Below are 111,448 nucleotides of genomic sequence, written 5' to 3'. Positions count from 1 at the left end.
GACCTCGTCGATCACGTCATCTGCCAATTCCTCGCCATATGACTTCACGAGTTCGAACGTGATGTGTTCCAGCCGTCGGATACCCAACTCGTGGGCATGGTTGGCAAACTTCCGCCACGCCTGATCGACGCTGGCGATCGACTGGAAAGATAGTGCTTTCTTCGTCACCTCTTTGTTGAGCAGCAGGCGTCCTGCGGCTCGCATATCACGGGTTCCTACCCCTGCATTGCGCATCATCGTCATCATTCCTCTCAATCGATATCCGGATTAAGGGCCGCCGCCGTACAGTTCAGACCTAAACTGCCTGACAACCCCATTTTTTCGCTCATGGCCGAACCGTACGGTAAGTTGTATTTGCACTCGAAGCGTTCGAGGCAGACGTGAGCGAGCGACGTTGGCAAGGGTGTCGCGAACCCTGAATTTGCGAGTGCCATGATTCTTTTTCCTATAGATGCTGGCCAGGCGAGCTACGCCCCTCAATGGGACGAGCAACCTATTCCGCGGGCAAAGTTGTGGGCGTTCGAAAGTGCTTTTCACGCGTTTTCACGCAGCAAGCGATTGCTGGAGGCCCCATTCGACGGGGCTCATAGAGGTCTTTCCAATCCGTTACTTTCAAACCATGTTTTTAACGGCGGGGTCGCTGATGCTTCGGTCGCCTGGTTATGATCATAGGATCAGGACGCAAAACACTGGCTTTGGGATGGTGATAACGAGTTATCCGTAAATTAATTGCTGGCAGAGGCCAGCCTCGATCGCGAGGTGATGCTCATTTGAGAAACAAATTAAGGGTGCCGGACAAGTCGGCGTGTTGAGATTGCTGTTTGTTTCGAGTGCCCAGCTAGCACAACTTAGCTTGGATTACCCAGGCTCAGTGGAACGTGCGCAGTATAGGCAAGACATTCACGGGGAATGAGTGGGGTAATTCGATTTTTTCGGTAATAAGCCCAAGGTCCTGCCTTCGATAGTTGACCAGCCACTGAACGCATCGGAAAAGCAAAAGTACACTTAGTGAACCTGTGGGTTCACAATGTGTACCGGGCGTAACAATCGGCGAAGTCACTTGGGTGTTTTTCGGTCGTCAGGGAACTGTGTAGGTACTCGTAGTGAACCTATAGGTTCATTACGAGTACTTTTGGGCATCCTCAGGGAACACCGGATATTCGACGCTGTGATCTGTGGTGTTGATGCGCCAGCTGATGCCTAACGCCGTCCGTAACGAAGGGCTGCTCTCGACCCAAAGCGGTCATTCGTGACGGATCGAAACCGACCAGAAGCGGCCTGAAAAGCGACCGCTCGCGCACGAATGAGTCTGAACTTGGCCAGACTATAGACCTGCCAAATTGAGGAGAGTTATGGGCGAGCAATAGATTTCGCCCTGCTTTGCAGGGTCTCTGGCACTTAAAGCGATTACTTCTTGTAGTCCACGTGGAGCGTCGAGCTGAAAGGTTGCTTTCCAATTTCGTAATCAGGGTTCAGTGTCGCGAGGTTGTGAGCGGCGATGCCAACTCCGGCGAGCATGCCTATTGCAAGCGCTCCAAGTGCCACCGGAGCGCCAACAACGCTAGCCCCAGTAACGCCGGCAACACTTCCCATCGATAGCCTTCGAGCCCGCAAATATATTCTAACTGACATGTCCTGGTTTTCAATCGCCTGCTCAAGCCACGTCAACGTATTCGTGTAACGATTATATTCCTGGCATTCCAAGACAAAGCTCTCATGCGCTTTGATCTTTTCGATGATGAATTCATTGGTGACTTCAGAGATTTTATAAATGCCAACGTCCATGGAGAGAGTCCTTAAGTGTGTATATGCAGTTATCGGCCATGATCCAGCAACCTTTAAGGCATTCATTTAAAAGTCAGGCTAATAGTGGCCTCAGGAACCTCCCTATAGGCCAGGCGGTTCCAGGAATCAAGTGCAAGCTAGTTATTGATAAATAGGGGCTCCGAAAGCGGACAGATTTATTTTTAGGACAGACCGGCTGCTTCTGGCCGATTCTGTTGAAAAAGTAGGTTTAGCGGCGGCCTGCCGATCAGGTGTGCCTGCTGTCGAAGTGACTGCAAGCCACTTCAGGTTGCCTTTCGGCGTTTCGCTGAGCGTCCTTGCTCAGGCCTGAGGGTTAATTTGAAGGTTTCTGCTCTCAGCAGGCGTACCTATCCCGTGAGCGGTGGCCCTTGAGGCAAAAGCTTGGCCATGCGTCGCAGGTTCTGCACCGCCGCCGCCAAAGTGAATTCGTCAGTGGCACCTGTCAGGCCGCGCAGTCGTAAACGATCGAGTTTCATGATCCGTTTGAGGTGGGCGAACAGCATCTCCACCTTCTTTCGTTCGCAGCGAGAGACGAGGTATTCCGGTGTCTTGGCGATGCGCCTGGCCACATCGCGGGCAGCCTCATGGATACTGCGGACGATCTTCCGATTCGGCGTGTTGGGGCAGCATTTCGCTTTCAGCGGACAGGTAGTGCAGTCGGTTTGGCTGGAGCGATAAATGATGGTGTGGGCCTTGGTCACCCGCGATCTTTTCTGGGTGAAGGCGCGCCACTCACTGCGTAGTGGTTTGCCGGCTGGGCAGCGGTATTCATTGGCCTCCTGGTTCCAGTGGAAGTCGTTACTGGAGAGGCTGTCGTCCTTGCGCTCAGTCTTGTCCCACACCGGCACATGCGGCTCGATGTCCTTTTCTTCGACCATCCAGGCCAGCATCGGGGCGGTGCCATAAGCGGTATCGCCGATAAGGCGTTCCGGTGTGAGATCGAACTGAGCTTTGACACGCTCAACCATCGTCCTAGTCGAATCGACTTCGGCGGTACGGTGCGCCGGGGTAGCTTCCACGTCCATGATCACACCGTGCTCAGTGTCGATCAGGTAATTCGTGGAGTAGGCAAAAAAGGCCGGCCCACCTGGCGCTGCTGTCCAACGGGACTGAGGATCTGTGAGCGAAATTTTCTTGGGAAGAGCCTCAGCCAGCGCCTCTTCATCAAGGGCTTCGAGGTACTCGCGCACTGCGCGGCTGCTGAGCTTTGGATCGTTCCAATCGACCTCATCTCCCGCTACCCCACGTTGCCGGCTGGCATCCGCCTTGATGATGCTAGCGTCGACGGCAAAACCTTCGCCCTTGACTAGGCCGGCTGCCATGCAACGCCGCAGCACCTCATTGAACAACCAGCGGAACAGATCGCTGTCACGAAAACGCCCATGGCGATTCTTCGAGAAGGTCGAGTGATTGGGGACTTCGTCTTCCAGACCCAGCCGGCAGAACCAGCGATAGGCCAGGTTCAGGTGCACCTCTTCGCACAATCGCCGCTCGGAACGAATGCCATAGCAGTAGCCGACGACCAGCATGCGCACCATCAATTCCGGGTCAATCGAGGGGCGTCCGATGGGACTATAGAAGTCCGCCAGGTAGGCGCGCAGATCACTAAGATCCAGGCACTGGTCGATGCTGCGCAGGAGGTGTTGAGCCGGGACGTGATCTTCTAGGTTGAACGAGTAGAACAGGCGCTGCTGTCCTCCCGGTAACTGCCCCATCATGCTGTTCGCCCCCACGCTCGCTGACAGAGCAATTTTGCCAACGGTATGGAGAGGCCGCTACTTTTTCAACAGAATCGGCCGACAGCAGACCTTGGCCAAAGACTGAAACCGCTGAAAGCTGTTGGTCCCGGCTTGATTGGCATGAGAAGAGGGGATGTCGTCAATACGAGCCCTATGCGACTGGCAAACAGGCTAGCGCTGTATGGTAGGGCCCACCTTAAAGGCCTTTACGATCATTGCCGAATGGCTCCTGAGCCCAATGCAACCCATTCGTTGCGAGTTGTAATCGCGGCGGTAAGTGCTTGGTCATGCCCGCCGTACCTTGCCGCGGAGAAATATTTTCGCCGATACTCTCTCTGTACGGTCGTCCTAACCAGGTAACCACCCGGGATAGCCTGGATAAATCTGAGTTCGGGCACAAATTCGTTCGATTCCATGATTTCTTTACGCCTGTACAACGGAGCGACGCGCTCCTGGTTATTTTTCATTGTCGGTCCCGGTAGCGCAAAAGCGCAGCGCCACCATCACGTATAAACGCTGGCCCGGCAGTATCAATTCTTATCGACAGATTCCCACGATCAGCAACATGTGCTGTTGATAAGCGGACGGCGTCTTTGTGTCTTGTCTGATCCCGCCAACATTCATAGCGCTGAACTCAGCGGTAAAGATCAGTATTAGAACCAGCACCAGCCGATCACCATGAACACTATAGTGATCATGATTATAGGAGCAACGCTGTTGCAGCTCATGCCGGCAAAATAAAATTGCTGCCATCGATCTCGATCCGCTCGAATACGGCACCTTGTGCTGCAGCGAGCTAAAGTGACGCTTTTGGTTTTATCCAAAAAGAACCTCAGGGCCGTACAGGTGCTGCCGGGTCAGCGCCGAGAACTATATGGGAGGATCTATAGACGGGCGCGGAGGGAAAGAAACTGGCGACAGGAGGATGCGCGAGGTGTGGCTATTGCATCGACGATTAGTGGAAGGCTCATCATTACTAGCCGGACCGGGGAACTGGTGAATCAAAATTCCGCCAAAAAAAACGCCCCATTCAACCATTTTCGGGTTGTGGGGCGTTTTGTTGGGTAAGAACCAAAACCTTCTGTAAGGCATTGATTTACCACGATATGTGGCGGAGAGTCAGGGATTCGAACCCTGGGTACGGTTGCCCGTACAACGGATTTCGAATCCGTCCCGTTCGACCACTCCGGCAACTCTCCGGTCGGCGCGCATAATATCAGCTATGCGCGGCGTTACAAAGCGTTTCAGGGCAAACTAACGCCCAGTCTTTGCGCGACTTCTTCGTAGGCTTCAATAACGCCACCAAGGCCCTGACGAAAGCGGTCCTTGTCCATTTTCTTGCGCGTTTCTTTATCCCACAGGCGGCAACCGTCCGGGCTGAACTCGTCACCCAACACGATCTCGCCGTTGAACAAACCAAACTCCAGCTTGAAGTCGACCAGCATCAAGCCAGCTTCGTCAAACAGCTGCTTGAGGATATCATTCACCTTAAGTGTGAGTTCCTGCATGCGTTCGAGCTGCGCAGCCGTCGCCCAGCCGAAGGTCACCACGTGGGAAGCGTTAATGAAGGGATCGCCCTTGGCATCATCTTTCAGGAACAACTCGAATGTCGGTGGGACCAGAGCCTGCCCTTCATCGATGCCCAGACGCTTGACCAGGCTCCCGGCGGCGTAATTACGCACCACGCACTCGACGGGGATCATATCGAGCTTCTTCACCAGACATTCGTTGTCGGACAGCAGGCTGTCGAACTGGGTCGGAACGCCAGCGGCCTCCAGCTTCTGCATGATGAACGCATTGAAGCGGTTATTGACCATGCCCTTGCGGTCCAGCTGTTCGATCTTTTTGCCATCGAATGCCGACGTATCGTTGCGGAACAGCAGGATCAGACGATCCGGATCGTCGGTGGTGTAGACCGACTTGGCCTTGCCACGATACAGCTCTGTGCGTTTTTCCATTACCGGCTCCCGCTTGCGGCAAATTGGTGGTGGGATAATCCCGAAATATCCTGCCAGGGCAAGCCCTGATTCTGCTCTGCCAGACACAGCTGGCCAGGCCATCCCTGGAGCGCCCGGGACAATTCGCCCAGTGCCAGGTCAGGCCGGTTGTTCTTTTCGCTGATGTGCGCAATGGCAACATGTTTTAAGGTGCTGGTATCGATTTCTGCCAGCAGCCCCGCTGCCTGCTGATTGCTCAGATGCCCGAGACTGCCACCCACCCGCGCCTGAAGACGGGGCGGGTAAGGCCCGTTTCTCAACATGACTGGATCATAGTTCGCTTCGAGAAACAGCGCATCCAGCTGCGCGTACTGCTCAACGATCCAGGGGGTGATAGTGCCGGTATCGGTAAGAATGCCCAACCGGTGCAGGCCGCTATCGAAGATATACTGGCAGGGCTCACGGGCGTCGTGCGGCACGGCGACAGGGGTAATTTCCAGATCGCCAATAACGAAACGCCTGCCCAGCTGCACCCGCTCAAAGGGAAGCTCCGGAAGCGCCATCGCATGATGCGTACCGGCAGTCATATACACCGGGATACCGTGGCGCCGAGCCAGTCGCTCAACGCCTTGCACATGGTCAGAATGTTCGTGGGTGACCAGTACCGCATCGAGCTGCTTGGGGCTGATCCCGATGGCCGCGAGGCGCTGTTCAGTGGTACGCAGACTGAAACCGCAATCCACAAGCACGCGGGTGCGGCCGCATTCAACCAGCGTGGCATTGCCGCGACTACCGCTACCCAGCGAACAGTACCGCATCAGCTCAACTCAGATTGTCACGGATGCGTGTCAGCAGATCCCGCGCCAGCCCGAGGTCGGTGGCACTGTCGATGCTTCGCTCAACGGTGACCTGAACCTGATCACCTATTTGTGTCAGACGTACCTGCACGCGATCTGCATCGCTTTCAGGCTCAGGCTCGCCGCGGCCGAACAGACGCGAGAAGAACCCTGCATCGTCCGCCTGTTCACTGGCCGACTGGTCCAGATTGACGTAATACACACCGGAGCTGCGGTTCATGTCAGCCACTGCCAGATCTGCACGACCGATCGCGGAACCCACCGCGGCCCAGGCGCGGTTAAAGTCACGTTGGATAGTCAACACGGGATTGCCCGCGCCATCCTCGCTCAGCTCTGCCGTGTCGGCAACTGAGCCTTGCATGGCTACGGCCAGCGAAGCGGCAGTGGCGGCTTCGGATTGATTCAGATAGGTTTCCATCTCTGCCAGCAGGGCACGCTCGAGATTGCTGTTGTCCGAATTATCAGGCCATTCGGATTGCGTACCGCCCTGACTCCGCGACATGTGGAGCACGTGGATCTCACTGTTGGCGCCCTGTACGCCTGGCTCGATACGTACGCGAAAACGCTGCTCCCGACCTTCCAGCCGCCGCCCTTCCCCCACCGAGGGAGCTAGCCGGCGAACCAGCGGGTTGCTCGGCTGCAGGTCGAATGCAAGCCACTCGGTCTCGAACTCACCGAGCGAAGACGACTCGTCGGCAACCGGCACCTGGTAATCATCAAAGAACCGGCTCACCCGGCCATACAATTCGGTCGGGGAGCTTGCCGCCAACAGCCAGCGACGCGAGCCGCTCTGTTGCAAGGAGAAGCCAGCGTCATCTGCGCTTACCGTCATGGGTTGCGGGCGCGGCACGACGAACTTGTCGGCTGTAGCCGGCGCAGTCACACCTGGCACCGGCAGCATATCGCCAAGCGGCTTGCTCTGGACGCCCGAGGGAACCTCCATGCGCGGCTCAACCGTTGCCAGCTGGTAGTCCCCGCCACGATCACGAAAGTATCCATCGTCACCAAACATATAACCACAGCCGCTGAGACTGCTCCCCATTATCAGGACAGCCAGCGCACCCGTTACAGGCTTCATCTTGTGTTCCTTACTAAACATGTTCCGGGATCGGCTCATAACAGGCTGCATTGACGCAGCGCTTCGCGGACTGGCTCGTGACAGCGGGCACTGAGGGGCGTCAGTGGCAGGCGCAGGCCATCGCTGATCAGGCCCATTTCATTCATTGCCCACTTGACCGGTATCGGATTGGATTCGATGAACAGAGTCTTGTGTAGTGGCATCAATGCTTCGTTCAACCGGCGAGCCAGATCCGCATCACCCGCCAGCGCAGCTGCACAGAGTTCATGCATTGCGCGCGGCGCAACGTTGGCTGTTACCGAAATATTGCCTTTGCCGCCCAGCAATATCAGCTCGACCGCAGTAGGGTCGTCGCCAGAATATACGCTGACCCGATTGCCGACCCGGTCGATCAGCTCGCGGGCACGCTGCATGTCACCGGTTGCTTCCTTGATACCAATGATATTCGGGATATCAGCCAGACGGTCGACGGTTTCGGGCAACATATCGCAGGCGGTACGGCCCGGCACGTTGTACAGAATCTGGGGGATGGCAACCGCTTCGGCAATGAAACGATGATGCTGATACAAGCCTTCCTGGGTCGGCTTGTTGTAGTACGGAGTCACCAACAGGCAGGCATCAGCGCGCACACTGCGTGCGGCTTCGGTCAGCTCGACGGCTTCGCGGGTAGAGTTGGCGCCGGTGCCGGCGATAACCGGAATGCGCCCGGCGACCTGCTCGACGACGCGGCGAATGGCCTCCTTGTGCTCGGTCATATCGAGCGTAGCGGATTCACCCGTGGTGCCGACCGCAACAATGCCGTCAGTACCCTGTTCGAGGTGGAAATCTACCAGCCGCTCCAGCGCCGACCAGTCCAGGCCGCCGCGCGAATCCATCGGTGTTACCAGCGCCACCAGGCTGCCTGAAATCATGCAACTGCTCCAGTTGAAACATTGATCGGCAATGGTACTTTCGCGCCGCGATCTGCACAAGGAGTGGTGCCGGCAAAGCTGCAATCCAGGCGAATGAAACTGACGGTTGAACCCATGACGGCGGACAGGGACAATAGCTGCCTTGCGTCACGCCTGTCTTGCACTCTGGCCTGACAGAAACACCAGTCAGAGGAACATCATGTCCATTACCCCCAGCCAGAAGGAACAGTTCCTGGTTATCACTGCAATGGGTCAGCAAACCACCACGCTGGCCACCTTGCTGACCAAGCTATGCATGGAGCACCGCTGCCTGATCGTCAGTAGCCGCATGAGCCGACACGGCACTTGCACTGCGTTGCTGCTGCAGATCAGCGGCAACTGGGATGCCCTTGCCCGCCTGGAGACCTCGCTGCCGGCGCTGGCCAAGCGCGAACATTTCACGCTTTCCATGAGCCGCAGCAAGCCACTTGAAGAGCGGCCCCAGGCATTGCCTTATAACGTCTTCGTCACTGCGGCCCAACGGCCGGAGCTGGTGGCCGAGCTGTGCACATTCTTCCAGCAGCTGGAGATCGAACTGGAAGAGCTGTTCAGCTTCACGTATATGGCCCAGCACACCGGAACGCCGATGCTTAACCTGACGCTGACGATCGCCATACCGGCCAAGACCCAGCTCAGCTGGTTACGCGAACAGTTTCTGGATTTCTGTGATGAACTGAATCTGGACGCGGTGATCGAGCCCTGGCGCCCCCTCCACTGATTTTCGCTGTAAGGATATGAACAATGAGCGTTGAACTGGACACCAAGGTGCCTGATTTCACGGCGGTAGCAACGAGCGAGAAAACGGTCACCCTGTCAGAGCTGGCTGGGCGCAAGGTGGTCTTGTACTTCTACCCCAAAGACAGCACACCCGGCTGTACCACGCAGGGCCAGGGGTTTCGTGACCTGCATGACGAATTTGCTGCGGCCAATACGCTTGTGTTCGGCATTTCGAGAGACAGCCTGCGCAAGCACGAAAACTTCAAGGCCAAACAGGCGTTCCCGTTCGAGCTGATCAGCGATGCGGACGAGGCGCTCTGCAAGCTGTTCGATGTCATCAAGCTCAAGCAGATGTATGGCAAGGAATACGAAGGCATTGAACGCAGCACTTTTCTGATCGACGAGAATGGCGTGCTTCGTCGCGAATGGCGCAAGGTCAAGGTCGCAGGGCATGTCGAAGAGGTCCTCAGGGCAGCTCAGGCGCTGCGCTGAGTCATCAAGGGCGGGCGGCTTCTGGTGCTGCCCGCCTGGTAGTCAGGCGCGCGGCTCTTCCATGGGCGGCACCTCGATATCGGCTTCCACGCCCCGCGGCCATGCATAGAGCACCGCCTTGAACAGCGTCGCCAGCGGAATCGCAAAAAACACACCCCAGAATCCCCACAGGCCACCAAAGATCAGTACGGCCGCGATGATTGCCACCGGATGCAGGTTGACCGCTTCGGAGAACAGCACCGGCACCAACACGTTACCGTCCAGCGCCTGAATTACCGCATACACCAACATCAGCACCATGAATTCATTGCCCAGCCCCCACTGAAATATACCGACCATGGCGATCGGCAGGGTCGCAACCGTGGCTCCGATATAGGGCACCAGCACCGACAGCCCAACTATCACCGCGAGCAACGCCGCGTAGTTGAGCTGCAGCACGGCAAAGCAAACATAACTCACCGCACCGACGATGATGATTTCCACCGCCTTGCCACGAATATAATTGGCAATCTGCTGATTCATCTCGGTCCAGATACGTGTCATCAATCGACGCTCACGTGGCAGATGCGCGACGAACCAGCGCGTGATTTTCTCGTTATCTATCAGGAAGAAAAACACCAGAATAGGCACCAGAATCAGGTACACCAGAACAGTGATCAGGAGCGGGAGACTGGCCAGCGACTGGGACAACAGCCACTGGCCGAGTTGGCCAAACTCGCCGCTGGCGGTGCGAATCAACTGGGTAATCTGTTCCTCGGACACGAAGGCGGGAAAGCGCTCCGGCAAGTGCAAAAGCTGGTCCTGCCATTCAACCAGCATGCGCGGAAGCTCCCCGATCAACGCCAGCATCTGACGCCACACAAGGGGGATAACCACGCCGATCAGCGCGCCCAGGATACCCACGAACAACAAAAACACCGTCCACACGGCCAGCGCATGCGGCACATGCCAGCGACGCAGGCGCAACACCAGCCCCTGCAACAGATAGGCAACCACCAACCCGATCAGCAGCGGCGCCAGCTTGTTACCGAAACTGATCACCACGGCGAAGCCCAAAATAAGCACAATGGCCAGGACTACCGCTTCTTCGTCTGAAAAGTACCGCTGAATCCAGTTACGAAAGACGCGTATCATGCTTTCTTCCGCAGCCAGTAATGAAATTCTCCGCCCTCGATCGAGGCATTGAGCAATTGGTGACCGGATAGCTCCGCAAAACGCTCGAAATCACGCTGGGAGCCAGCATCCGTGGCACTGACCTGCAACACCTCACCGGACGCCATTTCGTTCAGCGCCAGTTTCGCCTTGAGCAAAGGCAGGGGGCAGGATAGGCCCCGAGCGTCCAGCAGCCGATCGGCCACTGATTCACACGATTTAACAACCATTTGCAGACTCCTTGTGATGCCTCAGTATAACCTTGGGTACCAGCGCGCAGACAATCATATACCGACGGGTTAGTTTACTTACATGCTACGTATCAAAGCGGCCACCGCTCTCCTGCTCCAGGCAACGCTGGTGTACACGTTGGCGGTGGAAACCCCGTCCGCGGCAGCCTCTGAACTCAACCTCCCCTCACTGGGTGACACCAGCTCATCGATCATGTCCCGCGAACAGGAGCGCCAGCTTGGCCGTGCCTGGGTTTCGATGTTGCGCGGTGCCGTAGCAACCCTCGACGACCCGCTGCTGAAAAGCTTCGTCGAAGATCACGTCTATAAACTTGCCGAAACCAGCCAGCTCGAAGACCGAAGGTTGACCTTCGTAGCGATAGACAGCCCACAACTCAATGCGTTTGCAGCACCAGGGGGCGTAGTGGGTGTCAACGGCGGGCTGTTTCTACATGCCCACACCGAAGCCGAATTTGCGTCGGTAATGGCGCACGAACTGGCGCACCTGTCGCAGCGGCACTTCGCGCGCAATCTGCAACAGCAGCAGCGTATGCGCATCCCGTTGATGACCGCGATGCTCGCCAGCGTAGTACTGGCTGCTGCCGGAGGGGGTGACGCTGGCTTCGCCGCGCTGGCATCCACCCAGGCCGCGGCCATTCAGGAGCAACGCCGCTTCTCCCGTCAGAATGAGCAGGAAGCCGATCGTATCGGCATCACTAACCTGCAGCAGGCGGGATATGATCCACGGGCCATGCCCGACATGTTTGAACGGCTGGCGCAGCTGAGCCGTTTCAGCCGTACCCCGCCTGAGTTCCTGCTGACCCACCCGGTACATCAGTCGCGCATCGCCGACTCACGCAACCGGGCCGAGCAACTGAGCGGCAGCCACCGCAAGGACAGCGTCGCCTACCAGATGATGCGAGCCCGGGTGCAACTGCAATACGAACAGAGTCCCGGCCTGGCCGCACAGCGCTTCAAGTTGTTGCTGGACGAACATGACGGTGAACATGATGCCGCTCGTTATGGCCTGGCGCTGGCACTCACACGCAGCGGTCAGTACGAGCAGGCAGCACAGGCACTAACCCCCCTGCTTGAATCACGCAGCAATGACATCGCGGTGAACCTCTCACAGGTTGAGCTGGACGCCAGCCGCGACCGGCCAGAGCTTGCATTGCAGCGCCTGGACCGCCTGCTCGCGGTGGCGCCCGACAATTACCCGGTGCTACAAAGCAAAGCCGACACCTTACTTGGGGCGCGGCGCTACAAGGAAGCTGAACAGGTGATCAACCGACTGGCCAATCTGCGGGACGATGATCCTGACGTATGGTTTCTGGCGGCGGAGATCCGAGGGCTGGCGGGGAATATTCTGGGCGTGCACATGGCCCGCGCTGAGTACTTCATGCTGGCCGGCGACCTGGATCAGGCCAGCCAGCAACTCGACCTGGCATTGAAGCGTGCCGATGACAATTTTGTGATGACCTCGCGCATCAATGCGCGCAAGCAAGAGCTTGCGCGCCAGCGGGAGATCATTGACAGCTTCTGATTCAGGCCCTGGCCTTGCTGGTGAAATCCAGCATCCGTTCCAATGGCTTGAGCGCCTGGGGAATCAAGGCCTCCGGCACCTGAATTTCATCAGTACCCTGCTCCAGCGCCTGCAATACCCTCGGCAGAGTATTCATTGCCATCCACGGGCAGTTCGCGCAGCTGCGGCAGGTTGCACCGCTTCCGGCCGTAGGAGCCTCGATCAACTGCTTGTCTGGCGCGCCCTGCTGCATCTTGTAGAAGATGCCGCGGTCGGTGGCTACGATGAAGGTCGGATTGGGTAAGGTTCGCGTTGCGTTGATCAGCTGGCTGGTCGAGCCTACTACGTCAGCCAACTCCACGACCGGCGCCGGGGATTCGGGGTGAACCAGTATTGCCGCGTCCGGATACACTTGTTTCAGATCCAGCAGAGCCTTGGCCTTGAACTCCTCGTGAACAATGCAGGACCCCGACCAGAGCAGCATGTCTGCGCCGGTCTTTTGCTGAATATAACCGCCCAGATGCTGATCCGGCGCCCAGAGGATCTTCTCTCCCTTATCCATCAGGTGCTCGACAATCGCCTCGGCACAGCTGGAAGTGACAACCCAATCCGCCCGCGCCTTGACCGCTGCTGAAGTGTTGGCATACACCACCACAGTGCGATCGGGATGCTGGTCGCAGAAAGCCGAAAATTCGTCGATCGGACAGCCGATATCCAAAGAGCATGTCGCCTCCAGAGTAGGCATCAACACTCGCTTCTCCGGGCTGAGGATCTTCGCGGTTTCACCCATGAAGCGCACACCTGCCACCACAAGCGTGCTGGCAGGATGGTTCTTGCCGAAGCGGGCCATTTCCAGCGAATCCGAAACACAGCCACCCGTCTCTTCAGCCAACGCCTGGATCAACGGGTCGGTGTAGTAGTGAGCAACCAGCGCAGCGTCATGCTTCTTGAGCGCAGCCGCGATGCGAGCCAGATAATCGGCCTGTTCGGCTTCGCTCAGTACGCGCGGCGCTTTAGCCGCGAGATGCGCCTGAACAAGTACACGCTCGGGAATCTGAGACATAGTTCGAACCACCCAACGAAGATTTGACCGGTAGATAATACCATGTCTGGTCAAGCCCCGAGGTTCCAGCGATCACCTGGTGTCGGCCCGCCGATCACCTCACGTTGCGTGAACTTAGCGCGGCGCTACCAAGTCAACCGTAACAAGCCCAGCCTGTTTAATAACTCCGGGAGCTAGTCATGTTTCAGCTATTGCCCAAACTATTCACCTCTCCGCGTTCAGCCTGGTTGCCGATTCGACAACACGCCGAGCAACATCCCTGGGGCTTTCTACCCGTCCTGATTGTGCTGTCCTTCATTCCGGCCATTTGCGCTTATATCGGCACGGCACATGTAGGGTGGGAGCTTTTCGGCAGCGAAGACCCGACCTACCTCAACCAGGCCAGTGCGCTCTACCTCGCCTGCATGGTGTATCTGGGTTTTCTGTGCGGCGTCTCAATAATGGCCCTGATGACGCGCTGGGTGCTGTTCCGCACGCCGGGCCGCCCTACCCTGTTATTGGCCTATACCTTCGCCACCTGCTTGTCCGTCCCATTGATGCTCGCGAGCATCGGTGCGGTGATCCCCCTGCGCATGATGCTCCTGCTTTTCGCGGTGCTTGGAACGTTGTATTCAATCGTCCTGCTATTTCGCGGCCTGCCAGTTTTCATGCACCTCAAACGCAACGATGAAACGCGCTTCTACGGAGCATGCATTCTCGCCGTGGGTTTTCTGGTCTTTTTGACTAACGGCTTCATTTTCATGGAACTGTGGTGGCAGCCTCTTAGTGGTGGCGAATACATTAGCGAACCGGCTGAATCGGACGATTTTTCGTAAGCATGAGCCAAACGGGTCCGGCCACCTACTCCGCCGAATAGCATGCCGGGCCCATAAGTAATCGGGCACGGCACAGCTCCGCTCACTATTAAGACTTCAATACCACCTGCGTGACAGGCGAACGTACAGAACCCGCAAAGTTCCGTTGTGCGAAAGTCAATGTAGCAGAACAACGGCTAAGCGTTTTTACGAACTTTTGGATGAATAACCAATCCATATTACCGAGTAGGGCATAACGCTCGGTCCATACACTGGGTACGGAGGAGTTATAACGGCGAGTTGATACTCCGTCCCGAGCCTGAAGTGTTTCGGAATCGGTTAAGCGCTTGCCTAAAAGAAAGTAACTTATGAATCTGCCAGAAGCACCTACATGAGCGGAACCTGCATTTCATTCCGCATATCAGCTTCAGGCCCAACTAATCAACAAACCGAAGGATAACTAACATGTCTACAGTGAATTATATTAAGAACGGTATGCTCGCAGTGATTCTCGGATTCTCAGCGTCAGCTTCCTGGGCTCAGAATATGGACGCCGCCGAGTTTGTTGATGAAGCAACTGCCAAGGGCATCGCCGAGATTGAAGCAGCAAAGCTCGCTATCGAGCAAGGCCAGAACCCCGAAATCAAATCCTTTGCTGAGCGGATGATCGAAGATCACACCGAGATGAACCAGAAGCTCAAGGAGCTCGCCCAGGAAAAGCAACTTGAAGTATCTGACGACGCTACCTTGATGGATCAGGCCAAGGCGATGATTCTCGAGATGCGCGATGGCGAAGGGTTCGACGACCATTATGCAAGTAATCAGGTAAACGCTCACGAGCAAACGATTGAGCTGTTCGAGAATGCGTCAAAGAATCTGACCGATGAAGACCTGAAACAACTTGCTACCGACAACCTTGAGACCCTGCGCGAACACCTCGCCAAGGCCAAGGAACTGGAAAGCCAGATCGAAGCTGAGTAATCAGTCCGACCCGGATAGGCAGCGCTACGGCGCTGCCTATCTATTTCTTTCGCTGTAATTACTTAACCTTCTTTAGTAATTTATCCCTTCACTGCCTGCCTGCCCTGTTTCGATTCGAATTCCAGTCCCCACACCCATCGCTGCCTGTTTACGTCCACTGACTGGCGCCTGGATGCATGACCCCCGCGCATACTGCGTGATCTGAGCCCAACCTCTCTGACTTGCATATCTGTGGCAATAAAAAGCGACTGGCGTTTCCAAGTGCCGGACACAAAAAAGGGCAGCCTTGGCTGCCCTTGTGCCAACTGACCTGTTAGGCCTGATGACTATCGCGCAGCGCTTTAACCTGATCATGGTTGCGCAACACGCCTTCGTACTGACGCTGCACTACCGAGCGAATGTCCGCTGGCAGGTCTTTATCCAGTGCCTTCTTATAACTCTTCTTGGCGACATCTTCGCCGCGCTCACATTCATTGAGAACGGCCTGGTCATCCTTGCCGGTAATCGCCGATTTGATATCAACCCAGCGCCGATGCATGTCGCCGCTCACGCTGGTGCTGTCTTCAGGGTCACCCCCAAGCTGAAGCACCAGCGCCTGCAGCTCTGCTGCCGCCTTGCCGCATTCCTGCGCACGGGCAGAGAAGGTGTTCTTCAAATTTGCGCTTTGCGCGTCTTCAGCACAGGCTTTGAAACCTGCTTCACCATCCTTGCTAGTCTCAATAAGATCGTTGAGGGTGGAAATTACGTCTTTAGTATCCATAGTCGTCATAGGTGACTCCTGTTTCGAACGAAAGTGTTATCTAGCGTAGCGTTGCGGAAGATGTGCGCTTCAGCCCATCTTCTGCATCATTCTTTTCTTCATTTCGCAATGGCCGGTCATACCGCGATAAATAGCCGCCCCGCCCATTGCCAGACTGATGAGCCCAAACAGTCCGCCTTTACGCAGGCCTTTCCCGAGCAACAAAGCGCCACCCGCAACGGACGCTACGCGCTCCATACCGGTTACGTTGATCTCGCTGGATGAACCGGATCTGACCGGGGATGTCTGGGCCTGAGTCGAAGGGCCAGCATTGGGAGTTGGTGTGGTTGCCGTAGCATTCCCTTGAGGCTGATTTGTCTGAACCATTAGTGTTCCCCTTTGATGACATGAATGAAAATATTGACGGCACTGGAACGGGAAGTTGCCACCTCTAATAAAGACCTGCGGGCCATGAGGTGGTTCAACGGCACGGCCCTATACAAACGAATTAGTAATTACGGATGGCCTGCATTTACTTATCAATGGTACGGCGGCCAAAATTTCCGTGACCCAACCCTTTCTGGGGACTCCGTTCGGAACCAAAACGTTGCCAGGCCCGCTCATGAAAATAATAAGCCACGGTATTAACCATCGGCTCTACCAGAGCAATAAGGCCGCCGGTTATTACACTTCCAGTGAGCAGATAGGCAACGGTAAACGCAACGGTGAAATGAACAACTGCGAAGGTAAATGTCTTCAGCATTTCACTCCCGGATAAGGCAGGCCGTAGCCCGCCCCCTTTATCGTTTAGCCGTCGTATCGGGCGCGGCGTCACGCGCAAGATAGGCTTGAGTCAGCTCTGGGAGATGCTCTTTAAGCCACGCGGCCATCGCTTCTTCCTGGGGCAGAATCTGCTCACAGGCGCGCTGCGTTTCAAGATCGCCTGCGGCTTTCGCTGCCGCGATAAGAACTGTGTAGGCAGCTATTTCCATATTTTCAAATACGTAGCCCGCCATCGCGCCCTTGATAACCTCATCGCTAACGAACATCCCGGATGCTCCCTGTCCGAACGCCATGATCTTGCCCCCCATATCCTTGATAGTGGAAGGACTGGCATTCAGTCTGGCCAGACAGCCATCCAGTAGCTTCTGCTGTCCCAGCGTCTCTTCGATATGCTGATCGATACGGGCCTTGAGCTTTGGATAATTCTCCAAGCGGGACGATTGTGCTTTCAGCATAGTTTCCGCTTGCTGCTCCATCGCATGCGCGTCACGCAGCCAATCCACGAGGTTGTCAACCTTGGCGCTGCTGTCAGTCATTGGGATGCCCTCTTGATAAGTGAACCTGTAATTGAGAAAGGCTGTGGACAACGAAGTTCCTACCGCTCGAATACAAATCGTTTCACGCTACTTCAGGACGCCTCTATAAGTAGCGTGAAGTAGCGTGAAACGGTTCGTCCCGAAATTCAGCGGATTTTACTCATAAATTCACGACCCCATAGTTGAAGCACAGCGGCGTGATACTGCTTTATCAACCGGTTTCGGTTTAATTTTTTGCGGAATTAAAAACCGCAGCTAAGAACCATTTGATATATAAAAAGTATGAACGTTCTCGCTGGTTAAACTTCTACTTTGTACTACCACATCAACATGCCATTAACGTCTGGAGGCATTCATGCACGGACTTTCGGGAATATTCGACAACCAGGGCGTTCCGCTTGAAAAGCAGGAATTTTCCTGGAAGGACATAGCCAGCAAGCCGATCAGCAAACTGGACGATGATGCGTTTACTCGCGTGCGCGTGATACTTATGAACGGTATCGAGCAAGATGCGCTGCGTTTGAAACACATTGGTGCAAGGATGAATAAAGCATTAAGGTTGCCGCTGGCGCAGGTGCGTCGAGTCGAGCAGCACCAGATGACGTCGATCAACTGGCTCCTCTCCTCTGACCACTCCCCACTGGAAACCACAGTCGCCTACGAACAGGTGGCTATCGAAGTGACAGCAGCCGTTGCTCAGAACGAACCGGATCCTTACCAGGCGCAGACGTACCGCTTCGGGCTGCTTGAGGATTTCGATCACCTGTACCGCTATTCCGCGATGCTGGACCGGCTCGAAGGCAAGGATGCGAACAACATCCTGCAGGGCTATACCGATATGATTCCTGGCCGCCCCACCTCCGAGCATCACCGCGCCCCTGAAAGCGATCTGCGCGATAATTACGAGCGGGAAAACGCTGCACTTATCACCAAGATTCACGCAGCGATGATTACCGCAGCGGAGTATCAAACCCACGACTACTACATGAACATCGGCCCGCTATTCGCCGATCCTGTGGCGCGCCAGCTTTACGCCGAGATTGCCTCGGTGGAGGAGCAGCACGTCACCCAGTATGGATCGCTCATGGATCCTGACGAGTCTTTCCTGGAAAAGTGGCTGATCCACGAAGCCATGGAGGTCTATAACTACGAAAGTTGCGCACAGCAGGAGGACAACCCGCGGATCAAGGCAATGTGGGAGCGGTTCCTGGATTACGAGCTGGGCCACCTGAATCTGGTATGTGACCTGTTCAAACAATATGAACGCCGCGATCCGGCCGAGATCATCGGTGGATCTGTACCAGCAATGATTGAATTCAAGAGCCAGCGGGAGTTCGTTCGCAAGGTCGTCTCCGAGGAAGTCAATCTCCGCACTTCGGGTAACAAATACGTCCCCAAACAAGAGGAAAGTCCGCTGTCGCTGGCTTACCGCACTCAGATGAACACCCCGATTATCCCGGCCAACATCGTCTCGGCAGGTTACAACTGGCGTCCGGGTACCGAACTGGCAGAGAAGAAATCCTAGGAGGCTTCCATGGTAAGTTCAGCAAAAATGGGCCATAACCTGACCGGCGCCCAAATGTCCCCCAAAGACACCGCGAAGATGGCAGAGGCAGTAGAACACTACGCTGCGGATGTCCCAGGCAATGCATCAGATTTATTGATAGCTCGTCGAAACGAAACCACCGAATCCGGCCGTATCGGGTCGGTTCCCGTGCCGGGCTCGGCAAAGGGGATGCTCAAATCCACCTTCGAAAAGATGATGGGCAAAAACCCCGAGGTGCTGATAGACAAACTGGGTGAGCGGCTGGCTTACGAACGTACTGGCGTACGTCTGTATGAAGCCGCAATTGCCAAGGTCCAGGCTCTCGACACCGGCGCCGGCGCGCCACCGGATCTCCTGAAAACGCTGGAGACTATACGCAACGAAGAGGAAGAGCATTTTCACCTGCTCGTTGCCGCAATTGAAAAACTCGGTGCCGACCCGACCGCCATGACGCCCTCGGCCGATGTTGTAGGGGTAATCGCATTGGGGGTCATGCAAGTACTTACCGACCCCCGTACTAACATTTCGCATGCATTGAACGCACTGCTGACTATCGAACTGGCGGATAACGCAGCCTGGGAACTCCTGATCGAAATGGCCGAAAGTGCCGGCCAGAAGGATATCGCCAAGAGTTTTGGCAAGGCATTCACGCAGGAAGAGCAACACCTGGCAAATATCAAGGCGCTGTTAAGACAGGATCAGCTCGGACAATTGTCCTGATAATAAGAATCCGCTGAATCCTGGCCGACACAGTCGGTCCATATTTCCGTCCGTTACGGAGACTGTCGATGAGGAGTCGTCATGAATGCGATAGACCTGTTGATTCAGGACCACGAAAAACTCAAAAAGCTGCTCGAACAGATCAGCTCGACGACCGAGCGAGCCGCCAAGACACGCACCGATGTGTTGGCTCAGATCGAAGCTGAAGTACTAAGCCACACCCGGATCGAAGAAGATATCTTCTACCCAGCCTATCGCGACGCTAGCGATAAGGAGGGGATAAAGATGTTCCACGAAGCAGTGGAAGAACATCGGGCAGTCAGCGAGCTTGTACTGCCGGATCTGCTCAAGACGCAGCCTGACACCATGCAGTTTTCAGGGCGCATCAAGGTGCTCAAGGAATTGCTGGAACATCATATTGAGGAAGAAGAAAGCGAGATGTTTCCCCACGCCAGGGAGGTGCTCAAGGACGACGAGCTGAACGATCTAGGGAAGGAAATGGAGGCGATGAAAAAAACCATCAAGGCCGACATCAAGAAGTAAAGATTGGCATGGGGTTAGTCAGGTTGCGGAGGTTGAACGCACGCTCTGGGCCTGACTCAGCCCCAACCCATACGGAAAGCTTGAAAGACAATATAGAAGGGAAAATCAAGGGAAATGGTGGGTCGTGTAGGATTCGAACCTACGACCAATTGGTTAAAAGCCAACTGCTCTACCAACTGAGCTAACGACCCTTTGATGCGCGGTATATTACTGATTTAGCACAGAAACTCAAGATTTTTTTACGCTTTTTTTGCGACCGTTTGTCCTGCCACGGCGCGCCTCGCTGTGTATTACTCGAACCTGCGTTATGCCATTTTACCGGACAGCAGCATCCTGGTAGCGCGTAGCGTCCGCCACTCCGGCTGAAGCGAATCCTGCAGCGCGTAAGGTACAGCTGTCGCAGCGGCCACAGGCCCGACCGTCCGGGTCTGCCTGATAACAGGAAACCGTTAACGCGTAATCCACTCCAAGGCTGGTGCCTGCCTGAATGATCTCTGCCTTGCTCAAGTGCTGCAGAGGCGCCTTGATGCTGAAGCGTGTCCCTTCGACGCCAGCGCGGGTAGCAAGATTGGCCATGTGCTCGAAAGCGGCAATAAACTCAGGTCTGCAGTCCGGGTACCCGGAATAATCCACGGCATTCACACCTACGAAGATATCCTGTGCCTGAATAACTTCAGCCCAGCCCAGGGCCAGCGCGAGAAACACCGAGTTTCGCGCCGGGACATAGGTAACCGGTATGCCCTCCCCCATCGTCTCTGGCACGGCGATACTCTCATCCGTCAGGGCAGAGCCACCTATCCCGTCCAGATCAAGCCTGACGGTCTTGTGCTCGGTTACACCCGCCACGCTGGCAAGCCTCGATGCTGCCGCCAATTCAGCGCTGTGACGCTGGCCATAATGAAAGCTCAGAGCGAAACAGTCGTAACCCTGCGCCTGCGCCATAGCCAATACGGTCGCGGAATCGAGCCCGCCGGACAACAGCACGACGGCTTTGGGCTTGGTAGCGTTATTCATGATGTGGGGTGATCCGAAGGTTGTACAGCGGCAGGGCTGACTACCCTGCCAGGACGTGATTATCCGAGATTATCCAGATCGCGCCGCGCCAGTTGCGCAGCTGAAGAACCGGGATGCTTGGACAGGACTTCCTGATACAACTGGCGTGCCTTGTCTGGATTGCCCAGACGACGCTCAACATCCGCCAGCTTGTACAGGGCATCCGCTTCTTTGCGGTGGCCCTGGAAATTACTGATAACCTGAGCGAAAGCGCGGCCAGCCGAGTCCAGATCGGACTGAGCCAGATGCACTTCGCCCAGCCAGTACTGTGCATTTCCTGCATAGGTACTATCCGGATAGCGACGCAGAAACGCGTTGAATGCCATCGCCGCTTTTTCGAAGTCCCGGGTTTTAACCAGATCGAAAGCGGCTTCGTAAAGCAGTTTTTCCCGCTCAGGGTCCGCCGGGGCTGACTGACTCGCCCCATCGGGACGGTTTCCACCCGCTTGCGGCTGCGCTGCCGGCGGATTAACGGCCGGTCCCTGATTGGTTGGCGGCTGTACGGTTGCTAGCGGATCATCAGGCGAGGTATTGCCCGCCCCGTTCCGCGATGGTGCTGTAGTACCGCCCGTTAACGATGTTAACCGGCGGTCGAGATCCTCGTACTGATCAAGCTGGTTCTGTTCCAGCTGTTTCAGTCTATGTTCCTGCTCTTCAAGCAGGCCACGCAACATTGATACTTCTTGCTGCAGCTGGTCCAGCTGCTGCATGAGCTGGCCCTCGAGCGAGAGCCGGCCCCCGGACGTCGCGGGCGCAGGAGTGGCTGGCTGGCTGGGGCGAGCACCGCCCGAGCTGCCGTCAATAATCGGTGCCTGCGCCGCCGCCATCAGCGGCGACAGCAGACAGACAAACGCAACACTCCTGAACCCTTTCATGCGACCTCTTTACTTACGCAGTTCTACGCGACGGTTCTGAGCCCAGTCTTCTTCGCTGGAACCCAGTGCGTCGGGCTTCTCTTCACCGTAGGAAACCAGCTCCAGCTGTGCAGGAGAAACGCCTTGCAGTACCAGATAGCGCTGAACGGCGCCGGCACGACGCTCGCCCAGAGCCATGTTGTACTCGCGAGTACCGCGCTCGTCGGTATGGCCTTCAAGAACCACACGATTGCCTTCGGCTTTCAGATCCTTGGCGTGAACGTCCAGGGCCTGCATGGCTTCCTGTTTCAGATCAGCGCTGTCGAATTCGAAGTAGAAAGTAGTGATCGCACGCAGAGCGGCTTCTTCGCTGCTCACACCGTCATCCATCGAAGAGGGAGAAGTGCTGGTGTAACCGGCGTTCGGGTCAACTGCCCCTGTGCCAGCGCCAGAACCGGACGCGTCACCACCCTTGGAGGAACAACCTACAACTACACCAAAAGCTACGATCAGAGCTGCTGCTTTGCCGAACTTGATAACTTCCATCATATAACTCCTGAAACCCCATACGGTTTGTGTTGTTGCACCCTAAGGCAGGTACGGTGACCATGAAGGCACGCGCAGGTCGGTGAACTGTGTCGGTATGACCGACCGCGCACGACCGTTAGTCGAGACCAGCATGAGAACGCCTTTTCCCTGTTGACGGGTGGCATAAATTAACATAGTGCCGTTGGGAGCGACAGTAGGCGACTCATCCAGCGACGTTTCTGTCAAAATCCTCAGATTGCCGCTCTTCAGATCCTGAGTGGCAATATGAAAATTACGGTAGCCCTGCTGCCGGTGGACCATGACCATGGTCTGCCCATCCACCGAAAGCTTGGCGTTAGCATTATAGTTGCCAACAAATGTCAGGCGCTCCGAAGATCCGCCGTTTATATTCTGCTTGTAAATCTGTGGTCGACCACCCCGATCGGAAGTGAACACGATCGTGTTGTTATCCATCCAGTCCGGCTCGGTGTCGATGCCGTAGTGGTTGGTCACCCGCCGCATATCCTTGGTGGCGAGATTCATCACGTAAATCTCGGGATTGCCATCCCGCGATAATACAAATGCCAGCCGCTCGCCATCGGGCGACCATGCCGGAGCCCCGTTGAGGCCCTCGAAGCTGGTGATACGCTCGCGCCGCCCTGTCTGTACGTAATGAACATAAATTTCCGGCCGGCGCGACTCGAAAGACACGTACGCAATACGCTGGCCATCCGGCGCATAGGAAGGCGTCAGAATCGGCTCCTTGGACTGGAGCAGAGTCACCGCACGGGCGCCGTCATAATCCGAACGCTGCAATGTGAAGCGCGTATTGTCCGCAGAGTGACGCTCAGCAGCCACGTAGAGCAGCTTGGTATTGAACGCCCCCTTGACGCCGGTGAGCTCCTCGAAAATCTCGTCGCTCATATGGTGCGCCATATCACGCAGCTGCCGCTGGGTACCGCTTACTGTCTTGGACAGCAGAACCTCTTCACGAGCCACACCGTAAAGCACATATTTGATTTCGAAGCGGTCAGCCGAAGGATTGGTAACGCGGCCAGCCACTACGTACTGCACCCCCAGCGCGTTCCAGTCCCGCGGGAATATCTCACTGGCCTGGGTCGGATAGCTGAGCATGTTGCCGCGATCAAACGCGACAAACATGCCGGTATGACCAAGGTCATTGCCGACAATCTCAGCCACATCCTCAGGCAATGGCGAGGAACCTTGCCAACCAAGCGGAACGACTGCGACCGGGGTCGCCTTGTCCGTGCCACGGGTGATTTCAATAGCGTTCTGCGCCATTGCCGTCTGCGCCATGAACAATACGGCCAGGGCCGCCATCCATAAACGGGTTAATTTCGCTGCTTTTATCAAAATGACAAGTCCTCTGGCCTGAATCGCAGGGTCAGGTTACGAAACCTGCGATCGAACGTTGTTGGATCATCCCGCGACAATTGTTGCATTTCCGGGATCCGTCCCACATTACGCACCGCCTGCACTGCCGATTGGTCAAAGCCCGCATCACCACTCGAACGAGACACTACCGCATCGGTAATCTGCCCGGTAGGCAACATGCTGATCTTCACTTCTACCACCATACCGTTTCGCGCGGTGGGTGGACGGCGCCATTGAGCGCTAACGTAACGCCGAATGACGTCTTCATAACTGGCCGCTACCTCGTCACCTACCTGATTGGCCTGAGCCTGCTGGTATTGCGTTTCCTCAGCCAGCAACTCGGCCAACGCCTTGGCGCGGGCTTCTTCCTGTTCGCGCTTCTGCCGGGCAACGCGATCAGCTTCAGCTTTTTTCTTTGCCTCCTCGGCGGCTTTCTTTTTTGCTTCCTCAGCAGCTTTGTTCCTGGCCGCTTCAGCGGCTTTCTGTTTGGCAGCTTCTTCGGCCTTGCGTTTGGCCTCCTCAGCAGCCTTCTTCTTCGCCGCCTCTGCTTCAGCGGCTTTCTTGCGAGCCTCTTCTTCAGCGGCTTTGCGTGCGGCATCCGCTTTGCGCTTGATCTCTTCTTCAGCCTGCTGCCTGGCTTTCTGCTCTGCCTCGGCGCGCGCCGCAGCAGCCTTTCGTTCCTGCTCGGCCCGGGCTGCTTCAGCTGCGGCGGCAGCGGCCTGCTTTTCGGCCTCGGCGGCGCGCTGGGCTGCTTCCTGTTCCTGTTGCTGCTGCTGTTGCTGTTGTTCCAGCTCTTCGGCTTCGTGGCGCGGCGCGGCCGTGCGCGCCGATTCGCCGGCGATCTTCTGATCAGTCTGGTTGGTCGCCGGGCTCTTCGAATCCAGCTGTACCAGAGTCGCCTGCACGATGGGCTTGGCCGGCTCGAACTCGGGGGCTGAGGAGAACGAAACGAACAGCATCATCGCTACCACCAGGTGAACCGCCAGCGCCTTCAGCAGAGGCGCAGCGTAACCTGCCGAGTGTTCTTCCGGAGTCCGGTGTTCGCGCGTATTCACGGTGCCTCGGTAATCAATCCGACATTGGGAACGCCAGCCTGTTGCAGCGTTGCCATAGCGGTTACCACGATACCGTAATTGGCCGACTCATCGCCCCGTATGTATACCAACGTATCCGGTCGGGCATTGATAATCTTGGTCACCTTCTCTGACATTTCCTCGAGAGACACAGCGCTCTCGCTCTGGTTCTCGGTATCCACTGCTTCACCCAGATTCCAGTAATAGGTGCCGTCCGCCAGAACAGACAGGGTCAGCACTTGCTGATTGCTGTCGGAGGGCAGCACCTCGCTGGACACCTGCGGCAGGTCGACCTTCACGCCCTGGTTGAGCATGGGCGCGGTCACCATGAAAATCACCAGCAAAACCAGCATGACGTCGATATAGGGCACGACGTTCATTTCGGCGACCGGTTTGCGTTTGCGGCGTCTGCCTTGAACCTGCATCGTGACTCCTGTTATTCGTCCCGGCTATGCACGCGACGGTGCAGGATGCTCGAGAACTCGTCAGCGAATGTGTAATAGCGGCTGATCAACGTCTCGGAGCGCGCAGAGAATCGGTTATAGGCGATCACCGCAGGAATAGCTGCAAATAGCCCCATGGCCGTAGCGATAAGTGCTTCGGCAATGCCCGGTGCAACCGTTGCCAGCGTGGCTTGCTGCACAGTGGCCAACCCGCGGAAGGAGTTCATGATCCCCCACACCGTACCGAACAGACCGACATAAGGGCTGGTCGAACCAACCGTCGCCAGGAAAGACAGGTGCTGCTCGAGCTTCTCCTCCTCGCGGGAGATAGCCACGCGCATGGAACGCTGTACCGCTTCCATGACAGCCTCTGGATCCACTCCGGTCTGCTGACGCATCCGCGAGAATTCCTTGAAACCTGCGCGGAAGATCTGCTCCAGACCGGAATCGCTATCCGGACTGCCGGTTACCTGACGATACAGCTTGGACAGGTCTATGCCGGACCAGAACCGGTCTTCGAAATTTTCCAGCGCGGCCTTGGCCGAGCGAATAGTAGTGCTACGCTGGAAAATCATTACCCAGGACACTACGGATGCGGCCACCAGAACCAGCATAACCAGCTGCACCAACAGACTCGCACTGGATATAAGGTGCCACATTGACATTTGATCAGCTTGCACTCTTGCCTCTCCTAACTCGGCCGTACAGGTGCTGCCTGGCAAGCCTTGAAGGCTTCGCTCATAGCAGCTGGAATTTTTATGGGCTTGTAGTGGTCTGCATTAACGCAGGCTACGAGAATTTCGCCCTCACATAACACCATGTCATCCGCCCGTTTCACCTGCTGGCGGAAGCGGACGCTCGTTCGCTTGAGTTCCAAGACCTCCGCAGAGATCACAAGTTCATCGTCCAGACGAGCGGGCGCGTGATAGCGAGCCGCTACCGAGTGCACTACGAAAATGACGTTATCGCCCTGCAATCTGCTCTGGTTGAATCCCAGGCTGCGTACCAGCTCGGTTCGCGCCCGCTCCATGAATTTCAGATAGTTGACGTAGTAGACGATGCCCCCGGCATCGGTGTCTTCGAAGTAGACCCGGGCCCGTATGGAAAACGGTGTCCCTGAAGTGTCAGCGCGCATAATGTAGATACAACCGAAGCTCTTGCATATAGAAATTCTCGGGGAAGCGAAAATATTTTTTCTGCGTCAGCCGGGATCAAACAGGTCCCGCGACATCTGTTCCATCGTCGCCGGAAGATCGAGGCCAAAATACAGGTAGGCGTGCCGGGTCACAACCCGCCCACGTGGCGTGCGCATGATGAAACCCTGTTGAATCAGGTAAGGCTCGAGGACATCTTCTATGGTGTGCCGCTCTTCGCTGATGGCTGCCGCCAGGCTGTCCACCCCCACCGGGCCGCCATCAAACTTGTCGATCATGGTCAGCAGTAACCGTCGGTCCATATGATCGAAACCTTGTTCATCCACATCCAGCAGATTCAGAGCCTTATCGGCAACGTCCTTGGTAATCTTTCCGTGGTTACGCACCTCCGCGAAATCACGTACTCGACGCAGCAAACGATTGGCGATACGCGGTGTGCCCCGCGAACGGCGCGCGATCTCCCTGGCACCGTCCGGATGCAGATCCAGTCCGAGGATTCCGGCCGAACGGCCCACGATCACCGACAAATCATCAACCCCATAGAACTCCAGGCGCTGGACAATACCAAAACGGTCCCGCAATGGATTGGTCAGCATCCCGGCGCGGGTGGTCGCTCCGACCAGCGTAAAAGGGGGCAGGTCCAGCTTGATCGAGCGTGCCGCAGGGCCCTCACCGATCATGATATCGAGCTGATAGTCCTCCATCGCCGGGTAGAGGATTTCCTCGACCACGGGCGACAGGCGATGAATTTCATCAACAAACAGCACATCACCTGCTTCAAGGTTGGTGAGCATGGCCGCCAGATCGCCGGCCCGCTCGAGCACCGGGCCGGAGGTGCTCTTGATTTTCACGCCCATTTCCTGAGCAATGATATTGGCCAGAGTGGTCTTGCCCAGGCCCGGCGGACCGAAGATCAGCACATGATCCAGCGCCTCGCCGCGACCCTTGGCTGCCTTGATGAACAGCTCCATTTGCTCGCGCACGGTCGGCTGACCGATGTAATCGGCCAACCGGTACGGGCGAATTGCCCGGTCTATCACTTCTTCCTGCTGCCGAGGGGCGGCAGCGATCAAACGGTCTTCTTCCAGCATGCGGTGTCCGTGGCGATTAATGTCTGACAGTAGCGCTGCAGCTGCTACACCATGCCCTTGAGCGCACGGCGAATCAACTCTTCGCTGCTCAGCCCGTCTTCTTCTACTGCTGCCACCGCCTTGCTCGCCTCCTGCGGCTTATAGCCGAGCGTGATCAAAGCACTGACGGCGTCTGCCGTCATCGACGGCGCCGCAGCAACACCGGTTACCAGTGGCTTGAATGACCCGGGCATGGCCTCCCATGCCTTGAATCTGTCCTTGAGCTCGACCAACAAGCGTTCGGCGGTTTTCTTGCCGACGCCCGGCACCCTGGTCAGCGCGCTGGTATCCTGTGACTGCACCGCCCGAACGAGCTCATCGACATCCAGCCCCGACATCAGCGCCAGCGCCAGCTTGGGGCCGACGCCGTTCAGACGGATCAGCTCGCGGAACAACTCGCGATCCCGCTTTGTTGAAAAGGCGTAAAGCAGTTGGGCATCTTCGCGCACTACCATATGCGTGTGCAGCGTGGTTTTTTCGCCCGTCGCCGGTAGTTGATAGAACGTGCTCATGGGCGCGTCCAGCTCGTAGCCCACGCCCTGGACGTCCAGCAGAATATGCGGCGGTTGTTTCTCCAGCAAAATGCCTGTCAGCCTGCCAATCACTCGTCTTCCTCTCTCTATTAACGGCGACGCATTCGCCCCGAGCGCAGCCCGATCAATCCGCCCCCCAGTTGCGCGTGCAACGCAGCCGAATGGGCATGACACAGGGCGATGGCCAGTGCATCGGCCGCATCGGCCTGAGGCGTACCCGACAAACCCAAAAGCTGGGTCACCATGTGCTGCACCTGCGTTTTGTCCGCCGCGCCCGTGCCGACTACAGATTGCTTCACCTGACGCGCAGTGTATTCATGCACATCCAGACCCGCATTGACTGCAGCCACAATCGCCGCGCCACGCGCCTGGCCCAGCTTGAGCGCCGAATCGGGATTGCGTGCGAGGAACACCTGCTCGATGCTCAGAATGGTCGGCTGGTAGGTAGTGATCAACTCGGACAAATGCTCGAATATCTGTTGTAGCCGGCCCGGGAAAGGTCCATCCCCCAGGCGGATGCAACCAGAGGTCACATACTCGCACTGCCCTGCCCGCTCACGAACAATGCCGAAGCCGGTTATCCGCGAGCCGGGGTCGATACCCAGTATCAGGGCCATGTATATCGTTTCCTTGAAGATCGCCAGCGCCACCGTCCGCGGTGTGCTGCGCAGTCATACAGGCAAGATGCCCGATATGAAAATGGGAGGCAACGCCTCCCATGATGCTCTGCGGACAGCGCCGTTGATCGCCGCCTCGGTCAGCTCATCTGTTCCAGCACATCATCCGGAATGTCGGCATTACTGTACACGTTCTGCACGTCGTCCAGATCTTCCAGCATGTCGACCAGACGGATCACTTTCTCCGCGGTATCCAGATCCAGTGTCGTAGTCGTTGACGGGATCATCGCCACGTCCGCCGACTCGCTGATAAATCCAGCGGCGTCCAACGCGTCCTTGACCGCTCCGAACTCTTCGAAGGCGGTGAACACATCCAGCGAACCGTCCATATTGGTCACCACATCCTCGGCACCGGCCTCGAGTGCAGCCTCAAGCAAGGCCTCCTCGTCGGTTCCCGCGGCGTAGCTGATCTGACCGCGGCGGGTAAACAGGTAGGCTACCGACCCGTCAGTACCCAGGTTGCCACCACACTTGTTGAAGGCATGGCGTACCTCGCTGACGGTGCGATTGCGGTTATCAGTCATGACCTCAACAAGAATCGCCACCCCACCCGCGCCATAGCCTTCATAGGTGAGCTCTTCCATGTTGTCGGCATCATTACTGCCGGCACCACGAGCGATCGCACGATCGATAGTGTCGCGGGTCATGTTCGCCGTCAGCGCCTTGTCGACCGCTGACCGCAAGCGTGGGTTATCGGCTGGCACCGGCCCGCCGAGCTTGGCGGCCACGGTCAGCTCACGAATCAGCTTGGTAAATACCTTGCCCCGCTTGGCGTCCTGAGCGGCCTTGCGGTGCTTGATATTGGCCCATTTGGAATGTCCGGCCATGAATAACTCCGTACTCGATCAAGGAGCCTCCAGGTAAGCGCAGCGCGGCTTACGCCCGCTACGTTTTCAGAGACTCCTTAACGCATTATTAACCTTCGACCTTCGGTTGCTCGCGCAGACGAATGTGCAGCTCGCGCAATTGCTTGGTATCAACCATACCCGGCGCCTGGGTCATGACGTCCGCAGCGCTCTGGGTTTTCGGGAAGGCGATGACTTCACGGATCGACGCAGCGCCGGTCATCAGCATGACCAGGCGATCCAGTCCGAACGCCAGACCACCGTGCGGCGGCGCACCGTATTTCAATGCGTCGAGCAGGAAGCCGAATTTCTCCTGCTGCTCTTCGGCGCTGATGCCGAGGATGCCAAACACGGTCTGCTGCATATCCTTGCGGTGGATACGAATCGACCCGCCGCCCAGCTCGGTGCCGTTAAGCACCATGTCATAGGCACGTGACAGGGCGTTGGCCGGATTGGCCGCCAGCTCTTCCGGCGTGCATTTCGGCGCGGTGAACGGATGGTGCAATGCGCTCAGGCTGCCGTCGTCGTTCTCCTCGAACATCGGGAAGTCAACGACCCACAGCGGAGCCCATTCACAGGTGAGCAGATTCAGGTCATGGCCAAGCTTGATACGCAGCGCGCCCAGTGCCTCGGACACGATCTTGGCCTTGTCGGCACCGAAGAACACAATGTCGCCGTCCACTGCGCCAACCCGATCGAGAATGACGTTGAGGTTATCCTCAGGAATGAACTTGACGATCGGCGACTGCAAGCCCTCCAGACCTTTGGCGCGCTCGTTGACCTTTATATAGGCCAGGCCCTTGGCGCCGTAGATGCCGACAAACTTGGTGTAATCGTCAATCTGCTTGCGCGGCATGCTCGCCCCGCCCGGCACGCGCAACGCAGCAACACGACCTTTCGGGTCCGTAGCCGGACCGCTGAAGACCTTGAATTCAACCTGGCTCAATTGATCAGCCACGTCCACCAGTTCCAGCGGGTTACGCAGGTCCGGCTTGTCCGATCCGTAACGGCGCATGGCTTCTTCGAAGCTCATGTGCGGGAAGGCGTCGAGTTCGAGACCGAGCACTTCCTTGAACAGCCCACGAATCATGCCTTCGGTCAGGCCCATGATGTCGGTTTCGTCAAGAAAGCTTGTTTCGATATCGATCTGGGTGAACTCGGGCTGACGGTCAGCGCGCAGATCTTCATCACGGAAGCACTTGGCAATCTGATAGTAGCGGTCAAACCCGGCCACCATCAGCAACTGCTTGAACAGCTGGGGCGACTGCGGGAGCGCAAAGAAGCTGCCGGGGTGGGTGCGGCTGGGCACCAGATAATCACGCGCGCCTTCCGGCGTTGCGCGGGTCAGAATCGGCGTTTCAACGTCGAGGAATCCGTTCTCATCCATATAACGGCGGATGCTGCTGGTAATGCGCGAGCGCAACTTCAGCTTCTCGGCCATCTCAGGACGACGCAGGTCGATGAAGCGGTAACGCAGACGCGTTTCCTCCCCCACGTCAGAATACTCATCCAGCGGGAACGGCGGTGTTTCGGCCTGGTTGAGCACTTCGAGATCATAACCCAGCACTTCAATCGCGCCGGAGGCCATGTTCGGGTTCACCGCGCCAGCGGGACGCGGACGGACCTTGCCGCGCACCTTGACCACGTACTCACTGCGCACCCGGTCAGCGGCTGCAAAGGTCTCTTCGCGATCCGGATCGAAAACAACCTGTGCCAGACCTTCGCGGTCACGTATGTCGAGAAAGATCACCCCGCCATGGTCGCGGCGGCGGTGGACCCAGCCGCAAAGTGTGACTTCCTGGTCCGCCAGCGTTTCGTTCAGCTGGCCGCAATAATGGGTACGCATCATGGTGTGGTGTTCCTGTTGTCGACGAATCGGGCTGAGTTGGGCGGTGCCGCACTGTGGCCGCCAGTCCGCTCGCATAAAAGCGCCATAATATACCCGAATTCGTCCCGCCGCGGGGAGAGCTCTGCTGAATCGCTTGCCGCGCCAGCACAGGCTGTAGGATATTCAGCACTACGGTCTTACAGGATGAAAGGCATCCGTTCCCGCACGCATGCCGGACCCGTTGCCAGCCCGGCAGCCAGCCCGGAAGGCGTGACTGGCAAACAAGGGTTGAGCACTGCATCACACTCCCTATACTGGTTGCAGCCAGGAAGCCTCGATAACAGTATGACGCAGGCCGATCAAGGTGATTGACCGGAAGCGAACCGGACTAACATCCCGCTCGTTTCGACGTGCAAACTCACCGCGGCATGGCTTGCCTAAGCGTTGCTATAGAGGTTCTGTACGTTCGATCAACCAAGGAGTCCCCATGAAAATCGATATCGGTATTTCCGAACAAGACCGCGCCACCATCGCTGACGGTTTATCTCACCTGTTGGCTGACACCTATACGCTTTATCTGAAGACCCACAACTTCCATTGGAACGTCAAAGGTCCGATGTTCCAGACGCTGCATATGATGTTTGAAACCCACTACAACGAACTGGCGCTGGCAGTGGATGATATTGCCGAGCGCATCCGTACCCTGGGTTTTCCGGCGCCGGGTACTTACAAGAAGTTTGTCGAGCTGAGCTCTATAAAGGAAGAGGAAGGCGTACCCGAAGCCAAGGATATGATCCGCCTGCTGGTTGAAGGACACGAAGCCTGCGTGCGCACTGCGCGCGGCATCTTCCCCTCCTGTGATTCAACCAATGATGAACCCACCGCTGACCTGCTGACCCAGCGCATGCAGTTTCACGAAAAGACCGCATGGATGTTGCGCAGCCTGCTGGAAAGCTGAGCACCATAGACTGACGTTTGTTCGCGGCCGCGACGAAACGACAGCAATCCCTTGGTTAAAAGCGGGCCTGGTCCGCTTTTAACCAGGGTCGACCTTCGTCCATTTTGTGACACTGGGTGTTTCAGGTTAGAGTTCGCACCCGGCCATAAATCGCCGTTTGCCGGTTTATTTTATTGTCATGAATCTAAGGATGAACAACTTGAAAAGCATTCGTTATCTTCACCTCTTGATCGGTCTGGTGGCGCTATTCACCGGGCTGTATTTCAGCATTCCGCTCTTTTCCCAGGCCGGCCCGATCGATCTGGTTGCCCTTGCTGCCATGCTGCTGGGTCTGATCAATATGCAGCAGTTCAATAACGCGGCTGTGCCCGCTGCATCAGGACGGCGCATTGCATGGCTCATCGCAGGTGTCCTGCTGATAATTGCGACCCTGATTCCGCTCGCTGTCCTGTTTGGCGCTGTAGCTGCTGAAGCGTTGATGATCTACGCGCTCGCCATGGCAATTGCGGCTGTCTGCATCAGCACTATTCTTGCTCTGGTCAGACAACTTGCCCGCTCTCATTCAGGTCGAGCAGATGAGAACGACACGTACGAAGAAGACGATGACCGCGAAGCCGGCACTGTCAAATGGTTCAACACCAGCAAGGGCTTCGGTTTCATCTCCCGGGATCAGGGCGAAGACGTATTCGTCCATTTCCGCGCAATCCGCGGCGACGGGCACCGTATTCTGGTAGAAGGCCAGCGCGTTGAATTCGTGGTAGCGCGCAGAGAAAAAGGCTTGCAGGCAGAGGACGTCACAATTATCGACTGATTCCCTGCCTGCAATCAGCGGTGTGATCAGTAATGCGGCGGCGGCTCATCATCCGCCGCTTCTCCCGGCAAGGACGCTGCCAGATCTGCCTGGCGGCTGGCTAGTAACTCCACAGCCCGGCGCAAGGTATCCAGTTCCAGTTGTTGTTTACCCACCATATCGTTCAGGGCCTGGATGGTGTCGTCCTGAAAAGCCATCTTGGCTTCCAGATCATCGATACGGTCTTCCAGTTGTTTGCTCATGTCATACCTCCGCAAATACAAAGTCGGCTGACAGAACGGCTTGCAGCCTGCCGATGCGCTCGTGGCACTCTGCTTCCTGGTAGGGCTTCGCCGGATGCTTACCCCAAACCGGCGAAGGCCAAGCCGCATCATCACGATACCGCGCAATATGATGAAGATGTAATTGGCTGACCATATTTCCCAGCGCAGCTATATTCAGCTTATGGGCAGCAAAGGCATCCTTGATTGCTTCGGCTAACAGGCATGACTCCTCCAGAAGTTGGGCCTGGTCCGCCTTATCCAGTTGGAATATCTCCTGGACTTCTTCGCGCCGCGGGACTAATACAAACCAAGGATAGTTGGCGTCATTGATCATGAGCAAACGACTGAGCGGATAATCTCCTATCAAAATGCCATCATGAGCGAGTTGCGGATGAAGTTCGAACATATGCCCCCCAGATGAATTCAACAATGAACCGAATATTCAGTTTGGCCACGGAAAGGAGCACGATATCTCACCGAATTGCATTCATTGCCAGCCGGCTACCGACATCTGTTGCTACGACAAACTTGGACCTGAATAAGTCTAGAAACGGTGTCGGAATGTCGTTCTTTCACACCTATTCCATTTAGTGCTTTAATGTTACCGGATAATAAAAAAGAAAATTGGTTCAGTTGGACCTCGAAGCTTTTTTACTGAAGGAGTACACAATGAGAAACGCTGTCAAATGGAGTTCCCTCGCTCTGGCCGTGGCCATGGGTAACGGGTTGATTGCATCACAGGCGCTGGCACAAGAATCCACTCCCGGTGTAGGCATTGTTGAAGGCGCAACGGCGACCTTGAGCAGCCGTACTATGTATTTTAATCGTGATTTCCGTGATGCCGACGGCAATTCTGACGGCATCCGTGAAGAAGCAGCGACCGGTATGGTTCTCGACTTCCAGTCCGGGTATAGCGAAGGCCTGATCGGCCTGGGCTTCGATGTAACTGCCATGGGCGGCCTCAAGCTGGACAGCGGCGGAGGCCGGACCGGAACAGGTATCCTTCCAGTTGATCCCGACGGTACCGCTCCCAATGAATACGCTGAAATTCGCGGGACAGTAAAAGGGCGCATCGCGGAAGACACCGTACTTCGCTACGGTACCCATTTCGTGGAAAACCCCGTTGTCGCCTATGAAGACGCCCGTCTGCTGCCCAACCACTATTTCGGCTATAGCGTAACCAACGAGTCCATTGACGGATTGTTCGTCGAAGCCGGCCGCATGACGGATCGGGGCGAGATGGCTGGTTCATCGCAGACTGACGGCGCATACGACGTTGAAGGCGAAGATGTCAGCTACCTGGGCGGCTCCTATACATTCAACGACGCATTGGCCGCTACGCTGTACACCTCCAAGGCGGATGAAATGTGGAAGCGCCATTTCCTGGGCCTCGCTCATACCGCCGAACTGACTGACGGGCTGAGTCTGACCTCCGAGCTGTCGCACTATCACACTTCTGATGACAGTCCTGGCGCGACGACCTATGACAATGACGCCACCTCTCTCGCCCTGACTCTGGGCGCTGGCAACCATGGCTTCACCGTGGCCTATCAGCGCATGAACGGTGACAGCGGTTACTCCTACATGGATGGCGCGGTCTTCCTGGCCAACTCGGTTCAGTACTCCGACTTCAACGCCAAGGACGAGCGCTCCTGGCAGGCCCGTTATGACTATGACTTCGCCGGCCTGGGTATCCCCGGTCTGACCTTCATGACCCGCTACATCACCAGCAGTGACATCGACACCGACTACGAAGATATTGAGCGCGACAGCCGCTGGGAACGTGACACCAACATCAGCTACACCGTACAGAACGGTACACTTGAAGGTCTCAACATCCTCTGGCGCAACGCGACAGTACGTCAGGCTGCCGGAGGCGTTAGGGAGTGGGATGGCGATATCGACGAGAACCGCCTGATTGTCTCCTACTCCTGGGATCTGCTGTAACCCAGGCTGTAGTTGATTGAGAAACCCGGCTTCGGCCGGGTTTTTTATTGTTCGCACGTAACCCTGCCAGGCGCCGGGCCAGGCTATACGCAGGCCAGTCACAACCGTACAATACGGCCGATAAATCTGACCTTGATCTCAGGACCCTCCTTCCCTATGCGTACCAGCAACTATCTGATCTCTACCCTCAAGGAAACACCCGCGGACGCTACGGTCATCAGCCATCAATTGATGTTGCGCGCCGGCATGATTCGCAAGATCGCCTCCGGCCTGTACACCTGGCTTCCGATGGGGCTGCGGGTACTGCGTAAGGTCGAGAAAATCGTCCGTGAAGAAATGGACAATGCCGGCGCCCTGGAAGTATTAATGCCGGCCATTCAGCCCGCGGAACTCTGGCAGGAATCCGGCCGCTGGGAGCAATACGGACCCGAACTGCTACGCCTGAAGGATCGCCACGACCGCGAATTTTGCGTGGGTCCGACACATGAAGAAATCATCACCGAGCTGGCGCGCAACGAGATCAGCAGTTACAAGCAATTGCCGCTCAACCTGTATCAGGTGCAAACCAAGTTCCGTGACGAGATTCGCCCACGTTTTGGGTTGATGCGCGCCCGGGAATTCACCATGAAGGACGCCTACTCCTTCCACATGGACCAGGGGTCACTGCAGCAAACCTACGATGTCATGTATCAGGCCTACTGCAATATTTTCAGCCGCCTTGGCCTGGATTTCCGCCCGGTAGTGGCCGATAACGGCTCTATCGGTGGTGAAGGCTCGCATGAATTCCACGTGTTGGCCGAGTCCGGTGAAGACGCTATCGTATTTTCCGATTCCGGCTCCTACGCCGCGAACATGGAAAAGGCCACAGCCCTGCTGCCGTCGGGCGACCGCCCAGCACCAAGTCAGGAACGTCAGGTGGTAGACACACCTGATCAGCTCACTATCGAGGCGGTCAGCCAGTTCCTCAAGGTGCCGGCACAGCAGTCGGTGAAGACGCTTATCGTGCTTGGCGCTGCCGAGAAGGATAAGCCGCAGCCGCTGATTGCGTTGATCCTGCGCGGCGACCATGAGCTTAATGAAATCAAAGCCGAGAACCATCCGGCTATCCATGCGCCGCTGACTTTTGCCAGCGAGCAGCAGATCCAGCAAGTGATTGGCTGCAAGCCCGGCTCCATTGGTCCAGTTGGACTGAACATCAAGGTAATTGCCGACCATAGCGCAGCCTGGCTGGCCGATTTCGTGTGCGGTGCGAACGAAGACGGCAAACACTTTACTGGCGTGAACTGGGATCGCGACGCTCAGTTCAGCGAAGTAGCCGATCTGCGCAACGTGGTCGAGGGCGACACCAGCCCGGACGGCAATGGCACACTGGTCATCAAGCGCGGCATCGAGGTTGGTCACATCTTCCAGCTTGGCCGTAAGTACAGCGAAGCGATGAACTGCCAGGTGCTCAATGAACAAGGCAAAACCACCACTTTGACCATGGGTTGCTATGGCATTGGTGTGTCCCGCGTTGTTGCGTCGGCCATCGAACAGAACTACGACGACCGGGGCATTCTCTGGCCGGACGCCCTTGCGCCCTTCCAGGTGGCGTTGATTCCGATGAAGATGGAAAGCTCGGAAGCAGTGCGCGAGAAAACCGAAGAGCTCTACGCAGCGCTGCAGCAGGCCGGTATCGATGTGCTGATGGACGACCGCGACAAGAAAACCAGCCCTGGCGTCAAGTTTGCCGATATGGACCTTATTGGCATACCGCACCGCGTGGTGATCAGCGACCGTGGCCTCGCTGAAGGCCAGCTGGAGTACAAATACCGTCGGGACAAGCACGCACAGAACCTGCCGGTTGCAGAAATGCTCGATTTTCTGCTTGGACAGATTACCAAGGCCTGATCACACCCATGATCCGGCTGGCCACATGGATAGTGACCGCCCTGCTCCTCGGGCCTTGCTCCGGCGCGTTTGCCAACGCGCCGGCCACGGTCGACCCGGCGCTCAAAGCGGCTCTCATTGAAGCAATTGCCGAAGCCGACAGTTTCGATGATCGCTTCGATGCCGAAGTCTGGCTATTGGACATGTCGACACGCATGCGCCACTACCTGCCGGACGAACGGGAGCGGTTGCACTTCCTGCGTCAGGTTCACAGCCAGGCGACCCGCGCCGGGCTCAAGCCCGATCTGGTCCTGGCGGTCATTCACGTAGAAAGCCTGTTCGACCGTTACGCGCTGTCGCGAGTCGGCGCGCAGGGTGTCATGCAGGTCATGCCGTTCTGGAAGAAGGAGTTGGGGCGTCCGGAAGACAATCTGATCGATCTGGCGACCAACCTGCGCTATGGCTGCACCATCCTCAAATACTATCTGAACCTTGAGAAAGGCAATCTTCGGCGGGCCCTCGGCCGGTATAACGGCAGTCTTGGCAGCCATAGATACCCGGACAAGGTACAGGATTACTGGTACCGCTACTGGTACGTGAAAGACTGAAGCCCTCGCGAATCGACTCTATCTCTGCTCGAACCTGTCGAACTCCTGCAGCTCACGCGCAATCAGCTCAAGCGAATCCACTCCGGCACGCTCAGGGCCGGTTCGCAACCAGTCGGTCATATCATCGATTGCCTGTTGAGGGCCGGTAATCAGGCACTCGACTGAGCCATCCGGTAGATTTCGCACCCAGCCAACGATACCCAGCTTGCTTGCCTGCTGTACCGTCGCGTGCCGAAACCCTACGCCCTGCACCCGGCCCCGGACGCAGGCATGCATGGTAAAACGACTCATGGCGTCACCGCTGCGTCGTCAAGCGCTGCCAGCAAGGCTGCTTCATCCTGCGGCCCCTGCAACGTACGGATCACGTTTCCCTGTTCATCCAGTAGATAAGTGGTCGGCAATACTTGTGGATGCACCAACTGCATGGTCTCGGCGAAATCCTTTCCCAGCACCGGAAAGTCTATGCCCATTTCGTCGCTGAGCTGCGTCAGGGCGGCTCCGTCTATGCCGTCAAAATTGATCCCCAGCACTGCAACATCCGGCCGCGCTTCGGCCAGTGCATTCAGCTCGGGCAGTTCGTCACGGCAAGGCCCACACCACTCCGCCCAATAATTCACCAGCATCGGCCGCCCGGACAGCTCGTCCTCAGTGATACGGTTACCGTGCTGATCCTGCCAGCTATTGCCGCCGCAGGCACTCAACATAAAAAACATGCCGAGTAGCCAGAATCTGCTAAGGGGGGTGGTCATTGGGTCTCCTTGTCAGAACCAGAGTAAGCAGTCTGCCCGGCATGGCCGGCGCCACATAGCCAACTTTTGAGGCTGCCGCCCATGATGTGTCTGCGCTGATTCTCCAGTTCAGAGACAGCGGCAACAAAGGGTGGATACCAGGCCGGATCGCCTGCCAGCTGGCGCGGCAATCTACCCGGACCGGGAATCGCTTCCGGCACATTGGCCAGGAAATCAGCCAAGTCTATCTCCTCAAGATCACGGCTGAGAACGAACCCGCCCTGTTGGACCCGGGTAATGATGTGCTCGGATTCCAGCCAGTCTGTCATTTCCAGCCATACGTCCTCGCGAAACTCCCATCCAGCAGCTCTCGCCCTGTCCAGATGCACGGACTGGCCACGGCTGTGCGCATCGAGGAATATCCGCAACAAGCCCAGCAGATAGACCAGACGCGGGTATACGGGACGCTTCCACGCCTGACTGTTGGCGAGGCTGGCCACCAGCTCCGCGCCGAACAGGATGATCATCCAGCTGATGAAAATCCACAGCAGGAACAGCGGGAACGCCGAGAACGCGCCATAGATCAGTTCATATCCCGGAAACAACCGCAGATACAGACCAAATATAGCCTTGGCACTCTCGAATAACAGCGCCACCAGCACCCCGCCGGCCAAGGCATGCTTCAAGGGCACCCGTGTGTTCGGTACAGCCATATAGGTCAGGGTAAAGGCTGCCATGCTCAACAACAACGGCACCCACCTCAGCATCCAGCGTCCAGCTTCGGCGAACACCGCACCTTCGCGCAACAGGGACATGGACGCGATATAAGTGCTCACGGCGAAACCTGCGCCGAGCAGCAGCGGCCCCAAACTGAGCACAGCCCAGTACAGCAGAAAGCTGGAAATACCCCGCCGACGCTGGCGCACGTGCCAGATATCGTTGAATGAACTCTCGATCTTCAACATCATGATAAAGGCAGTAATCATCAGCGTGGCAATACCCACGCCAGTCAGCTGGCGTGCCTGTTCCGAGAACCTGAACAGGTACTGGCGCAACGCCTCCCCGGTCGACGGGACGAAATTCTGGAAGATGAAGTCTTCAATCTGTGCGCCGACGTCACCGAATTGCGGGATAACCGCCAGCATCGAATAGGTGACCGTCATGATCGGCACCACAGCGAACAGGGTTGTATAGGTCAGAGCTGCTGCAGTCTCCATGCAGTTATCGGCGAAGAATCGTTTGACCAGATAACGTAAGAAATGCACCGATTGTTCCAATCGAGGCTGCATCACGGCTCCCTGACAGCTGGGTTTATAACGCTTAGAATAGCCATCATACCTGCCGCGAGCCACCCAGGCCCGGCTATCGCTGACCGAATCGGAGAAACCCATGGCAGTCGTGCGTATCTATCATAACCCCCGCTGTTCGAAGTCCCGCCAGGCCCTTGAGCTACTCGAAAAGCAGGGTGTTGAGCCTGAGGTGGTTCGCTACCTCGAAACGCCGCCGGACAATGCCACGCTGAGCGAACTGCTATCAAAGCTGAACATGAGTGCACGCGAGCTGATGCGCAAGGGCGAAGATGTCTACAAAGAGCTGAACCTTGACGATTCTGACCTGAGCGAGGCGCAACTGGTTCAGGCTATGGTCGATTATCCCAAGCTGATCGAACGGCCCATTGTGGTGAAAGGCGATACCGTTATTGTCGCCCGGCCGCCGGAACGGGTTCTGGAGTTGTTCGCATGAGCGCACCCTATGTTCTGGTGCTGTACTACAGCCGGCACGGCGCTACCGCGAAAATGGCGCGACTGATTGCCGAAGGCGTCGAACGGGGCGGTATGGAGGCGCGGTTGCGCACTGTGCCTCCGGTGTCTGCAGATAACCGCCAGAGCATTCCGGAGATTCCGGAGAGCGGAGCGATGTACTGCAGCGAAGATGATCTGCGCAACTGTGCAGGCCTGGTACTCGGTAGCCCTACCCGCTTCGGCAATATGGCGGCACCGCTGAAATATTTCGTCGATGGCACCAGCAGCCTGTGGCTATCCGGCGCGCTCGCTGGCAAACCTGCGGCCGCTTTCACCTCCACGGCCAGCCTGCACGGTGGTCAGGAGACAACACTGCTGTCGATGCAATTGCCACTTCTGCACCACGGCATGCTGATCGTTGGCCTGCCCTATACCGAAACGGCTCTGACCGAAACCCGGGGTGGCGGCACACCCTACGGGGCCAGTCATCACGCCGGGGCAGACGGATCACGCAAGGTTGACGAGCACGAGGCAACGTTGTGCCAGGCGCTGGGCCGCCGCGTTGCAGTGATTGCACAACAACTGGCTGCGGGGGCTGCCAATGGCCCGCAATAAGCCGCTCCCTGCGCTGGATTTTCTTGAGCCGCGGGTCAAGGCAACACGTGTAATCGGCACCCTGAGCTACCTGGGTTTGTTATTGACCATACTGATCTACAACGGTTTTTTCGCCGACCTGCACGGCGCCAATCCGTTGGTGATTCTCGGCGTACAACTGATTCCGCTGCTGATCTTTCTGCCAGGCATACTGATGGGCTGGCCGCGTGTTTACGCGTTCCTGTGCTTCGTAATCAACCTGTATTTCATTCACGGCGTGCTGGTGTGTTTCCAGCCGGGGCGGGAGGTCTATGGCGGATTGCTGGTGCTGTTCACGTCGGTGTATTTCCTCGCTGCGCTGTACTTCATACGCTGGGCCTTTCAGGCGCAACGGGTGCGTGCAGGCGAGGTTTGACGGTGCAGATGGAGGTGTGGTCAGGCCAGCGGCCTGATCACCAGCCCATCACACGTTTCACGAAGGGAATCGTCAGTTTGTGCTGGGCTTGCAGCGAAGCCTGATCGAGCAACTCAAGCGCCGCAAAGATATCCGTCATCCCCCGCGATCCACGGCTGAGAATATACCGGGCGACTTCATCAGGAAGCTGCAGCCCACGCAGTTCCGCACGCAGCTTGAGCATGCGTTGCTTGTCTTCATCACCCAGAGCTTGCAGCTGGTAAACCACGCCCCAGCTCAGACGCGACGCCAGGTCAGGCAGTTCAAGATCCAATTCACGGGGCGTGGCCGAAGCCGCCACCAGCAGCCGGCCACCCTGATCGCGCAATCGGTTGTACAGATGAAACAGCGCCTCTTCCCATTCATGCCGGCCGGCGAGCGCATCGAGCCCGTCCAGGCATAACAGATCGAACTGATCCATGCCTTCAAGGATGTCCGGACCGTGATCCATGACGTCATCCAGCGGCAGGTACATCGCTAACCCGTTGTTATCAGCCATGCGGTGACACGCGGCTTGCAGCAGATGCGACCTGCCGCTTCCCGCCGCGCCCCACAGATAGACACACTGCTCCGCAGCGGATGACGCCGGATCAGCAAGCGTTTCCACAGCCGCAACGACCACTGCATTGGGGCCAGCAAAATAATTGGCGAAAGTCGCCTCATCCCGGAGCTTGACGCCAAGTGGCAACTGCATCGGTTGGCCCGGTAGCATCACTCTTCTCTCAACTCGTCCAGTTCGATAATCCCTTCATCGTCGGATTTCTGATAGGTCTCGGACGCCAGATAGCTCTGATGTGCATGACGCACCAGCACCATGATCACCGCCGCCACCGGCAGGGCCAGAAGTATACCGACGAAGCCGAACAGGTGTCCGCCCGCAAGCACCGCAAAAATCACCGCCACCGGGTGCAAACCGATACGGTCGCCCACCAGCCAGGGCGTAAGCACGGTCCCCTCAATGGTTTGCGCCACGGTAAACACAGCAACCACTGCAACCAGATGCGCCACATCACCGAACTGGAAAATAGCAGCTACCAGTGCCGCTGCCATGCCTACAGCAAATCCGAGATAGGGCACGATGCTCGCCAGCCCCGCAACCATGCCAATCAATAAAGCCAGCTCCAGGCCCACCGCCCACAGGCCCAGCGAGTAGAGAATACCCAGACCGAGCATCACCAGCAGTTGGCCGCGGATGAAGGCGCCCAACACTTCGTCGCAATCGTGGGCCAGCTTGACTACCAGCGGCTCGTGGTCGCGCGGCAGCAGACCCTTGATGCGCGCAACAATGACATCCCAATCCCTGAGCAGGTAAAAGCCAACCACGGGGATCATCACGAAATTGACCACCCAGGTCAGCAACCCCATTGTCGAGCGGGTTGCCTGCGCCAGCAACGCACCCACTACGCCAGTGTTTTCGCCGAGATTTTCGCGGATGCGCTCGCCCACATCTGAAAGTCTGACCTCGGTAATCGGCACACCGGTTCTGGTCTGGATCCAGGGCAGCGCAACCTCAGTTATCCAGCGAAGCATGTCCGGAATCTGTTCACGTAAGGCAGAAATCTGATTACCCAGCAGCGGAATCAGCACAACAAGCGCCAACGCCAGGATACCTGCGCCCGCTGCAAACACCACCAACACACCCACCACCCGGGACATCCCGTAGGATTCCAGCCGATCGACCAGCGGGTCACCGAGATAAGCGAGCAACATGCCGATCAGGAAGGGCGACAGGATCGGACTGAGCAGATAGACCATCGTCACTGCGGCAAGCAGCCCCGCCAGCCATAACCATCGCGAATCAAAAATCATCTTGTTGCCCTCGTGGCAATCGAGCAGTGATCAACGCCACCGGTAATACAGCGTATGGGGATCCGGCTCGACCGGTTCCGGCAACACATTCACCGGAGCCTGTTCCGGCTCCGTCAGCGTGTCGGCGTCCGCATTCAGCGGGTCATCGGTAGGACCTGTTTCGCCCGACTGATCAGTAGCGCCCAATGCAGGCGTCGGTTGAGGGGCAGGCTCAGGCAGCAGGATGGGCCCTTGCTCGACAGGTTCAGGCTCGGGAGCCGGTATGCGTACCAGACGCTGATCGAGGCTCAGCATGCGCTCAAGCTGCGACTCGCTGCCAGGGAAATCAATACGGACGGTCACCACGTCAGTGTCCACCGAGAGCATCTGCGGTGTGCTCTGGCCACCGAGTTGCTGCAGCATTCCCTGCAGGCTGGCGTAATCGTTGACGCTGTTGATGTCCTGCACCACGAGCGTCCAGCGGGTCAGCTCCTCCTCGGATACCGCGGGCACGGCATATTGCTCAAACGCAGCCGCTGCCACCTCGCGCATTATCTGATCGGCAGCCGCGGCGGGGTCATCCTCGCTGACACGACCGGAGTAAGCTCGATCGTTCAGCCACATATGCCAGTCAGCACGGGTACTTTCGCCGTTGGCGGTGAACGCGACGGCCAGCACGCCCTCACTGGAATAACGCTCGCTGGCTTCCAGCAAATCCTCGCGATTGCCCTGGCGCACGACTTCTTCAGTCACCATGCCCCGGTCTTCGAGGTCACCCATGGGAAAGCTCAACGCAACACCGCGATAGGCAGCGGCGGTTTTCAGACGATCGCCCCAGGTGCTCCCGGCACCGATCAGCTCATCACCCAAGGTCCGCGCCTCGACCGCCCAGACCAGCATACCGGGGCGACTGCGCCCCAGCATGGGCAGGCCACCGCTGACCATCACCCGGCGTACGGCGGAGGGCTCAAACTCAACGAGCAGGGACCCGTCCCGTCCGCTGATCCGGCGCACCAGATCACGCGGGTCGCTCAAGGCATTCGCCACTGGACCGCTGTCCAGATTGACATTCGCGCCACCCACGCGGGTGAACATGACTTCCGCCGCCTGGCGTAGCGTCTCGTCCCGGGACGCGTCTTCTGCCTGTGGCTGATTGACCCGATACAACCCCTCGAGGACCGCGGCAGACAGGTTGAAAGGCGTCCACAGCACCAGAGATAGCAGGCTGACGACAACAGTGCGCAAAGAAAACATGGGCGATTCCGCTCGGCTGGTGCTGGTTTTGTCTCGCTGATGCGAGTACTGCAGCTGTATTAAAGCGCATACATTAAACAAGCGCCGGAGCGGCGGCAACCAAGCCGCACCAACAGCCCTGGCAGCTGGGCTTCGAGGTAGCTAGAGCGGCTTCCCGTTCAATGTGCCGAAGGCGTCGTGAGCATGGTCCTGATGCGGTTGTATTGATACACTAGCCCACTTCCCTGCGGCCGGCCCGAGCACTGGCCGCTCGCCCCTTTTTTCGACCATCGAGACCGACGCATGAGCAGCCAGAACCCTTCCAAACCTTCGATCAGCTACAAGGATGCCGGGGTCGACATCGACGCTGGGAACGCTCTGGTAGACCGCATCAAGCATGTCGCCAAACGTACCACTCGCCCTGAAGTCATGGGTGGACTGGGCGGCTTTGGCGCGCTCTGCGAAATCCCCGAAGGATATAAAAAGCCGGTACTGGTCTCCGGCACGGACGGTGTGGGCACCAAACTGCGCGTAGCGATGGACCTGGGCAAACACGACACCATCGGTATCGATCTGGTGGCGATGTGTGTCAACGACCTGGTCGTGTGCGGTGCAGAACCGCTGTTCTTCCTGGATTACTACGCCACCGGCAAGCTGAATATCGATGTCGCTGCGCAAGTCGTGACCGGTATCGGTGCGGGCTGCGAACTGGCCGGTTGCGCACTGGTGGGCGGCGAGACCGCCGAAATGCCCGGCATGTATGAGGGCGACGATTACGACCTGGCGGGCTTCTGTGTCGGCGTGGTCGAAAAATCCGAAATCATTGACGGCAGCAAGGTGCAGACCGGCGACGTCCTCATTGCGCTGCCCTCCTCCGGTCCCCATTCCAACGGCTACTCTCTGATTCGCAAGATCATCGAGACGGCCAATGTCGACATCGGCGATATCACTCTGGACGGCAAGCCACTGGCCGAACTGCTGATGGCGCCGACGCGCATCTATGTCAAAGCCCTCCTGCAGCTGATCAAGCAGACTGGCGCGGTCAAGGCCATGGCACATATCACCGGCGGCGGGCTGCTGGAAAATATTCCGCGCGTCCTGCCCGACGGCGCTGGTGCCAGCATCGATCTGTCCAGCTGGCAGCGTCCTGCAGTATTCAACTGGTTGCAGGAACAGGGCAACGTGGACGAGACCGAAATGCACCGTGTACTCAATTGCGGCGTGGGCATGGTCATCTGCGTGGGCGCCGATCAAGCGGATGCGGTACTGCAGAACCTGCAAGAGTCCGGTGAGCAGCCCTGGGTGATCGGCCGGATCGAGGCCGCTGCAGAAAACGGTGAAGCTGTCGTCCTGCGTAACGGTCACTGACCTGTGGCCTGTCGCATCGTAGTGCTGATCTCCGGATCTGGCAGCAATCTGCAGGCATTGATCGACAAGCTTGACCGGCAACACGGCGAAATCGTCGCCGTGTTGAGCAACCGGCCCGATGCCTATGGGCTGGAACGCGCCAGGCGCGCCGGTATCGACACGCTGATACTCAACCACAAGGACTACCCGGACCGCGAGAGTTTCGACCGGGCGATGATCAGCAGCCTGGACGCCTTGCGACCAGACTTGCTGATCCTTGCCGGCTTCATGCGCATCCTAACCCCGGAATTCGTCAACCACTACCACGGCCGACTGCTGAACATCCATCCGTCACTGCTACCCAAATACAAGGGACTGCACACGCACAAGCGTGCCCTGGAAGGGGGCGACAGCGAGCACGGAGCCACAGTGCATTTCGTCACAGAAGAACTTGATGGCGGACCGTTGGTCGTACAAGCACGGGTTCCGGTTATTGCAGGCGACACGCCCGAATCCCTGGCCGAGCGAGTCCAGCACCAGGAACATGTGCTATATCCTCTAACCATGAACCTGTTCGCAAGCGGCCGGCTCCGACTGATTGATAGTCGTGCCTGCCTGGATAACGAGCCCCTTGGGCCCAGAGGTATCGAACCGGAACAAATTGAATAGGGTCTGCTGCCGTCTGTGTTGTGGCCATCTGCCGTGAACATCCAGCAGTCTCTGAAAATTGAGGGATACACATGCATGATCGACAGCGGCACATACGCGGGTTACGCCAGGCAGGCTGGCTCACAGCTCTCGCCTTTGTAATCGGCAGTAGCATGGCAAGTGCCCAGGAAATTCTCCCCTTTACCGCAAGTTACGCTGCGGACATGCGCAACGTACCGCTCAACGGCGAAGCCAATCATTCACTCACCGAAAACGCAGACGGCACCTGGACCCTGGAGTTCAGTGCCGGCATGTTCGTCGCACGGCTCTCCGAAAAAAGCACCTTCCTGCTACAGGAAGACGCGATTATCCCCGCAGAATATGAATACAAGCGTCGCGGCCTGGGCCGCAGCCGTACCACCACCCAGCACTTCGACTGGGAATCGGGCGTTGTAACGGGCGATCATAAAAAAGAGCGTTTCACTCTCCCGACCGAACCGGGCCTGCTCGACAAGACAACCTACCAGCTCGCGTTGCAACGCGACCTCATCGCAGGCAAGACCGACATGCGTTACCGGGTAGTGGATGGCGACGACATCGAGGAATATCACTTCCGGGTGGTGGGTGAAGATCGGGTCACGACTCGTGTCGGGCAGTTCGATGCCGTTGAGGTTGAGCGTGTACGCGAACCCGACGCCGAGCGTGAAACCACCATCTGGTTTGCCAAGGACTGGCAATATCTGTTGGTGCGCCTGAATCAGATCGAGACAGACGGGCAGCATTACCAAATTGTGCTGAAAGAGGCCACGCTGGGCGGCGAGCCCGTGGAAGGGCTTGCGCCGGGCAAAAAGAACTGAGACAGAACGAACAAGGCTCAATACAAGCTAAAATCAGGCGTCCTGCGGACGCCGTCGCGCCGAGGGCGACCCTCCTACCAAGACCGTAAACCAATCTGTGTCGGACGCAGGGTCCGCGCGACGCTCCACGAGCAATATTAAGCGAAACCGACCTGTGGGAGATTCGACGCATCGTCGGTCCGAGCGCCAATCTCAAAAGAAAGCTCGATCTACCCAGTAGGAAATGAGATGGACCCGTCCCACCCTGTGCCATGATTGAGTTTGTCCACAATCACGGGTCGGCATCACAGCAGGAGGGTCCATCCATGAGCAAGATTAGCATTATTGGAATCGATCTCGCCAAACAGGTATTTCAGCTTCACGGCAACGATAGCCGGGGACATAAGATACTCGGCAAGCAGCTCAAGCGTGATCAGTTGCTGCCTTTCCTGGCCACTCAGCCAATCTGTTTAGTTGCCATGGAAGCCTGCGGCGGAGCGCATTACTGGGCTCGCCAAATCAAGGCGCTGGGGCATGAGGTGAAGATCATTCACCCTCGCTACGTTAAGCCCTTCGTGCAGGTGCACAAGAATGACCAGCGTGATGCTCAGGCTATTGCCGAGGCTGCTGCCCGGCCTAGTATGCCTTCGGTCGCAGTAAAGTCAGTTGAACAGCTGGATATCCAGGCCTTGCACCGGGTACGTGAACGCCTGGTCAAGGAGAAGACGGCCATCGGTAACGAGCTGCGTGGCCTGCTACTGGAAATGGGTATCACCATTGCCCAAGGGCACAAAAGTCTGCGTGAGACTGTGCCGTTGATACTTGAGGATGCCGAGCGAGCACTGAGTGTACGCGCTCGCCATTTGATCCATGATCTGCGCGAGCAATGGCTGGAACGCGAGCGACGGATTGCAGATTACGACCGTGAGTTGAAATTGATCGCTAAGGAAAATGCAGTCTGCGAGGCGATACAGAGCTTGCCGGGTATTGGTCTGGTCAACTCGACGCTGCTGTACAGCCATGCTGGTGACGCCGCGCACTTCAAGTCGGCTAGACAGTTCGGCGCCTATCTGGGACTGACTCCCCGCCAGCATGCTACGGGTGGTGTAGGAAAAATGCTGGGCATTTCCAAGCAAGGTAGCAAGCATGTGCGCAAACAACTGGTGCATGATGCACGAGCGGCGTACCGGGTGCTTGTTCAGCCGGATAATGATTCGCGACTAGGTCGCTGGGTCAAACGCAAAAGCATGGAAGGCAAACATGTGAACAAGATTGTGGTGGCCCTGGCGAACAAGCTGGCTCGTATCGTCTGGGCAATCATGAAAACAGGCCAGCCCTATCAGCCAATGCGAGGCCTGGAAGCCTGAGAGACTGACCGCGGCAGGCAGATAGTAAACAGAGTTATTACTCATCCGAGGTTGCGCAGACCATTACGACACGACAGATAAGATCGATTCACTGAAACCTTAGGCGACACCTGGCTCTTAGAAGCCGAGTAGGAGATTAAGGACAGTGAATGCACATCTCATAATGGCCAGGGGCCGTACACCCCGATATACAAGGCCGGATATAAGCGTGCAATCTCATTCTCGAATGTCATGTGGCTTGCAACACAGGACGGGTCCATATAAGGGTCGCCCTCGGCACGACCTGGCCGCCAGGCCAGCCAAAACCCCACAAAAAAAACCGCGCAGGTGAACCCAGACGCGGTTTTTTAGTCGATCCAAACAGCGTCGATACAGGCTGCTCAGACCATCAGCAAATCAGCCCTTGGTGAAACGCTCGCCAGCTTCAGCGCGCTTGACCAAACCGGCCGCTGGCTTCCAGAACTCGCCGTTGGACGCTTCAAGCTCGCGAATCTGCTCCAGAACCACATCCAGCCCCAGGCTGTCTGCATAGCTCATCGGGCCGCCACGCTCTTTCGGAAAACCATAGCCGTACAGGTATACGCGGTCGATATCCTCGGCGGACTCGGCAAAGCCTTCGTCCAGAATGCGCGCGCCTTCGTTGACCAGCGCCAGGATACAGCGGCGAACGATCTCTTCGTCACCCACATCACGCTGGGTGTAGCCAGCCTCTTCGGCGACTTCGCGCGCGAGCATGTCGGTTTCCGGATCGTGGATCGCCTGGCGGCTGCCGGGCTCGTATTTGTAGAAACCGTGACCACTCTTCTGACCAAAGCGCTCCATTTCGCACAGCTTGTTATCCAGCCATACGATAGGCTCGCCGCGACCGACGCCAGCCAACTGACGTGAGCGCCAGCCCAGATCCACACCGACCACGTCGTACATACGGTACGGACCCATCGCCATGCCGAAACCTTGGAGCGCCTGGTCGACCTGCCACGGAGTCGCGCCTTCCAGCACCACTTCACGGGATTGGCGCGAGTACATGGAAAGCATGCGATTGCCGATGAAGCCATGGCAGTTACCCGCCAGCACAGCTTCCTTCCCGATCTTTTTACCGACCGCCAGACAGGCATCCAGCACGTCCTGCGCGGTAGCCTTGCCGCGGACCACTTCTAACAGCTTCATGATGTGTGCAGGGCTGAAGAAGTGCAGACCCAGCACCTGGGCCGGACGCTGGGTAGCGGAAGCGATTTCGTCAATATCCAGGTAGGACGTATTGGTCGCCAGGATAGCGGAAGCCTTAACCGCCTTGTCCAGCTCACCGAAGATCTGCTTTTTCAGCTCCATGTTCTCGTAGACGGCTTCGACCACCAGATCCATATCAGCCAAATCCGCATAGTTCTGCGTGGTACGGATGCGCTCGACGCGGGCGTTCGCTTCGTTTTCATCGAAGCGCTGCTGGGCAACGGAGCGTTTGTAGGTGTTGCGGATATCCTCGAGGCCTTTTTCAAGCATCTCGGCATTTACATCCAGCCAGACCACCGGGTAGCCGGCGTTGACGAAGTTCATCACGATACCGCGACCCATGGTCCCGGCGCCGATCACACCTACCTGTTTGATACTCTCGAATGATGCCATCGCAGCTCACCTCCAGATCTGAAAAATGTGGCGCAGGTGACCAGCCGGTCTGCCCGCTGAGGACCGATACATTACGCAAAATCAGCATGGATTTGAAACGAATCCCCGTGATCGGGCGCATTCACAACGTGAATGCAGGTTTGGGCGCATCGGACTCTACGCCGGGTTTGCGTGTTTAGCCGACCTGTCGGCGCGCAGGCGCACGCCAACCCCAGGAAGAAGTCTCTCTCGCAGGGACGGGTTTTCCTGGGGGTGTAGCGCGCCTGCGCTACGCCGAGTTCGCTAGCCACCAAAGCGAGCAACCAGACCCTGTCGGCGCGTCGCAACGCGGCCCGAGACGCACGCCAACCCCGAGAAACCCAATTCCGCGCCGGAAGTAACAGCCCATAAAAGTGCGCAAACTGTTGCGCACTATCTGAAAAACTCCTTTAAAATAGCGCACTTACCGTTTCGCTAGCACCGCTATGCAGTACCGCTTGCGCTCGCTCATTTCTCGTATAAGCAGCCTTCATGCTCAAACACTCTCGCCTGTCTTCATTTGCCACCTTCGTGGTGAGTTTTCTTTGCGTCACCCTCCCGGCCCTCGCAGCGCCCGTTTCCTTTGAAGCAGCAAAGATCCTCACCCGCCAGCAGGTGTATCAGGATCAGAATCAGCAAGGCACTGGCACTTTCTACTGCGGATGCAAATGGGAGTGGACGGGGCGCTCAGGCGGCCGCGTTGATCTCGACAGTTGCGGCTATAGCATTCGCGCCCAGGATACCCGGGCGATACGCATCGAATGGGAGCACATCGTTCCTGCGTCCTTGTTCGGCCAACAGCGACAGTGCTGGCAGCAAGGCGGCCGTTCCAACTGCAAGCGCAGCGATCCGGTATTCAACGTGATGGAGGCCGATCTGCATAACCTGGCGCCATCGATTGGCGAGACCAATGCCGACCGCAGCAACTACCGCTTCGGCATGCTGCCTGATGCGCCTTACCAGCACGGTGCCTGCGATTTCAAAGTGGATTTCCCGCAGCGGGTGGTTCAGCCACGCGACGAGATAAAGGGCCAGATCGCCCGAACCTATTTCTATATGCATGATCGCTACGATCTGCGGATGTCCAGTCAGCAACAGCAACTGTTGATGGTCTGGAACCGGCAGTTTCCGCCTACTCGCTGGGAAGAAGAGCGCGACCGCCGGTTAGCGCGCCTGATGGGGCATCACAATGAATTCGTTACTGGTCAGCGGGTCTGGAATGAAGGCCATAAGAATACTGCCGACGGGGTGCGCGTCGCTTTGAACACTCGCCAGAAACCCACAGAAGCCGCTCCTCCGATCATCGGCAACAGCCGCAGCAAGGTCTACCACCTGCCCGTCGGATGCCCCAGTTACGAAAGTGTCAGCGATAAGAACCAGGTCATCTTCTCCAGTGAATCCCAGGCGATAAGCAGCGGTTATCGCAAGGCAGGCAACTGCCGCTGAGCCGTCCGACACCGACCTGAGCCACAGCGCGCAGCGCAACGCTGCAGCGGGCTCGGGGAGGTCGTAAAAGCCTCCTACCGCACCGCTACAGCCGCACGCTCCCATTGATCTCCAATGCAACGCAGCCACTCTCACCGGGGAGGCCAGTTTGCGTCGCGTGCCCAAGCCAACTACCTTGAATAAGGCTGCGCGACCCCGTTTCGATAGCAAAACAATAACGTGAAGGCTTTAAGCCAGGGGATACACAATGCTTGCGATGTCCAGAGGACTAGTTGTCGGATTGCTGGCGGCTGCCACCGGTGTGGCTAACGGCGCCGACAATGTCACCCTTCCCAAAACTCTCGTCATGACCGCTTATGGAACCGGCTCCGCCGGATACACTCAGGCGGTGTCCATCGGTAATCTGCTGCAGAACGAATACGGCACCTCGATCCGGATCCTGCCGGGAGAAAACGACGTCTCCCGTATGACACCGCTACGGACCGGCCGGGTCCCGATCTGCGCTTGCGGTGTTGCCAGCTATTACGGATTCGAGGGCGTACTGATGTTCGCTGGTCCTGATTGGGGGCCGCAGCCGATCCGCGTGATCATTACCTCAACAGCCAACTTTGGCCTCGGCGTCGCTGTCGCCGGAGACATCGGCGTCAAAACACCCGCCGACCTCAGAGGTAAGCGGATTTCATATGTGCGCGGTGATGACGCGCTGAACATCGGGACCGAAGCCTTTCTCGCCTTCGGCGGCCTGACATGGAATGACGTCAAACGCGTGGAGTTCCCAGGCTATGGCCGCGCTTTTGAGGGCATCGTTGGCCATCAGTCCGACACGGCCTTCACCATGAGCGTTGCCCCGCCCGCCCAACAGCTGGCAGCCAGCCCACGAGGCATAACCTGGCCGACTTTGGACCCTGATGACAAGAAAGGCTGGCAGCGTTTGCAGGCCGTAGCGCCTTATTTTCAACCTCACAGAGTGACCGCCGCCGCGGGCAATTATAACGAGGAGAATCCCTGGATAGGCGCAAGCTACCCCTACCCCATCTATGTTGCTAACGAGACGCTTGAAAAAGGCGTGGCGCGCAATCTGGTACGTGTTCTGATCGAAGACATCGACAAGTACAAGGATGCGGCGCCGGGTAATGCGGGCTACTCACTCGAAAACCAGAACATGTCCTGGGTAATCCCGTTCCATGACGAAGTTGTCGAGTATTACAAGGAGATCGGACACTGGACCGATGAGATGCAAAGCCATCAGGACGGTCTGGTGAAGCGTCAGGAGATTCTCCTGACCACATGGAAGGAGTACACCGACGCAACACCCCCACGCGACGAGGAGGAATTCAAGCAAGGTTGGATGAATGCCCGCGCCAAGGCGCTTGAATCGGCAGGAATGAACCCGGTATTCCGTTAGACATGCTGTTTATTGCGCTGCTGGCCGGACCGTGACGCGAAGGCCAGTAGCCAACAATAATTCCAACCGGATACCAAACTACTATGCACGAGCAACGGGAAACCGACGCGGGCGCCATTTCCGGCATCAGAAGCCTTCCGGAAAAGTGGGCGTGGCTACCGCGGCTAAGCACGCTGATACTGACCGTCACCGCCCTGGATTACCTTCTCAATCTGGGCTTTTTCTCCTTCATCACATCGGTTGAAAGCCAGTTCTTCTACGCAGTGGTGGCCCTGATGCTTCCGCAGGTCTACCTGTTGTGGCCAATAAGCGAACGGGCTGCACGCAACAGGGTGCCCTGGTACGACGTGCTACTCTATCTCATCGCTTTGGTTGTCTGCGGATACTTTGTCTATCACGGCGAGCGCATTCTGGACCGCGGCTGGGCGTTTTCAGCGCCAGACCACGCTATCGTGATGAGCTTTCTGATGTGGGCGATCGTTCTGGAAGCCGTACGGCGCGCCGGCGGCACCCCGATTGCGCTTATTGTCGGGCTGGCGAGCCTCTATCCGATTTTCGCCGACCTCATGCCCGGACCGATCCAGGGCTTCCCGTCGAGCGCCGACCAGACCGCGATTTACCACACCATGAGCCGGGAAAGCATCATGGGCATCCCGCTGCAGTCCTTTGCCAACCTGGTAATCGGCTTTCTGCTGTTCGGGGTTGCGCTGCAGAAGACCGGTGGCGGAAAGTTTTTCATTAACCTCGCGTTTGCGCTGCTCGGACATGTACGCGGCGGGCCCGCCAAGGTGTCTATTTTCTCAAGCGGTCTCATGGGCTCGATGAGCGGCAGCGTTATTACCAACGTCCTCACAACAGGCGTTCTCTCCATTCCGGCCATGCGCCGGGTCGGATTCAGCCGCTCATACGCCGCAGGTGTGGAGGCGTGCGCCTCGACCGGGGGCGTGTTGATGCCACCGGTCATGGGCGCGACGGCCTTCGTTATGGCCAGTTTCCTGAATATCCCCTACAGCGACATAGCGCTGGCTGCGGTAGTCCCATCGGCCTTGTATTTTCTCGGACTCTTCATCCAGATCGACGCCTACGCGGCCAAGTACGAACTGAGCGGGCTGCCACAGGAAGAATTGCCATCGCTGAAGCAGACGATCAAGGAAGGTTGGTATTTCATCTTCGTCTTCATACTGCTCATCTGGATGCTCTTCATACTACGTCGCGAAGCCATTGCACCCTTTTATGCCACAGCCTTGCTGCTGGTTATCAATCAGGTGCTTCCTTATCAACGTTGGGGTTGGGCCGAGGTGAAGGATTTTCTCTCCGGGTCTGCCAAACTCTTTGCCGAACTGATCGCCATCCTCGCAGGCGTTGGCTTGCTGGTGGGCGCGCTTTCGGTAACAGGCCTCTCAGGCACCATTGCCAATGATCTGATCTTTCTGGCCGGCGGCAATATTCTGATCCTGCTTCTGATGGGGGCTGCCACCAGCTTTCTTCTGGGAATCGGGATGACGGTTACAGCAGCGTACATCTTCCTCGCCGTTGCCCTGGCTCCGGCGCTGATACAGGGTGGCGGCCTGGATCCGCTGGCAGTGCATATGTTCATTCTGTACTGGGGGATGCTGAGTTTCATTACCCCGCCGGTGGCTCTTGGAGCATTCGCAGCGGCCACGGTAGCGGGCGCCAAGCCCATGGAAACGGGGCTCCAGGCCATGCGTCTGGGCAGCGTCATCTACGTGATTCCGTTCCTGTTCGTCCTAAACCCCGCCTTGATTCTCCAGGGAGGATGGGCAGAGATCTCTGTGGTATTGGTGCAAGCTTTCGTCGGTGTCGTACTGATTGCCAGCGCCATGCAGGGCTACCTGGTCTGGGTGGGCGATCTGACGCTCAACGCTATATTGCAATGGCCGATACGGCTAATGTTGATCGTCGCCGGGATCACCATGGCGATCCCGGGCGGAGGAGCCGTGCCGCTGACCAACACCGAGCTGGCACTGATCAGCGTCGTAACGGGCGTGCCGGCGGTGGCGTTAGCCTGGTGGCAGAACGCCCGCCCAAGGCGTTCCGAGGCTTGACGGGGCAGCAACAAAGAACTGGTGGTTATTCCGAATTGAGTCGCTGCCGGAGCTGACTTTTGAGAATCTTGCCAGAGGGCGTAGCCGGGAGCAGGTCCATGATGATCACTCTGGCAGGGCGTTTGTAGGGAGCCAATCGCTCAGCCGCAAACGCCTTGATGTCGTCTGCGCTGGTGACACTGCCAGGGACCAGCTGAACGTAGGCAATCACTTCTTCGTTACCTGGCACCGTCCGCCCGACCACGGCCGACAGCGTCACATCCGGATGCTGCGTGAGCACCGCCTCGACATCCGGTGGGTAAACATTGAACCCTGAGCGGATAATCAGTTCCTTGGTCCGGCCTACGATATGCAGGCGACCCTTGTCGTCCACCCGCGCAAGATCACCGGTGTTAAGCCAACCGTCCGGGAGCAGAACGTCAGCTGTCTCCTTCGGGCGCCGGTAATAGCCCTTCATCACGTTAGGTCCGCGGACCCACAGTTCGCCCACCTCCCCCGCAGCCACCTCGGCCCGATCGGCGTCCTGCAATCGGTACTCCATCAAAGGCAACAACCGGCCGCAAGACGTGTCATCCAGAGGTTCGTCCAGACGCGTCTGCGAGATGGTCGGAGAGGCTTCCGTCAGCCCATACCCGTTGTGCAGTGGCAGACTGAATGCAGCCTCGATGCGCTGTTTGACGCCCGGATCCAGCGGCGCTCCGCCGACCGAGATATAGCGCAGATTCGGCGCGGCCAGCTCAAGCTGATTGGCGTTCAGATGCTCCAGAAAACGCTGAAACATTGCCGGCACGCCCTGCAGCACCGAGATCTTCTCACGCAGCAGCACGTCTCTCGTGCGCTCCGGATCAAAGCGTTCCGTCAGATACAAGGTTGCGCCCGCGTAGAGCGAACCCAGAAACACAGAGTTCAGGCCGAAGACATGGGAGATGGGCAGAACCGCATACACCCGGTCGGCGGGTGAAAAACCGCGCAAGCCGCTGGCAACCGAAGCGATGGACAACATATTACGGTGAGTCAGCATGACGCCTTTGGGCGTTCCGGTGGTACCCGAGGTGAATATCATGGTTGCCACTTGGGCTGCCGGGTCCGCAACCACCGGCTCGGGTTCGGCGTCTTCATTCAGCGGGCCCAGCGCAATCTCGCCGATGTCTTCGCGCTTCAGGTAGCAAGCGCCATGACGATCGGCATGGTGCCGTGCATCGGGCGAGGTAGCGGTCGTATAGATCAGGCGCCTGGGATCGCAACTCGCGGCAATAGTGTCGATTTCATTATCGGACAGACGTGAGCTGACGACGGCACACCAGACATCCAGCTCGCTGGCAGCAAAAATCAGCGCTACCAGCGCTCTGCAGTTCTCGTTGACCACCATGATGCGATCGCCGGGGCGAACCCCGTGATCAAGCAGCAGCTGGCGGGTGGATGCGATGGCCTGGGCCAACTCGGCGTAGGTCCAACGGGCCTCGGAATCAACAATTGCTTCGGCATCCGGCGTCTCTCTGGCCCACCTCAAAGGACGATGGCTGATGCGGGCAGGTAGAGCTTGCAGAATTTCGCTTGCGAGACGTCCATCGATCATTTCATCAGGGGCCTGCATGGGGCGCTCCTCGTTGTATTGGACATCAGAAACTGGCACGAAGCGAAGTGACCGTCAATTGACACTGACCCGCATTACCGCCGGGAATCCGCCCTTATACAGCGCAAGTCAGACAGGCTCGCTAATGTTGCATGACGTCACTGTCTGGTATCAGCCCAGTGAGCCTGTATCAGCCGCGCGGCCGTGTCCCGGCAGCACCTCCCATTCAGGCTCTTCAAACTCACCAATAATGGTTATCTCGCAATTTCTGGCGTGTTTTTCCAGAATGCCGCGCACCATCTCGTCGCGTCGATCGTCCTTGGCATCCCGCGCAGCCTTGGACTCCCAGCTGGCGATCGCCAGCAGCGTATCCGGCTCACCAATCTTGCGATGCAGGCGCGTGCCCAGCGCGCCGGGTGTCTGCTGGATAACTTCGCTGGCGCGAATCCAGGCATCCGCGTATTCCTCGACTGTGTAGCCGGGTTTCATTCGCACCTCAAAGATGAACTTCATCGTTACGCTCCCAGGATTCGCTTAGCCGCATCTACTTTGCTGTTACACGAATTGGGACGGTGTGTGCAGGCTGAGAGTTCCGGCTGAACAACCCGCCTCGCCAGAGGTCCATGGAATGGACGCAGCGCAGCGGCCGAGATAATTCATAACGGCGCATTCGCCCCGCTGGAGCTTCTCCTGGCCTCCCCTTGTTCGCCGCATCCTTCTATCAGTATTCCTTGTTCCAGGAGTTGGATATGCCAGTGACGAATGCCCGGAAGTTTCTGATCGTTGGTCTCGCCTGTGGGGCGCTACAAGCGTCTGCGGTTGCCGATACGCTGTCGCTCAAGGTGGAAAACGACGCCTTTTCACGCAATAGCGACGGCCATTACAGCAACGGTTTCGAGGTCTTCTGGTCATTCCAGCCGGAGCAACAGCACTGGTCACGCCGGCTCGCCGACTCGCTGCCCGGTTGGTCCGGAAGCGAGGTAGCCAACGTGTCCTACCGTGGCGGCCATCAGATCTATACGCCCTTTGACATCAACTACCGACGCCGGATTATCAATGACCGGCCCTACGCCGGGCTGTTCTTCCTCGGCACCTCGATATTTACCAATGAACAGCTGGACGGATGGCGCAAGGCCCGCGGCTTGCACCTTGATGCGGGCATGGTAGGACCCGCAGCCGGCGCCGAGAAGATCCAGCGCGCCGTACACAAGGTTACCGACAGCGATGAACCGATGGGCTGGGAACATCAGTTGGAAAACGAGCCCTTTATCAACCTGGGCTACGATCAGCGCTGGTGGAAACAGAACAACCTGCTGGGGCTGGATTTCGAATACGGCCCCAGTGCCGGCTTTACGCTCGGCAACCTGTATACCTACGCCTCCGCCGGGCTTGGGTTTCGCTTCGGGCATCGGCTGGATCGCAGCTTCAGCGTGCCCTCGGTTACGCCTGGGCGCAGCGGCAGTCAATATTTCACTTCCGGTAACGGTGTGAGCTGGTACGTTTTTGCCGACCTCGAAGGACGCTACATGGCGCAGAACATGTTGCTGGACGGCAACACCTGGACAGACAGCCATTCCGTGGATCGAGAGGAATGGGTGGGCGATGCCAAGGTCGGGCTAGCCTTTACCCTGAGCAACTGGCAGCTGGCCCTGGCCCAGGTATGGCGCACCAAGGAGTTCACTGACCAGCACCAGCATGACGAGTTTGGTTCGATCACGCTTTCCAAGGCTTTCTGATCAGCCAGCTGGCGCGGCCATGCGCGCCAGCATTTTCCGCTTCGGTCAGCCGCCCAGCGCCGCCGAGAACGTATCACATTGTGAGATATCGCCGCTCTCGAAGCCGCGACGGAACCACGACATGCGCTGCTCGGAGGTGCCATGGGTGAAACTGTCCGGCACCACATCCTGCCCCGCCTGCTTCTGCAACCTGTCATCACCGATGGCCGAGGCAGCCCTGAGCGCTTCCTCCAGATCGCCCTCTTCCAATAACTGGCGCTCTTCGTTAGCGCTATAACCCCATACGCCGGCGAAGCAATCAGCCTGCAATTCCTGGCGTACCGACAGCTCATTCACCTCGGCCTGGCTTCTGCCCTGACCGGCGCTACGAACCTTGGCGCTGATGCCGAGCAGGTTCTGCACGTGATGCCCGACTTCATGCGCAATGACATATGCCTGGGCAAAATCCCCGGGCGCGCCGAGCTGTTGCTTGAGATCACGGAAGAAGGTCAGGTCGAGGTAAACCTGATTATCGCCGGGACAATAGAAGGGACCGACCGCCGAGCTGGCAGTACCGCAAGCCGAATTCACACGATCGGAGAACAGCACGAGGGTGGGTTCCTGATAGTTTTCGCCTGCAGCGGCAAAAATGCCGTTCCAGGTTTCTTCGGTATCCGCCAGCACCACCGAAACAAAGTCGGAAAGCTCCTTTTGTTGCGGGGTGAGTTCGCGCGGTGTCTGGGCGACGCTGGATGCGCCACCGTCGACAAACTGCAGCAGGTCGATGCCCAGCATCCGCGCGCCGATAAACGCGACCACACCCAGTGCCAATACGATGCGTCCGATCTTGCTACGCAGCATCATCGGCAGAAACCGCAACAACAGCAGCAGCCCGCCCCCGCCTGCTCCGCCCCGCAAGGGTTGACCACGCCGATCTTCGATATTGCTGCTACGTCGTCTGCCTCGCCAATCCATCACGCCCCCTTAGGTGACACCGTCAGAATTCAGCTGCTGGAAGATGCCGTTCCGCCCACGCGTTAAGAGCGAAACGCCTACTTCATCCTAGTACGAAACGTGCAAATCGGCCGGAGCAGGTTATCGCCGGGCAAGCACTGCCCGGCCGAAGCCAAAGAAATGCGGGTTATGCGGAGGGTCAGGTAATGCGTGTTGCGGCGGTGGGAGACGCTTGCCTGCTCAACATCAGGCCAAGGCGGTACTTGAGCTGCCTGATCTTTTCCAACAGCCCGCCCCTCGATTGCGCATCATCCGGATGAAACGCCATGCCAGGCACATACATACGATTGGTTTCCACACAGAACACCGGCTTACCGGTTGCTTCCATGATACCCACCGCCTGCGCCTTCTCACTCTCGATAAACAGCACAGAGTCCGGCAGGCTACGATAGACCTCGGCCTTGAACCGATAATGAATACGCAACCGCTGCCGCTCCGCCGCCGAGGGCAGATTCAACATGTGCAACTGCCCGTATCGAACCCCCTGGCGCTCCAGCCACTGCTCGGTTTGTTCGCGGTATTTCTCCAACCGGCTGGTCACCAGATGAGCGACCGGCTGGGAAGGAATGTGCAATGGCAGCGTGTTGTTCAGAAACTGCAGATACTTCTCGCCATCGTCGTTTTCCGCAACGGTCGGATCGAGGCAAAGCACGCCGTCGATATCCAGGCAGGCATTATTGATAAGCGGATCATGCATCATGTTCCATTCGAAGACCCGTGGGCTGTCGACGACGTCAAGATGATGGTCAGCCTGATTAACCTCGGCCTTCTCGGGAAAAGCGATCAGAGTGATCACCTTTCCGGAAAACAGCCTGGCCATTTCTGTCGCCACCTTGCGGATGGGTTTTGACTCATTGTGAACATCGTCCACGACCAGAATTTTTTTCGCATCCCAGCACCGGGCCAGCGAGCTGGCAGCCGTGTTGGCAGGCGTTACCTTATCGTTACGCAGGAAGGCATCAAGGCTGGTGTGGGGCAGGTTCAGCTTCAGCGAAACAATGTCCGCCAGAAGCATTCCGTAGCGACTCGTACCAACAATCAAATCCACATCCGCGGGCAGCTTGCCGGCACCGTAGTTCATGAGAGTCGTCACGTCGCTTATGCTTTTATAATTCACCGATCACTCCTTTGTTCGTAATGCGAGCACCGCGGATGATCCGCAGGTGTACCCATGCTGCGACCAGGCCCGGACCAAAGGGTTCCGCTAACCTGATCAAATGACGCAGGCTAGCGCACCTGGCAAACTTTCCGGCCGCAATGGACTCAACTGGCATGCATTCATTCTCCTGACGCTGGTTCCTAGCCGTTGAACAAGACACTGATCGCCTGTGGGCTTGGCATCCTTCTGTTAGCCGCCGGTTTGCCGGTCGCTTACCTGTCGTGGCCTGCCCGCACGTCCGCCTCGGTTGCCATCGCCGAAGGCGCAGCCATTGGTGGCCCTTTCGAACTGCGTGACCCCACCGGCCGAACCATTACCGAGCAAACCTTCCGCGGTCAGTGGACCCTGATGTTCTTCGGCTTCACACACTGTCCTGATATCTGTCCGACGACTCTCACAAGAGTAGCTGCAATTCTGCGAACGCTCGACCAGCAAGCCGGGCAGTTACAACCTTTATTCATCACCCTGGATCCCGAGCGCGACACGCCTGAGATACTGTCCGACTACACCCGGCATTTCGATCCGCGCATTCTGGGTCTGACCGGCACACCCGAACAGATAGACGCTATATCCGACGCGTACCGTGTTTATGCCAGGAAGGTGCCTATGGGCGATGCCTATACGCTGGATCATAGCGCTGTGATGTACCTGATCGGTCCGGATGGCGAGCTGGTCAAGCACTTCACCCAGCAGATGGATACGGACGCCATGGCCCGCGAAATAGCCGACGCCTTGCCCCGCTCCGCCGGAGATCATCAATGAGAGCCATCCGCGAAATGTGGCCGCTCACGTTGGGCTTTCTGCTGCTGGCCAGCTTCTGGCTTGGTCCTTTACCTGCGATGAGTCGCACCGCGTTCTCTGCGCATATGCTGCTGCACCTGGGTATCGTTGCGTTGGTCGCCCCGCTCCTGGCGCTGGGGCTGTCCCGCGCTGGCGTTCAGCTGGACGGCATGCGCAATCTTCGCGGCTGGGCGATCCTGGCGTTCTCTGTAGAGATGATCGTTGTCTGGGGCTGGCATGCGCCCGTACTGCATGAGGCAGCCGCGCGCCACGTGTCGGTCTTCGTCGTACAGCAGCTCAGCTTTCTGCTTGCCGGCCTGGCCGTCTGGTTGCTGGGTTTCGCGGCCCGTTCAAAGGCAGCTGCAAGCGCAACAGTCATCGGGTTCTTCTTCAGCTTCGTACACATGACCATGCTCGGCATGCTGCTGATTCTCGCGCCTGCGCTCATCTACCCCGCCGATCTCTGCCTCGGTGCCTTTGGCTTCGAGCAGCTGGAGGACCAGCGATTCGGCGGCGTACTGATGGCCGCCTGGGGCGGACTAGTATACATGGCGGGCGGCGTGGTGTTCGGTGCGCGCCTGTTGTTGCGTGAAGAGCCGGACGACAGCAGCGCCGCCGCGTGATCGGCAGCAGCGCGTCAGTAAGGACCTGCGCTCGATTACTGATTTTCCGACAGCGGCCCCATGATCTTATTCAGCGTGTCGGGCTGCGGTGCACCCTGCTGTTGCTGCAACCGGTTGTTCTCATCCATGAAGTAAATGGCCGGCGTAGCAGAGGCGCCCATCTCGCCCATCAACGCCAGGTTCGCCTGTAGCTGTTCGTCCAGGTCAGCGGGGATATTCTTCATTGCCTTGAGCGTGCTGGCCTTGCCCGCCGCCTCATGTTCATTGAGTGCCTGCTCCGGGTTATCAGCGGCTAACAGCGCTGCGGATTTGCCTGCGCTATCCGGGCGCAGCATACCCACCATGACGTGACGAACCTGCACATCGCCCGCCTCGACCCAGGGGCGCGCCTGTTCCCAGAACATGTTGCAGAACGGACAGTTCGGGTCGGAGAACATGTAGACGATGCGCGGCGCGTCCGCAGAGCCATCCGCAATCCAGGTGCTGTCTTCCAGACGCTGCCACATTTCCTTACCCATTGGCTCATAGACCAGTTGCTCCAGCTGCGGACGGCTCAGGTCTTCGCCCTGTGCATTGACCAGGGTGCCCACCAGCACATGCTCCCCGTCCGGCGTCAGGTACAGGGAAACGCCCTGGCCGTTGAATCGGGCGGCATATCCCTTGAGCCCGCCCGGTGCATCAAAGCTGCCGACTATTTCAGCGCCACGGGCTTCGACGGCCTTGACCGCAGCGGGCAGCTCCTCGGCGACGCCCAGCGGCGCAGATAACATGGCAATAGCAGAAACAATCAGGGACAGCGGAAAAGTGTGTTTCATGGTTGAGCATCCATCTTGAGTTTATCCAGTTCGCGCGCCAGGCTGGCCCGCGACAGCTCACCGAGGTGGCTACTCACCTGGCGACCTTCGGCATCGTAAAAAATCGTTGTAGGCAGCGCGGCCGAGCCCAGCTTCTGGCCTAGTTGCCCGCCGGTATCCAGCAGCACGTTTTCCAGCCCCAGCCCTTGTGAGGCCAGAAATTCGCCTATGACGGTCTCGCCTTCACCCTGATTGACGAACAGAAATGTGAGGTCGCTCTCCTTGCGCTGCGCTTCGGCCAGCACCGGCATTTCCCGTCGGCACGGCGGGCACCAGGTCGCCCAGAGGTTGATTACCAGCGGCTTGCCTACATAGTCCACCAGCGCGACCGGGGCGCCGTGGTTATCGCGCAGCGCCAGTTCCGGAAGCCGCGTGCCCTGCTCGAAGGCGTGCAACACAAAGCTGCTGAACCCCCAGATCAGCACACCCACCGCCATGGCCGACCCCAGCGGGATGCGCAACGTCTTCTCGCGCCAGGCCATCCAGGCACCCAGCGCAATCGCGGCAATCAACCCCGGCCAGGCGAAAAAGCCACCATCGCGGATATCGATGACGCCCCAAAGGTCGTCCCGAAAGTGATCGAAATAGACGATTACGAAGGCCAGACGGGCGACCAGCAATGCGACCATCAGCAACTTGAACAACTGCGCTTCGGGATTAAGCTTGCTGCGCCGGCCAACCCACCAGCCGGTCAAGGTGGCGAGCAACAGGCTCACCATCAATATGATGTGTGGCACCGCCAGTGCGAACGGCCCAACATTCATCGTCATCATCAACCGCGCTCCCGTGTTTCATTCCAGTTGGCCAGAAATTGCCTGGCATCGACTTCGCCGGTGATACGCTGCGAGCGCCGTTCAACGCCGTCCGGACCGATCCAGAGTAACGTCGGCGGTCCCATCACCTGATAGCGACCCAGCAGTTCCCGGGAGGCTGCGTTGGTGACTGTGACGTCGGGCCGCAGGATGCGCACGTCTTCAAGGGCCGCTTGCACCTCGGCATTACCGAACACCTCCCGCTCCATCACCTTGCAGGACACGCACCAGTCAGCGTAGTAATCGACCAGCACCCATTGTCCGGCCGCTTTGGCCGCTGCGAGTTCACTGTCCAGCACGGCAGGCTCACTGAAGCCGACATACCCTTCGCTCACTTCAGCAGCCTGAACGGTCGCAACTGTTGCAGCCCCAGCCGTAAATACTGACAGCGGACGTAAGGGGTCATGCGCGCCGCCGGCGGCGCCGAGCAACATAGCGATCCCCCAGATGCCCGTCAGCGATGCAATCGCCCTGCTCAACGCTTTGTGCTTGTGCAGCTCACGCGCGAGGTGCAGCAGACCGCTGGCCAATACCACCAACAGCGCGCCCCACAACCCTACCCATAGTGAGTCCGATAGCAGCGGCCGCAGTACATAGAACGCTGCAATAAGGAACAGGAAGCCAAAGGAGACCTTGACGCGGTCCATCCAGGCGCCCGGTTTGGGCAGAAAGCGGTTGCCCAGCGTGACCAGCAACACCAGCGGCGTGCCTATGCCCAGACCCAGCGCGAACAACACCAGGCCGCCGTGTACAGCGTTGCCGCTTTGCGCGATATATAACAGCGCCGCAGCCAGGGGCGCGGTCATGCAGGGTCCGACCAGCAAGCCGGAGAGCACGCCCAGCACACTGGCACCCGCGAGGCTGCCGCCCTTGCGCTTGCGCCCGGCGTTCTCCAGGCGGTCGCGCAGGCCAGCCGGCAGTTGCAACTCGAAGAAGCCGAACATCGGCAGGGACAGCAATATGAACAGCCCGGCAAAGCTCGCGATCAACCAGGGCTGCATCAGCAGACCCTGCAGATTGGCTCCGAGCAATGCGGCAACAACGCCGAGTGCGGCATATACCAGCGCCATGCTGACGACATAGGCAATCGCCAGGGCAAAGCCGCGCCGCGGCGTCGCCCCGCTACCAACGACAATCCCCGCAAGAATCGGCAGCATCGGCAGCGAGCAAGGTGCAAAAGCCAGTAACAGGCCCAGACCGAAGAAAACCAGCAGGCTCAGCCACAGCGCCTGTTGCTGCAAGCCACTGACTAGTGCTTCGTCATCGGCCTGGACCGAACCCGACGCACTCGCCGGCCCGGCGCCATCCAGACTGACCTGTTTCGACTGCGGCGGGTAGCACAAGCCGGCGTCCGCACAACCCTGCCAGCCCAGCTCAATGGAGTTGGCGGCCGCTTGCGGAATGAGCACTTCCAGACTGCCGCGGTAGATTTGCGAGTCGCCAAAAAACTCATCGGTGTAAGGCTCACCCGGCGGCAAGGTGGGTTGCGACTCTGCATCCAGGCCGCCGAAACGCAGGCGCTCCTGATACAGGTAATACCCGGGCGCGATATTCCACCGAACCAGCGTTCCGCCCTCCTCCTGCGGCTCGACATGCAGCTCAAATGCCTGATCCACAGGTAGAAAATCCTCCTGCAGCCCCCCGCTTGAAAATAGCGAGGCGTTTGCCGGTTGCAGCAACCAGATACATATCACCAGTAAAAAAACGATCGCGCGCATAGTTCCCTACCCGATAAACAGTCCAGCGGAGCATGGCGGCTCGGGATTAACTGACGATTAAGGTTGGCGGATCGCTGCCGAAATTGCGCACCAGCCCGCCCGGCAAACCAGGGGCAAGCTTCCCGGATGCTATGCTCATAACGCTCCGTTAATCCTGGCGGAGGACACTTCCCCGATATTTTCAACGAACCCGTCCCATGCACGTATTGCTCACCGAAGACAACGCACTCATTGCCAGCGGCGTCTCCGCCGGACTTGAAGCCCAGGGCTTTGTGGTGACGCACGCCGCTACGGCCGCGCAGGCTGATGCCACCCTGCGCAATGCGAGGGTCGACGTGATGATTCTGGATCTCGGGCTGCCCGATGAGGATGGCTTGCAGCTTCTGCAGCGCCTGCGCCGACGCGGTGTTGAACTGCCCGTATTGATCCTGACCGCACGCGATGCAGTAACCGAGCGCGTCGCGGGATTGCAGGCGGGCGCTGATGATTACCTGATCAAACCCTTCGACCTGCGCGAACTGGCCGCACGCCTGCATACGTTGCTGCGCCGCGCCGCCGGGCGCAGCAGTCATCTGATCGAACATGGCCCGCTCATTTATGATCCGGCAGCCTGCACCGCCACCTTCAACGGCGAGTCGATTGAGCTATCACGCCGCGAGCAGTCACTGCTGCAGGCATTGCTGCAGAACCCCGGCCGTGTGCTCTCGGCCGAGCAACTGAAAGACGCGGTGTACGGATTAAGCGACGAGGTCGAGAGCAACGCCTTGAACGTGCACATCCACCATCTACGCCGCAAGCTGGGCGGCGGTATTGTCGAGACGGTGCGCGGGCTCGGCTATCGCCTGGGGCCGCCGGGGCGTTTACCGGATCATTCCGACTCATGAGTTTGCGACTGCGGTTGATCATCACGCTGGGCTCGGCCTTCGTATTGTTATGGAGCCTGGCAGCGGCCTGGATGCTGTTCGATGTGCGCAATCAGCTGATGCTGTCGCTGGATCAGCGTCTGGCTGCCTCCGCGCGCATGGTCGCCCGATTGCTGGTTCAGCTGCCCCAGCCCGAACTCACCGAGGGCGGCGTCACCCGATTGCGTGCCGAACAACTGGGCATCGAGAACGGCCTCGCCTGCCAGGTCAGTTCACTGCGCGGTGAGGTCATTGCACGCAGCCACTCCTCGCCGGATTCAGTGCTCGACGCTCAGCAGGTCGGCTTCCGCGATCAGATGGTTGGCGATACGGCCTGGCGCAGCTTCACACTGGTTCAGAACGGTATGCGCATCACTACCGCCGACCGGCTCGACGAACGCGACACACTCCAGCGCTCGGTGCTGCTCGCCGCCGCCGTCCCGGTTCTATTTGCCCTGCTGGGGAGCCTGATCGCGCTGTGGTTTGGAGTAAGCAACGGGCTCGCGCCCCTGCGGCGTATTCGCACCGCACTGGCCGAGCGCACTGCCGATTCAGTCGAGCCGCTGCGTATCGAGCCGCTGCCTGCCGAGTTGGCGCCGCTGGTAGCCACGCAGAATCAGTTATTCCAGCGCTTCGCTCAGACCATCGAACGCGAACGCCGCCTGACCGATGACGCCGCGCATGAATTGCGCAGCCCGCTTACGGCAATCAAGACCCATCTGCAGGTCGCCTCGATGACCACCGGCGAGCGTTCCCGGCAGGCGTTGATTCAGGCCGAAGTCGGTGCCGACCGCATGCACCGCACGCTTGAGCAGCTGTTGATGCTAGCGCGGGTTGAAGGGCGCGTCTCCTTTGATGATGGCCTGCGCTGCCTGCCGATCGATGTCGCTCACACCGCGCTTGCCGATGCCAACCAGCAACAGGGCGCGCCGGTGGAGCTGATCACTGCTGAGGATATTCCGGAGAGGTTCATCGCCATGCCCCCGGTGCTGGCGATCGCCGCGCTGCGCAACCTGCTGGACAACGCGCGCCGTCATACGCGCGTCGGCACCCGTGTTGAACTCAGGCTAACTGCGTCGGATGCCGACCGGGTCTGCTTCAGGGTCAGGGATTACGGCCCTGGTATTTCCACCGACAAGCTGGAGCAGATTACCGAGCGCTTCTGGCGCAACAGCGACGGTGACGGCAGCGGGCTCGGCCTGTCCATCGTCAAGGCCATCGCTGAGCGCTGCGAATGCGAGCTGCGCTTCGTGTCGCTGGATGACGGGCTGCAAGTGGACTTTATCGTCGGGCTGCAACCAGCCGACTGAGATGGTCGGCGTACCGAACTATCGGCGCCCGACCTGTCCCACTGCAGTAAGAGCGATTAACCGAAGGAGATAACCATGCTTGTTTTCGAGCGCGTGTATACCGACGGATTAGCCCAGCTTTCCTATATGGTGGGTGACAGTAAAGCCGCCGTCGCGGCGGTCATTGATCCCAGACGGGATACCGATGTGTATCTGCGCATGGCCAGAGAGCGCGGTTTGCGCATCGCCTATGTAATCGAAACCCATATCCACGCCGACTTTGTATCCGGCGCGCAGGCCCTGGCCAGGCAAACCGGTGCCGAACTCATCGGCGGGCGCTCGGATGCCTACGAGTTCGAGTTGCGCCAGGTCAGTGGCGGAGAGACTTTCGAGCTGGGTCAGGTTCGTTTGCAGGTAATGCACTCCCCGGGACATACCCCTGAACACATTTCCCTGCTTCTGTTTGACAGCCAGCAGGGCGACCAGCCCTTCGCTCTGTTCACCGGCGACACCCTGTTCAATCTCGACGTCGGCCGGCCCGATCTGCTCGGCGATGGCAGCGAGCGGAAAATGGCTGCAAAACTGTTCGATACCCTGATGAACGGCTATCTGCCGCTCGGCGAGCGCGTCGAGATGTATCCCTGTCACGGAGCCGGATCGGCGTGCGGCAAGTCGATTGGCGACCGTCAACACTCCACCCTCGGTAACGAACTGCTGTTCAATCCTGCATTGCGCGAACAACGCAGCGAAGAGGAGTTCGTCGACTGGCTACTCAAGGACATGCCGGAGCCGCCTCGCCACTACGCACGACTGAAAAAGACCAATACCAAGCGCGCCAACATGGACGGCCCCGCCCTGCCCCCGCCCCTTTCCCCTCAGGCGTTTCAGGAAATCGCCGGGCAGGACGGCGTGCAGATCGTCGATATCCGCTCCATTCTGGCGTTTGGCGGCGGCCATGTGCCCGGCGCGATCAACATCGCCCTGCGTAACGAGTTCATCAACTGGGCAGGCTGGATGCTCAGCGCTGAGCGACCCATTCTGCTGATTGGCGAATCAGACGAGGACGTCCAGCAGGCCATCATGCAGCTCTACCGCATCGGTGTGGATGATGTCAGAGGCTATCTGCGCAATGGCATGACCGACTGGCAGAACGCTGCCCTGCCGCTGGCGCAGATCGGGGAATGGACGGTTCATGAACTGAACGCCCGCCGCGCAGAGGCCGACGTGCAGGTGCTCGATGTACGCAGCCCGGGCGAGGTAGCCAATGGGCGTGTACCCGGTGCCCGACATATCTTCGTCGCTCACCTCGCAGAGCATCTCGATAAACTTGATCGGGATAAAATCACGGTCACCTATTGCGGCTCCGGCTACCGCGCGTCCATCGCAGCGAGCATTCTCAAACGAGAAGGCTTCCAGAAGGTCGCCAATACGCCGGGCTCCTGGATGGCATGGAACGCGGCCGGCTTGCCGGTACAGAAGGACTGAATCGCGCGTCAGCAGGCGTACCATCGCGTGCCGCCTGCTGACGTGCGAAACAAACCCGCCGTTACTGGCGGGCCGAACCGGCCGTCATCCGCGAATGCAGTTCATAAATCCCCATACCCGCCAGCATCGCTGCGACAAATATGACCGGCTCAACCATGCCAGTGAACAGCGATGCCACCGCAGGCCCCGGGCAATATCCGGCCAATCCCCAACCCGCACCAAAAGCCAGACCGCCCAGCACCAGACGCCGGTCGATCTGGGTAGCAGTCGGGAGGCGCATTTCCTCGCCCAGCACGGCTCGGGTGCGCTTCGAAGCAAAGAAGAACGCCACGCTCGACACCAGAATGGCGCCACCCATCACCAGACCCAGCGAGGGGTCCCACACACCGCCAATATCAAGGAAGCCCAGCACCTTTGACGGATCGGTCATGCCCGACAGGATCAGTCCGAAGCCAAACACCAGGCCGACTACAAACGCGCTCAGAATATTCATATCAGGCCTCAGCTAATCAGATGACGGACGATGAACACGGTGAGGAACCCGCTGGCCATGAACGCCAGCGTCGCCACCAGCGAGCGCGGCGAACGGCGCCCCAACCCGCACACGCCGTGACCACTGGTGCAGCCCGAGCCATAACGGGTGCCAACGCCGACCAGCAAGCCGGCAGCGATGAGCACTGCCACACTGGCTTTCACCTCGACTGCCGGCAACGTGAAGGCGCTCTGGTACAACAGCGGCGCCAGCACCAACCCGACAATAAATGCCACCCGCCAGAACACATCACCTTTTGCAGGTCGCAGCAGGCCGCCGACAATCCCGCTGATGCCGGCAATTCGACCGTTAAGCAGGATGAACATGGCCGCCGCCGAACCAATCAACATGCCGCCTGCCAGTGAAGCCCAGGGCGTAAAGTTTGCCCAATCAATGGTCATATCGCCTCCTCCCCGTCTGGCTGCTGCTCACAGTAAAGCGCGTAAAGCACCTGCATGACCGCCATCGCGTTCGCGCTGATGATGCTGTAGTAGACCTGTTTGCCTTCCCGGCGCGTGCTGACCAGACCGTTCTGCCGGAGCACGGTCAGCTGTTGCGAAAGCGTCGGTTGCGTAACGCCCGTCGAATCCGCGAGCTCGGCGACGCAGTACTCGCCCTGGGTCAGCTGGCAGAGGAGCAAAAGCCGGTCAGCGTTACCCAGCACCTTGAGCAGAGCGCAGGCCTCGGTAGCCGACTGGCGAAGCGTTTCTAGGTCAAAAGAAGGGTTCACGGCTGGTCCTGTGAAGTAAAGGAAAGATTACATTATGCTTTCACAATATATAATTCAATATATCGTCCAGAACCCATGGCCGCCTATCTGGTGTCTGGTTCGTACAGGAACAGAGCGCTGATCGGGCTTTCTTAATCCTGAAGGCTGATAACCCTTTCATGAAACGCCGCCCACCCGGCGGCGTACAGGATCAGGAGCCAACCATGACACCCAGCCAGCAAAACCTTGCAACCAACGATCAGGCCGACCGCGTCCGCCGTTCAACATCCGATGACATCAACCGCAGCATCGATGACCAGACCGATGCCAACATCAGACGCTTTAGCCAGCGGAGTCATAACGACATCAGACAGCGGATCGAAGCTCTGGACCGGGAGTGGGACGTGGAGCGCGTGCTGGAGGTGAATGCTTCAACGCTTGCGCTTACCGGTCTGGTGTTAGGGCTGACCACCAACCGTAAGTGGCTATTCCTGCCCGGCGTGGTATTGCCCTTCCTGCTGCAACATGGCGTGCAGGGCTGGTGTCCGCCGCTTCCCATCCTGCGGCGCTTGGGTATCCGCACCCGGGGCGAGATAGATCGGGAAAAGTACGCACTGATCAATGCACTGGAAAGCTCTACGCCGTCAACTTGATCAACGAGTGCCTATCAGCTCGGCGTCCGCTTTTCACCGGGGACGCCCTGCTGGTCGATGGCTGCGGCCGAACCGATCTTCAGAATGGCTGTGCGAATAACCTGTGCCACAGCGTCAGGGAAGGCTTTTGCACTTCGACAAGAACCTGCGCCAGTACTGCGAACAGATGGAGCACAGCCCCCGAGGTTGAGCCGTCGCTCCCCGGAACCATAATCCGACGAACGGGCGTTTGAATGCCGAACACAGCGCCCGCGAGCGAGTCCCACAGGCATGCGATGCTTTTATCTACCCGACCAGAACGTGACACTCGAACCCGCACGCGAGGTACTGCCCGGTCTGTGGGTCGGCAAACACTCCGGCCGCGCTCTGGAGCAAATCCGCAGAGAGCATCCCTCCATCCTGCTCATCGACCAACGCCACCTCGGCAGTGAACGCCAAGCCCCCAGGCAATCGAGCCTTTCTCAGTTTCGTTAGTACCTGATGGTCTCTTCGTTAGACTCATCCAATAGAATCAGGCAGTACACCATAGCGAATGATCAGTCTGACGATTCTGCTATGTACCTCCCCGCACGCCGCGCTGCTGTTTGAACCTGTTCATGCTATCGGGCTGGCAGCGCAAGGCATCAGGGTTACCACTAGCCAGTTAATAAAAAATGAGGATAATCCAGGAAAGTTAATATTTTCTTGGGTTGCTGAAGAAAAAATGCGAACCACGCAGAGAATTAAAGGCGAACCTGGTAATGATGTGCCTGACGCATAACGGGGTGGCCTCCAACAACCGTCGCAAGCAGTATCAATACTCGGTGCAAGCTGAGGTATTTGATTACATTGAGCACGTCACACAGGCTTTGCTTAAACAGCAGGAGATGGATGAACAACAGGTCGAACAAGGCAACAAGTAGCTGAGCGCCGAACACCATGGCGCCGCTACTGTTATAACCAACCCTGCAGAAAGGAATGTCGATCTCACCCCCATTATTTCCCTCAAGAACGGCAGCGTGTCCGGCTATTGGATGACGCTGTTTCTCAGAAGGTCCCCGGGTAGGCCCCGCCATCGATCAACAGATTCTGCCCGGTGATGTAGCCGCCATGGGTGCTACAGAGAAACGCGCAATACGCCCCAAACTCCGCAGGAGAACCAAACCGCGCAGCCGGTATCGCCTTGCGGCGTGCCTCCGTGGTTGCCTGCAAGTCACCGCTGGCCTGGCTCGCGGCCTGCAGGGTTTTGTGCAGGCGTGCCGTATCGAACGCGCCCGGAAGCAAATTGTTCAGCGTCACGTTGCGCCCGGCCAGGCGCTGCTGGCGCGCTATGCCGGCAATAAAACCGGTCAGGCCGCTACGTGCACCATTGGACAGGCCGAGAATGTCTATCGGTGCCTTCACCGCACCGGAAGTGATGTTCACCACCCGGCCAAAACCGCGCTCTGCCATGCTGTCGACCACAGCCTTGATCAGCTCGATGGGCGTGAGCATATTGGCGTCCAGCGCCTTGAGCCAGTCGTCTCGATCCCAATCACGGAAATCCCCCGGCGGCGGCCCCCCTGCGTTGTTGACCAGAATGTCGACCTGCGGGCAAGCGCCAAGCAGCGCCTGACGTGTCGCAGGTTCGGCGACATCACCGGCGACCGTAACCACCTCGATTGCCGGAAACCGGCCACGCAGCTCGGCAGCCGTTTGCTCCAGCGTAGTTGCGGTACGCGCATTGATCACGAGATTAACGCCCTCGCCCGCCAGCGCCTCGGCGCAGCCTTTGCCCAGCCCCTGGCTGGCAGCGCAAACAATCGCCCAGCGGCCTTTGATACCTAGATCCATGATCGGCTCCTTGTTGAATGAGTTGTGGGGGTGCGATCGCATCAATGATGCTGCAACACATAGCGGCTAAATATCACGGCCCGCAGCAATTGATCCTGACGAATAAATAAGCAGCTATCGGCGGGAAGCGGAAGATCAGCTCGAAAATAATTTGCCTCAATACTACGTGCCAGCTTGTGACCGACAGCATCCTGCCCTATGCCGCTGCGAGTTCTGCGGGCACGCTTGCGGGACCCTGTATGCACAGCTGACGCCGGGTTAAGCTTGCGCCATGTACAGTCTTGTCCAGCCCGTCACCCATATTCTGGAAATTCGCAGAAGCCGATTTCTTGCTTTTGTCGAGCCCGTGCCTGATCGCACTGCGGCGCAAGCCCGCGTGATCGAGCTGCATGCCGGCTGCGCCCATGCGTGGTGGGCGCTTCTAGCTGACGCGCATAGCTCGGCAGCTGACGATGCTGAGCCCTCCAGCACAGCAGGCCGTCCGATGCTGAAGTCTTGCGACATCAGGAGTTAGGTAATCCCCCCATAAAGCACCCAGCTTGTTTTCGTAACACCTGAGCTATCATATTCACGGCTCTAAATATCGGCGAAGCCGGTGTTTAACAGCAGTCTTGGTAAGCGCAGCATCGTATTTGAAATCAATGACGGCCACACCATTTTCCAGACACATCCGCCGCTTCAGTTCGTCACGCATAACCACACGATGATGAGCCTCCTCCCCTCCGAATACAGGTAGAGGCTTGTAGTGCTGTTCTCCTTGATGCTCGATCGCAAGTCCCAGTTCTGGCAGATAAATGTCGATACGCATCCTACCCAGCCAGTCTGGCGACGCTTCCCGCAATACCAGATTGTCTGGAAAGATTTCACGAATGAGGCCATAAAGCGCCGATTCACGTTTCCATCGACTTAAACCAAGGACGTGCATAATCTCTGCTCTGGCTGTTCGTTCGTCAACACCCAGATCGAGCATTACTTGGGCGACATAGGCGTTGTAATTAGTCTCAATACTCGCGCCATATCTTTCATCATCGGAGGCCTTACGTGATATGCAAAGGTGGCAGAGATTTTCGCTGTATTTGAACCCGACAAGACATTTTCTCAAGTCCCCTATACCAATGTGTTCGAAATGAGGGCGCATTATCGCGTCGTTGTGGTAAGGCATAGAACACGAGCACAGGAACCGCTCGCCAGTCAACATATGATCGAACGTTACGGCTCGGTGCCACCAAGATACTACCTCTGGACCAAAATTGGCGATGAGGGGCTGAAGCAAAGTGGCGTGAGATAGAGCGTTCTGAATGGCTTGAATAAAATCTGTGCCAAGCCGGATATGGTTGATCGTAATCGTATGATTTATCTGGCGCTTGAGCTTTTTGACTTTCAGCCGGAAGACTCGCGACACTACACCTCCGTACATAATAGGCAGCAACTCTATTCCCGATGAAGCGAAACTGACATCCTCAAAGCTATCCTCAGGCTTCGTTGCGATAGTGATTTCTGGATACCACGTGTCATAGCCAACGCTCAGCAAAGTTGGAAGAGAAGCGAATCGCTGCTTGAAGTAAGAAGAGTGAAATCTGACAGCGGGGGGCTTAATGAGAATATCAGAGAACGATTCCATGAAGCATTGCCGCAGATGAGCCTCAAGAGCACGTTCTATAGCAAGGACAGGGGTCATTCCCGGCGACTCTAGATCCTGTACGATCGGTTTAATGAGCGTTGTTCCGTCAACTAAGACTTTCTTCATCCCGATCTCCCGCCTCCATAGTGACGGCCAATGGTCACCTTATCGCGAAGCCTAACAAATAGCGACAAGCGTTAACCACCTCAGAGAATGGGATAAATTTGAAACGAAACGAATCAAAAAAAACCCAAGGTTTACTCGGCAATTAGTCTCTCCCCGGTGCTACTTCCGTTCATCTGCAAACCAGTTAGCGTCTCTAATTCTCGGTTTCAGTTCGTCCTCGCCGACTTTACTTCTTCCGACTTTGGTTGATTCTGAAGGTTATTGACCGCTACTACTGCCGATTTGAACTTGCGCTGTTCCATTACGAAAATCAGACCATTTCAAGAGATACGCGGGCGTCTGCTTGGGCCTCGGTCGTACCGATGAAGCCCGCAAAGCATACCAGTCCTCATTCAGCACTGTTTCCCTCCTCATAGTTTTCCTGATCAGTTAACTAGCTTTCCGCTTCATTAATTTCTGAATGCGAATCGCCGCAAGCGAATGGCATGACCAAAACAATAATCCAACAATGTGCGATGAGCTTGAAGCAGAAACTGGTCTTGGCGGCTGCGTCGGCTTTCTCGACCCAGACGCTGGCGGATGATCCATCAAAGATCGGTTTCGTATACGTCAGCCCCGTTGGTCACGGATGGAGGCGTAATCAGCATGATCAAGGTCGGCTCGCGGTTGAGAAACATTTTGGCGAGGCGGTGCAGACCACTTATGTGGAAAACGTAAACGAAGGCGCGGATGCGAAGCGTCCACTCGTGAAGCAGCCCAACCCGTCGGGTTGGACTGCTTCCAATGGCTGTCACACCGTCACGACAATCTTGCCAACCTGGGCATTAGCTTCCATGTAGCGATGCGCTTTGGCGATATCTTCGAACGCAAAGGTACGGTCGATAACCGGGTGCAGTTTGCCGCTGGCCAGTCCTGCGTTGACGAAGGCCTTGGCTTGCTCAAGCTTTTTCGAATTACCGGTGATCTCGAACAGCTCATATCCTCGCAGGGTCAGATGCTTGCCAAGGACATCCATGACCGGCACGGGAATGTCCTCGACATCCAGTTCACCGTACTGGAAGAAGATGCCCTGCATGCCGAGCACCTTGAAGATGTTTCCGGCGTACGCACCGCCAACCGGATCGAAGGCCATGCGGGCGCCTTTGCCGTCGGTGATCGACATCACTTCGTTGATCAGATCCTGTTCTTCAGTGGCAATCACGTGGGCTGCGCCGGCGTCGAGTAGCGCCTGGCTTTTTTGACTGGTACGCGTCAGCGCGACCGGCACCGCACCGACCATGTTGGCGATCTGAATGGCCGCCAGGCCGACACTGCTGGACGCGGCTCGAATGAGCACAGTTTCTCCGGCCTGCAGATTGCCGATATCGATCAGCGCACCGTAGGCGGTGACGAACATCATCCAGCTGGCTGCGGCCTCTTCGAATGAGAGGTTCTCCGGATGCTTGACCAGAGCGTGCACGGGAACATTGACCAACTCGCCATACATCCCGTAATCCGCAAACGAAAATGCCGGGACGACGCTGACGGCATCGCCGATGTTGAAGCCAGCCGCATCCGGCCCGAGCGCTTCCACGAGGCCGGCAGCTTCATAACCCAGAATGGCAGGAAAGCGGGGCTCGATGACGTACTGGCCGGTTCGGTACATTATTTCGGCGCGATTGATTCCGAGCGCTTTTACACGAATCTGCACCTCACCCGCTTGTGGGGCGGCAACATCCACCTCGTCGATCTGCAGAACTTCGGCATCGCCGGTATGGTGAAAACGGACAACTCGCGACATGAAGACATACTCCTGTTTGTCGTCCTCGGGAAGAAGACGGGACATGGGGAGCACATTAGTCCCTGGACTGGTAAAGATCAGCTCATCAATTGCGAAATGATTGTTACCGAAGGGTTAACAATCTTCGCCTGTTAAATGTTGCTGGTCGAGCAGCTCGGTCAACCAGTCAATGAAGACACGCACCTTGGGCGCCAGATAAGTCCGGCTCGGATACAGGATCGAAACAGCTTTGGGCATGGCGGGATAATCCGCCAGCACCTGAACCAGCTGTCCCGTATCGAGATAGGGTTGCAGGGCGGGCCTTACGCCCTGCAACAAGCCGAACCCTGCCAGCCCGCAGGCCAGAAGCGCCTCGGATTCGTTGGTCACGATGCCGCTGCGCAGCTTCAAGGTGACGGTAGTGTTTTCAACGCGAAAGGCCCAATCCACCAGCTTGCGCTCACGGCCAGTGAAGAAGTTGATCGCCTGGTGCTGCTTAAGGTCTTCCAGGGTCCCCGGCATGCCATAACGCTCGAGATACTGTGGCGAAGCGCAGGTCACCATCGGTATTGCACCGATCCGCCTCACTATCAGGCTGGAGTCCTTCAGCTCCCCCAGCCTGACGACACAGTCGATGCCATCCTCCAACAGATCCACGGGCTGATCCGTCGCACCCAGGGTCAGTTCGTTCTGTGGGTAGCGCTGCTGGAATTCGGGCAAGGCTGGAATGATGACAGACTTCGCCAGTGTGACGGGCAGGTCCAGGCGCAACCGGCCTGTAGGAACGACGGCATGGCTGGTGAACGAACTGAATGTGTCATTCACGTCCTCCAGGAGCCGCTTGCAGCGGTGATAGAATTCGCCGCCCTCTGTGGTCAGGCTGACCTTGCGTGTGGTTCGGTGCAGCAACCGCACTCCCAACTCCCGCTCGAGCTGCTGTACGGCCTTGGTGATGGTCGGGCGATGTAATTGCAAAACCTCGGCGGCCTGCGTGAAGCTGCCGCTATCCACTACCTGAACGTAGATCTGCATTGTCTGCAGCTGGTCCATGCTCGATTCCCACCAGTAATCAAGAATGGCGCATCCTAGCATGGCGGCCAGAACTCGACTTCGTGGGGTCGGATCTCGCGCGTTACGCTTTCCCAAGCGCAAAAAAAGAGGGCGCGATGCGCCCTCTGGATGTTGATATTACGGCGTGGCCGGTTATTTCCCCTCTCTGTCCACCATATCCTTGCCCAACCGGGTCCAGGTCAGCAGGAAGCACAGAGCGCTGGCAGCGTACAGGCAGGCCATTATGATCATGGAGGTTTGCAGGCTTTGTGCGTAAACCTGTCCACAGACGTCCTGCAGGCTCTGGTTCAGCTGACCGACGACGGCGGGGTGACACTGATTCCGCGTCAGTTCGCCAGCCGCAACCCCAAGCTCGGCGATGCCGGACTTGAAGAAGATGTCGGAGATCGCGCCAATGAACAGCGGGCCGAAGCCGTAGCCAAGCAGGTTGACGAGCAGCAGCATCACTGCTGTGGCCATTGCGCGCACACGCATGCTCACTACGCCCTGGCCGATCGTGTACTGGGCAGCTAGATAGCCGTACTTCACAAAGCCACCGATGATCAAGCCGATTGCAGCGAAAAGCAGATTGTCGGCGGTGAAGGCAAAGATATAAAAGGGGATCGACAGGGCCAGGCCTATCGCCGGTACCCAGGCGATGGCGCCCGGATGCTTCTTGTACATCCTGGTTGCCAGCCAACCGGTGGCGAAGGTGCCAACGGCGGCGGACAGGGCGACGGGCGTGTTGATCCAGATCGCCGCCTGACCGGCGGTGATTTCATAGGTGCGGACCAGAAAGAGCGACTGGAAGGAGGAGATACCGTAACCGCAGAACGCGGCAATGGTGGCGCCGGCGGTCATCAGCCAGAAAGCAGGCTTGCCCATCAACTCGTGGACAGCCTCGCCCAGGCTGGCTCGCTCCTTTTTCGCGGCTTCCGGCGGATCGGTGTAGCCGCGCGGCGGCTCTTTGACCGTGAGTTTGAAGACAAGGGCGACCAGCAAGCCCGGCAAACCTACGACGAAAAAGGCGGTGCGCCAGTCAAATGTGTCGGTAACCCAGCCGCCGATGATGTTGGCGAACATGGTGCCGAGCGTAACGCCCATGGCGTAGAAGCCCAGTGCCTGAGACCGTTCGCGCGGAATGAAATAGTCCGCGATCAGAGAGTTGGCTGGAGGCGTACAGCCGGCCTCGCCAATACCCACACCGACGCGACACATCAGCAGGATCCAGAACGCGCCGATGGTGACCGAGCCGATAGTGACTTCCGTCGCCAAGCCGCAAAGCGCTGTCATCACCGACCACAAGGCCACGCAGACAGTCATGATCCACACGCGATTGGCGACATCGGCAAAGCGCGCTAGCGGGACGCCCACGGCGGTGTAGAGCAAGGCGAAACCGAAGCCGGTGAGAAGCCCGAACTGGGTATCTGTAATCCCGAGGTCCGGCACCAGGTCGGGGCCGACGACCGCGAGCAGTGCGCGGTCGACAAAATTCAGGATGTAAATGAATGTCAGCGCGAAGAGCACATAATTGCGGTAGGCCTTGGAGCCGTAGCCGGTCAAGTGGCCTTGGGCTCCCCCCTCTCCCGCAGTGATAGGTCTCATGACAGTCCCCCTTCTAAGTATGTTGTTATAGATAAATGCGCGCTGTATCGCCCGCTGATATTGCCCACTCCAGGCGGTGTTTGTCTGGCCTTAAGAACAGTTGAAAGCCCCTACCCGACTAGACGAACCTTGCCACTATATCGGCATAGCGGGGTACGGTGGAGCGCAGAATTGTTGAGTTTTGTCGCGAGTAATATTCAGCCCCGAGCGAATGCCGGGACTCAGGCTTATAGGAGTCACCGCGACGCGTGACATTACGGCATAACAGCGGAATGGCCAGACCTGAACTAGCCAAACATCCTTTTTGAATATCAGTCCATAAGCAAATGGCATAACTTGAGGAGCTCGCGTAACTGAAAGTTAGCCGAGGACGATACGTTAACGATTCAGACGAGTGCTTTGGACCGGCGCCAGTCCTACGGGTGATGACCGCAACCGCTACCGCTTTGGTGCACTCGCCACATTCCTTCCCCGCCCAAGCAAGGCGTTGAGCTATAGAACGCCTGGCCTGTCCCTGCCCAGCAACTTTCCTGATCAATTGGCCAGCTTTTTGCTTCATCCATCCCTGAGTGCGAATCGCCGAAAGCGAATGGCATGACCAAAATTGAAATCAGGAGATGTGCGATGAGCTTGAAGCAGAAACTGGCCTTAGCGGCTGCGTTGGCTTTTTCGACCCAGGTGCTGGCGGATGATCCATTAAAGATCGGCTTCGTATACGTCGGCCCCATTGGTGATCACGGATGGAGTTATCAGCATGATCAGGGTCGGCTCGCGGTGGAGAAACATTTTGGCGAGGCGGTGCAGACCACTTATGTGGAAAACGTGAACGAAGGGGCGGATGCGGAGCGCACTATTCGCCGCCTGGCCCAGGCCGGCAATGACCTGATTTTCACCACCTCCTTCGGATTCATGAACCCGACCGCGCGCGTGGCGGCGGACTATCCGGACAAGACATTCATGCATGCCACCGGCTACAAGCAGGCCGATAACCTGGGCACCTACCTCTCGGTCACTTACGAGGGACGTTATGTCACGGGTACTGCGGCCGGCCTGGTGACCGAGTCGGACACCATCGGCTATATCGCATCATTCCCGATCCCGGAAGTTATCCGTGACATCAACGCGACCTATCTTGGTGCGAAGGCGGTCAACCCTGACGTTCAGATGAAGGTCGTGTGGGTGAATACATGGTTCGATCCGGCCAAGGAGGCGGATGCGGCCAATACGCTGATGGATCAGGGCGCCGATGTAATCGTCCAGCACACCGACAGCCCTGCTCCGCTGCTTGCGGCGAACAAGCGTGGCAAGTGGGGCGTGGGTCAGGCCTCTGACATGAGCCACTTTGCGCCTGAAGCGCACCTGCTGTCAGTGGTCAACGATTGGGGTCCGTACTACATCAAACAGGTCCAGGCCGTTATGGATGACAACTGGAAATCCGAGGATTACTGGGGCGGCATCTCTGATGACGTGATCAGGATCGCAGCGATCAACGACCGTCTGACCGAAGCGCAGCGCAGCCAGGTGGATGGTCTTATCGCGTCGATCGGTAGCGGTGAATTCCACCCTTTCAGCGGTCCTCTGAAGAACCAGGCCGGCGAGCTGAAAGTGAAGGAAGGCGAGCATCTGAGCCAGAAGGAGCTTGCTGAAATGAACTGGTACGTCGAGGGCATTGACGCCACCAGCCCGCAGTAATGCCGTTCTGCTGCTCCGTTGAAGACCCCGGCACCGCGCCGGGGTCTTTTTTGCTTATCAGGACGCGGGCAGCTGAGCCACACACTCTTTCACGCGGGCGGTGAGCTCTGCCTCATCAAGCCCCTGCACCTCTCCGCCTGCCACCACCTGCCGGCCCTGCACAAAACTATGCTTCACTGTGGCCGGCTCGCCGCACATCAAGGGCGCCATCAACGGATAATGTACGCCGGCAAAGCGCGGCTGGTTGATGTCGTAGAGCACCAGATCAGCATCCATACCGACGGCAATCTCACCCACGCTATCCAGCCCCAACAGCTCAGCGCCGTTACGGCTGCCCCATTTCAGAACGCTTTCAAGGGATGTTGCCTCCGGACCGTGCAATGCGCGGTGGATAAGCCACGCAAGGTTCAGCTCCTGGAGCATCGAACCCGACTCCGCGGAGGCCGATCCATCCACGCCCAGCGTGATCTTTACCCCTGCTTCCTGCATTGCATGCACCGGCGCGACGCCGCTGCCGAGCCTGCAGTTTGAGGTCGGACAATGGGATATCGCGGTGTTTGTTTCAGCTAACCGTGAGACGGCGTGCGCGTCAGAATGCACCAGGTGCGCATACCAGACATCCTCCCCCAGCCAGCCACAGTCACCGGCGTGATCGATCGCACTCTTACCGTATTTCTGGCGTGCCTGTTGCTCATCAAAACCCACTTCCAGCAGATGAGAGTGCATGCCAAGGCCGAACTCCCGGGCATAGGCGGCCTGGGCTTTCAGGCCATCGACTGAACTCGAATGGATCAGGCTGGTAGGCGCCACCACCAGTTTGCGCATGGCGTCCGGCCCGGACTGATGGTATTTGCTGCGGGTATGTTCCAGGCGATTCAGCACCTGATCGAGGGATTCCGGCTCAATGCCGTGTTCGAGCATGCCCTGATGCGTCCCCGTCTCGGTCGCGCTGCCGCGACATAACACCAGACGAATACCGAGTTCGTCACCCGCTTGCCAGACCGCGTCCTCAAGCTCCGGCGAGGTGGTCGAGTGATACAGGTAATGGTGATCCGCGCAGGTGGTCGCACCCGAGCGCAGCAGCTCGTACAGCCCCAACCGCGCCGCGTGATACATAAGCTGCGGCGTGACCTTGGGCCAGAAACGATAGGGTACGGAGCCGAGCCAGTCGCCCAGGTTCTGGTTGAGGCCGGCGGGCACGCCCTTCATGATGGATTGCGCCAGATGGTGGTGCGTATTGACCAGCCCGGGCCAGACGACGCAGCCGCTGGCGTCGATGAGCTGTTCGGATGCGTCGGGCAGTAGCCCGGCTCCCATCTCGGTTATTCGACCGTCGCGTATGCGGATGTCGCGCACCGTGGCGGCATTATCCCGGGTAAAGCACGCGTCGGCATTCTTGATCAGGTAAGACATGAATCACTCCTTTTTCTGTCGGCGAGCAATGTCCCGGAGCACGACTCCTGACCGCTTCTACTCTGCTATGTGCACTCTGTTGGTTGCACTCATGTGCGGTGCAAATTCCTTTCCAACTGGGGTGGCCCGGAACGCGCCGGAAACCGCTGGGCGCGAGCCGGTAGAACCTGGTGACAGTTCAAATTTGGTGCAGACGGTCAGCTTTTGCTCGCCGAGAGTGCGCAGCGGCACCGCGCGGGCGGTTAGCAACGCACTGAAAAGCGCCCGGCCAGACTGAAATAATCTGGCCTGATTCGTGCTTTCTGATCAGAGCGGATCCTCGGATCCCGGACTTGAGTAGAAGCTGGCAGGGCGAAGCCCAGGTCATTGCTCAGTTATGGTCGGTGGCCACAAGGGTGCAGGCACTCCCTCCCCTTTGCAGGCCTCCGCTGCCCTCACCCGTTAACGGGTGCTACTCGGAGAACATCATGATTAATACCCTTACCCAGGAATACGGACTCAAAGAGCTTCAGCTGGAAACCACCTTTGGGGGCTTCGGCGTCGAGGCGGCGGGAGAAATCCCGATGATCGACCTCACCGATTTCGATAACCGGCGAGAAGAAATTTCTGATCAGTTGTGGCGTGCTGCCACGGAGGTGGGCTTTTTCCAGCTGGTGAATCACGGCCTGCCCACTGAACAGATCCACAAGGCATTCCGGTTATCGGAGGCTTTTTTTGATTTGCCGGACGAGCAGAAAGCCGCCTTTGCGCTCAAGAAGGGCCTGAATACCGGATGGGAATTCATGTCGCAGGTGCGCCCATCTACCCGCACCGCGGATCAGAAGGAATCCTTCCAGATCACCCTGCCGTATATGGATGATCTATGGCCCAACCAGACGGTGGTACCGGAATTCCAGCGGGTGATGCTGGATTTCGAATACCGCTCCTGGCAGATCGGCATGCAAGTGCTGTCGTGTTTCGCCGAAAGACTCGGCTTCGAGCGCGATTTCTTCACCCGGGCGCATGACCGTTCCCGTCCTGAATACCAGAGCACACTCCGCCTGTTGCATTATCTGCCGTTGCCCGACGACGAGCTCGACGCCAGTCTCTGGCGGGCAGGCGCGCACACCGATTACGACTGCCTGTCCATGGTGTTTCAACAGGAGGGCCAGGGCGGATTGCAGGTCAGCCCCGGTAAGGATGCCGAAGGTGCCGGCGATAATCGGGTGTGGTATTCGGTTATCCCGCACGATGGCGTGATCACCTGCAATGTCGGCGACATGTTGATGCGCTGGAGTGATGACCAGCTCAAGTCGACGCTGCACCGGGTGCGCATGCCCAAGCCAGGCGAATACCGCGGACCACGCTACAGCCTCGCGTTCTTCTGTCAGGCGAACAAGGATGTGATGATTCAGGGCCCGGCGGGCAAGTACGAACCGATCTCCGCAGCGGATTATCTGCTGCAGAGAATTCAGGCGAACTTCGCGGAAAAGAACCCGACCTAACAGGTTAACGCGCAGCCAGCACAGCGCTTTCACACTGTGCTGGCTGGCAAGACCAGGCCATCAACCCAGCCAACGTATCAGAACGCGATATCCGACCCCCGAGTAGCCCAACGCGTCATGCGCCGTTCAACCAGGGCGAACACCTCGTACATCGCTACACCCATGACGCCGATCACCACCAGTCCGGCAAACACCAGACCCATGTTCATGGTGGAGCTGGCCGACATCATCAGATAGCCGATGCCCAGGTTCGAGGCGACCGTTTCAGAGATCACCGAGCCGACGAAGGCCAGGGTAATTGCCACTTTCAGCGAAGCGAAGAAATAAGGCATCGAGCGCGGCAGCGCTACCTTCTTCAGGATATCCAGCTTGCTGGCACCCAATGAGCGCAGCACGTCCTGCAGCTCAGGCTCCAGCGTCGCCAGCCCCGTCGCCATATTCACCACCACCGGGAAGAAGGAGATCAGAAAGGCCGTCAGGATCGCCGGCACCGTTCCAATGCCGAACCACACCACCAGCACCGGCACAAAGGCCACCTTGGGGATACTGTTGAAACCTACCAACAGCGGATACAGCGCCTTGTAGATGACCGGCGACGAGCCCACCAGAATGCCCAGCAACAGGCCGAACACCACCGCCAGACCGAACCCGGCCACCGTGGTGAAGAGTGTCTGCAACGCGTGTTGCATGATCGGCCCGCGGTACTGCAGCCAGGCAGCCCAGATATCGCTCGGCGCGGGAAACAGGTAAGTGGGGATGGTGAAAGCAAAGCACACCAGTTCCCACAACAGGGTCAGGGATACCAGCAACAGCCAGGGGGACGCCTTGATCAGCAGGCGTTTGCGTTGGGCACGGGTCATGGTCTGTTCTCCCGGATACGGCCAATGTGATCACGCAGCTCGAACACCAGCTCGGCGAACGTGTCGGTATAGGTCACGGCGATGTCCCGTGGGCGCGGCAGATCGACCGTTTTGCGTACCAGAATCCGCCCCGGCCCTTTACTCATCACATAGACGGTATCGGCGAGAAACACCGCTTCGCGCAAATCGTGGGTCACCAGTACGACAGTAAAGGGATCCTCCTGCCAGAGATCGCGCACCATGCACCAGAGCTCTTCCCGGGTGAAGGCATCCAGCGCGCCGAAGGGCTCATCGAGCATCAACAGGCTGGGTTTGTGGATTAGCGCGCGACAGATCGAAGCGCGCTGCTGCATGCCGCCGGAGAGCTCCCAGGGGTATTTGTCCTCGTTGCCCGCCAGCCCGACGCGCTTGAGCAGCGCCCGACCCATTTCTTCAAATTCGGCCTTGTCCTTGCTGAACCGATGGCGGTATTTCTTGACGATTTCCATGGGCAGCAGGATGTTTTCCAGCGTAGTGCGCCAGGGCAGCAGGTTTGAAGCCTGAAAGGCCATGCCCACGCCCTCCTGCGGCCCCTTTACCGGATTGCCACCCAGGTAGACCTGGCCCTCGCTGGGCGGTGCCAGCCCGGTGACCAGTTTCATCAATGTCGATTTGCCGCAGCCGGACGGGCCGACCACGGCAACAAACTCGTTCTGCTTCACACGCAAACTGACGTCTTCGATGGCTAACGGGCCGTCATCGCCATAGCGCATGCTGACGTTCTCAAAATGAACCAGATCCATAAACTCTCCGCGACCGCAAAATACGGGCCCGCTACGCGAGCCCTTGCAGGGATAGTGGGTGTATCAGTCGACCTTGCGGTCTTCAACCGGTGGCAGGTAACTGCTGTCGAACAGGTTGGCCAGCTCAGGCGAAGCGCTCAGACCATAGGCCGACACCATGCCGTCAAAGGCGCGAGCCAGACGTGCATCATCAACGCTGCCCAGACCGTTGGCGCGGGTTTCATCGGTGACAACATAGGTCTCAAAGGCCAGCTTCAGACGGCGCAGCTCCAGCGCCTCATCGACCAGTGCGTCCTGCTTCTTGACGTAGGTGACAGCCGCTTCCGGGTCCGCCAGGGTCTCTTGCACTGCTCTATTAAAGGCGCGGAGAAAACCCCGCACAGCCTCAGGATTGGATTGCAGGAAGTCATCTCGCGCGATAATGGTGTTGCCGTAGAACTCGACCCCGTGGTCGGGATACTTCATTGCCACGATGTCCTTGGCGTCAACGCCACGAGCCTCTAGGTTTAGCAGGCTGGTGAAGTAGAAACCCGAGATAGCGTCCAGCTGCCCACGGGCCAGCAGCGTCTCGCGCAGGGCTGGTTCCACCGATTGCCAATCGACCGAGTCGACAGCCAGCCCGTTGGCCTGAGCAAAGGCCGGCCAGGCCTTGCGCCCGCCGTCGAATACCGGCGCACCCAGCGTCTTGCCCGCAAGATCTCCTGGTACCTTGATGCCGGAATTGCTCAGGGCGAACACCGTAGCGGGGGTCGAATTGTAGAGCATGTAGATTCCGGTGACTTCGGTGCCAGGATTGTTTGCCACGGTTTCGGTCAGCGCACTGTAATCGGCGATCCCCATGTCGTAGCTGTTGGAGGCCAGACGCGTAACCGCACCGGCGCTGCCGCTACCGGAATCGATGGTCACGTTCAGGCCTTCTTCCTTGAAGTAGCCCTTGTCTCGCGCCAGCAGGAATGGCGCGGAGGGTCCTTCGAAGCGCCAATCGAGGGTGAAGCGGATATCGGTCGCCGCGTGGCTGGCCATGCTCAGGGCCAGGGCACCGACGCCGGCGGTGAGCGCCAGCCCCTTGGACAGACGCTGGAAAAGTCCGCTTGTCGTAGAATGTTCCTTCATGCGTTACCTCGTCTCTGGAATCTTCGTACATCGTTGTGAAGCCAGGCGCAGTGCCTGACCTGTTCACAACTTCCAGAGCAATAGGCGTACCACTTTCAACGCTTTTACCAACAAACTCCTACAAAGCTGACCAAATGGTCGAGTCAGCGACCCAAGCGCCCTGCCCGGCGTGAAACATCTGCTCCAGACGCAGGTACGATCGCACTATCAGGGTGCATTCTGGCTCAACCATTGCCCCAGTTGGGCGCGCTCTTCATCCGTCATTCCGGTCATGTTGCCCAGCGGCATGTAGTGCGTATCAACCGCGGCCTGACGCACCTTCGCCCCGTGCTGAATCAACGCCCACAGCTCATCAAGCGCAATGCCGGCGGGGGCCGCTTGAAATGCGGGATGCTCGGGGGACGTTGCGTGACAGGCGACGCAGTGGTTGCGCACTATGGCTGTTGCCGTCGCGTCAGTGACAGCAGGCGCGTCGGCGCTGGATTCTGCTGCGGTGCGCGGCGCAGGTGCCACCGCCCAGATCAGCGCCAGTGTCAGCAGCGCACTGATAATCAGGATCGATGGACGCGTCACGCCGTGGTGGCGCAGGTTGAAGAAGTGCCGCGCAAAGGCCGTGATGAAGCCGATCGCCGCGAGAATCGCCCACCCGTACGCGTGGCTATACAACATCGGATAGTGATTGCTGATCATGATGAAGATGACCGGCAGCGTCATGTAGTTGTTATGTACTGACCGCAGCTTGGCACGCGCGGCAAGTTGCGCGACGCGTGCATCCGGCTCCTGCCCTTTCTCGATGGCATCCACGAGCGCGCGCTGCGCCGGCATGATGCCGAGAAAGACGTTGGCGACCATGATGGTGCCCACTACCGCGCCCACATGGATGTATGCACCGCGCCCGGCGAACACCTGAAACAGGCCCCAGGCGACCAGCACTAGCAGCCCGTAAAGCACTGCGCCAAAGGCCAGACCGTGGCGGGCCAGCGGACTGCGAATCAGCGCCTCGTACACCAGCATCACCACCGCCAGCGTGCCGAGCCCGACGGCGACAGCCCCGCCCGTGCTCAACGCCACCTTGCTGGCATCGATCAGATAGCCGGGGTTGCCGAAGTAATACACCGCAAACAGCAGCGCCATGCCACTGATGAAGGTGCTGTAGGCCTCCCACTTGAACCAGTGCAGCTCACCGGGCATCTTCTCCGGCGCCAGCTGGTACTTGGCGACCTCATAGATACCGCCGCCATGGATGGCCCACAGGTCACCCTTGATGCCCTTGTCCTTCTTCCATTGCGGCGGTTCGCGCAGATGGTTGTCGAGCCAGATAAAATAAAACGAAGCGCCGATCCAGGCTACGCCTGCAATGACATGAAACCAGCGGATGATCAGACTCAGCCACTCAGCCAGGTACGCATGCATTCAGTACAACTCCTTGTGCAGTATCACGATCGTACCGGCACTGGCCGGCAACATAGGTGCGTTGGATGGCGCGGTCATCCCCGAGGATCATGAGATCGAACAGGATGCCCTGCAGATCATCGGCCGCCGTGGCTTTCATCTTCAGCATGGGGCTGGCGGCGCGGTCCAGAACCACAAAATCAGCGTACTTGCCAGGCTGCAGATTGCCGGTCTGATCGGCCTGGTGCAGCACCTCGGCATTCCCCAGCGTGGCCATGTAGAACGCCTGGAAGGGATTCAGCGACCGCTCGCGTAGCTGACATACCTTGTAGGCCTCGGCCATGGTCGCCAGCATCGACAGGCTGGTGCCGCCGCCTACATCCGAGGCCAGCCCCACGCTCACCCCCGCCGCCCGCGCTCTGGCCAGATCAAACAGGCCGCTGCCGAGAAAGGTATTGGAGGTCGGGCAGAAGGCTATGCGCGTACCGGTTTCCCGCAGACGCTGGCGATCGCGGTCATCGATATGGATACCGTGGGCGAGCACACTGGTCGGCCCGAGCAGAGCAAAGTGGTCGTAAACGTCCAGATAGCTTTCGCATTCGGGAAACAGCTCCTTGATCCAGGCGATCTCGGCGTGATTCTCGGCCCAGTGTGTCTGCATCAGAACTCCGGGGTTTTCGGCCAGAAGCCGACCAGCCAGCTCAAGCTGTTCGGGACTGGAAGTGGCAGCGAAACGCGGGGTAACGGCGTAGCGCTGGCGGCCGGTGCCATGCCAACGTTCGATCAGGCGGCGGCTTTCCAGGTAGCTTGTTTCGGCGGTATCGCGCACGCCATCGGGCGCGTGTCGATCCATCATCACCCTGCCGGCGGTGACCGCCATATTGCGCGAATGGGCCGCGCTGAACAGCGCCTCGGTGGCGACCTCGTGGGAGGTGCTGAAGACCAGCCCCGAGGTGGTGCCGTGCGCCAGCAGCAGTTCAACAAAGAGCTCAGCCCGCTCCGTTGCCCAGTCCGCATCGGCAAAGCGCGCCTCCGCCGGAAAGGTGTAGGTTTCCAGCCAGTCGAGCAGCTGCGTGCCGTAGCTTGCCATGACAGACAGTTGCGGCATATGCACGTGGGTATCGATAAAGCCCGGTACGATCAGGCTGTCCGGCCAGTGTTCGACCACCGTGCCGGTCGGCAGCTGCGCGAGCAAGCGCTCGGCCTCCCCCACTGCCAGCACGCGGCCGTCGGCAATGATCAGCAGACCGTCTTCAAGGTGTTCATAGCTTGTCGGGTCGGGCACACCCAACCCGGGTTCGGCAAGAAAATGCAGCAGCGGACCGCGCACTGCGGTGCAACCCTCCGGAAAGGATTGAATTGGAATCGTCGCTAGGCTCATCAGCTACCCCGGTACGTTGAATAACCCCATTGGTTCAGCAATAGCGGCACGTGGTAATGCGCCGCGGGATCGTCAATCCGGAAGCTGATGCTCACTGAAGGGTAAAAACACTCCTTGCCCTGGGCACGGAAATACCCCTCGGTGTCAAAGGTGAGCCGGTAGACACCCGCCGAAAATGTGCCGGCAAAGCCGTCCGTAACGCGGCCGTCCTGATTGGTTTTGGCGCTGGCGATCTGTTCCCAGCCGGATTCACTCTGGCGCTCCAGCACGATGCACACATCAGCGGCGGGTCGCCCGCTACCGAGATCCAGGATATGGGTAGTGAGAGGGCTTTTGCTCATAGCAGTTTGTCCAAACGGATATGGGTGATTTTGGCCTGCTCGGCACCGGCGATGTCGATTTCCGTTTCCCGGCAATTGGGCAGACGGGCTTCGAGCAGCGTGAGCATTTCCTGGGCACTCTTGCCCGTGGCGCAGACGATGAAGATGAAGCCGAACTTGTTTTCGTAGGCCTCGTTGCCCTCCTTCAGGCGCTGCAGAACCTCTTCCGGAGCGGCCTGGGCGCCGGACTGTTCGCCACTCGCCAGCGCTTCGGTACTGGCATATCTGCTGCGCAGGCTCTTGATGTCGCCAATCTTGGGGTGCGCCTCGAACGCCGCCAGCCAGTCGGCTTCGGTCAAGGTCGGCCAGAGCGCGCGCGACGCGTCGTGCAGTGCATCCATGGAGTGAAAGGGCCGCCTCTCCACCATGGGTCTGGCCCAGGCATCCGCCGCACAGCAATCACGAAACAACGTCAGCGCTGCGTCGGCAGGCAGCTGGTTGAGCTCTTCAAGGGTCATTGCGCCTCCACAGGCTGATTCGGGGAAGTATGTTCAGCGCCCGGCAGCAACGCCTTCAGCTCATTCCACTTGACGCCACGGCGTCTGGCCTTGGGCTGATCGATCGCGGCCAGTGACAGCAGTTCTGCGCAAATGGATACCGCGACCTCCATTGGCCGCTTGCCGGGCACATCGCTGCGCCCGACCGGGCAGCGGATCGAAGCGATCTGCTCGGCGGTATAGCCACGGTGTTCCAGCCGCAGCCGGAAGCGTTCGGCCTTGGTCTGCGAGCCGATCAGGCCGATGCTGGTCGCGCTGCCTGCGTCCAGCAAGGCCCGACACAGCTCGTAATCGAGCTGATGATTGTGCGTCAGGATCAACGCATGGCTACCGGCGCACAGGTCCTGGCCATCACCCACCGGATCGTCCGTCAGGTGCTGTCGCACATTCGCGGACAATGCCGCCGCCTCGGGAAAAGCGTCGGCCCGGGAATCGACCCAGACCACCTGCCAAGGCAAATGTCCCATGATGGTCATCAGTGCACGGCCCACATGGCCTGCACCGAATACCACCAGCCGCGCCTCGCTCCCGGGCTGACCCTCGAGCAATACCGAGACGCTGCCGCCACAACACTGGCCAAGGCTCGCGCCCAGCGGGAAGTGTTGCAGCTGGGTTTCATAGCGGCGCGCGGCAAGTTGCTCGCGCGCGCGGGTCATGATCTGAAACTCCAGATGGCCACCGCCAATGGTGTCGTAACTGTGCTCTGCGGTGATGACCATCTTGCTGGCCGGCTCACGTGGCACCGAGCCCGCCACGCCCAGAACGGTCACCAGCACATAGGGTTCGCCGCGCGCTTCGCAGTCGGCGACCGCCTGATACCAGGGCATGCGCTTGTCCATTACCGGTTCTCCTCTTGCGCGGCCAGCCAGCTCTGCGCCGCGTTCACCGCGCCGAGCATGCGCTCGGGCGTGGCCGGTGCATCCAGTGGCGGACTGAAACGGTAATCCGTCAGGCTGGCCACCGCATCGCGCAGCGCGCACCAGACCGATATACCCAACATGAAAGGCGGTTCACCCACCGCTTTGGAGCGGAAGATGGTCGCCTCGGTGTTCGGGCTGTTCTCCAGCAACTGCACGCGAAAATCGGCGGGCGTATCGGAAATCGCGGGGATCTTGTAGGTCGCGGGCCCGGTCGTCATCAGCCGCCCTTCCGGGCTGTACACCAGCTCCTCTGTGGTCAGCCAGCCCATGCACTGAATGAAGCCGCCCTCGATCTGCCCGATATCAATCGCCGGATTGAGCGATTGCCCCACGTCATGCAGGATATCCGCGCGGGTGACCTTGTATTCCCCGGTCAGAGTGTCGACAAGCACCTCGGAGCACGCGGCGCCGTTGGCGTAGTACAGGAATGGATGGCCGTGCCCCTTGGCGTAATCGAAGTGAATCTTTGGCGTCGAGTAGAACCCGGACGAGGACAGCGAGATTCGGTTCATGTAGGCGGTGCGCACGAAGGTGCCCCAGCTGACGCGCTGCTCGGCCATGACCACTTCGTTGTTCTCGAAACGCACATCACCGGTCTTGCATGACCAGTGCTCCGCGGCGAATTCAATCAGTCGCGCCTTGATCTTCTCGCAGGCATCCAGCGCCGCCATCCCATTCAGATCGCTGCCCGAGGATGCCGCGGTCGGCGAGGTGTTGGGCACCTTGTCGGTGCGCGTGGCCGAAACGGCAACGCAGCTCACATCCACTTGAAACGCCGAGGCAACCACCTGGGCAATCTTGATATAGAGCCCCTGGCCCATTTCGGTGCCGCCGTGGTTGATGTGGATACTACCGTCAGTGTAGATGTGCACCAGCGCGCCGGCCTGGTTCAGGTGCGTGGCGGTGAAGGAAATGCCGAACTTGACCGGCGTGAGTGCCAGGCCGCGTTTAAGCACCGAGCTCTGCGAATTGAACGCACGGATCTGCTCACGTCGCGCCTGATAATCCGAGCTGGTTTCCAGCTGACCGATCAGCTCGGCGAGCACGTGCTGCTCGATCTGCTGACCGTAATGGGTGATGTCCCGGCCTTCGCCATACAGGTTGCGTTTGCGCACTTCCAGCGGATCGAGCTGCAGATAGCGGGCGATGTCATCCATAGCCTTCTCGATGATCATCATCCCCTGCGGCCCGCCAAAACCGCGAAACGCGGTATTCGACACTGTATGGGTCTTGCAGCGGTGGCCGGTCACCCGGGCCTGATCGAGAAAATAGGCGTTGTCCGCGTGGAACATGGCGCGATCGACAATGGCATCGGACAGATCCGGTGAATAACCACAGCGCCCGGCAACCATGATATCGGCGCCGCGTATCACGCCCTGATCATCGAAACCCAGATCGAAGGTGTTGAAGAAATCATGGCGCTTGCCGGTCTGCACCATGTCATCGGCGCGCGACAGGCGATATTTGATCGCCTTGCCGGTGACATGCGCCAGCAGCGAGGCGACGCAGGCGAGCGCCGCAGCCTGGGTCTCCTTGCCACCGAAACCGCCGCCCATTCGCCGCACCTCAGCCTGCACCGCGTGAATCGGCAGCCCCAGCACTTCGGCGACCAGCTTCTGCACTTCGGAGGGATGCTGGCTGGAGGTATGCACGAACATGCCGCCATCTTCGGTTGGCTCAACCAGGCAGGCCTGCCCTTCCAGATAGAAATGCTCCTGCCCGCCAACCTCCAGCTGGCCTTGCAACCGGTGCGGCGCTGCCGCGAGGGCCTGATCAGGATCGCCGCGCAAATGGGTATTGGTGGGACGGACGAAAAATTCCTGTTCAAGCGCCTTGTCGATTGTCAGCACCGGTTCGAGCAGTTCGTATTCGACCTTGGCCAGGCGCGCCGCTTTGCGCGCTGCGATGTGGCTGGTGGCGGCGACCGCAAAGATCGGCTGGCCGATATGTTCGACCAGTTCGCCAGCCAGCACCGGATCACCGGGGAACACCGGACCTATGTCGGTATGGCCCGGTACGTCGTCAACTGTCACCACCGCAACCACGCCCGGATAACTGCGCACCGCACTCAGATCCATCGACACAATGCGCGCATGCGCATGCTGGCTATGGCCTACAGCTGCGTGCAGAAGGCCCTCCGGCTCGGGCAGGTCATCAATGTAGCGGGCCTCGCCGCGCACGTGTTTCCAGGCGCTGTCGTGCAGGGTGCTCTGCCCTGCCAGACCGGTCGCCGCCGCTGGCTGATGTGCGGTTTCGCTTGGGAGTCTACGCATGATGGGTCACCGAAAGCAGAGGTTGGGCATTAACGCCGGCGCGGTGTTCGAGTAGCGCGCGACGCAGCAGATTGCCGGCGATCTGGCTCCGATAACTGGCGGAGGCGCGCGCATCGGATAGCGGCGTGAAGTCCTGCGCCAGCGCGTTGATCGCGGCGCTCACGGCAGCTTCATCAAAGGCCTGACCGCGCAGCGCGGCTTCGGCGGCCTGCGCTCGCTTGGGCGTTGCAGCCATGCCGCCATAGGCCAGCCGGCAGTCGAGGATCTCATTGCCCGCAAAGCGGAACCAGAAAGCCCCGAGCACGGCGGAGATATCGTCATCCAGCCGCTTGGAGACCTTGTAGATGAACAGCCGATCGTCCTGCGTCGCCGTCGGGATACGCACGCTGCGAATGAATTCCTGCGGGCGCAGCGCGGTTTTGCGATACCTCAGAAAGAAATCATCCAGCGCCACGCGGCGTTCGCCCTCGGCGCTGTCCAGCACCAGTTCAGCGCCCAGCGCCAGCAACGGGGGCGGCATGTCGCCAATCGGCGAGGCATTGGCGATGTTGCCGCCGAGCGTGCCGCGGTTGCGTATCTGCAGGGAGGCCAGGCGATCCAGCAGCGGGCCGAATGTCGGCCAGTCGCCTACCAAGAGATCATCCGCCTGGGTGTAGGTCACCGCCGCCCCGATCTCAAGGACCGATTCGGTTCTGCTCAGACGTTGTAGCTCCGGCACCCGCTCCACTGACACCAGATGCGGCACATCGAGAAGCTGCTGGGTGATTTCCAACGCCAGATCAGTGGTGCCGGCCATCAGACGCGCTGCGGGATTGTCCGCCAGCAGCTGCCGCAGTTCCGCCAGCGATACCGGCGCGTGATAAGTGCGGCCCGATGCATGGCTCATGGACACCGACTGCGCGGGGGCAGGCGTCTGTGCAGCATTGACAAAGAGCGCGTCGCCTTCCCAGGCCGCCGATTCATCAATAATGGACTGACGCCCCGCTTCGATAATGGGCCGGTAACCGGTACAGCGACACAGATTACCGGCGAGCGCTTCAATCAGGCGCTCCTGATCACAATCACGCCCATGTACTGTCACCTCGCGGTGCAGCCCGACCATCGACATGATGAAGCCCGGCGTACAGAAGCCGCACTGCGAGCCGTGACATTCGACCATAGCCGTTTGCACCGGGTGCGCTGGCTCATCGCGCAGCGCATCTACCGTGACCAGATGGCGGCCGTGCAGGCTGCCAATCAGAGCAATGCAGCTATTAATGCTCTGGTAGTGCGTTTCGCCATCTTCGCCCGGCACGCCGAGCAGTACCGTGCAAGCGCCGCAGTCACCCGAGGCGCAGCCCTCTTTGGTGCCTGTGAGCCGCTTTTCGGTGCGTAGCCATTCCAGAATGCTCAAATTTGGGTCAACTCCTTCAAGGAGTTCTGGACGCCCGTTCAGATAAAATTCGATCACTGTTGTCTCCGGATCCCGACATCGTGAAGTGTTACGCCGCTTGGCGCCCCTAGATTCCGCAAGGGTGGCGGGATATTCACCCTGACCTCTGCAAAAAGCTGACCACTTAGTCCAAATACCGATTTTTTTGACGACATGATGCTGTTGGCAAGCAAATTGCTATTAGCCAAATGTTGATTAACTGGTCAGTTAATCTGAGGCTAAGGGTGTGAAGATGGCGAGTACCGCGCGTCTGGAATTAGTGAACATCGTTAAACAGTACCCCGGCTGCCGGGCGAACGACGGCGTTCACCTCAAGGTAGCCGCGGGCGAGATACATGCTTTGCTCGGGGAGAACGGCGCAGGCAAGAGCACCTTGATGAAGGTCATCTACGGTGTCGTTCAGCCGGATGAAGGAAGCGTCATCTGGAACGGTACGCCCCTCTCTATCCAGGGGCCACGTCACGCACGTGATATCGGCGTGGGCATGGTGTTTCAGCACTTTTCCCTGTTTGAAGCCCTGACCGTTGCGGAAAACATTGCATTAAGTCTGCCAGCAAGCGAAGCGAGGAATAGCCGCGAGCTGGAGGCACGGATCAGGGATGTATCGACGCGCTACGGCATGGCGCTGGATCCCAGGCGGCATGTGTCCAATCTGTCGATCGGCGAGCGTCAGCGCGTTGAAATCGTGCGCTGCCTGATCCAGCAGAGCGCGCTGCTCATCCTGGATGAGCCCACCTCGGTTCTGACTCCACAGGAAGTACAGATTCTGTTCCGTACCCTGCGTCAGCTGTCGGCGGAGGGCTGCAGCATTCTGTTTATCAGCCACAAATTGCAGGAAGTCCGCGACCTCTGCCACAAGGCTACCGTCATGCGCGGCGGCAAGGTAACCGGGTCCTGCGTGCCTTCCGAGGTATCGGTGGATGATATCGCTCGGATGATGGTCGGCAGCGACACGCCGCTCTCTGCGCAGGCCACGCCCTCCCAACCCGGAGGCGTACTGCTGAGCATGCGCCAGCTCAGTCACCCCACTACGGACCCGTTTGGCTCCAGCCTGGATGCGATTGACATGGAGCTGCGCGCCGGCGAGATCGTCGGTATCGCCGGCGTCGCGGGCAACGGTCAGGATGAACTGCTCCGTGCATTGTCCGGCGAGCGCCGCAGCGCAGCGGGCTGCCTGCTGATCGATGGTGAGGATATAGGCCCAGCCGGCCCGGCCCAACGCCGCGAGGCCGGCATGGCCATCGTGCCGGAAGAGCGCCTCGGGCGTGGCGCCGTGCCGGGCATGTCACTGGTCTCCAATACATTGCTCACAGCCTATGGCCACGGACTGGTCAAGCGCGACTGGGTGCGCAGCGGCAAGGTACGCGAATACGCCGCGCGTATACGTGAGCGCTTCAACGTGCGCAGCGCAAGCATTGATAGCACGGCGGCCAGCCTGTCCGGCGGCAACCTGCAAAAATTCATCATCGGTCGCGAAGCCTTGCAGCAGCCGCGCCTGCTGGTTGCCTCGCACCCGACCTGGGGCGTGGACGTCGGCTCGGCAGTAGCCATCCACGAAGCCCTCATACAGCTGCGCGATCAGGGCGCAGCTGTATTACTGATTTCCGAAGATCTGGACGAGCTGTATCAGCTGTGTGACCGCCTGGGCGCCCTATGCAGCGGACGCCTGTCGCCACTGGTACGCACTAGCGAGCTGGGCATTGAACAGCTGGGGCAATGGATGGCCGGAGAATTTCCGCGCTCGCACGCCGCTCCGTCGGCAGCGGAGGTGACCCATGCTGTCGCTTGAACGGCGCGCGGTCGATTCGCGTTTGATGCAGTGGGCCTCACCGGTACTGGCGCTGCTGCTCACTGTCCTCACCGGTCTGGTGTTGTTCTGGGCGCTGGGTAAGGACCCGCTGGCCGCCCTCGGTTTCTTCTTTCTGGTCCCTCTGAGCGACACCCACGGCTGGGCCGAACTCGGACTGAAAATGGCGCCACTGTTGCTCTGCGCAGCGGGACTGACGGTGTGCTACCGCACCCGCGTCTGGAATATCGGGGCTGAAGGCCAGTTCCTGATGGGCGCGCTCTGGGCGTCGGTGGCTGCACTCAACTTGAGCGACGCCACCGGCTTCTGGGTCCTGCCCGTGGTGTTGGGTGCCGGCATTGTCGCGGGCGCGCTGTGGGCCTGGCTGGCGGCAGTGCTTAAAACGCAGTTTCACTGCAATGAAATCCTGACCACCATCATGCTCAACTACATCGCGCTGAACCTGCTGCTCTATGCAGTGCATGGTCCGCTGCGCGATCCGATGGGCTTCGGATTCCCGCAGTCCGAGATGTTCGCCGCCTCTGCGCTGCTGCCACAGCTGATCGACGGGACCCGCCTGCACATCGGCCTGCTGTTCGCGCTGTTTGCCGCTGTCGCTGTCGGCGTGCTGTTCACCCGGACCTTCGTCGGCTTCCAGCTCAACGTACTGGGGCAGGACAACCGCGCCGCGGCCTTCGCAGGCTTCGGTGAGAAACGGCTGATCTGGCTGGCTTTTCTGATTGCAGGCGGTCTCGCTGGTCTGGCCGGGGCCTCGGAAGTATCCGGCCCTATCCGCCAGCTGATCCCGCAGGTATCCCCGGGTTACGGCTACACGGCCATCATCGTGGTCTTCCTGGGCCGTATGCAGGCGGTCGGCATCATCCTCGCCAGCGCCCTGCTTGCCCTCACCTTCATGGGCGGCGAAATGCTGCAGATCGCCATGAACATGCCCAAGGCCATCACCGGTCTGTTCCAGGGGCTGCTGCTGTTCTATCTGCTGACCTGCGATGCCTTCATCCATTACCGCCTGCGCCTGCGTCGTCCGCAGTCGAGTGTGGCCATCGGGCAGGAGGCCTGACATGGATACGCTACTGATCACCAACATTCTGGCTGCGACCATCATCGCCGGCACGCCGCTGCTGCTGGTGGCCCTCGGCGAGCTGGTGTGCGAACGCTCCGGCGTACTCAACCTCGGGCAGGAAGGCATGATGCTGATGGGTGCGGTGATGGGCTTTATCGCCGCGGTCACCAGCGGCAGTTTGGCCGTCGGGGTGCTGGTGGCCATCCTTGCCGGGATTGTGATGTCGATGCTCTTCGCGCTCATGGCAGTCACGCTGGCGGCCAACCAGTACGCCGCCGGTCTGGCGCTGACGATCTTCGGCACCGGCTTGAGCGCCTTCATCGGCAGCAGCTACGTCGGCCAGTCCATCTCCGGCTTCCCCAAGATCGCCATTCCCTATCTGTCCGACATTCCTGTGCTGGGGCCAGTGCTGTTTCGCCAGGACCTGCTGGTTTACCTCTCGCTGGTCCTGTTCGTGCTGGTCTATGTGTTCCTGCGCTACACCCGGGGCGGCCTGATCGTGCGCGCCGTGGGTGAATCACCTGAAGCCGCCAACGCCAATGGCATGCGCGTGCTCGCGGTGCGATACCTGGCAGTCGCCTTCGGTGGCGGCATGGCCGGCCTGGCGGGCGCTTATCTATCGCTGGCCTACACGCCCATGTGGACTGAAAACATGACGTCGGGCCGCGGCTGGATCGCCCTGGCCCTGGTGGTATTCGCCACCTGGAAACCCGAGCGCGTATTACTCGGAGCCTACCTGTTCGGCGCCGCGAGCATTCTGCATCTGGTCTTGCAGGGTCTCGGCTGGCGCAGCTCCACCGAGCTGCTGGCGACGCTGCCCTACGTCGTGACCATCGCGGTACTGGTGCTGTTGTCGTGCAACCCGGCGCGCACGCGCCTGAACACCCCTTTTTCCATCGGCCAGCCTTATCGGCCAAGCAAGTGAGCTGTAGTACCCCTATGCCAACCAGAGAAATAACCACATCAAGGATATGACCATGAAAGTAATGAAGAAAACGTTGCTGGCAGTCTGCGTCGCAGCCTCCTTCGTCCCTGCTGCTCAAGCCGAGAAGTTCTTCTCCGACTCGAGCATTTCCATCCTCTACAGTGATGACTATGAGGCGTTCGGCCGGCAGCAACGCACCGACACCTACTTCACTTTCGAGAACGCGACCGGCCACAACTGGGGCAGCACCTTTCTCTTCGTGGACCGCAATCAGGGCCACGGCAAGGACGCGGATTCCGATGACCTGTATGGCGAGTTTGCGCCCAACATCAGCCTCAGCTGGCTGACCGGCAAGGATCTGAGCGCCGGCCTGATCAAGGACGTGACCCTGTCAGGTCAGTACGAAATGGGCGGCGGCACCAACGTCAACAACTACATGCTCGGCATGGGTCTTGACTGGAACGTTCCCGGCTTCCAGTACTTTGGCACCAGGGTCTACCACGTCAACAACAGCGAAACAGACAATGACTACCAGCTGACTGTCGTCTGGGGCGCGCCCATGGAATTCGGCGCTACCCGCATCCTGTTCGACGGCTACATTGACTGGTCCAGCGCCGCAGACGACCACAAGTCGGATTTCCACTTCAACCCGCAGCTGAAGCTGGATATCGGCAACTACTTCGGCAGCCCGCGCGTGCTGTATGCAGGGATCGAGTATTCCTACTGGAACAACAAGTACGGCCTGGGTGATGCCGTGATGGACACCGAAAGCGCCACCAGCGCCCTGATCAAGCTGCACTTTTGATCAAGCCAGGGAGTTCGGCTAACGTCGAACTCCCTACCGTATAAAAGTGACGAGACAGGTATGAGCACTCAGAGCCGAACTCGAACTCGAACAAAAACCTATCGTCCCGGACGCATACGCGAACGTAACCGCGGGAACATTCTGGCGGCCGCGGAGAAGGAATTTGCCCAACACGGCTTCCGTGGTGCAACGATTCAGAACATTGCCGAACGGGCAGAGCTGCCGAAATCCAATGTGCTGTATTACTTCAGCAACAAGAACGAAATCTACAGCGCCATGTTCGACGACATCATGACGCGCTGGAACGCCGTATTCAGCTCGGTGTCGCCGGAGGACGACCCCGCCACCGCACTGGCTACCTTCATTCGCACCAAAGTCGAGATGTCACGCACCCATCCATTGGCTTCACGTCTGTTTGCACTGGAGATCATCCAGGGCGCGCCGTTTCTGATGGACCATCTGCGCGGCACCATGCGCGACTGGGTCCGCGGGCGAGCCACCGTCATTCAGCAATGGGTTGATGAAGGCCGGATGGCCAAGGTCGATCCGGTGCAACTGATCTTCCTGATCTGGTCATCCACCCAACACTACGCCGACTTCCAGATACAGATCCTGATGGTGGAAAACAAGGCCGAATACGAAAAGCTCGATTTCGACCACGCGGCCGACTTTCTCACCGAGGTGATCCTGCGTGGCTGCGGCCTGGAGCCACCCAAGACTTGACCCCATGAACGTGCATGAAAGCGAGCAACAATGAACAGTTTTGCGATCACCAATGTAGCCATCTTTACCGTCGACCCGGCCGACAGGGTCATCCCATGCGGCACGCTGATTGTGCAGCAAGGCCGGATCGTCTCACTAGGAACCACCGAAGCGATACAGGTGCCGCCCGACATACCGGTGATCGACGCCAGCGGGCACGCGTTGCTGCCCGGGCTGATTGACTGCCACTCGCATTCGAGCCTGATGCGTGGCGTCACGGAAAACATGCAGCTGATGGAATGGCTGCCCTACTACCAGCTTGAGCATCGTGCCCTGACCGAAGAGTACGCATTCCATTCCGCGCGGCTGTGTTATCTGGAAGCCCTGAAAAGCGGCACCACCTGCGTGATGGACATGTACCGCTTCATGCACCGCTGCGCCGAGGCCGCTGAAGAGGTGGGGCTGCGGGTGAACCTCGCTCCCTATGTAGCCGATGCGCCAGGCAAGGATTTCTTCGCCAGCCTGGCGGAAAATCACACCCTGATCCACAGCCACCACGGCAGCCAGAACGGCCGCATTCAGGTATGGATGGGGCTCGAACACCTCTTCTACTGCACCGCCGATGCCTACACCCAGGCGCTACAAGCACAGCGCGATTATGGCGTCGGCATCCACACCCATGCCTGCGAGCAACGCGAGGAAGACCAGGCGGTCGAGCGACACTTCGGCCGCCGCTCGATCGCGCAGCTGGATCACTACGGCATCCTCGGCGAGCGCACCCTGCTGGCCCATTGTGTGTGGCTGAATGACGATGAAATCAAACGTATTGCCGATACCGGCACCGCCATCGCCCACTGCCCTGTCAGCAACGCCAAATTGGCCAGCGGTGTTGCCCGCGTGCCCGAGATGCTGGCCGCCGGTATCACGGTCGGGCTTGGGACTGACGGCCCGGTATGCAACAACAGCCTGAGCCTGTTCGAGGAAATGAAGTTCGCCTCGCTGATCCAGAAAGCCACCCGGCTGGAAGCCACCTTGCTGCCAGCCAGTCAGATGCTACGCATGGCCACCATCAACGGTGCCCGCGCGCTGGGCCTGGACCGCGACATCGGCTCGCTGGAAGTCGGCAAATGTGCCGACCTACTGCTGCTTGATCTGGGCATGCCCAACATGACCCCGGCGCAGGTCGATGCCCAGGGCGGCAATGTGCTGTGGAACCTGGTGTTTGCTGCAGGCAGTCAGAACGTCGCCAGCGTCTGGGTCGATGGTCGCCAACTGATCGCCAATGGGCAGACGACGCGCCTGAATGAACGCGAAGTCATCCTTGAGGCGCAGGCGCACGGCCTGGCGCTGTTTGAGCGTTGCCGCGACATATCACATCTCAAATCAACCATGCTCGGGGACTAATCGATGCAATCGCTACCCATTATTTCTGTCGCAGGCCTGAATAGCCCTGATCCCGCCGACCGTGCCAGGGTTGCCGCCGAACTGGGCCGCGCCTGCCGTGAAGTCGGTTTCTTTTATGTTGTGGATCATGGGATACCTGCAGAGCGCATCCAGCGTGCGTTCGGCGATGCCCGACAGCTGTTCGAACTCCCGCTTCGAGACAAGCAAGCCATGTCCATCAAGCTGTCCCCGCACAATCGTGGTTACGTGGCGATGGCCGATGAGCGGCTGAATCCGCGGGCCGGGGCCGACATGAAAGAGGCCTTCAATATCGGCACAGAGTTCGCTGCCGATCACCCCGACGTGGTGGCCGGTAAACCCTTTCGCGGCGTCAACTTCTGGCCGGAGCTTGCACAGTGGCGGGATCGGATGCTGGCGTATTTCAACGATTGCCTCGAACTGGGCCGACTGCTGCATAAAGGTTTCAGTATCGATCTGGGGCTGGCTGAAACGCACTTTGAAGAACATCTGGCCGAGCCCGTCGCCACGCTGCGCCTGCTGCGCTACCCGGCCAGCGCCCACAAGGAGGCGCGCGAGGATGCCGGAGCAGGTGCCCACACGGACTATGGCAACATCACCCTGTTAGCCACCGACGAGGTCGCCGGTTTGCAGGTACTGACCCGTCAGAACGAGTGGATCGAAGCGCCCTATGTCCCCGGTGCCTATGTGTGCAATATCGGCGACTGCCTGATGCGCTGGAGCAATGACATCTATGTGTCCACTCCGCATCGGGTACGTCCGCCGAAGCGTGAACGCTACTCCATCGCTTTCTTTCTGGAAGTGGACCCCGACGCGATCGTTGATCCCCGCGATGTTGTGCCCAATGCAGAGCCGAAGTACCCGCCGGTCACCTGCGGTGAGTACCTCGCGGCCAGACTCAACGCCACCTACGCCCACCGCCAGCCTGGCGCATAGCCTGCGAGCCCTTGTCGCGCTCTGGCGCTACAAGGGCCAGCCCGCTCAACCAATCAGCTCGGCTGCCAGGCGGTTGTGATCTTCGATCAATGTGGGCAACTCCCCGGTCAGCAATCCACCCCGCTCCACTACCAGCCGGCCATTGATAATGCTGTAGGCCACCCGTGGCGGTGTGCAGAATACCAATGCGGCCAGCGGATCGGTCTGCGCGCCCGCCATGGCGATATCGTCAGTGCGAAACGCCACGATATCGGCGCAATAACCCGCCTGGATACGGCCCAGGGCGTCGCTTCGGCCGAGCACCTCTGCCCCGCCCCGGGTCGCCAGTTCGAGGGCTTCGCGGGCGGTCATCGCACCGGGATTTTCATCCCGCACGCGGGCCGAAAGCATCGCCTGGCGCGCCTCATCGAGCAGGTTGTTGCTGTCATTCGAGGCGCTACCGTCCACCCCAAGACCAACCTTCACTCCCGCATCACGCATTTTCCTGATCGGCGCCAGGCCGGACGCGAGCCGCATATTGGAGCACGGACAATGCGCAACCCCTGTGCCGGTGCGCGCAAACAGGGCGATGCCGGCATCGTCCAGCTTGACGCAGTGGGCGTGCCAGGTGTTTTCACCCACCCAGCCGACTTCCTCGGCATATTCTGTGGGGGTCATGTTGTACACCTCCCGGCAGAAATCCACATCCTTGCGATTTTCCGCGGTATGGGTATGCATGCCGACACCGTAGGCGCGGGCCAGTTTGCCGGTCTCGATCATCAGCTCGCGGGTCACGGTGAAAGGCGAGGAAGGCGCAACGACCACGCGGGTCATGGCGTCGGGCGCTGCATCGTTGTGCGCTTCAATCACGCGTTGCATGTCGCTGAGAATCGCATTCTCGTCGGCTTCCACCAACGAGTCCGGTGGCAGACCGCCTTTGCTCTGCCCCAGGCTTATGGCACCGCGCCCGGCGTGGAAGCGGATGCCCATCTCGCGGGCAGCTTGGATGCTGTCCTCGAGCTGGATGCCGTTGACGTACAGATAGGCCTGGTCCATTGCCGTGGTGCAGCCGCTGAGCATCAGTTCGGCCACAGCAGTGCGGGTCGCGGCACGGGCCATTTCCGGCGTGAGCCGCGCCCATACCGGGAACAGCGCGCTGAGCCAGTCGAACAGCTCGGCATCTTGCGCCGCCGGCAGCACCCGGGTGAGCGACTGGAACATGTGGTGGTGGGTATTGATCAGCCCCGGTATGACCACGTGGCCGGTCAGATCGATCACCCGATCGGCCGTATCGGGCAGCTCTGCGGCCGGACCGACCGCCTCGATGCGGCTGCCGCGGATGAATACAGAACCGCCGGCAATCTCGCGCTTTCGATCATCCATGGTTGCCACCAGCGTGGCGTTCTTCAGTAACAGGGTCTTGCTCATAATCTATTTCCTTGGCCAGTTCGGCGTCATTCAATAAACAGTTTGTTCAACAGCGTGTTCAAACAGTGAGCTCAAAACAGAGAGTTCGATAACCTCGCAGGGCTCCGCTCTGCGCAAGTCCGAATGCAAATCCGGGGCCGGCCTTTAGCCAGCGGGAAGGGCCATTATTTGGTGCCGTTGACGGAACCGCGGCCCAGGTCGGTGCAGAAACGCTTCCGCATGGCGCAAAAAGCTCATGAATCGCCCGCCTTCAGGCATGGCACAGGCTTTGCTATCAAATTCCTGATTGTCCGGTCAGGTTATGAGCCGCCCGTTTCAGTAGCACAACCGGGGCTAAACCAGGGACCTTTTTCGCAGCGAGATTCGCGAGGGCACATGGCCCATCCAGCATCCCGGAGATACATCTATGAGCGAGCAGGCACTATCCATTCCGATCATCGACTTTGGCCCTTTTATCCAGGGCGACCCGACAGCCAGGCAACAGGTTGCCGCACAGATGCGCGACGCCAGCAGCCAGTGGGGATTCTTCTACCTGGCCAACTGCGGCATGCCCCAGACCAGTGTTGATAAGGCTTTTCAGGCATCCAAGAACTTCTTTTCCCTGCCAGACGAGATCAAACAATCAGTGGCCTGGCAAAACGCACAGAGCAACAGAGGCTACGTGGGCGTGCGCCGCGAGCGTCTGGACCCGAGCAGGCCGGGCGACCTGAAAGAAGCGTTCAACGCCGGTCCGGAGGATCGCGATGCCAGCGCGGCGCGTAATCTCTGGCCTGCGGATCAGCCTGAATTCCGTGCGCACGTCGAGACCTTTCTGGCAGATTGCATCACCACTGCAGACCGCATTCTGGAAGCTTTCGCGGTGGCACTTGACCAACCGGACGATTTTTTTGTCAATGCGCACGACCTTCGCCATCACACCCTGCGGCTGCTGCACTATCCACCTTTGCCGCAGGATTTTGCCGCCGAGCAGGGCGAGAGCCGCGCCGGTGCGCATACCGATTACGGCAGTATTACTTTGCTGTTTCAGGACGACGCCGGCGGCTTGGAAGTGTGTACTCGCCAGGGTGAATGGGTACAGGCGACACCGATTCCGGGCACTGTGGTGATCAACACCGGCGACTTGATGCACCGCTGGACCAACCATGTGTTCTGTTCAACTCCTCATCGGGTAAACGTGCCCAAGGCCGCGATGCACCGCCACCGCTACTCGATCGCCTTTTTCTGTCAACCCAACAAGAACGCCCATATCGAATGTATAGACACCTGTACCGACGCCGGCAATCCGGTGCGCTACCCACCGATTACGGCAGGTGATCATCTTCTGCAACGCCTGAATGCCACGTACTAAGAACCTCAACCCAGGAATTTCAATCATGCACAACAAGAGCCGAATCGCCCTTGCACTAGCACTCGGATTAGGCATTAACAGCCTGACCGCTTTTGCCGCAGAACTAACCCCTGTAACCATTATTACCAACTGGTACGCCCAGGCTGAGCAAGGCGGAGTGTATGCCGCTAAGGCCATGGGCATTTACGAAGAACATGGCCTCGACGTGACCATCCGCATGGGTGGTCCGCAGGTCAATAACGTGCAACTGCTGATGGGCGGCAAAGGTGATTTCAGCATGGGCTATGCACTGCAATCGCTGAACGCAGTGCAACAAGATATTCCGATGGTCGCCGTTGCCGCTTTTTTTCAGAAGGACCCGCAAACGCTGGTAACGCATACCGGCGTCGGTAACGATTCGCTGGCTGATCTGAAAGGCAAGGGCCTGCGTATTCCAACCTCTGGCCGCGTCGCCTATTGGCCGTGGCTGAAAGCTGAATACGGCTTCACCGACGATCAGTTGCGGCCCTACGACTACAGCTTCGGTCCTTTCATTGCCGATGAGCAGACGGTGCAACAGGGCTATGTCACCAATGACGGTTACTTCCTTGCAAAGGAAGGTGTTGAAGCCCAGAGCCTGCTGCTGGCCGACTACGGATGGAATGCATATTCCGCCACCTTGGACACCACCCAGGCGCTGATTGACGAGAACCCCGAGCTGGTACAGAACATGGTCGCCGCAACAGCAAAGGGTTGGGCCGCCTACTTCGAAGATCCTGCTCAGGCCAACGCGCTGATCAAAGCGGACAACCCGGATATGGCAGATGATCTGTTGGCCTACAGCACGGGCAAGATGCAGGAGGAAGGGATGCTTCTCTCGGGTGACGCCGCCGACGGTCAGTACGGCATCATGACCGCTGAGCGTTGGGAGCTATTCTTTAATGACATGGCCAAGGCAGGAACCCTGCCGGCGGATCTGGACTGGGAAAAGGCCTTCGATCTGCGCTTTGTCGACGCGCTCTACACCCAGGAATAACCGCTGCACTCAACAACCGACCGCGCCCCAAAGCGCGGTGGGTTGCACTCACGCTACCGAGGCATGCCGCGAGATGAATCCGGCCATTACCTCGGCCAGCCGTTCCGGCGCAGATGCCTGAGGCACGTGACCGGTATCCAGACTGACCACTTCGGCGCCCGGCACCAATGCCTGCATGCGGCGTTGCGTGGCCAAAACCACCGAGCGATCCTGCAGGGCTTCGACATACAAGCGCGGCAAGCGTCCGAAATGCTCCTGCGTCCACACCGGCACCATAGTGCGCGCCCCTTCCGGTTGCAGGGAAAAGCGCTCGGCGGCGGCCAGAGCCAGGTCATCCGGCAGATCCTGCAGGAATATCTTGCGGATCGCCTCGACCGGTACCCAGGAAGCGCTGCGGTCAGCGGTCCACTGCAGATACGGACCTATGCCAGCCGCGGCGGGCTCGCTCTTGACCACTTCGGCGACCACCTCGGCGAAGCTGCTGCCGGAGGGCAGCATCATGCCAGCGATATAGATCACGCCTGCCACCCGCTCGGCCATACGCTCCGCTGCCTGCGTAGAGATCGCGCCGCCGCCGGAATGTCCGACCAGCACGATTGGCCCGTCGGTCCCGGCGCAGCAGTCCAGCACATGCTCGACACACCCCGCAAGCGACACCGTCTCTGGCTCGGCCGGGTGCCGGGGCGAGCCCGGCATATCCGGCGTCAGCACGGCATACCCCTGGGCCTGCAACAACGGCGTCAGTTGCGCCCATACCCAGCTGCCTGCCCAGGCACCATGGATCAGTACCAGCGTCGCTTTGCGCTCAGACATAGGTCCTCCTGTACATTTCACGCAGATGACCCTCTACCGTGACCGGCGCGTACTTCGGCTGCTCGCCTTCACCCAGGCAACCCGGCAGGCAGCGCACCTCGTGCTGCGGCGCGCCGCTATAGAAGAAGGGTACCGAGTAGCGCTCGGCGCCGGAGGTATTGATGACCCGATGCAGGGTCGAGCGGTAACGGTCATTGGTCCAGCGCGCGATCATGTCGCCGAGGTTGACCACGAAGGTGCCGGGTATCGGTTGAGCATCCAGCCAGCGCTCGTTCAGCGCATCCCACACCTGCAGGCCTGGCTTGTCATCGAGCAGCAGGATGGTGACGCCGCCGAAGTCCGTGTGCGCGCCGCAGCCCTTTTCGCCGGGCAGCGGCTGCGCGGGCTGGGGCGGATAATGCAGAAGGCGCAGGGTCGCCAGTGGCTCGGTGCAGAACGCCTCGAAATAGTCCTCGGGCAGCTCCAGCGACAACGCCAGCGCGGCCATGATTTCCCTGCTCAGCTCCAGAAGCGCCCCGTAGTACTCCATCATCACCGGAGCAAAATCGGGCACGCCCGCCGGCCACTGGTTGGGCCCCATATTGAAGGCGCCAGCCAGCACCCGCGGATCGTCTTCCGCCAATTCCTCCCCGATGTAGAACCCCTCCTTCAGATCCGGCGGCGCACCGGGCTCCAGGGTCTGTCCGCCTAGAAACTCATAGCCGCGGTTGGCGGCCGACAGTGCCTTGTCCACCTTCCGCTTGTCGGCCATCGGCTGATCGAAGAATGCCTTCGATGCTGCGAATACCCTGTCGATCAGAGCCTGCGGGACGCCGTGGCCGGCCACATAAAAGAAACCGGTGTGCACGCAGGCTTCACGCAGGGCATCACCCAGCGCGCGTTTGTGGAACTCATCGCCGGCACGCATCGGTGTCAGGTCGATGACCGGCAGTTTTCCAACTGACATCAGGCAAATCCTCCGTTGGCATGAAACACGCTTAAGTTGTCCAGACGGTCAGCTATTCACGATACGTGCCAGCAGACTGACAACGGACAACAGAGGAAAAAAGTGCAATGAACGAAGCGAAAATCACCATAGTCGTCGACTCCCGATACGGCAGCACCCTGACCCTCGCGCAGGCGATCGCAGCGGGCGCGGCGGATGCAGGCGCCGAGGTCAGACTCTGTCGGGTCGACATCACCGAGCCTGAATTCAGCATCGATACCGGGCGCGCCGACTTCCTCGCGGCCCAGGCCGAGTACCGGGCGCTACCACGCGCCAGCGCGCAGGATCTGGAATGGGCCACGGGCATCATCTGGGGCTCACCCACCCGCTACGGCCTGATGAGCACACCGCTGCGGGCCTTTATCGACGAGATAGCCCCGCTGTGGCGCCAGGGCGCGCTGATCGGCAAGGTCGGCGCTGCCTTTACCTCCACCGGGGGCATGCATTCCGGTAATGAAATGACCCTGCTGGCCCTGCTGATGCCCTTCATGCAGCACGGCATGATCATCGCGGGCGTACCCCATAGCGTGCCGGCGCTGGTCCGCACCCGCAGCGGCGGCTCGCCCTACGGCGCCTCGGCGGTTACCGGATTCGATGGTGCGCTGGGTGTGGATGCCGGCGAGAAGGCCATCGCCCGCGCGCTGGGCGCACGGGTCGCCAGGCTGGCCGGCCAGATCACCCCGGAGCCGGCTTCCGTCGAGCTGGCCGCTTCGGCGGCCGAATCGCCAGAAGCAGCCAGCTGATGCTGTCCACATCCGGTGCGACGCACCTGGTTCTTGATCGAATTCGGTGCGTAATCGACTGCGCGTTAGCCACAACCGTCGCCAGCCACAAGCCTTTCAACTGCTGGCACAGCGCTTGCAAATTCAAAACTTGAATCGATGGTCAGGTTATTCAACTAACGCCCGACCCTAACGGCAGTGATCAAACAGCACCGATGGAGCACGTGATGACAAAGTCAGGACAAAGAAACCGCACCGGCAGGACTCAAGGATCCCTCACCCTGCTTGCCGGTGTTATCGCACTGGCCGGCGCCCTGGCCAGCGGCTCGGCCATGGCCCAGAAGCTGGACAAGGTGGTCTTCGGCACCAACTGGTATGCACAGGCCGAGCATGGCGGTTTCTACCAGGCCAAGGCGGCGGGTATCTACGAAAAGCACGGGCTGGATGTGTCGATTGAAATGGGTGGCCCGCAGATCAACGGACTGCAGCTGCTGGTCAGCGGCCGGCGCGACATCGTGATGGGTTACCCCATGGCCAACGTCAAGGCGGTAGAGGAAGGCCTGCCGGTGGTAACGGTTGCCGCGACCTTTCAGAGCGACCCCCAGGCCCTGCTCGCGCACCCGGATGTGACCTCCCTGGAGGAAATCAAGGAGCGCAACCTGGATGTCTATATCGCCTCCAGCGCCCACACCAGCTTCTGGCCCTGGCTGAAGGCCGAGTACGGTTATACCGACGCCATGGCCAAGCCCTATACCTTCAGCGTTGCGCCCTTTCTGGCCAACACCTCGCTCGTGCAGCAGGGCTATATCAGCTCCGAGCCCTTCGCGATGCAGAAGGGCGGCGTGACGCCCACCATTCTGCTGATGGCCAATTTCGGCTATCCGCCCTATGCCCAGAGCATCGATACCACCACCAAACTGGTCAAGGAGAATCCCGATCTCATCAAGCGGTTTGTCCAGGCCACCATGGAGGGCTGGGTGAGCTACCTGGAGGACCCGACCCTGGGCAACGAGCTGATCCAGAAGGACAACCCCGAGATGACCGACGAGCAGATCGCCTTCGGTATCGAGAAGATCAAGGAATACGGGCTGGTCTTCGGCGGTGATGCGCAAACCGGTGGCGCGGGCGTCATGACCGATGCGCGCTGGGAAGCGCTGCGCGACTTCATGGTGAAGGCCGAGCTCGCCTCGCCTGATCTGAATATCAAGGACGTCTATACCCTGGACTTTCTGCCTGAACAGCCGCTGCTGCAGAAATAACACTGCGCCTGACCAACCGGCGGCCACCCCCGGTGGCCGCTCAGGAGAGCAAGCATGAACATTTCCACATTGATACCCCTTGAGCCGGCACGCGCCGCGTCGCCGGTGTTCAGCCCGGCGGCCCGACCCAGCCGCGGCCGGCCGGTGCTGCAGGCTACCGACGTCGACAAGATCTACGCCAACGGGACCATAGCCCTCAAGGGTGCGAACCTGACCATTGGCCAGGGCGAGTTCGTCAGCCTGCTCGGCCCATCAGGGTGCGGCAAGAGTACCCTGCTGCGCATTCTGGCCGGCCTCGGGGATGTCACGACCGGGCAGGTGCGCTGGTGGGAGCAGGATTACGGCGTGGTCGGACACAAGGGCCGCAAGCTTGCCTTCGTGTTCCAGAACGCCACGCTGATGCCCTGGGCGCGGGTGCGCAAGAACGTGCGCCTGCCGCTGGATTTGGAGAACAATACCGGGCCGGATGCCGAGCGCCGAATCGATGAGGCCCTGGCGATGGTCGGGCTCGCCGGTTTTGACAATTCCTTCCCGCGCGAGCTGTCCGGCGGGATGCAGATGCGCGCCTCGATTGCCCGCGCCATGGTCACCGAACCTAATCTGCTGCTGATGGACGAACCCTTCGGCGCGCTGGATGAGATGACGCGCAACAAGCTCAATGACGACGTGCTCAAGCTCTGGCAGAAAAACGGCTGGACCGTGGTGTTCGTGACGCACAGCGTGTACGAAGCGGTGTACCTGTCCAGTCGGGTGGTGGTGATGGCCGCGCGGCCGGGGCGCATCGTCGATGATATCCAGATCGATCAGCCCTACCCCCGCTCTTCGGATTTTCGCGTATCGACCGAATTTGCCGGCTACTGCCGTCAGGTTTCCCAGGCGCTGGAGCGTGCCAGCGGCATGGGTCGGGAGGCAAAATCATGAGCCAGAACAAAGCACCGCACACCCCGCTGCTGCAAAACGAAAACTTTGTCAGGGTCGCCGCGCCGATCGCGGTCGGGTTGCTGTTTCTCATTGTATGGGAGGGCATCGTTACCGCTCTGCAGATGCCCCGCTACATCCTGCCCGGCCCGATTGCCATTTTCGAGGCGCTGGCCGCGGACTGGAAGCCGCTGCTCACCGCGCTCTGGGTCACCCTGCGCGTAACCTTCGCGGCCTTCGCCATTGCCGTGGTGCTGGGTGTTCTGGCGTCGCTGCTGTTCGTGCAGAGTCGCTGGATCGAGATGAGCCTGTTTCCCTACGCGATTCTGATGCAGGTGACGCCCATCGTCGCCATCGCGCCTTTGATCATCATCTGGATCAACGATACCACCTGGGCGCTGATCGTCTGCGCGGTGATCATGGCGGTGTTCCCGATCATCTCCAACACCACGCTCGGCCTGCGCAGCG

At 58.8% G+C, this 111,448-nt stretch carries 114 protein-coding genes and 2 tRNA genes (2 of these 116 only partly in view); 48 read left to right on the top strand and 68 right to left on the bottom strand.

Annotated features, from left to right (window positions below; all coding sequences use genetic code 11):
• The 9 genes from HG264_RS00865 to dapA all read right to left on the bottom strand — a co-directional run.
• A protein-coding gene (locus tag HG264_RS00865; RefSeq protein ID WP_256663731.1) for an integrase domain-containing protein crosses the window boundary here: on the bottom strand, window positions 1-246 show its 5' end (the start). Its footprint begins 708 nt before the window's first position; the window shows 246 of its 954 coding nt (coding positions 1-246); it begins with the start codon at window positions 244-246; its stop codon lies beyond the left edge, outside the window.
• A 5-nt stretch (window positions 247-251) separates the two neighbouring features.
• Entirely contained in the window at window positions 252-434 is a 183-nt protein-coding gene (locus HG264_RS00860) for a hypothetical protein (protein WP_169405889.1), read from the bottom strand.
• A 973-nt stretch (window positions 435-1,407) separates the two neighbouring features.
• On the bottom strand, window positions 1,408-1,785 hold the full coding sequence (locus HG264_RS00855) for a hypothetical protein (protein WP_169405888.1): 378 nt from the start codon (window positions 1,783-1,785) through the stop codon (window positions 1,408-1,410).
• A 368-nt stretch (window positions 1,786-2,153) separates the two neighbouring features.
• Entirely contained in the window at window positions 2,154-3,524 is a 1,371-nt protein-coding gene (locus tag HG264_RS00850; RefSeq protein ID WP_065285146.1) for an IS1182-like element ISCfr1 family transposase, read from the bottom strand.
• Window positions 3,525-4,654: 1,130 nt separating this feature from the next.
• A tRNA-Ser gene (locus HG264_RS00845) sits at window positions 4,655-4,744 on the bottom strand.
• Between the two features lie 45 nt (window positions 4,745-4,789).
• Window positions 4,790-5,503, bottom strand: coding sequence for a phosphoribosylaminoimidazolesuccinocarboxamide synthase (gene purC / locus HG264_RS00840; RefSeq protein ID WP_169405887.1), 714 nt, complete (start codon window positions 5,501-5,503; stop codon window positions 4,790-4,792).
• Window positions 5,503-6,300 (bottom strand): MBL fold metallo-hydrolase, encoded by a 798-nt coding sequence (locus HG264_RS00835; RefSeq protein WP_169405886.1) that lies wholly within the window; start codon window positions 6,298-6,300, stop codon window positions 5,503-5,505. The genes purC and HG264_RS00835 overlap by 1 nt, the downstream gene beginning before the upstream one ends.
• Window positions 6,301-6,304: 4 nt before the next feature.
• Window positions 6,305-7,417: an outer membrane protein assembly factor BamC gene (gene bamC, locus HG264_RS00830; protein WP_169405885.1), complete on the bottom strand. Its 1,113-nt coding sequence runs from the start codon at window positions 7,415-7,417 to the stop codon at window positions 6,305-6,307.
• A 35-nt stretch (window positions 7,418-7,452) separates the two neighbouring features.
• Window positions 7,453-8,328: a 4-hydroxy-tetrahydrodipicolinate synthase gene (gene dapA, locus HG264_RS00825; RefSeq protein ID WP_169405884.1), complete on the bottom strand. Its 876-nt coding sequence runs from the start codon at window positions 8,326-8,328 to the stop codon at window positions 7,453-7,455.
• 199 nt (window positions 8,329-8,527) lie between these two features.
• On the opposite strand from dapA, the gene HG264_RS00820 reads away from it, so the two are divergent.
• Together HG264_RS00820 and HG264_RS00815 are read left to right on the top strand one after the other, a co-directional pair.
• Entirely contained in the window at window positions 8,528-9,085 is a 558-nt protein-coding gene (locus HG264_RS00820) for a glycine cleavage system protein R (RefSeq protein ID WP_169405883.1), read from the top strand.
• A 23-nt stretch (window positions 9,086-9,108) separates the two neighbouring features.
• The gene (locus HG264_RS00815; RefSeq protein WP_169405882.1) at window positions 9,109-9,576 is read left to right on the top strand and encodes a peroxiredoxin; all 468 of its coding nucleotides are present in this window, start codon (window positions 9,109-9,111) and stop codon (window positions 9,574-9,576) included.
• 42 nt (window positions 9,577-9,618) lie between these two features.
• Here HG264_RS00815 and HG264_RS00810 read toward each other — a convergent pair whose 3' ends face one another.
• Window positions 9,619-10,710, bottom strand: a complete 1,092-nt coding sequence (locus HG264_RS00810) for an AI-2E family transporter (RefSeq protein WP_169405881.1) — start codon at window positions 10,708-10,710, stop codon at window positions 9,619-9,621.
• Window positions 10,707-10,958 carry a sulfurtransferase TusA family protein gene (locus HG264_RS00805; RefSeq protein ID WP_169405880.1) on the bottom strand — a complete coding sequence of 84 codons (252 nt, stop codon included), beginning with the start codon at window positions 10,956-10,958 and terminating at the stop codon, window positions 10,707-10,709. The genes HG264_RS00810 and HG264_RS00805 overlap by 4 nt, the downstream gene beginning before the upstream one ends.
• An 82-nt stretch (window positions 10,959-11,040) precedes the next feature.
• On the opposite strand from HG264_RS00805, the gene HG264_RS00800 reads away from it, so the two are divergent.
• Complete coding sequence (locus HG264_RS00800; RefSeq protein WP_169405879.1) at window positions 11,041-12,501, top strand: M48 family metalloprotease; 1,461 nt, start codon at window positions 11,041-11,043, stop codon at window positions 12,499-12,501.
• A 1-nt stretch (window position 12,502) separates the two neighbouring features.
• Here the strand turns inward: HG264_RS00800 and nadA are convergent, their stop codons facing one another.
• The gene (nadA, locus tag HG264_RS00795) at window positions 12,503-13,543 is read right to left on the bottom strand and encodes a quinolinate synthase NadA (protein ID WP_169405878.1); all 1,041 of its coding nucleotides are present in this window, start codon (window positions 13,541-13,543) and stop codon (window positions 12,503-12,505) included.
• A gap of 179 nt (window positions 13,544-13,722) precedes the next feature.
• On the opposite strand from nadA, the gene HG264_RS00790 reads away from it, so the two are divergent.
• Together HG264_RS00790 and HG264_RS00785 are read left to right on the top strand one after the other, a co-directional pair.
• Complete coding sequence (locus tag HG264_RS00790) at window positions 13,723-14,358, top strand: Yip1 family protein (RefSeq protein WP_169405877.1); 636 nt, start codon at window positions 13,723-13,725, stop codon at window positions 14,356-14,358.
• A 444-nt stretch (window positions 14,359-14,802) separates the two neighbouring features.
• The gene (locus HG264_RS00785) at window positions 14,803-15,318 is read left to right on the top strand and encodes a DUF4142 domain-containing protein (RefSeq protein ID WP_169405876.1); all 516 of its coding nucleotides are present in this window, start codon (window positions 14,803-14,805) and stop codon (window positions 15,316-15,318) included.
• Window positions 15,319-15,631: 313 nt separating this feature from the next.
• Here HG264_RS00785 and HG264_RS00780 read toward each other — a convergent pair whose 3' ends face one another.
• The 4 genes from HG264_RS00780 to HG264_RS00765 form a co-directional block, all read right to left on the bottom strand.
• Window positions 15,632-16,078: a PA2169 family four-helix-bundle protein gene (locus HG264_RS00780; protein ID WP_169408965.1), complete on the bottom strand. Its 447-nt coding sequence runs from the start codon at window positions 16,076-16,078 to the stop codon at window positions 15,632-15,634.
• A gap of 69 nt (window positions 16,079-16,147) precedes the next feature.
• Window positions 16,148-16,444: a YgaP-like transmembrane domain gene (locus HG264_RS00775; RefSeq protein WP_169405875.1), complete on the bottom strand. Its 297-nt coding sequence runs from the start codon at window positions 16,442-16,444 to the stop codon at window positions 16,148-16,150.
• Window positions 16,445-16,589: 145 nt separating this feature from the next.
• Window positions 16,590-16,820 carry a DUF2061 domain-containing protein gene (locus tag HG264_RS00770; protein WP_169405874.1) on the bottom strand — a complete coding sequence of 77 codons (231 nt, stop codon included), beginning with the start codon at window positions 16,818-16,820 and terminating at the stop codon, window positions 16,590-16,592.
• Window positions 16,821-16,857: 37 nt separating this feature from the next.
• The gene (locus HG264_RS00765; protein ID WP_169405873.1) at window positions 16,858-17,376 is read right to left on the bottom strand and encodes a ferritin-like domain-containing protein; all 519 of its coding nucleotides are present in this window, start codon (window positions 17,374-17,376) and stop codon (window positions 16,858-16,860) included.
• A 355-nt stretch (window positions 17,377-17,731) separates the two neighbouring features.
• Between HG264_RS00765 and HG264_RS00760 the strand changes: the two genes are divergently transcribed.
• The 3 genes from HG264_RS00760 to HG264_RS00750 all read left to right on the top strand — a co-directional run bounded on the left by HG264_RS00760 (window position 17,732) and on the right by HG264_RS00750 (window position 20,185).
• Window positions 17,732-18,901, top strand: a complete 1,170-nt coding sequence (locus HG264_RS00760; protein ID WP_169405872.1) for a hypothetical protein — start codon at window positions 17,732-17,734, stop codon at window positions 18,899-18,901.
• A gap of 9 nt (window positions 18,902-18,910) precedes the next feature.
• A complete protein-coding gene (locus HG264_RS00755; RefSeq protein ID WP_169405871.1) occupies window positions 18,911-19,642 on the top strand; it encodes a ferritin-like domain-containing protein in 732 nt (243 codons plus the stop codon).
• An 81-nt stretch (window positions 19,643-19,723) separates the two neighbouring features.
• On the top strand, window positions 19,724-20,185 hold the full coding sequence (locus HG264_RS00750) for a hemerythrin domain-containing protein (protein WP_169405870.1): 462 nt from the start codon (window positions 19,724-19,726) through the stop codon (window positions 20,183-20,185).
• Window positions 20,186-20,300: 115 nt separating this feature from the next.
• Here HG264_RS00750 and HG264_RS00745 read toward each other — a convergent pair.
• The 14 genes from HG264_RS00745 to aspS all read right to left on the bottom strand — a co-directional run bounded on the left by HG264_RS00745 (window position 20,301) and on the right by aspS (window position 31,719).
• A tRNA-Lys gene (locus HG264_RS00745) sits at window positions 20,301-20,376 on the bottom strand.
• A 124-nt stretch (window positions 20,377-20,500) separates the two neighbouring features.
• Window positions 20,501-21,199, bottom strand: coding sequence for a 7-cyano-7-deazaguanine synthase QueC (queC, locus tag HG264_RS00740; RefSeq protein WP_169405869.1), 699 nt, complete (start codon window positions 21,197-21,199; stop codon window positions 20,501-20,503).
• A gap of 59 nt (window positions 21,200-21,258) precedes the next feature.
• Window positions 21,259-22,113: a tol-pal system protein YbgF gene (gene ybgF, locus HG264_RS00735; protein ID WP_169405868.1), complete on the bottom strand. Its 855-nt coding sequence runs from the start codon at window positions 22,111-22,113 to the stop codon at window positions 21,259-21,261.
• 9 nt (window positions 22,114-22,122) lie between these two features.
• Entirely contained in the window at window positions 22,123-22,638 is a 516-nt protein-coding gene (pal, locus tag HG264_RS00730) for a peptidoglycan-associated lipoprotein Pal (RefSeq protein ID WP_169405867.1), read from the bottom strand.
• A gap of 42 nt (window positions 22,639-22,680) precedes the next feature.
• Window positions 22,681-23,961 (bottom strand): Tol-Pal system beta propeller repeat protein TolB, encoded by a 1,281-nt coding sequence (tolB, locus tag HG264_RS00725; RefSeq protein ID WP_169408964.1) that lies wholly within the window; start codon window positions 23,959-23,961, stop codon window positions 22,681-22,683.
• A gap of 29 nt (window positions 23,962-23,990) precedes the next feature.
• A complete protein-coding gene (gene tolA / locus HG264_RS00720) occupies window positions 23,991-25,070 on the bottom strand; it encodes a cell envelope integrity protein TolA (protein WP_256663730.1) in 1,080 nt (359 codons plus the stop codon).
• Entirely contained in the window at window positions 25,067-25,513 is a 447-nt protein-coding gene (gene tolR / locus HG264_RS00715) for a protein TolR (protein ID WP_169405866.1), read from the bottom strand. Before tolR ends, tolA begins: the two co-directional genes overlap by 4 nt.
• Window positions 25,514-25,524: 11 nt before the next feature.
• A complete protein-coding gene (gene tolQ / locus HG264_RS00710; protein ID WP_169408962.1) occupies window positions 25,525-26,196 on the bottom strand; it encodes a protein TolQ in 672 nt (223 codons plus the stop codon).
• 26 nt (window positions 26,197-26,222) lie between these two features.
• The gene (gene ybgC, locus HG264_RS00705; RefSeq protein WP_169405865.1) at window positions 26,223-26,666 is read right to left on the bottom strand and encodes a tol-pal system-associated acyl-CoA thioesterase; all 444 of its coding nucleotides are present in this window, start codon (window positions 26,664-26,666) and stop codon (window positions 26,223-26,225) included.
• Window positions 26,667-26,732: 66 nt separating this feature from the next.
• The gene (ruvB, locus tag HG264_RS00700) at window positions 26,733-27,776 is read right to left on the bottom strand and encodes a Holliday junction branch migration DNA helicase RuvB (RefSeq protein ID WP_169405864.1); all 1,044 of its coding nucleotides are present in this window, start codon (window positions 27,774-27,776) and stop codon (window positions 26,733-26,735) included.
• Window positions 27,777-27,820: 44 nt separating this feature from the next.
• Window positions 27,821-28,420, bottom strand: coding sequence for a Holliday junction branch migration protein RuvA (ruvA, locus tag HG264_RS00695; protein ID WP_169405863.1), 600 nt, complete (start codon window positions 28,418-28,420; stop codon window positions 27,821-27,823).
• Between the two features lie 17 nt (window positions 28,421-28,437).
• Window positions 28,438-28,965 (bottom strand): crossover junction endodeoxyribonuclease RuvC, encoded by a 528-nt coding sequence (gene ruvC / locus HG264_RS00690; RefSeq protein ID WP_169405862.1) that lies wholly within the window; start codon window positions 28,963-28,965, stop codon window positions 28,438-28,440.
• Window positions 28,966-29,105: 140 nt separating this feature from the next.
• Complete coding sequence (locus tag HG264_RS00685; RefSeq protein WP_169405861.1) at window positions 29,106-29,852, bottom strand: YebC/PmpR family DNA-binding transcriptional regulator; 747 nt, start codon at window positions 29,850-29,852, stop codon at window positions 29,106-29,108.
• 88 nt (window positions 29,853-29,940) lie between these two features.
• Window positions 29,941-31,719 (bottom strand): aspartate--tRNA ligase, encoded by a 1,779-nt coding sequence (gene aspS, locus HG264_RS00680; protein ID WP_169405860.1) that lies wholly within the window; start codon window positions 31,717-31,719, stop codon window positions 29,941-29,943.
• A gap of 466 nt (window positions 31,720-32,185) precedes the next feature.
• Here aspS and HG264_RS00675 point away from each other — a divergent pair, with 466 nt between their 5' ends.
• Window positions 32,186-32,656, top strand: a complete 471-nt coding sequence (locus tag HG264_RS00675) for a Dps family protein (protein WP_169405859.1) — start codon at window positions 32,186-32,188, stop codon at window positions 32,654-32,656.
• Window positions 32,657-32,846: 190 nt separating this feature from the next.
• Complete coding sequence (locus tag HG264_RS18675; protein WP_306085223.1) at window positions 32,847-33,467, top strand: cold-shock protein; 621 nt, start codon at window positions 32,847-32,849, stop codon at window positions 33,465-33,467.
• Between the two features lie 26 nt (window positions 33,468-33,493).
• Here the strand turns inward: HG264_RS18675 and HG264_RS00665 are convergent, their stop codons facing one another.
• Window positions 33,494-33,709: a SlyX family protein gene (locus HG264_RS00665; protein ID WP_169405858.1), complete on the bottom strand. Its 216-nt coding sequence runs from the start codon at window positions 33,707-33,709 to the stop codon at window positions 33,494-33,496.
• 1 nt (window position 33,710) lies between these two features.
• Window positions 33,711-34,136 (bottom strand): HIT domain-containing protein, encoded by a 426-nt coding sequence (locus HG264_RS00660; protein WP_169405857.1) that lies wholly within the window; start codon window positions 34,134-34,136, stop codon window positions 33,711-33,713.
• A gap of 263 nt (window positions 34,137-34,399) precedes the next feature.
• Here HG264_RS00660 and HG264_RS00655 point away from each other — a divergent pair, with 263 nt between their 5' ends.
• The 3 genes from HG264_RS00655 (at window position 34,400) to HG264_RS00645 (ending at window position 38,154) form a co-directional block, all read left to right on the top strand.
• Entirely contained in the window at window positions 34,400-35,677 is a 1,278-nt protein-coding gene (locus HG264_RS00655) for an OprD family outer membrane porin (protein WP_169405856.1), read from the top strand.
• A 156-nt stretch (window positions 35,678-35,833) separates the two neighbouring features.
• Window positions 35,834-37,567, top strand: coding sequence for a proline--tRNA ligase (locus tag HG264_RS00650; RefSeq protein ID WP_169405855.1), 1,734 nt, complete (start codon window positions 35,834-35,836; stop codon window positions 37,565-37,567).
• A gap of 8 nt (window positions 37,568-37,575) precedes the next feature.
• Entirely contained in the window at window positions 37,576-38,154 is a 579-nt protein-coding gene (locus tag HG264_RS00645) for a transglycosylase SLT domain-containing protein (RefSeq protein ID WP_169405854.1), read from the top strand.
• A gap of 18 nt (window positions 38,155-38,172) precedes the next feature.
• On the opposite strand, the gene HG264_RS00640 is transcribed toward HG264_RS00645, so the two are convergent.
• The 3 genes from HG264_RS00640 to HG264_RS00630 are packed head-to-tail and all read right to left on the bottom strand — an operon-like array spanning window position 38,173 to window position 40,171.
• Window positions 38,173-38,445 carry an acylphosphatase gene (locus HG264_RS00640; protein ID WP_169405853.1) on the bottom strand — a complete coding sequence of 91 codons (273 nt, stop codon included), beginning with the start codon at window positions 38,443-38,445 and terminating at the stop codon, window positions 38,173-38,175.
• Complete coding sequence (locus HG264_RS00635; protein ID WP_256663729.1) at window positions 38,442-38,903, bottom strand: TlpA disulfide reductase family protein; 462 nt, start codon at window positions 38,901-38,903, stop codon at window positions 38,442-38,444. Before HG264_RS00635 ends, HG264_RS00640 begins: the two co-directional genes overlap by 4 nt.
• A complete protein-coding gene (locus HG264_RS00630; protein ID WP_169405852.1) occupies window positions 38,900-40,171 on the bottom strand; it encodes a YihY family inner membrane protein in 1,272 nt (423 codons plus the stop codon). The genes HG264_RS00635 and HG264_RS00630 overlap by 4 nt, the downstream gene beginning before the upstream one ends.
• A gap of 100 nt (window positions 40,172-40,271) precedes the next feature.
• Between HG264_RS00630 and arsC the strand changes: the two genes are divergently transcribed.
• Genes arsC through HG264_RS00615 form a run of 3 tightly spaced genes read left to right on the top strand, consistent with a single transcriptional unit; the run spans window position 40,272 to window position 41,633 of the window.
• Window positions 40,272-40,625 carry an arsenate reductase (glutaredoxin) gene (gene arsC / locus HG264_RS00625; RefSeq protein WP_169405851.1) on the top strand — a complete coding sequence of 118 codons (354 nt, stop codon included), beginning with the start codon at window positions 40,272-40,274 and terminating at the stop codon, window positions 40,623-40,625.
• Window positions 40,622-41,239 (top strand): NAD(P)H:quinone oxidoreductase, encoded by a 618-nt coding sequence (gene wrbA, locus HG264_RS00620; protein ID WP_169405850.1) that lies wholly within the window; start codon window positions 40,622-40,624, stop codon window positions 41,237-41,239. The genes arsC and wrbA (HG264_RS00620) overlap by 4 nt, the downstream gene beginning before the upstream one ends.
• On the top strand, window positions 41,226-41,633 hold the full coding sequence (locus HG264_RS00615) for a DUF2069 domain-containing protein (protein ID WP_169405849.1): 408 nt from the start codon (window positions 41,226-41,228) through the stop codon (window positions 41,631-41,633). The genes wrbA (HG264_RS00620) and HG264_RS00615 overlap by 14 nt, the downstream gene beginning before the upstream one ends.
• Before the next feature lie 37 nt (window positions 41,634-41,670).
• On the opposite strand, the gene hda is transcribed toward HG264_RS00615, so the two are convergent.
• The 3 genes from hda to HG264_RS00600 are packed head-to-tail and all read right to left on the bottom strand — an operon-like array spanning window position 41,671 to window position 44,714.
• Complete coding sequence (gene hda, locus HG264_RS00610) at window positions 41,671-42,366, bottom strand: DnaA regulatory inactivator Hda (RefSeq protein WP_256663728.1); 696 nt, start codon at window positions 42,364-42,366, stop codon at window positions 41,671-41,673.
• A gap of 17 nt (window positions 42,367-42,383) precedes the next feature.
• Window positions 42,384-43,481 carry an AI-2E family transporter gene (locus HG264_RS00605; protein ID WP_169405847.1) on the bottom strand — a complete coding sequence of 366 codons (1,098 nt, stop codon included), beginning with the start codon at window positions 43,479-43,481 and terminating at the stop codon, window positions 42,384-42,386.
• Between the two features lie 30 nt (window positions 43,482-43,511).
• Entirely contained in the window at window positions 43,512-44,714 is a 1,203-nt protein-coding gene (locus HG264_RS00600; RefSeq protein WP_169405846.1) for a DUF2066 domain-containing protein, read from the bottom strand.
• 282 nt (window positions 44,715-44,996) lie between these two features.
• On the opposite strand from HG264_RS00600, the gene purM reads away from it, so the two are divergent.
• The 4 genes from purM to HG264_RS00580 all read left to right on the top strand — a co-directional run bounded on the left by purM (window position 44,997) and on the right by HG264_RS00580 (window position 48,891).
• Window positions 44,997-46,061 carry a phosphoribosylformylglycinamidine cyclo-ligase gene (gene purM / locus HG264_RS00595; RefSeq protein ID WP_169405845.1) on the top strand — a complete coding sequence of 355 codons (1,065 nt, stop codon included), beginning with the start codon at window positions 44,997-44,999 and terminating at the stop codon, window positions 46,059-46,061.
• A gap of 3 nt (window positions 46,062-46,064) precedes the next feature.
• Window positions 46,065-46,709, top strand: a complete 645-nt coding sequence (gene purN, locus HG264_RS00590) for a phosphoribosylglycinamide formyltransferase (protein WP_169405844.1) — start codon at window positions 46,065-46,067, stop codon at window positions 46,707-46,709.
• Between the two features lie 71 nt (window positions 46,710-46,780).
• Window positions 46,781-47,545, top strand: coding sequence for a DUF3108 domain-containing protein (locus HG264_RS00585; RefSeq protein WP_372240188.1), 765 nt, complete (start codon window positions 46,781-46,783; stop codon window positions 47,543-47,545).
• Window positions 47,546-47,850: 305 nt separating this feature from the next.
• Window positions 47,851-48,891 (top strand): IS110 family transposase, encoded by a 1,041-nt coding sequence (locus HG264_RS00580; protein WP_169405843.1) that lies wholly within the window; start codon window positions 47,851-47,853, stop codon window positions 48,889-48,891.
• A gap of 396 nt (window positions 48,892-49,287) precedes the next feature.
• Here the strand turns inward: HG264_RS00580 and HG264_RS00575 are convergent, their stop codons facing one another.
• Window positions 49,288-50,511, bottom strand: coding sequence for a 3-hydroxyacyl-CoA dehydrogenase (locus HG264_RS00575; protein ID WP_169405842.1), 1,224 nt, complete (start codon window positions 50,509-50,511; stop codon window positions 49,288-49,290).
• 510 nt (window positions 50,512-51,021) lie between these two features.
• Here HG264_RS00575 and HG264_RS00570 point away from each other — a divergent pair.
• The 3 genes from HG264_RS00570 to HG264_RS00560 all read left to right on the top strand — a co-directional run bounded on the left by HG264_RS00570 (window position 51,022) and on the right by HG264_RS00560 (window position 55,446).
• Entirely contained in the window at window positions 51,022-51,975 is a 954-nt protein-coding gene (locus HG264_RS00570; protein ID WP_169405841.1) for an endonuclease, read from the top strand.
• A gap of 247 nt (window positions 51,976-52,222) precedes the next feature.
• Complete coding sequence (locus tag HG264_RS00565) at window positions 52,223-53,380, top strand: TAXI family TRAP transporter solute-binding subunit (protein ID WP_169405840.1); 1,158 nt, start codon at window positions 52,223-52,225, stop codon at window positions 53,378-53,380.
• An 83-nt stretch (window positions 53,381-53,463) separates the two neighbouring features.
• Window positions 53,464-55,446, top strand: coding sequence for a TRAP transporter permease (locus HG264_RS00560; RefSeq protein ID WP_169405839.1), 1,983 nt, complete (start codon window positions 53,464-53,466; stop codon window positions 55,444-55,446).
• A gap of 25 nt (window positions 55,447-55,471) precedes the next feature.
• On the opposite strand, the gene HG264_RS00555 is transcribed toward HG264_RS00560, so the two are convergent.
• Both HG264_RS00555 and HG264_RS00550 read right to left on the bottom strand, forming a co-directional pair.
• Window positions 55,472-57,040, bottom strand: coding sequence for a class I adenylate-forming enzyme family protein (locus tag HG264_RS00555; protein WP_169405838.1), 1,569 nt, complete (start codon window positions 57,038-57,040; stop codon window positions 55,472-55,474).
• A 150-nt stretch (window positions 57,041-57,190) separates the two neighbouring features.
• A complete protein-coding gene (locus HG264_RS00550; protein ID WP_150301927.1) occupies window positions 57,191-57,532 on the bottom strand; it encodes an antibiotic biosynthesis monooxygenase in 342 nt (113 codons plus the stop codon).
• A gap of 236 nt (window positions 57,533-57,768) precedes the next feature.
• Here HG264_RS00550 and HG264_RS00545 point away from each other — a divergent pair, with 236 nt between their 5' ends.
• Window positions 57,769-58,755 (top strand): lipid A deacylase LpxR family protein, encoded by a 987-nt coding sequence (locus tag HG264_RS00545; protein WP_169405837.1) that lies wholly within the window; start codon window positions 57,769-57,771, stop codon window positions 58,753-58,755.
• A 45-nt stretch (window positions 58,756-58,800) separates the two neighbouring features.
• Here HG264_RS00545 and HG264_RS00540 read toward each other — a convergent pair whose 3' ends face one another.
• Window positions 58,801-59,709, bottom strand: coding sequence for a neutral zinc metallopeptidase (locus HG264_RS00540; RefSeq protein WP_169405836.1), 909 nt, complete (start codon window positions 59,707-59,709; stop codon window positions 58,801-58,803).
• A 178-nt stretch (window positions 59,710-59,887) separates the two neighbouring features.
• Complete coding sequence (locus HG264_RS00535) at window positions 59,888-60,865, bottom strand: phosphoribosyltransferase (protein ID WP_169405835.1); 978 nt, start codon at window positions 60,863-60,865, stop codon at window positions 59,888-59,890.
• Window positions 60,866-61,054: 189 nt separating this feature from the next.
• Here HG264_RS00535 and HG264_RS00530 point away from each other — a divergent pair, with 189 nt between their 5' ends.
• Together HG264_RS00530 and HG264_RS00525 are read left to right on the top strand one after the other, a co-directional pair.
• Entirely contained in the window at window positions 61,055-61,669 is a 615-nt protein-coding gene (locus HG264_RS00530) for an SCO family protein (RefSeq protein WP_169405834.1), read from the top strand.
• Window positions 61,666-62,310: a cytochrome c oxidase assembly protein gene (locus tag HG264_RS00525; protein WP_169405833.1), complete on the top strand. Its 645-nt coding sequence runs from the start codon at window positions 61,666-61,668 to the stop codon at window positions 62,308-62,310. Before HG264_RS00530 ends, HG264_RS00525 begins: the two co-directional genes overlap by 4 nt.
• 35 nt (window positions 62,311-62,345) lie before the next feature.
• Here the strand turns inward: HG264_RS00525 and dsbG are convergent, their stop codons facing one another.
• The 3 genes from dsbG to dsbD are packed head-to-tail and all read right to left on the bottom strand — an operon-like array spanning window position 62,346 to window position 65,694.
• Window positions 62,346-63,080 (bottom strand): thiol:disulfide interchange protein DsbG, encoded by a 735-nt coding sequence (gene dsbG, locus HG264_RS00520; RefSeq protein WP_372240251.1) that lies wholly within the window; start codon window positions 63,078-63,080, stop codon window positions 62,346-62,348.
• Window positions 63,081-63,121: 41 nt separating this feature from the next.
• Window positions 63,122-63,937, bottom strand: a complete 816-nt coding sequence (locus HG264_RS00515) for a TlpA family protein disulfide reductase (RefSeq protein ID WP_169405831.1) — start codon at window positions 63,935-63,937, stop codon at window positions 63,122-63,124.
• Window positions 63,937-65,694, bottom strand: coding sequence for a protein-disulfide reductase DsbD (dsbD, locus tag HG264_RS00510; RefSeq protein ID WP_169405830.1), 1,758 nt, complete (start codon window positions 65,692-65,694; stop codon window positions 63,937-63,939). The genes HG264_RS00515 and dsbD overlap by 1 nt, the downstream gene beginning before the upstream one ends.
• A 197-nt stretch (window positions 65,695-65,891) precedes the next feature.
• Here dsbD and HG264_RS00505 point away from each other — a divergent pair, with 197 nt between their 5' ends.
• From HG264_RS00505 to HG264_RS00495, 3 genes are all read left to right on the top strand, one after another.
• The gene (locus HG264_RS00505; protein WP_169405829.1) at window positions 65,892-66,578 is read left to right on the top strand and encodes a response regulator transcription factor; all 687 of its coding nucleotides are present in this window, start codon (window positions 65,892-65,894) and stop codon (window positions 66,576-66,578) included.
• Complete coding sequence (locus HG264_RS00500) at window positions 66,575-67,906, top strand: ATP-binding protein (RefSeq protein WP_169405828.1); 1,332 nt, start codon at window positions 66,575-66,577, stop codon at window positions 67,904-67,906. Before HG264_RS00505 ends, HG264_RS00500 begins: the two co-directional genes overlap by 4 nt.
• A gap of 75 nt (window positions 67,907-67,981) precedes the next feature.
• The gene (locus tag HG264_RS00495) at window positions 67,982-69,370 is read left to right on the top strand and encodes a rhodanese-like domain-containing protein (protein ID WP_169405827.1); all 1,389 of its coding nucleotides are present in this window, start codon (window positions 67,982-67,984) and stop codon (window positions 69,368-69,370) included.
• 61 nt (window positions 69,371-69,431) lie between these two features.
• On the opposite strand, the gene HG264_RS00490 is transcribed toward HG264_RS00495, so the two are convergent.
• Genes HG264_RS00490 through HG264_RS00480 form a run of 3 tightly spaced genes read right to left on the bottom strand, consistent with a single transcriptional unit; the run spans window position 69,432 to window position 70,632 of the window.
• On the bottom strand, window positions 69,432-69,863 hold the full coding sequence (locus tag HG264_RS00490; protein WP_169405826.1) for a YeeE/YedE family protein: 432 nt from the start codon (window positions 69,861-69,863) through the stop codon (window positions 69,432-69,434).
• 8 nt (window positions 69,864-69,871) lie between these two features.
• On the bottom strand, window positions 69,872-70,303 hold the full coding sequence (locus HG264_RS00485) for a YeeE/YedE family protein (RefSeq protein ID WP_169405825.1): 432 nt from the start codon (window positions 70,301-70,303) through the stop codon (window positions 69,872-69,874).
• On the bottom strand, window positions 70,300-70,632 hold the full coding sequence (locus HG264_RS00480) for a helix-turn-helix transcriptional regulator (protein ID WP_169405824.1): 333 nt from the start codon (window positions 70,630-70,632) through the stop codon (window positions 70,300-70,302). Before HG264_RS00480 ends, HG264_RS00485 begins: the two co-directional genes overlap by 4 nt.
• A 203-nt stretch (window positions 70,633-70,835) precedes the next feature.
• Between HG264_RS00480 and HG264_RS00475 the strand changes: the two genes are divergently transcribed.
• Together HG264_RS00475 and HG264_RS00465 are read left to right on the top strand one after the other, a co-directional pair.
• Window positions 70,836-71,264 carry a DUF2892 domain-containing protein gene (locus HG264_RS00475; protein ID WP_169405823.1) on the top strand — a complete coding sequence of 143 codons (429 nt, stop codon included), beginning with the start codon at window positions 70,836-70,838 and terminating at the stop codon, window positions 71,262-71,264.
• 740 nt (window positions 71,265-72,004) lie between these two features.
• Window positions 72,005-72,166 carry a hypothetical protein gene (locus HG264_RS00465; protein WP_256663727.1) on the top strand — a complete coding sequence of 54 codons (162 nt, stop codon included), beginning with the start codon at window positions 72,005-72,007 and terminating at the stop codon, window positions 72,164-72,166.
• Window positions 72,167-72,290: 124 nt separating this feature from the next.
• Here the strand turns inward: HG264_RS00465 and HG264_RS00460 are convergent, their stop codons facing one another.
• The gene (locus HG264_RS00460) at window positions 72,291-73,076 is read right to left on the bottom strand and encodes an SDR family oxidoreductase (protein WP_169405822.1); all 786 of its coding nucleotides are present in this window, start codon (window positions 73,074-73,076) and stop codon (window positions 72,291-72,293) included.
• Between the two features lie 271 nt (window positions 73,077-73,347).
• Here HG264_RS00460 and HG264_RS18740 point away from each other — a divergent pair, with 271 nt between their 5' ends.
• Window positions 73,348-73,590: a YigZ family protein gene (locus tag HG264_RS18740; protein ID WP_372240187.1), complete on the top strand. Its 243-nt coding sequence runs from the start codon at window positions 73,348-73,350 to the stop codon at window positions 73,588-73,590.
• A 54-nt stretch (window positions 73,591-73,644) separates the two neighbouring features.
• Here the strand turns inward: HG264_RS18740 and HG264_RS00455 are convergent, their stop codons facing one another.
• A complete protein-coding gene (locus HG264_RS00455; protein WP_169405821.1) occupies window positions 73,645-74,823 on the bottom strand; it encodes a hypothetical protein in 1,179 nt (392 codons plus the stop codon).
• Between the two features lie 485 nt (window positions 74,824-75,308).
• On the opposite strand from HG264_RS00455, the gene HG264_RS00450 reads away from it, so the two are divergent.
• Window positions 75,309-75,662 carry a hypothetical protein gene (locus HG264_RS00450; RefSeq protein WP_218573028.1) on the top strand — a complete coding sequence of 118 codons (354 nt, stop codon included), beginning with the start codon at window positions 75,309-75,311 and terminating at the stop codon, window positions 75,660-75,662.
• Here HG264_RS00450 and HG264_RS00445 read toward each other — a convergent pair.
• The 3 genes from HG264_RS00445 to HG264_RS00435 form a co-directional block, all read right to left on the bottom strand.
• Complete coding sequence (locus HG264_RS00445) at window positions 75,614-76,603, bottom strand: zinc-dependent alcohol dehydrogenase family protein (protein ID WP_169405820.1); 990 nt, start codon at window positions 76,601-76,603, stop codon at window positions 75,614-75,616. The two genes, HG264_RS00450 and HG264_RS00445, sit on opposite strands and share 49 nt — an antisense overlap.
• A 114-nt stretch (window positions 76,604-76,717) precedes the next feature.
• Window positions 76,718-77,632, bottom strand: a complete 915-nt coding sequence (locus HG264_RS00440; protein WP_169405819.1) for a LysR family transcriptional regulator — start codon at window positions 77,630-77,632, stop codon at window positions 76,718-76,720.
• A 153-nt stretch (window positions 77,633-77,785) separates the two neighbouring features.
• Window positions 77,786-79,195: an MFS transporter gene (locus HG264_RS00435; protein WP_218573027.1), complete on the bottom strand. Its 1,410-nt coding sequence runs from the start codon at window positions 79,193-79,195 to the stop codon at window positions 77,786-77,788.
• A gap of 666 nt (window positions 79,196-79,861) precedes the next feature.
• On the opposite strand from HG264_RS00435, the gene HG264_RS00430 reads away from it, so the two are divergent.
• Window positions 79,862-80,929, top strand: a complete 1,068-nt coding sequence (locus tag HG264_RS00430; protein ID WP_169405817.1) for a BMP family ABC transporter substrate-binding protein — start codon at window positions 79,862-79,864, stop codon at window positions 80,927-80,929.
• A gap of 57 nt (window positions 80,930-80,986) precedes the next feature.
• On the opposite strand, the gene HG264_RS00425 is transcribed toward HG264_RS00430, so the two are convergent.
• Window positions 80,987-82,342, bottom strand: a complete 1,356-nt coding sequence (locus HG264_RS00425) for an amidohydrolase family protein (RefSeq protein ID WP_169405816.1) — start codon at window positions 82,340-82,342, stop codon at window positions 80,987-80,989.
• Window positions 82,343-82,809: 467 nt separating this feature from the next.
• On the opposite strand from HG264_RS00425, the gene HG264_RS00420 reads away from it, so the two are divergent.
• A complete protein-coding gene (locus HG264_RS00420) occupies window positions 82,810-83,826 on the top strand; it encodes an isopenicillin N synthase family oxygenase (RefSeq protein ID WP_169405815.1) in 1,017 nt (338 codons plus the stop codon).
• Between the two features lie 77 nt (window positions 83,827-83,903).
• Here the strand turns inward: HG264_RS00420 and HG264_RS00415 are convergent, their stop codons facing one another.
• The 10 genes from HG264_RS00415 to xdhA all read right to left on the bottom strand — a co-directional run bounded on the left by HG264_RS00415 (window position 83,904) and on the right by xdhA (window position 94,874).
• On the bottom strand, window positions 83,904-84,686 hold the full coding sequence (locus HG264_RS00415) for an ABC transporter permease (protein ID WP_169405814.1): 783 nt from the start codon (window positions 84,684-84,686) through the stop codon (window positions 83,904-83,906).
• Window positions 84,683-85,468: an ABC transporter ATP-binding protein gene (locus tag HG264_RS00410; protein ID WP_169405813.1), complete on the bottom strand. Its 786-nt coding sequence runs from the start codon at window positions 85,466-85,468 to the stop codon at window positions 84,683-84,685. Before HG264_RS00410 ends, HG264_RS00415 begins: the two co-directional genes overlap by 4 nt.
• A 63-nt stretch (window positions 85,469-85,531) precedes the next feature.
• The gene (locus HG264_RS00405) at window positions 85,532-86,581 is read right to left on the bottom strand and encodes an ABC transporter substrate-binding protein (protein ID WP_218573026.1); all 1,050 of its coding nucleotides are present in this window, start codon (window positions 86,579-86,581) and stop codon (window positions 85,532-85,534) included.
• 207 nt (window positions 86,582-86,788) lie between these two features.
• Window positions 86,789-87,994 (bottom strand): urate hydroxylase PuuD, encoded by a 1,206-nt coding sequence (locus HG264_RS00400; protein ID WP_169405812.1) that lies wholly within the window; start codon window positions 87,992-87,994, stop codon window positions 86,789-86,791.
• Window positions 87,975-89,354, bottom strand: a complete 1,380-nt coding sequence (gene guaD, locus HG264_RS00395) for a guanine deaminase (RefSeq protein WP_169405811.1) — start codon at window positions 89,352-89,354, stop codon at window positions 87,975-87,977. The genes HG264_RS00400 and guaD overlap by 20 nt, the downstream gene beginning before the upstream one ends.
• A complete protein-coding gene (uraH, locus tag HG264_RS00390; protein ID WP_169405810.1) occupies window positions 89,354-89,695 on the bottom strand; it encodes a hydroxyisourate hydrolase in 342 nt (113 codons plus the stop codon). The genes guaD and uraH overlap by 1 nt, the downstream gene beginning before the upstream one ends.
• On the bottom strand, window positions 89,692-90,192 hold the full coding sequence (uraD, locus tag HG264_RS00385) for a 2-oxo-4-hydroxy-4-carboxy-5-ureidoimidazoline decarboxylase (protein WP_169405809.1): 501 nt from the start codon (window positions 90,190-90,192) through the stop codon (window positions 89,692-89,694). Before uraD ends, uraH begins: the two co-directional genes overlap by 4 nt.
• Window positions 90,189-91,070 carry a xanthine dehydrogenase accessory protein XdhC gene (gene xdhC, locus HG264_RS00380; protein WP_169405808.1) on the bottom strand — a complete coding sequence of 294 codons (882 nt, stop codon included), beginning with the start codon at window positions 91,068-91,070 and terminating at the stop codon, window positions 90,189-90,191. Before xdhC ends, uraD begins: the two co-directional genes overlap by 4 nt.
• Window positions 91,070-93,424: a xanthine dehydrogenase molybdopterin binding subunit gene (xdhB, locus tag HG264_RS00375; RefSeq protein ID WP_169405807.1), complete on the bottom strand. Its 2,355-nt coding sequence runs from the start codon at window positions 93,422-93,424 to the stop codon at window positions 91,070-91,072. The genes xdhC and xdhB overlap by 1 nt, the downstream gene beginning before the upstream one ends.
• Window positions 93,417-94,874: a xanthine dehydrogenase small subunit gene (xdhA, locus tag HG264_RS00370; RefSeq protein WP_169405806.1), complete on the bottom strand. Its 1,458-nt coding sequence runs from the start codon at window positions 94,872-94,874 to the stop codon at window positions 93,417-93,419. Before xdhA ends, xdhB begins: the two co-directional genes overlap by 8 nt.
• A gap of 214 nt (window positions 94,875-95,088) precedes the next feature.
• Here xdhA and HG264_RS00365 point away from each other — a divergent pair, with 214 nt between their 5' ends.
• From HG264_RS00365 to HG264_RS00335, 7 genes are read left to right on the top strand one after another with little or no spacing between them, the layout of a single operon-like run.
• Window positions 95,089-96,645 carry an ABC transporter ATP-binding protein gene (locus tag HG264_RS00365; protein WP_178102797.1) on the top strand — a complete coding sequence of 519 codons (1,557 nt, stop codon included), beginning with the start codon at window positions 95,089-95,091 and terminating at the stop codon, window positions 96,643-96,645.
• Window positions 96,632-97,720, top strand: a complete 1,089-nt coding sequence (locus HG264_RS00360; protein ID WP_169405804.1) for an ABC transporter permease — start codon at window positions 96,632-96,634, stop codon at window positions 97,718-97,720. The genes HG264_RS00365 and HG264_RS00360 overlap by 14 nt, the downstream gene beginning before the upstream one ends.
• Window position 97,721: 1 nt before the next feature.
• Window positions 97,722-98,648 carry an ABC transporter permease gene (locus HG264_RS00355; protein WP_169405803.1) on the top strand — a complete coding sequence of 309 codons (927 nt, stop codon included), beginning with the start codon at window positions 97,722-97,724 and terminating at the stop codon, window positions 98,646-98,648.
• A 52-nt stretch (window positions 98,649-98,700) separates the two neighbouring features.
• Window positions 98,701-99,453: an outer membrane protein OmpK gene (locus tag HG264_RS00350; protein WP_169405802.1), complete on the top strand. Its 753-nt coding sequence runs from the start codon at window positions 98,701-98,703 to the stop codon at window positions 99,451-99,453.
• 60 nt (window positions 99,454-99,513) lie between these two features.
• Window positions 99,514-100,176: a TetR/AcrR family transcriptional regulator gene (locus HG264_RS00345; protein ID WP_169405801.1), complete on the top strand. Its 663-nt coding sequence runs from the start codon at window positions 99,514-99,516 to the stop codon at window positions 100,174-100,176.
• Window positions 100,177-100,206: 30 nt separating this feature from the next.
• Window positions 100,207-101,559: an amidohydrolase family protein gene (locus HG264_RS00340; protein WP_169405800.1), complete on the top strand. Its 1,353-nt coding sequence runs from the start codon at window positions 100,207-100,209 to the stop codon at window positions 101,557-101,559.
• Between the two features lie 3 nt (window positions 101,560-101,562).
• Window positions 101,563-102,513: an isopenicillin N synthase family oxygenase gene (locus tag HG264_RS00335; RefSeq protein ID WP_169405799.1), complete on the top strand. Its 951-nt coding sequence runs from the start codon at window positions 101,563-101,565 to the stop codon at window positions 102,511-102,513.
• 45 nt (window positions 102,514-102,558) lie between these two features.
• Here HG264_RS00335 and HG264_RS00330 read toward each other — a convergent pair whose 3' ends face one another.
• Window positions 102,559-103,920 carry an 8-oxoguanine deaminase gene (locus HG264_RS00330; RefSeq protein WP_169405798.1) on the bottom strand — a complete coding sequence of 454 codons (1,362 nt, stop codon included), beginning with the start codon at window positions 103,918-103,920 and terminating at the stop codon, window positions 102,559-102,561.
• 406 nt (window positions 103,921-104,326) lie between these two features.
• On the opposite strand from HG264_RS00330, the gene HG264_RS00325 reads away from it, so the two are divergent.
• Together HG264_RS00325 and HG264_RS00320 are read left to right on the top strand one after the other, a co-directional pair.
• Complete coding sequence (locus tag HG264_RS00325) at window positions 104,327-105,268, top strand: isopenicillin N synthase family oxygenase (protein WP_169405797.1); 942 nt, start codon at window positions 104,327-104,329, stop codon at window positions 105,266-105,268.
• Window positions 105,269-105,293: 25 nt separating this feature from the next.
• Entirely contained in the window at window positions 105,294-106,283 is a 990-nt protein-coding gene (locus HG264_RS00320) for an ABC transporter substrate-binding protein (RefSeq protein WP_218573025.1), read from the top strand.
• A gap of 48 nt (window positions 106,284-106,331) precedes the next feature.
• Here HG264_RS00320 and HG264_RS00315 read toward each other — a convergent pair whose 3' ends face one another.
• Window positions 106,332-107,096, bottom strand: a complete 765-nt coding sequence (locus HG264_RS00315) for an alpha/beta fold hydrolase (RefSeq protein ID WP_169405795.1) — start codon at window positions 107,094-107,096, stop codon at window positions 106,332-106,334.
• Window positions 107,089-108,042: an isopenicillin N synthase family oxygenase gene (locus HG264_RS00310; protein ID WP_169405794.1), complete on the bottom strand. Its 954-nt coding sequence runs from the start codon at window positions 108,040-108,042 to the stop codon at window positions 107,089-107,091. The genes HG264_RS00315 and HG264_RS00310 overlap by 8 nt, the downstream gene beginning before the upstream one ends.
• A 107-nt stretch (window positions 108,043-108,149) precedes the next feature.
• Between HG264_RS00310 and wrbA (HG264_RS00305) the strand changes: the two genes are divergently transcribed.
• The 4 genes from wrbA (HG264_RS00305) to HG264_RS00290 form a co-directional block, all read left to right on the top strand.
• Entirely contained in the window at window positions 108,150-108,824 is a 675-nt protein-coding gene (wrbA, locus tag HG264_RS00305; protein WP_169405793.1) for an NAD(P)H:quinone oxidoreductase, read from the top strand.
• A 206-nt stretch (window positions 108,825-109,030) separates the two neighbouring features.
• Complete coding sequence (locus tag HG264_RS00300) at window positions 109,031-110,062, top strand: ABC transporter substrate-binding protein (RefSeq protein WP_169405792.1); 1,032 nt, start codon at window positions 109,031-109,033, stop codon at window positions 110,060-110,062.
• Between the two features lie 54 nt (window positions 110,063-110,116).
• Entirely contained in the window at window positions 110,117-110,983 is an 867-nt protein-coding gene (locus HG264_RS00295; protein WP_169405791.1) for an ABC transporter ATP-binding protein, read from the top strand.
• A protein-coding gene (locus tag HG264_RS00290; protein ID WP_169405790.1) for an ABC transporter permease crosses the window boundary here: on the top strand, window positions 110,980-111,448 show its 5' portion. The gene runs 353 nt beyond the window's last position; the window shows 469 of its 822 coding nt (coding positions 1-469); its start codon is at window positions 110,980-110,982; the stop codon falls past the right edge of the window. The genes HG264_RS00295 and HG264_RS00290 overlap by 4 nt, the downstream gene beginning before the upstream one ends.

Source organism: Pseudomonas sp. gcc21, from assembly GCF_012844345.1.
In the GTDB taxonomy this organism is placed as follows: Bacteria; Pseudomonadota; Gammaproteobacteria; order Pseudomonadales; family Pseudomonadaceae; genus Halopseudomonas.
The sequence above is the reverse complement of the archived record's forward strand: the minus strand, read 5'-3'. Positions and strand labels throughout refer to the sequence as shown.

What these genes read in the sequence shown, in the direction of transcription:
- HG264_RS00440 (WP_169405819.1), bottom strand. Translation starts at nt 77,632, where the DNA reads ATGGACCAGCTGCAGACAATGCAGATCTACGTTCAGGTAGTGGATAGC.
- xdhB (WP_169405807.1), bottom strand. Translation starts at nt 93,424, where the DNA reads ATGCGTAGACTCCCAAGCGAAACCGCACATCAGCCAGCGGCGGCGACC.
- HG264_RS00465 (WP_256663727.1), top strand. Translation starts at nt 72,005, where the DNA reads ATGATGTGCCTGACGCATAACGGGGTGGCCTCCAACAACCGTCGCAAG.
- HG264_RS00445 (WP_169405820.1), bottom strand. Translation starts at nt 76,603, where the DNA reads ATGTCGCGAGTTGTCCGTTTTCACCATACCGGCGATGCCGAAGTTCTG.
- HG264_RS00355 (WP_169405803.1), top strand. Translation starts at nt 97,722, where the DNA reads ATGGATACGCTACTGATCACCAACATTCTGGCTGCGACCATCATCGCC.
- aspS (WP_169405860.1), bottom strand. Translation starts at nt 31,719, where the DNA reads ATGATGCGTACCCATTATTGCGGCCAGCTGAACGAAACGCTGGCGGAC.
- HG264_RS00775 (WP_169405875.1), bottom strand. Translation starts at nt 16,444, where the DNA reads ATGGTTCAGACAAATCAGCCTCAAGGGAATGCTACGGCAACCACACCA.
- guaD (WP_169405811.1), bottom strand. Translation starts at nt 89,354, where the DNA reads ATGAGCCTAGCGACGATTCCAATTCAATCCTTTCCGGAGGGTTGCACC.
- HG264_RS00860 (WP_169405889.1), bottom strand. Translation starts at nt 434, where the DNA reads ATGGCACTCGCAAATTCAGGGTTCGCGACACCCTTGCCAACGTCGCTC.
- ybgF (WP_169405868.1), bottom strand. Translation starts at nt 22,113, where the DNA reads ATGAAAGGGTTCAGGAGTGTTGCGTTTGTCTGTCTGCTGTCGCCGCTG.
- HG264_RS00325 (WP_169405797.1), top strand. Translation starts at nt 104,327, where the DNA reads ATGAGCGAGCAGGCACTATCCATTCCGATCATCGACTTTGGCCCTTTT.
- nadA (WP_169405878.1), bottom strand. Translation starts at nt 13,543, where the DNA reads ATGTCTCAGATTCCCGAGCGTGTACTTGTTCAGGCGCATCTCGCGGCT.
- HG264_RS00560 (WP_169405839.1), top strand. Translation starts at nt 53,464, where the DNA reads ATGCACGAGCAACGGGAAACCGACGCGGGCGCCATTTCCGGCATCAGA.
- HG264_RS00585 (WP_372240188.1), top strand. Translation starts at nt 46,781, where the DNA reads ATGCATGATCGACAGCGGCACATACGCGGGTTACGCCAGGCAGGCTGG.
- HG264_RS00765 (WP_169405873.1), bottom strand. Translation starts at nt 17,376, where the DNA reads ATGACTGACAGCAGCGCCAAGGTTGACAACCTCGTGGATTGGCTGCGT.
- HG264_RS00410 (WP_169405813.1), bottom strand. Translation starts at nt 85,468, where the DNA reads ATGGATCTGGTTCATTTTGAGAACGTCAGCATGCGCTATGGCGATGAC.
- HG264_RS00675 (WP_169405859.1), top strand. Translation starts at nt 32,186, where the DNA reads ATGAAAATCGATATCGGTATTTCCGAACAAGACCGCGCCACCATCGCT.
- HG264_RS00515 (WP_169405831.1), bottom strand. Translation starts at nt 63,937, where the DNA reads ATGATGACGATGAATGTTGGGCCGTTCGCACTGGCGGTGCCACACATC.
- tolR (WP_169405866.1), bottom strand. Translation starts at nt 25,513, where the DNA reads ATGCAGGTTCAAGGCAGACGCCGCAAACGCAAACCGGTCGCCGAAATG.
- queC (WP_169405869.1), bottom strand. Translation starts at nt 21,199, where the DNA reads ATGAATAACGCTACCAAGCCCAAAGCCGTCGTGCTGTTGTCCGGCGGG.
- HG264_RS00655 (WP_169405856.1), top strand. Translation starts at nt 34,400, where the DNA reads ATGAGAAACGCTGTCAAATGGAGTTCCCTCGCTCTGGCCGTGGCCATG.
- HG264_RS00500 (WP_169405828.1), top strand. Translation starts at nt 66,575, where the DNA reads ATGAGTTTGCGACTGCGGTTGATCATCACGCTGGGCTCGGCCTTCGTA.
- HG264_RS00645 (WP_169405854.1), top strand. Translation starts at nt 37,576, where the DNA reads ATGATCCGGCTGGCCACATGGATAGTGACCGCCCTGCTCCTCGGGCCT.
- HG264_RS00365 (WP_178102797.1), top strand. Translation starts at nt 95,089, where the DNA reads ATGGCGAGTACCGCGCGTCTGGAATTAGTGAACATCGTTAAACAGTAC.
- purC (WP_169405887.1), bottom strand. Translation starts at nt 5,503, where the DNA reads ATGGAAAAACGCACAGAGCTGTATCGTGGCAAGGCCAAGTCGGTCTAC.
- dsbG (WP_372240251.1), bottom strand. Translation starts at nt 63,080, where the DNA reads ATGTTATCTGCGCCGCTGGGCGTCGCCGAGGAGCTGCCCGCTGCGGTC.
- HG264_RS00665 (WP_169405858.1), bottom strand. Translation starts at nt 33,709, where the DNA reads ATGAGCAAACAACTGGAAGACCGTATCGATGATCTGGAAGCCAAGATG.
- HG264_RS00580 (WP_169405843.1), top strand. Translation starts at nt 47,851, where the DNA reads ATGAGCAAGATTAGCATTATTGGAATCGATCTCGCCAAACAGGTATTT.
- dapA (WP_169405884.1), bottom strand. Translation starts at nt 8,328, where the DNA reads ATGATTTCAGGCAGCCTGGTGGCGCTGGTAACACCGATGGATTCGCGC.
- HG264_RS00310 (WP_169405794.1), bottom strand. Translation starts at nt 108,042, where the DNA reads ATGTCAGTTGGAAAACTGCCGGTCATCGACCTGACACCGATGCGTGCC.
- uraH (WP_169405810.1), bottom strand. Translation starts at nt 89,695, where the DNA reads ATGAGCAAAAGCCCTCTCACTACCCATATCCTGGATCTCGGTAGCGGG.
- HG264_RS00575 (WP_169405842.1), bottom strand. Translation starts at nt 50,511, where the DNA reads ATGGCATCATTCGAGAGTATCAAACAGGTAGGTGTGATCGGCGCCGGG.
- HG264_RS00750 (WP_169405870.1), top strand. Translation starts at nt 19,724, where the DNA reads ATGAATGCGATAGACCTGTTGATTCAGGACCACGAAAAACTCAAAAAG.
- HG264_RS00785 (WP_169405876.1), top strand. Translation starts at nt 14,803, where the DNA reads ATGTCTACAGTGAATTATATTAAGAACGGTATGCTCGCAGTGATTCTC.
- HG264_RS18675 (WP_306085223.1), top strand. Translation starts at nt 32,847, where the DNA reads ATGAACAACTTGAAAAGCATTCGTTATCTTCACCTCTTGATCGGTCTG.
- HG264_RS00790 (WP_169405877.1), top strand. Translation starts at nt 13,723, where the DNA reads ATGTTTCAGCTATTGCCCAAACTATTCACCTCTCCGCGTTCAGCCTGG.
- HG264_RS00320 (WP_218573025.1), top strand. Translation starts at nt 105,294, where the DNA reads ATGCACAACAAGAGCCGAATCGCCCTTGCACTAGCACTCGGATTAGGC.
- wrbA (WP_169405793.1), top strand. Translation starts at nt 108,150, where the DNA reads ATGAACGAAGCGAAAATCACCATAGTCGTCGACTCCCGATACGGCAGC.
- ruvC (WP_169405862.1), bottom strand. Translation starts at nt 28,965, where the DNA reads ATGGCCCTGATACTGGGTATCGACCCCGGCTCGCGGATAACCGGCTTC.
- HG264_RS00400 (WP_169405812.1), bottom strand. Translation starts at nt 87,994, where the DNA reads ATGCATGCGTACCTGGCTGAGTGGCTGAGTCTGATCATCCGCTGGTTT.
- xdhC (WP_169405808.1), bottom strand. Translation starts at nt 91,070, where the DNA reads ATGGACAAGCGCATGCCCTGGTATCAGGCGGTCGCCGACTGCGAAGCG.
- HG264_RS00460 (WP_169405822.1), bottom strand. Translation starts at nt 73,076, where the DNA reads ATGGATCTAGGTATCAAAGGCCGCTGGGCGATTGTTTGCGCTGCCAGC.
- HG264_RS00295 (WP_169405791.1), top strand. Translation starts at nt 110,117, where the DNA reads ATGAACATTTCCACATTGATACCCCTTGAGCCGGCACGCGCCGCGTCG.
- HG264_RS00855 (WP_169405888.1), bottom strand. Translation starts at nt 1,785, where the DNA reads ATGGACGTTGGCATTTATAAAATCTCTGAAGTCACCAATGAATTCATC.
- bamC (WP_169405885.1), bottom strand. Translation starts at nt 7,417, where the DNA reads ATGAAGCCTGTAACGGGTGCGCTGGCTGTCCTGATAATGGGGAGCAGT.
- HG264_RS00600 (WP_169405846.1), bottom strand. Translation starts at nt 44,714, where the DNA reads ATGTTTTCTTTGCGCACTGTTGTCGTCAGCCTGCTATCTCTGGTGCTG.
- ybgC (WP_169405865.1), bottom strand. Translation starts at nt 26,666, where the DNA reads ATGCGCGCTGACACTTCAGGGACACCGTTTTCCATACGGGCCCGGGTC.
- HG264_RS00485 (WP_169405825.1), bottom strand. Translation starts at nt 70,303, where the DNA reads ATGACCATTGATTGGGCAAACTTTACGCCCTGGGCTTCACTGGCAGGC.
- HG264_RS00505 (WP_169405829.1), top strand. Translation starts at nt 65,892, where the DNA reads ATGCACGTATTGCTCACCGAAGACAACGCACTCATTGCCAGCGGCGTC.
- HG264_RS00615 (WP_169405849.1), top strand. Translation starts at nt 41,226, where the DNA reads ATGGCCCGCAATAAGCCGCTCCCTGCGCTGGATTTTCTTGAGCCGCGG.
- HG264_RS00405 (WP_218573026.1), bottom strand. Translation starts at nt 86,581, where the DNA reads ATGAAGGAACATTCTACGACAAGCGGACTTTTCCAGCGTCTGTCCAAG.
- HG264_RS00415 (WP_169405814.1), bottom strand. Translation starts at nt 84,686, where the DNA reads ATGACCCGTGCCCAACGCAAACGCCTGCTGATCAAGGCGTCCCCCTGG.
- HG264_RS00525 (WP_169405833.1), top strand. Translation starts at nt 61,666, where the DNA reads ATGAGAGCCATCCGCGAAATGTGGCCGCTCACGTTGGGCTTTCTGCTG.
- HG264_RS00335 (WP_169405799.1), top strand. Translation starts at nt 101,563, where the DNA reads ATGCAATCGCTACCCATTATTTCTGTCGCAGGCCTGAATAGCCCTGAT.
- HG264_RS00490 (WP_169405826.1), bottom strand. Translation starts at nt 69,863, where the DNA reads ATGAATATTCTGAGCGCGTTTGTAGTCGGCCTGGTGTTTGGCTTCGGA.
- HG264_RS00805 (WP_169405880.1), bottom strand. Translation starts at nt 10,958, where the DNA reads ATGGTTGTTAAATCGTGTGAATCAGTGGCCGATCGGCTGCTGGACGCT.
- HG264_RS00565 (WP_169405840.1), top strand. Translation starts at nt 52,223, where the DNA reads ATGCTTGCGATGTCCAGAGGACTAGTTGTCGGATTGCTGGCGGCTGCC.
- HG264_RS00780 (WP_169408965.1), bottom strand. Translation starts at nt 16,078, where the DNA reads ATGGATACTAAAGACGTAATTTCCACCCTCAACGATCTTATTGAGACT.
- HG264_RS00800 (WP_169405879.1), top strand. Translation starts at nt 11,041, where the DNA reads ATGCTACGTATCAAAGCGGCCACCGCTCTCCTGCTCCAGGCAACGCTG.
- HG264_RS00755 (WP_169405871.1), top strand. Translation starts at nt 18,911, where the DNA reads ATGGTAAGTTCAGCAAAAATGGGCCATAACCTGACCGGCGCCCAAATG.
- HG264_RS00815 (WP_169405882.1), top strand. Translation starts at nt 9,109, where the DNA reads ATGAGCGTTGAACTGGACACCAAGGTGCCTGATTTCACGGCGGTAGCA.
- hda (WP_256663728.1), bottom strand. Translation starts at nt 42,366, where the DNA reads ATGCAGTTGCCACTTGGCGTCAAGCTCCGGGATGAGGCGACTTTCGCC.
- HG264_RS00650 (WP_169405855.1), top strand. Translation starts at nt 35,834, where the DNA reads ATGCGTACCAGCAACTATCTGATCTCTACCCTCAAGGAAACACCCGCG.
- HG264_RS00630 (WP_169405852.1), bottom strand. Translation starts at nt 40,171, where the DNA reads ATGCAGCCTCGATTGGAACAATCGGTGCATTTCTTACGTTATCTGGTC.
- HG264_RS00315 (WP_169405795.1), bottom strand. Translation starts at nt 107,096, where the DNA reads ATGTCTGAGCGCAAAGCGACGCTGGTACTGATCCATGGTGCCTGGGCA.
- dsbD (WP_169405830.1), bottom strand. Translation starts at nt 65,694, where the DNA reads ATGCGCGCGATCGTTTTTTTACTGGTGATATGTATCTGGTTGCTGCAA.
- HG264_RS00605 (WP_169405847.1), bottom strand. Translation starts at nt 43,481, where the DNA reads ATGATTTTTGATTCGCGATGGTTATGGCTGGCGGGGCTGCTTGCCGCA.
- HG264_RS00555 (WP_169405838.1), bottom strand. Translation starts at nt 57,040, where the DNA reads ATGCAGGCCCCTGATGAAATGATCGATGGACGTCTCGCAAGCGAAATT.
- pal (WP_169405867.1), bottom strand. Translation starts at nt 22,638, where the DNA reads ATGGAAGTTATCAAGTTCGGCAAAGCAGCAGCTCTGATCGTAGCTTTT.
- HG264_RS00835 (WP_169405886.1), bottom strand. Translation starts at nt 6,300, where the DNA reads ATGCGGTACTGTTCGCTGGGTAGCGGTAGTCGCGGCAATGCCACGCTG.
- HG264_RS00570 (WP_169405841.1), top strand. Translation starts at nt 51,022, where the DNA reads ATGCTCAAACACTCTCGCCTGTCTTCATTTGCCACCTTCGTGGTGAGT.
- HG264_RS00850 (WP_065285146.1), bottom strand. Translation starts at nt 3,524, where the DNA reads ATGATGGGGCAGTTACCGGGAGGACAGCAGCGCCTGTTCTACTCGTTC.
- HG264_RS00420 (WP_169405815.1), top strand. Translation starts at nt 82,810, where the DNA reads ATGATTAATACCCTTACCCAGGAATACGGACTCAAAGAGCTTCAGCTG.
- HG264_RS00345 (WP_169405801.1), top strand. Translation starts at nt 99,514, where the DNA reads ATGAGCACTCAGAGCCGAACTCGAACTCGAACAAAAACCTATCGTCCC.
- HG264_RS00660 (WP_169405857.1), bottom strand. Translation starts at nt 34,136, where the DNA reads ATGTTCGAACTTCATCCGCAACTCGCTCATGATGGCATTTTGATAGGA.
- HG264_RS00685 (WP_169405861.1), bottom strand. Translation starts at nt 29,852, where the DNA reads ATGGCCGGACATTCCAAATGGGCCAATATCAAGCACCGCAAGGCCGCT.
- HG264_RS00495 (WP_169405827.1), top strand. Translation starts at nt 67,982, where the DNA reads ATGCTTGTTTTCGAGCGCGTGTATACCGACGGATTAGCCCAGCTTTCC.
- purM (WP_169405845.1), top strand. Translation starts at nt 44,997, where the DNA reads ATGAGCAGCCAGAACCCTTCCAAACCTTCGATCAGCTACAAGGATGCC.
- wrbA (WP_169405850.1), top strand. Translation starts at nt 40,622, where the DNA reads ATGAGCGCACCCTATGTTCTGGTGCTGTACTACAGCCGGCACGGCGCT.
- HG264_RS00475 (WP_169405823.1), top strand. Translation starts at nt 70,836, where the DNA reads ATGACACCCAGCCAGCAAAACCTTGCAACCAACGATCAGGCCGACCGC.
- HG264_RS00340 (WP_169405800.1), top strand. Translation starts at nt 100,207, where the DNA reads ATGAACAGTTTTGCGATCACCAATGTAGCCATCTTTACCGTCGACCCG.
- arsC (WP_169405851.1), top strand. Translation starts at nt 40,272, where the DNA reads ATGGCAGTCGTGCGTATCTATCATAACCCCCGCTGTTCGAAGTCCCGC.
- ruvB (WP_169405864.1), bottom strand. Translation starts at nt 27,776, where the DNA reads ATGCTGGAAGAAGACCGTTTGATCGCTGCCGCCCCTCGGCAGCAGGAA.
- HG264_RS00455 (WP_169405821.1), bottom strand. Translation starts at nt 74,823, where the DNA reads ATGAAGAAAGTCTTAGTTGACGGAACAACGCTCATTAAACCGATCGTA.
- HG264_RS00350 (WP_169405802.1), top strand. Translation starts at nt 98,701, where the DNA reads ATGAAAGTAATGAAGAAAACGTTGCTGGCAGTCTGCGTCGCAGCCTCC.
- HG264_RS00550 (WP_150301927.1), bottom strand. Translation starts at nt 57,532, where the DNA reads ATGAAGTTCATCTTTGAGGTGCGAATGAAACCCGGCTACACAGTCGAG.
- HG264_RS00770 (WP_169405874.1), bottom strand. Translation starts at nt 16,820, where the DNA reads ATGCTGAAGACATTTACCTTCGCAGTTGTTCATTTCACCGTTGCGTTT.
- HG264_RS00540 (WP_169405836.1), bottom strand. Translation starts at nt 59,709, where the DNA reads ATGGATTGGCGAGGCAGACGACGTAGCAGCAATATCGAAGATCGGCGT.
- HG264_RS00640 (WP_169405853.1), bottom strand. Translation starts at nt 38,445, where the DNA reads ATGAGTCGTTTTACCATGCATGCCTGCGTCCGGGGCCGGGTGCAGGGC.
- HG264_RS18740 (WP_372240187.1), top strand. Translation starts at nt 73,348, where the DNA reads ATGTACAGTCTTGTCCAGCCCGTCACCCATATTCTGGAAATTCGCAGA.
- HG264_RS00425 (WP_169405816.1), bottom strand. Translation starts at nt 82,342, where the DNA reads ATGTCTTACCTGATCAAGAATGCCGACGCGTGCTTTACCCGGGATAAT.
- HG264_RS00545 (WP_169405837.1), top strand. Translation starts at nt 57,769, where the DNA reads ATGCCAGTGACGAATGCCCGGAAGTTTCTGATCGTTGGTCTCGCCTGT.
- tolB (WP_169408964.1), bottom strand. Translation starts at nt 23,961, where the DNA reads ATGGCGGCCCTGGCCGTATTGTTCATGGCGCAGACGGCAATGGCGCAG.
- HG264_RS00760 (WP_169405872.1), top strand. Translation starts at nt 17,732, where the DNA reads ATGCACGGACTTTCGGGAATATTCGACAACCAGGGCGTTCCGCTTGAA.
- HG264_RS00810 (WP_169405881.1), bottom strand. Translation starts at nt 10,710, where the DNA reads ATGATACGCGTCTTTCGTAACTGGATTCAGCGGTACTTTTCAGACGAA.
- tolQ (WP_169408962.1), bottom strand. Translation starts at nt 26,196, where the DNA reads ATGTCAATGTGGCACCTTATATCCAGTGCGAGTCTGTTGGTGCAGCTG.
- HG264_RS00360 (WP_169405804.1), top strand. Translation starts at nt 96,632, where the DNA reads ATGCTGTCGCTTGAACGGCGCGCGGTCGATTCGCGTTTGATGCAGTGG.
- HG264_RS00635 (WP_256663729.1), bottom strand. Translation starts at nt 38,903, where the DNA reads ATGACCACCCCCCTTAGCAGATTCTGGCTACTCGGCATGTTTTTTATG.
- HG264_RS00430 (WP_169405817.1), top strand. Translation starts at nt 79,862, where the DNA reads ATGAGCTTGAAGCAGAAACTGGCCTTAGCGGCTGCGTTGGCTTTTTCG.
- uraD (WP_169405809.1), bottom strand. Translation starts at nt 90,192, where the DNA reads ATGACCCTTGAAGAGCTCAACCAGCTGCCTGCCGACGCAGCGCTGACG.
- HG264_RS00450 (WP_218573028.1), top strand. Translation starts at nt 75,309, where the DNA reads ATGACCAAAACAATAATCCAACAATGTGCGATGAGCTTGAAGCAGAAA.
- HG264_RS00330 (WP_169405798.1), bottom strand. Translation starts at nt 103,920, where the DNA reads ATGAGCAAGACCCTGTTACTGAAGAACGCCACGCTGGTGGCAACCATG.
- HG264_RS00300 (WP_169405792.1), top strand. Translation starts at nt 109,031, where the DNA reads ATGACAAAGTCAGGACAAAGAAACCGCACCGGCAGGACTCAAGGATCC.
- HG264_RS00820 (WP_169405883.1), top strand. Translation starts at nt 8,528, where the DNA reads ATGTCCATTACCCCCAGCCAGAAGGAACAGTTCCTGGTTATCACTGCA.